The organism is Mesorhizobium sp. WSM4833, assembly GCF_055811095.1.
Genome location: NZ_JBVVQG010000006.1, coordinates 329358 through 441015, shown reverse-complemented (window position 1 = coordinate 441015; position 111658 = coordinate 329358). Strand labels below are relative to the sequence as shown.

Genomic DNA, 111658 nt, shown 5'->3' with positions numbered 1-111658 from the left:
CAAGGGAGAATTTCTGGCCGACACCTACGTTCTGTGTCTCGGCGCCGAAAGCCCGATCCTCGCCCGCAAGATCGGCCTTGGTTTGCCGATCTATCCGGTCAAAGGATATTCCCTGACCATTCCCATCGTCGACCCGGCGCTGGCTCCAAAACTCCCCGTCATCGATGAGCACAATCTCGTTGCCATCACGCCGATGGGCGATCGCATCCGCGTCACCGCCACCGCGGAATTCGCGGGCTATGATCGCAGCCACAAGCCTTCGGATTTCGCCTTCATGAAGCGCGTCACGCAGGACCTGTTCCCGCGCGGTATCGCCTATGATCGCGCCGAAATGCGGGCCTGCCTGAGACCCATGACGCCCGACAATCTGCCGATCCTCGGCCTGCGCAACATCAAGAACCTCTGGCTGAACACCGGCCACGGCCATATTGGATGGACGATGGCGCATGGATCGGCCCGCATCGTCGCCGACCTGATCGCCGGCCGGGCTGCGCCGATCGCCCTCGACGGTATCCTTCCCACACAGGCGCGGTTCGCCGAACCAAGCGCCGCAAAGGCTTGACCGACGCCATGCTCCGACCCACCAGGCACAGCAACCAGGACGACGATGCGGCGTTGGCATCCAAGCCGATCAAGACCGGCCCGCGCGTCTATGAAGAGATCCGTCGCATGGCGATGGACTATCGCTTCAAGCCGAACGAGCGCATCAACGAAGTGGCGCTTGCCGCGAGGCTGAATGTCAGCCGCAGCCCGATCAGGGAGGCCCTCCAGCGGCTGGTCACGGAGGAACTCATCACCTTCCAGACCAATCGCGGCTTCTTTTGCCGCGGCTTCGATGTCGACGAGGTCGTCAATCTTTCCGACGTGCGGGCGGTGCTTGAGGAGCGCTCCGTCAGGCTGGCGATCCAGCGCGCGACCAATGAAGAGCTCGCCGCGCTCGTCGACTGGTGGACGCTCACCATGGCGCGCGCCGACTCGTTTTCCAGCGCCGAGCTGACCGCCAGGGACGAGGAGTTTCACATCCGCATCGCCAGGCTGTCAGGCAATCCCGAACTGGCGCGCATGCTCGAAGGCATCAACACGCGCATCCATTTCGTTCGCAAGATCGAAGTGGAGAAGCACCGGCGACTGTCGACAACCTACACCGAACACAGCGAAATCGCCCGAGCCATGGTAACCCGCGATGCCGACACGGCCGCAAGGCTCATGCATGACCACATCGACATCAGTGTCGCCGATGCCATGTCGACCGTCCGGGAAGGCCTGGCCCGGATATACGTCGACGTCGATCAGATCTGACCAGCATCCCGGATCCGATTAAGCAATCCCTGGCCGGTCAGGCAACCTTGTCGAGCAGCGGCCTGAGCGCCGGGTGAATTTCCGGCGAGGCGTGCTTGATCAGGGTCAGCAGCGCGCGTTCGTTCTCGTAAAGTGGCCTGTCGACGCCGATATGTTCGATCAGCCAGCCGGCTTCGCCGGCATCGATCGTCTCGGCACGGCGGGCCAGGGCCTCGGCCGCCCTGTTCTTGGCTTCCCATTCGGCTTCGATGTCGCCAGGAGATCGGTAGGCCTCCATGATGCCGGCAAGCCCGCCGGAGATCATGCGGCTGAAGAAGCCGCCGATTTCCGGATCGGCATGTTCGAGGAAGGCGTCATGGCGCAGCGCCACGTCGCGCGTCGGTGCTTCGTAGCCGGCCGAGCACATGACGAAATTGGCGATCGCCTTGACGAACAGCTCGTTCCAGGACGGATCGTTTTGTCCTTGAGCAGTCCGCTCGTTGATCTTGAGCAGCACCTCGGCCTCGGCGCGCGTGATGGCGATGTTGCCGTCGCCGCCATGGGCATGGAGTATCCGGCGCAAAAGCTCGACCTCCGCCTGCGCGACGAGGCCCGGAGCCAGCGCGCCGCCGAGCATCAGCGGCCCCTTGCCGTCAATGACGGCATGCGCCACCTGCTCCAGCGCATACACACAAAGCTGGGCCGGCGACGATTTCGCCTGTTCCAGCACATGCACCAGCAATTCGAGTTCGGTCCGGCTGTCGACCATGCCGTCGCGCGAGATCGTGCGGATCAGCCAGTCGGCATTGTCCTGCGAGATATAGCCCGATGGCTTTTCCTGGTGGACGATATAGTCGGTGACCGCCTCAATGAAGAAGGGCGGCCATTCCTGGCATTTGTCCTTCGCCGTGGCATCGAGCGCGAACAGCGCCTCGGCCTCGCCACGCGTCACGACGCCGTCGCCGAACACTTCATGGCGCAACATCGCCACGTCCTCCGCGGCGATGCGGCTTTTCGAGGTCAGCCCGGCCACCGGCGCGCTCATGATCAATTCGCCCATTTGTCGTCCCCGTCCGCCGTCGCCAAGCGCCGGCCCCATAGCGTCACACAAGCCAACATATCAGCAGTGTCTTGAAAAACCGGCAAACGGCGTGGTTAGTGAAGACTTGTCGCCAACGCATGTCGCCTGACAGCGTGCCGCGGTTTGAAGAACGACATGCACGCGCTTTAGATGTTGCTGACAGGTGACAAGCCGTCGCGCGCAAGCTATGGATGGCGCGTCGAGGACTCAGGGTCTTGAGTCCTACCTGTTTGCGGGAGAGAACAGCGAGAGCTGTCGCCGAAGGGGAAATCGCCCGAAATCTCTCAGGCAAAAGAACCGTAGACGGGAAAGACACTCTGGAAAGTCGGGGCTTGCCCCCGCGCCGAAGGTGTAAGCGCCGCTGACAGAGTTCCGGCTGCGCGAGTCTCTCAGGCTTCAGACAGAGGGGCACGGACTGGTCGCCATTCGCGACCGATTGCGTGCGACTCTGGAGACGACATGACGGGCGACGACACAAAACACCTTCCCCTTGAAGATATCCATATGGCCGCCGGTGCGCGCTTCGGCGCCTTTGCCGGCTGGTCGATGCCGCTGACCTATCCGGCCGGCGTCATGAAGGAACACCTTCACACCCGCGAGCAGGCCGGCCTGTTCGACATCTCGCATATGAAGCTGTTCGAGGTCAGCGGACCGGAAGCGGCGGCACTGCTCAACCGTGCCTGCCCACTGGATGCCGGCGCGCTCGAAATCTCGCAATCCAAACTGTCCTTTTTCCTCAACGAAGCAGGCGGCATCCTCGACGACCTGATCGTCACCAGGCTTGGCGATGCCAGGTTCATGGTGGTCGCCAATGCCGGCAACGCCGTAGCCGACGAAAAGCATTTGCGTGCACTTGCCGCGGATTTCGACGCCAGGATCGAGCCGCTCGACCGCGTCTTCCTGGCCATCCAGGGTCCTGAAGCCTGGGCCGCCCTTTCCCGCGCCGGCATCGAGACCGGCTCGCTGCTGTTCATGCATGGGGTCGAACCGCGCAAGAACTGGTTCATGAGCCGGTCGGGCTATACCGGCGAGGACGGGTTCGAGATCGGCTTGCCGGAGGCCGATGCACGCGACCTCGTCGCGAAGCTGCTCGGAGACGAGCGCGTGCTGTGGATCGGCCTGGCTGCGCGCGACAGCCTGCGCCTGGAGGCCGGTCTCTGCCTGCATGGCCAGGACATCACACCGGAAACCGACCCGGCCAGCGCCGCCTTGATGTGGGCAATTCCAAAGGACATCCGCGCTTCCGGCACTTTCATCGGCGCCGATGCGCTCCGCGCCGCGGTGGAACGAGGACCCGCGCAAAAGCGCGTCGGTTTGAAGCCGGAAGGCCGCCAGCCGGTGCGTGGCGGTGCCGCGCTCTTCGACGCCGACGGCAACCCGGCCGGCCATGTCACGTCGGGCGGCTTCGGCCCCTCGGCCGGCCATCCGGTCGCCATGGGCTATGTCTCGACACCTCTGGCAAAGCCCGGAACACGGGTTTTCGCCGATGTGCGCGGCACGAAAATCCCAGTCGATATCAGCTCCCTGCCCTTCACACCGCATCGCTACCGAAAAGGATGATCTCAATGGCAACGACCTATTTCACATCAGATCACGAGTGGCTCCGCGTCGAGGGCGGCATCGCCACGGTCGGCATCACTGATTACGCGCAGGAGCAGCTCGGCGACCTCGTCTTCGTCGAACTGCCGGAGACGGGAAAGAAATTGACCAAGGGCGACACCGCCGTCGTGGTCGAATCCGTCAAGGCGGCGTCCGATGTCTATGCACCAGTCGACGGCGAGATCACCGAGGCCAACGGCACGCTGTCGTCGGATCCGTCACTGGTCAATTCGGCCGCAACAGGGGCCGGCTGGCTGTGGAAGATGAAGCTTGCCGACGAAAGCCAGCTCGCCGGTCTCATGGATGAGGCCGCCTACAAAGCCCATATCGGTTGATATCAGGACTTATTGAGATGACCGCAGCACCCTACCCCTTCTCGGCCCGCCATATCGGTCCCGGCCTCAACGATACCAGAGCCATGCTGGCCGCCATCGGCGTGCCCTCGATCGAGACGCTGATCAGCCAGTCCGTCCCGAAGTCGATCCGGCTCGATCGGCCGCTTGCCCTGCCGGCACCAGCGAGCGAGGCGGAAGCGCTGGCTGAGCTTTCGGCTGTCATGGCCGGGAATACGGTGCTGAAGAGCTTCATCGGCGCCGGTTATCACGGCGTCCATGTGCCGCCGGTTATCCAGCGCAATCTGTTCGAGAACCCGGCCTGGTATACGGCCTACACGCCCTATCAGGCCGAGATCAGCCAGGGCCGGCTGGAAATGCTGTTCAACTTCCAGACCCTGGTCACCGAACTGACCGGCCTGCCGGTGGCATCGGCGTCGCTGCTGGATGAAGCAACCGCCGTGGCCGAGGCGGTCGGCATTGCGCTGCGCCATCACCGCGACAAGCGCACCAAGGTAGCACTTGCCGGCACGCCGCACCCGCAGACGCTGGACGTGGTGCGCACCCGCGCCGAGCCGCTCGGCATCGAGATCGATGGCGAGACGATCGACGACAACACCGCCGCCCTGCTTGTCTCCTGGCCGGATACATTTGGCGTCTATGGCGACCACAAGGCAGCGATCGACAAGGCACACGCGACCGGCGCTCTCGTCGTCTTCATCGCCGACCCGCTCGGCCTGACGCTGACCGACGCGCCGGCCAAGCTTGGCGCCGACATCGCCGTCGGCCCGATGCAGCGCTTTGGCGTGCCGATGGGCTTTGGCGGCCCGCACGCGGCCTATTGCGCCGTCTCCGACAGGCTGACGCGGCTGATGCCTGGCCGCCTGGTCGGCCAGTCCACCGACAGCAAGGGCCGGCCCGGATACCGGCTTGCCTTGCAGACGCGTGAGCAGCATATCCGCCGCGACAAGGCGACCTCCAACATCTGCACCGCGCAGGCGCTGCTCGCCAATATGGCGACCGCCTATGCCATCTGGCACGGCTCCGCCGGGCTGCAGGCGATTGCCGGGCGCATCCACACGCTGGCCAATCGTCTTGCCGCCGGGCTCAAAGCAGCAAACATCTCCGTGCTCGGTTCAAGCCGCTTCGACACGGTGACGGCCGAGGTGAAGGGCAAGGCAGCTTCGATCGCCGCCGCCGCTGAAAAGGGCGGCAGACTGCTGCGTGCCGTCGATGCCGACCACATCGGCATCGCCTTCGACGAAACCTCCACCGAGGCCGATCTCGACGCAATCGCGGCCCTGTTCGGCGCCAAGGCTGGTGCCTCCGCCGACAGCACGGTGCCCGGCAAGCCGCGCGGCAAGGAGTTCCTGACCCAGCCTGTTTTCCACGAAAACAAGTCGGAAACCGAGATGATGCGCTTCCTGCGCCGGCTGGCCGACAAGGACCTGGCGCTCGACCGCGCCATGATCCCGCTGGGATCCTGCACCATGAAGCTCAACGCCGCCGCCGAGATGATGCCGGTGAGCTGGCCGAGCATTGCCAATCTGCACCCTTTCGCCCCGGCCGCGCACTCGGCAGGCTACCGTGCCATGATCGGCGAGCTGGAGGGCTGGCTGTCGGAGATCACCGGCTTCGACGCCGTCACCTTGCAGCCCAATGCCGGCAGCCAGGGCGAATATGCCGGACTGCTCGCCATCCGCGGCTATCACCGCTCGCGCGGCGACAACCACCGCACCGTCTGCCTGATCCCCTCCTCGGCGCATGGCACCAATCCCGCGAGCGCGGCGATGGCCGGCATGAGCGTCGTCGTCGTGCGCTGCACCGAAGACGGCAACATCGACATGAACGACATGAAGGCCAAGGCGACTGAGCATGCGCAAAATCTCGCAGCGCTGATGTTCACCTATCCCTCGACGCATGGCGTGTTCGAGGAAGGCGCACGCGATCTCTGCGCGCTGATCCATGAGCATGGCGGCCAGGTCTATTTCGACGGTGCCAACCTCAACGCGCTGGTCGGGCTTGCCCGTCCCGGCGACATCGGCGCCGATGTCTGCCATATGAACCTGCACAAGACCTTCTGCATTCCGCATGGCGGCGGCGGACCCGGCATCGGGCCGATCGGCGTCAAGGCGCATTTGAAGCCGTATTTGCCCGGCCATGTCACCGAAGGCTCGGCGCACGCCGTCTCCGCCGCCCCCTTCGGCAGCGCCTCGATCCTGCCGATCACCTGGATGTATATCCGCATGATGGGCGCCTCGGGCCTGAAGCAGGCGACCGAAACAGCGATCCTTTCCGCCAACTACATCGCAACGCGGCTCGGTGCGCATTTCCCGGTGCTCTACAAGGGCAGGCAGGGACGCGTCGCGCATGAATGCATCCTCGACACCCGTGTGCTCAAGGAGAGTGCAGGCATCAGTGTCGACGATGTCGCCAAGCGGCTGATCGATTATGGTTTTCACGCGCCGACCATGTCCTTCCCGGTCGCCGGCACGCTGATGGTGGAGCCGACCGAGTCCGAGCCTAAGCGGGAAATCGACCGCTTCTGCGAGGCCATGATCGCGATATCGGCAGAGGCAGCAAAAGTCGCCAGGGGCGAATGGCCTTTGGCCGACAATCCGCTGGTCAACGCGCCGCACACCGCCGCCGAGGCGCTGGCCGGCCAGTGGAACCATCCCTACTCGCGCCTGGAAGCGGCCTATCCGGCCGGCGACGCCGACACGGCAGCCAAGTACTGGCCTCCGGTGTCACGCATCGACAATGTCGCCGGCGACCGCAACCTGGTCTGCTCGTGCCCGCCGCTGTCCGACTATCTGGGGGCCGCGGAGTAATTTACGCTGAGCGCAAGGCCGGCTTGATCGGCTCGGCCTTGCCCATCCTCTTGCGGCTGATGACGCAATTTCGTCCGGCGCGTTTGGCGGCATAGAGCGCTGCGTCTGCCTCGGTGAGCACGTTGTCGAGGCTGCTGCCGCTTGCCTCGCCAAAGCCGATGCCGCCGCTGACCGTGCTGCGCAATTTGCCGAGCTGGGTGGGGACGATTTCGGCGCCGAAAGCCACGCCGATCTTGCTGGCGAGATCGTAGGCCTTTTCGTCCGTCATCCGCGACATGACGACTGCGAACTCCTCGCCGCCAAGGCGAAAAGCGTCGACGCCGGGCCGGGCATATTTCTTGATGACGGCGGCAAAACGGCACAAGACCTGATCCCCAACCGGGTGACCGTAGACATCGTTCGTCCGCTTGAAGTGGTCGAGGTCGAACATGACGATGGACATGAATGGACCGAAACTCCGCTCGCCGTAAAGCGACGTCAATGCCCGGCGGTTCAGCAACCCTGTCAGCGGGTCGGTCATGGTCTCGGCCTTGAGCTCGATCTGCGCCTGCAGATGATGGAGGGAGAGCGTCAATGCTCCGAGCCCGGTCATGCAGGCCACCGCCACGACGGAATTCAATCGTTCGGCCCAATTGTCGGGCGCAACCGCGAGCGTCCATTGCCCCTTGGTCAGCAGAACCACGCCGCAAAACGCAAACGACATCGCGCAGGTGCCGCTCAGAAACGAAACCACCAGAAGGATGCGGCGATCGTGACTGCCGTTGATCCAGAACATGGCGCCGATCGCCGACAGCAGCGCCGTCACCGTGGTGTAGGTGATGATGAAACCAACGCCGTCAAAGCCCATAAAGGTCACGATGGCACAAATGGCCATGGCAGCAAGCGCCGGTGCAACGGCGCGCCTGTAGCCGGGCACGCCGAGATATTGCATGGCCGACAAGCAGAGGATCAGGAACCCCAGGCTGAGCAGCGCAAGCACGATCTGGCAAAGCAGCGGATCGGGATCCTTGGTGTACCGCCAGAACAGGATCACATGCGCGACGAGCACCAGAATTCCGCACGCCACCGTCAGCACGAAACCTGCCTTGGGTGCGGTGAACCAGATCGCAAACATGGTGACGCTGAGGCATATGCCCGACAGCGCGGCTGCGAGCAGGAGCGAACTGAAGTCCAGCATATCGGGCAAGGGCCTCTCGAGCGTCGGCGGTTGCGCTGCATTCTAGGTCAGCGGCTGCCCCCAGATACGGGTTTTCAGGCGATCCATCGATGCAACCTGCAGATAGGGTTTACAAAGCGTCGATGGCACGTGTCCCGAAACCGGACCATTGGACGCGAGATCAACCCTTGTTCAGGAGAGCGAGGTTGGCGTTGACGACGGTGGGATCGGCCATGCCGGCCTTCGCTTCGAGCAGCAGCGCCTTGGCCTTCTTGCGATTGCCGCGCAGCAGTTGCGAATAACCCATATTGTTGACGATCTGCGGCCTGCGACCGGCGACTTTCAGAAGCTGGCCGTAGGCACGGTCGGCGAAGTCGAAGCGGCCGAGTTCATCATAGGAAGCCGCGAGCCCCATCCAGGCCTCCGCATTGTCGGCCTTCAACTCGACGGCCTTGCGGAAGTGCTTTTCGGCGAGGCCGTAATTGGCGTCGCGAAACTGCGCCTTGCCTTGCGCCAGATCGGAGGTTTCGGTGTCTTTAGCCGCCGGTTGGATGGCGGTGGTCTTGGTGGTGTCGACGCCACTCGTCGAACAGCCAGACATCATCAAGACGGCCGCCATCGTGGCCATTGCCGGGAAATTATTGTGACGCATGCCCCTGCCTCATCGCCCGATTTGCCGGGTCGTTCTTCAGGAAACACAATATATCAGCGGCGATTAAACTTCGGTGCCGAAACGCCGCCAAAATTCGGCTTCGGGCACACCAGCCATTAACCACCAGGCCGCGGTGCTTCAGTCGCAGCCAGCGGCGTCCTCACGGCTCCAGGGCTTTGAGCCCCGCAGGAGCCGTATACCGGCTGCCGTCATAGCGCAGCCGGTAGGTTTGGCTCACGGACTTGCCGGGATGGGACTGGCACTCGCCATCCTTGTCGGGCAACGGATTGTCGGTATCCATTCGCTCGACCACCGTTATGTCGTGGTAGCCATGATGTTTGGCCGGGCTCATCGCCAGGCTAACCCGACTGGTATGGAAGGATCCGGCGCAATTGGTATCACCCTCGCCGCCATTGCCGGCCACGACCAGGCCATCGAGCACCATCCTCAGGGAATCGCCATCGACGGCATAGAGCCGCAGGTCGGTTTCACTGAACGGATTGGGCAGCGAATTGTTTGCCATTTCGATGCGCAGGCCAAAGGCAGTAACATCGGGCGCCAGCGCATAGCGGCCGGTATCAAGTTCCACCTGGCGGATGGCGATGGCATCATCATTCATCAGCCCGGGCTGGAGCAGGCGCTGGCGCACCTGCCGGCTCTTCCTGTCGACAATCAAAAGCTCGATATCGCCGGCATGCGCGTAGTCGCTGGGTTGGGACCCGTCCATCAGCGGCACTGCGACCAACAGCAGGTCGTCATGGGCGGGCCAGATCTTGCAAACCAGCCCTGGCGGATCGCCATACGCGAATGTCAGGGCAATGCTGGTGTGGGGTTCGAGCGTGAACGAGGTGCCGTCGGCGCTCTTTCGAGCTTTGGGATAGGCCTGCTGCACCAAGGCGGCGGCATCGCCGCAATCGCCGGCCACGGCCCAGGCGGGCGACAGGCTGGCCGCGGCAAGGCCAAGGAAGAGGGTGCGCAGCAGCATGGACTTTCTCACCTGCAAAGCCGGGTTCGGTCAGGACAATGGTTTGTCAGCCCCTTGCTAGGGCTTTTGTGGAGCGCTCGCTAGTGCGCCGTCATTTTGACGATGACTGGAATGGCCGCGATCATCAGCACCACCGGCAGGATGCACACAACCACGGGCACCGACATCTTGGCAGGCAGAGCGTGCGCCTTTTCCTCGGCCAACGACATACGCTTATGGCGCATGTCGTCGGAGAAGACGCGCAGCGCCCCCGACAGGCTGGTGCCGAGTTCCTTGGACTGCTGCAGCAGCGTGGCGAAGGAACGCACCTCGTCCAGGCTGAGGCGATCGGCGAGCGCCTTCAGCGCATCGTCGAGGCTGCGCCCGGCCCTCAGCTCCAGCGACACCAGCTGCAGGTTCTGGCTGAGCGCGGGATAAGTCTTGGCGAGTTCCTTGGAGACGCGCTCTATGCCTGCCTCCATGCTCATGCCGGCATCCGAGCAGACAATCATCAGGTCCATGAAATCGGGAAACCCGTTGCGGTACTCACGCCTGCGTTCCCGCACTTTCTGGCTCAGCACCAGGCCGGGCAGGAAATAACCGGCCGCGCCCGACAGGATGACGAATGTCCAGCGGCTGGCCATCGTTGCGTCCGGACTGGCCATCCAGCGGTTGAGCACAAACACACCGATTGCCGTGCCGATCATCGCGGTGAACCGGATCAGGAAGAACGTACCGACAGCGCGCGGCTCCATGTAGCCCGCCTGGATAAGCTTCATGCGCAGCCGGGCGACATTTTCCGGATCGCTCCTGGCGTAGAATTCCTGCGCCCGCTTCACCGCCTTCTCGCGCACGATGCCGGTATTCTTCTTTTGCACCGGCTCCGGTTTGGCGGCCACGGGACCGTTGTCGACCCTGAGCCGGCGCATGACCTCGTTGCGATCGCCCTTCGCCATGACAACAGGCCAGGCAACAGCGGCAGCACCCACCGCCAGCAGCAGTATGGCCACCGGCATCAATGAGGTCGGCGCAAGCGAGGCGAGGAATTCGATGAAACCCTGCATGTCAGAACTTGAAATTCGACATCTTGAACATCATCAGATTGCCCAGCATCAGCCAGGTGATCGACGCGCCAAGCAGATACCAGGTCTTCGGCTCGCCCCAGACGTCGCTGTAGAAGCCCGGCATCAGTGCCATGATGGCGGCAAACAGCAACGCCGGCACGGCCGTCAGAATGTAGGCCGACATCCGGCCTTCTGTCGCAATGGCGCGCACCTTGCGGCGCAGCTTGCCACGCTCGCGAATCGTCGTCGCCAGGCCGTCGAGGATCTCGCGCAGATTGCCGCCCGAACTGGTCTGGATCGAGACGGCGGTGACGAACAACGGCAGATCCTCCTGGCCGACCCGGTCGAACAGCGAGTTCAACGCCGAAACCAGATCGGATCCGTAGGTCACTTCGTCGGCGATGACGCCGAACTCGCTGCCGATCGGGTCGGGCATCTCGCGCGCCACCATGGCGATCGCCACCGGCACCGGATGGCCGGCCTTCAGGCCACGCGTGATCAGTTCCAGCGCCTCCGGCAACTGCATGCCGAACCGCTTCAGCCGGCGCTTGCGCTTGAAACGCAGCGTCAGCACCGGCAACAGCGGCATGAGCACCACGAACAGGACGAACCCCATCAGCGGCGGCAAGCCGTACCAGATGGCGACCAAGGCCATCGCCATCGCCACGCCGCAGGTGATCATGAGGAATTTCGACAGCGGCATGATCATGCCCGACTGGGTTCGCAGCGCGCGAAACCGGTCCGCCGAAAACAGCGGCGTGCCCGCGTCAAGGCCGCGCTCCTTGCGCAGTTGGACGAGCACCTGCTCCTGGCTGATCTTGTTTTCCTGCAGCTTCATGCGCCGGTTGATGGCGGTGCGCTTGTCGCTGCGGCCGGCATAAAGCAGGTAACAGGCCTCGGCGATCAGGATGCCGGTCAGCGCGGCCGCGGCATAGACGACATAGATCGCGCTCATTCCATCGAACACTTGGCTACTCCTGCGGCCGGCCGGGTTCGAAATATCGTCCGGGAAACTCGATGCCCATGGCGCGCAGGTCCTCGAGGAAGCGCGGCCGGATGCCGGTCGCCTCGTAGTGGCCCAGAATCTTGCCGTCGGCCTCCATGCCGGTGCGCACGAAGCGGAAGATCTCCTGCATCTGGATGACATCGCCTTCCATGCCGGTCACCTCGGCGACACTGGTCACCTTGCGCTTGCCGTCGGACAGGCGCGTCAGTTGGACGATCAGGTCGAGCGCGCTGGCGATCTGGCTGCGGATCGACTGCACCGTCATCGGCATGCCGGTCATGCCAAGCATCTGCTCGAGCCGCGAAATGGCGTCGCGCGGCGTGTTGGCATGGATGGTCGCCATCGACCCTTCGTGGCCGGTGTTCATTGCCTGCAGCATGTCGAAAGCCTCCTCGCCGCGGCACTCGCCGAGGATGACGCGGTCGGGGCGCATGCGCAGTGCGTTCTTGACCAGGTCGCGCTGCTTCAACTCGCCATGGCCTTCGATGTTGGCCGGACGTGTTTCCATGCGCGCGACATGCGGCTGCTGCAGCTGAAGCTCGGCCGCGTCCTCGATGGTGATCAGCCGCTCGTCTTCCGGAATGAAGGCCGACAGTGCATTGAGCATGGTCGTCTTGCCGGTGCCGGTGCCGCCCGAAATGATCGTCGTCTTGCGGGCATGCACGGCCGCCGCCAGCACTTCGGCCATGTTCTGGGTGATGGCGCCGAATTCGACCAGTTTATGCAGGCCGAGCTTGTTCTTGGAGAATTTGCGGATCGACACCAGCGGGCCGTCGACCGCAACCGGGCGGATGGCCGCGTTGAACCGCGAGCCGTCCAGCATGCGGGCATCGACCATCGGCTGCGATTCGTCGACGCGGCGACCCACCGCGGCGACGATCTTGTTGACGATGCGCAGGAGATGCGCCTCGTCCTTGAACGGAATGTGGACCGGCTGCAGCTTGCCCTTCTTTTCGACAAAGCAGTTCATGTGGCCGTTGATCAGGATATCGTTGATGTCGGGATCCTTGAGCAGCGGCTCGAGCGGACCGAGGCCGACCATCTCGTCGACGATGTCGTCGACCAGCGCGTCAAGCTCGACGGTGTTGATCGCCATCCGCTCCTGCTTGGTCTTTTCCGAAACGAAGTCATGCACTTGCCGGCGCATCTCATCCTTCGGCAAACGCTCCAGCGCGACAAGATTGATCTCTTCGAGCAGCAGCCGGTGGATACGCACGCGCGCATCGAGCACCTTGTTGGCATTCTTTGCCAGCGCTGCTTCCGGCTTTGCCGGCAAAGCCTTTCGGCTGGTTGGTATAACGACGGCATGATGGGCGACCGGCGTCGTCTCAGGCGCGCGCTGCGGACGCGCATCGCGGTTCTGCAGGGTGGAGAAGCGGCTGGTCATCCGGCTTTCCTCTTCAGCAATCCACGGCCCATGCCAAACAGCGAGCGCGATTTCGCCCGGGTCGGGACCGCTTCTTCCGGCAGGATGATCTTCTTCAGATCGTTGACGACATTGGCGTTGGGATCGATCTCGTGCAGCGGTACGCCGCGATCGACTGCTTCGCGCACCAGCCGGTAGTTGTTGGCGATGCCGCCGACGAAATGCTCGCCAAGGATTTCCTGGACGTCCGCCTGCTTGATGCCGTTATCGAACATCTTCTGTTCGAAACGGTTGACGATGACGTTCGGCTTCACTTCCTTGCCGGCCGTCTCGTAGACCGCCTGGATCAGCCGCTGGGTGTGGCGCAGGCACGGCACCGTCATTTCCGCGACGATGTAGAGCTTGTTGGAACCGAGCAGCACGGTCTCCGTCCATGGAAACCAGGTGCGGGGCATGTCGATGACGACATTGTCGAAATAGGCCGAAACGAGATCCAGCATGCGCACCACGACATCGGTCTTGAACGAGCGCATCTCGGCTGGATGCGCCGGTGCCGCCAGCACGCAAAGCCCGCTGGCATGCTTGGACAGCATCACGTCGAGCAGTTGGCGGTCGAGACGCTCGGGCTGGTTCTCGATCTCGGTGATGTCGAAACGCGGTTCGAGGTCGAGATATTCGGCACAGGCGCCCTGCTGGAAGTTGAGATCGACGACGCAGGTCGACGCTCCGCGCGTCACCGAGTGATGCAGCTGAAAGGCGGTCTGCAGCGCCAGCGTCGTGGTGCCGACGCCGCCCGCCGCAGGCATGAAGGTATAGATCTGCGACTCGGTGTTTTCCTCGCGCCCGGGCCCTTGCAGCGCCCGTACGACGGAGCGCACCAGATCGGCCGTGGTGATCGGCTTGACCAGGAAATCCGCGACCTTGAGCTGCACGAGAATGCGCACCGCGGCCGCGTTGAACTCCTGGGTGACGACGACGACCGGAACCTTGTCCTCCAGCCGGCGCATGATGCGCTGCAGCGACTCGACTTCCTCCAGCCTTGCCGCATCCATGTCGACGATGATGGCGCCGAAGTCGGCTTCCTGGATCTCACCGCGCAACTCGGTAACGTTCTTCTCCACCGTCGAGAGCTGTATGATCTCGGAGGCGGAAAATGCGGTGCGCGTGTCCTGCGCAAACGTCCTGTCGGTCGATACGAGCAGGATCTTCCTGGTCTTGATGCCGTTTGCCATTCTGTCAGCCTGTCAGGTCGCCCGTTGACCAGTTGCCCGTTGAATCAGTTGCCTGTGGTCGACTGCGACGCCTTGGCACCGGCCGCCTGATCGGGTGTGACAGCCGCGGCACTGCCTCGTTGGGCCGGCACCAGGAGCCTGGTGTTCTGGACCCCGTATTTCCAGGGATCGACCATCTGCATGACGGTGTTGGCGGCCTGCGCATTGCCGGCGCCGGCCGTTGGCCCTTCGCTGCGCACATAGTCGTCGCTGGTGCAGCCGGCGGCAAAGCCGGCCAGCAGCAAGGCGACGCTCGATCCAAAGACCAGACGCATGGCTTCAATCCTTCGGCAGGTCGAGGAAATGCCCAGCCGAAGCGGCCGCTGCAGGTTGGGTGACGCGGCCGTCTGCCAGCGCCACGGTGCGACCGGCATCGGAATCCTTCACTTCCTCGGTGTTGTTGAGAAAATAGTCGGCATTGCTGGCCGGCTGCGTGCCATCTGTCGGCTCGACGAGCTTCTTCGACGGATCGACCGGCTTGACCAGATAGGGCGTTACGATGATGACGAGGTCGGTCTCGCGCCGCTGATAGGATTTCGACGAGAACAGCGCCCCAAGCACCGGCATCTTGCCGAGGCCGGGAATGCGCGACGTGGTGATGTCGTTTTGCGACTGCAGCAGTCCAGCGATCATGAAGCTCTGGCCGTTCTTCAGGTCGACCGACGTCCTGGCACGGCGCACGATGAAGCCAGGAACCGAGATCGTCCCGATATTGTAGGAGGCCGACGCGTCGATCGAGGAGACTTCCGGCGCGATATCAAGGCTGACCAGCCCGTCTTTCAGAACCGTAGGCGTGAAATCCAGGCTGACGCCGTATTTCTTGTAGCTGACCGAGATCTTGCCGTTGTCCTCCGAGACCGGGATCGGGAACTCGCCGCCGGCGAGGAAGCTAGCCGTCTGGCCGGACCGGGCGATCAGGTTCGGCTCGGCCAGTCGCCGCGCCAAGCCGCGCTCTTCCAGCGCCTTGATGGCGATATCGATCGATACGCCGTTCGATAGGAGACGACCGATGATCTCGCCAGTACCGGCCGCCGGCACTGTGCCCGGATCGATCGAGACGTCGCGGCCGCCAAGGCCATAGGCGAAATTGGCGGCGTATTTGGCACCCAGATCCTGGCCCGCCTGGCGGTTGATCTCGACAAAGCGGACGTTGAGCTGGACCTGCTGCGAAGATGAGATGTTGACCGAGTTGATCACCTCCTCGGCACCGGAAAAGCGCGTCGCGATCTTGTTTGCCTTTTCGGCGGCGACGGCATCGTCGGCCTCGCCCGACAGCACGACACGGCCATTGGCCGATCCGACCTTGATCCTGGCATCCGGCACGCTGGCGCGAATGGTGCTGGCCAGTTGGTCGGTGTCGAGCGTCACCTCGATGTCGACGGTGCCGACAAGCTGCTTTTTCTCATCGAACAGCGCAATCCCGGTGGTGCCGAGATTGTTGCCGAGCACATAGAAGGATTTGTCGGTCAGCGGATTGACGTTGGCGATCTCCGGATCGCCGATGACGATCTGGTAGAAGGCAGCACTGGTGATGATCGTCTTCGGCTTGCCCTTGGCAACCTTGATCGAGGCATTCTTGGTCGACGACACGTAGACGACGTCGTTGTCAGCTCTCGCCGCCGAGGCGCCCAAGGCCAGCATCGCCGCAGCGGCCAGCGAAGACGCGACAGCCACGGCGCGCAAAACGCGCAACCGCGTCATGACCCGATATATGAACAGCCCGAACATTGTCCCGTCCCTCACCCAGTCCCCACTGGTTTATTTCTGGTCCCGCGAAGGAACCTGGTATTCCTCGGCCTTCGTGCCGCGCGTTACGATGACCGTCTTGAACTTCGGTTTCTCCGGCTCCTTGGTGACGGCGTCGAACACCGAGCCGGCCGCGGCCTGCACATTCGAGGCGACCGATCCGCCGAAGGAGGAGATGGTGGTGACGCCGCTCTTGCCGTCAGCGCCTTCGCTGGCGGACCGAAGCGACAGCGAGAGCGTGCCGACGGTGCGGGCCAGCGCTACTTTCTGCGCGCCGTCCGTCGTCACCTCGATGGTCACCGAATTGGAAATCTGCGGCGTCGTCTGGCGCTCGTCGGCGCCCTGCCCGACGCTCAGCACCTTGGCATCGGCGACAACGATCTCGGAGGTGATGGTGGAACCGGCAGCGCCTTGCGCATTCTTGGCCACTTCCTGGATTTCGCCGGCATCGCGCGTCAGCACCACGTCAACGCGGTCACCGGGCGTGACGAAGCCGCCGACTCCGGCGATCTCGTCGGTGCGGATGGTGACCGCCCGCATTCCGGGCGTCATCATGTTGGAGAGCGTCGCGCGGCCATTCGGGCCGGACAGCTTGGTCAGCAGCACCGGTTCGTTGACCTCGATCGGCGACAGCACCACGCGGCTGCCGTCGGCGAGCAACGCATTGATGGTGGTGAAGGCGCCCTGCGGCACGGACTCTTGCGACCACGGGATTTCGCTGAGCTGCGCGCGGTCGAGCTCCATGCCGTAGCGCAACGGGGCATTCGCCACCACGATGGTCTTGAATTCGACTTTCGGCACGACAGGTGCCGGAATCGACGACGTCTTCTCTTCGGAATCGGCCTTGGCCTGGCTTTTGACCCAGAAATCCGCGGCAAAGATCGAGATCGCGCCGAAAACGGCGGCGATGCCGATCATCGATATGGCCTTGCCCCTCACGCCTAAACCCCTGATATCAGCAGTTTCTTATTTAGTTGGGCTCACGTTAGGCGGCATTGTTAAAGAATCAGGAATCCCGGGCGTTGGTATCGGATCTATTTCCGCCGGCTTGGTTATCGAATGGTTTTGGGGTAAGAGGGCCCAGATCCCCGAACGGAACAGGAACCTCGGTCGCTTGGCGCTGAAAAGCGTGGCAGTATCGCGAGGTGATTCGCAGCACCGGAACCTATGGCAGGCATGGACGACAGCAACGATCTCTTCGGCAATATGGACAAGCAGCCGCAGCCGGTGCGTACCGCTGCGCGCCCGGCGGATCCACTGGTGGTGCAAGCCACCAAGCGTCCTGCCTCGACCAAGGACGGCAGCGAGGGCTATAGCGCCGCCGACATCGAGGTGCTGGAAGGGCTGGAGCCGGTGCGCCGCCGGCCAGGCATGTATATCGGCGGCACGGACGACAAGGCGATGCACCATCTGTTCGCCGAGGTCATCGACAATTCGATGGACGAAGCGGTGGCCGGCCACGCCACCTTCATCGATGTCGAGCTTTCGGCCGACGGCAATCTCGCCGTGACCGACAATGGCCGCGGCATCCCGATCGATCCGCACCCGAAGTTCAAGAAGCCGGCGCTTGAAGTGATCATGACGACGCTGCATTCGGGCGGCAAGTTCGACTCCAAGGTTTACGAGACATCAGGCGGCCTGCATGGCGTCGGCGTATCCGTGGTCAACGCGCTGTCGGACCATCTCGAGGTCGAGGTCGCGCGGGGACGGCAACTCTATCGGCAAAAATTCTCGCGCGGCGTTCCCGTGACCGGCCTGGAACAGTTGGGCGAGGTCCACAACCGGCGCGGCACAAAGATCCGCTTCCACCCCGACGAGCAGATTTTCGGCAAGGGCGCGGCGTTCGAACCGGCGCGGCTCTACCGTATGACGCGCTCGAAAGCCTATCTGTTCGGCGGCGTCGAAATCCGCTGGACCTGCGATCCGTCGCTGATCAAGGAAAAAGACCAGACACCGGCCAAGGCGGAATTCCATTTTCCCGGCGGCCTGAAGGACTATCTCAAGGCATCGCTCGGCGACGACTTCCAGGTGACGCGCGAGATTTTCGCCGGCAAGAGCGAGAAACAGGGCGGCCATGGCTCGCTCGAATGGGCGGTGACCTGGTTCGGCGGCGACGGCTTCATCAATTCCTACTGCAACACCATCCCGACCGGCGAAGGCGGCACCCACGAGGCCGGCTTCCGGAACGTTCTGACGCGGGGCCTGCGCGCCTATGCCGACCTCGTCGGCAACAAGCGCGCCTCGATCGTCACCTCGGAAGACGTCATGATCTCGGCGGCGGGCATGCTGTCGGTGTTCATCCGCGAGCCGGAATTCGTCGGACAGACCAAGGACAGGCTGGCGACGATCGAGGCAATTCGAATTGTCGAGACCGCGATCCGCGATCCGTTCGACCATTGGCTGGCCGACAATCCGCAGGAAGCCTCGAAGCTGCTCGAATGGGTGATCGCACGCGCCGACGAGCGGGTGCGCCGGCGCCAGGAAAAAGAGGTGTCGCGCAAGAGCGCGGTGCGCAAATTGCGGCTGCCGGGCAAGCTCGCCGATTGCACGCAGAATGCCGCGGCCGGTGCAGAACTGTTCATCGTCGAAGGCGACTCGGCCGGCGGCTCGGCCAAGCAGGCGCGCGACCGCGCCAGCCAGGCCGTGCTGCCATTGCGCGGCAAAATCCTCAACGTCGCCAGCGCCGGCAACGATAAGCTGGCGGCCAACCAACAGATTTCGGACCTGATCCAGGCGCTCGGCTGCGGTACGCGTTCGAAGTACCGCGATGAGGATCTGCGCTACGACCGCGTGATCATCATGACCGACGCCGATGTCGACGGCGCCCATATCGCCTCGCTGCTGATCACCTTCTTCTATCAGGAGATGCCGGCGCTGGTGCGTGGCGGCCATCTCTATCTCGCCGTGCCGCCGCTTTACTCGATCAGGCAAGGCGGCAAGGTCGCCTATGCCCGAGACGACGCCCACAAGGACGAGCTCCTGCGCACCGAATTCACCGGGCGCGGCAAGGTGGAACTGGGCCGCTTCAAGGGTCTGGGCGAGATGATGGCCGCCCAGCTCAAGGAAACCACCATGGATCCGAGGAAGCGAACGCTGCTCAGGATCGATGTAATCGACGCCGAGACGGCGACCAAGGACGCCGTCGATGCGTTGATGGGCACGAAGCCGGAGGCCCGCTTCCGGTTCATCCAGGAACGCGCCGAATTCGCCGAGACGGAAGTGCTGGATATCTAGCCGCCAGCCGGTCCATAACAAGGCTCCAGTTGCGGAGACGAGCATGTGACCAGGACGCGGCTGAAAGGCTATTTCGAGACGAGTTTAGCCGGGTTGACGCAGCCGACGCGCTCCGACTGGATCTTTGCCTTGCGCACCGTTTCAGCCGGCTTGATCGCGCTGCTGGCAGCCTATGCGCTGAAGCTCGACCATCCGCAATGGGCCATGATGACGGTGTTCATCGTCGCCCAGCCGGTTGCCGGCATGGTGCTGGCGAAGGGCTTCTACCGGCTGCTCGGCACGCTGGTCGGCGGCATCGCCGCGATCGGCATCACCACCGTTTTTGGCACCAACCCCTGGGTGCTGGTGACTGTGCTTGCCGTCTGGATCGGCATCTGCACCTTCGTCTCGTCGCTGCTGCGCAATCCGGAAGCCTATGGCGCCGCCCTGGCCGGCTACACCGCAATGATCATCGGCCTGCCCGCTTTCGGACAGCCGCATCTCGTCTTCGACCTCGCTGTCGCGCGCTGTGCCGAGATCGTGCTCGGCATCGTCTGCGCCGGCCTGACCAGCCGGCTGATCCTGCCAAAACTGGCCAGCGACGCCATCGTCTCGCGCCTGAAACGCTGCATCCTCGATCTTGCCACCTATGCCGGCGGTGCGTTCTCCGGCGGCGACCCGGCAACGCTGTCCGCGCTGCACCGAAAGCTGGTCACGGATACCCAGACGCTCGGCGAGATGCGCGCCTATGCCAGGCTCGAGGCGCCGAGCTTCGCGCCGCGCGCGCATCCGGTCCGGCGCACCATCGGACAACTGCTCTCGGCGTTGTCGGCGGCACGTGCGTTGCATTCGCATGCCGCTCCGAAGAATGCGGCGCTCATTCCGGTGCGTTCGGAGTTGCAGGCCCTTGTCGGTGAAATGGCCGCGAAGCCCGGCGCGCTGGACGACACCACGCCTTGGGTGGCGCGGCTCGACACCATCTCGGCCAAGGCCCGGCAAATGCCCGATGCCTCGACCGACCAGGGCGACGACAGGGTCGGCACGATCACCCGCCTGACCATTGCCGCCGATTTCGCCGATGCGCTCAAGCAGGTGCTGCGCGGCCTCGATGCCCTGCGTGCGCCTGCCACGCGCCCGGCCAGGGGCAGCAGGCAGCCTGCGCTGGTGGTGCATCGCGATTACGCCGGCGCATCGCGCAACGCGGTGCGCGCTGCCCTTGCGACGCTGCTGGTCGCGGCCTTCTGGTTGACGACGAAATGGTCGGAAGCCGCCGGCACGGTCATTCTCGTTGCCGTCGTGTCGAGCCTGTTTGCTGCTCGCCCCGACCCTGTGCAGGTCGCCTGGGGCTTCTTCAAGGGAACCCTGCTGGCGCTGCCCTTTGCTTTTCTCGTCGGCCAGATCGCATTGCCTGCCCTGCCCGGCTTCGGCTGGTTCATGCTGTTTGTCGTGCCGATCCTGGTGCCGACGGCGCTGGCCATGGCCAATCCACGCTACGTCGGCGTGGCGACGGCTTTCGCCATCAACTTTCTCGCCTTCCTCAGTCCACACCAGGCGATGATCTACGATCCCGGGCCCTTCTTTGCCGGTTCGGCGTCGATCCTGGTCGGCATCCTGCTGGCGATCGGTGTCTTCATCGTCGTGCTGCCGGCCGATCCTTGGCTCGCGGCCAACCGCATCGTGCGCGCCATGCGTGAGGATCTGGCGCGGCTTTGCCTGCATGAGCGGGTGCCGAGGCGGTCGGCCTTCGAGAGCCTCGCCTACGACCGCATCAACCAATTGATGCCGCTGGTGCAGAATGCCGGTCAGAAAGGCGATGCGGTTCTGGGCGGCGGCGTCGCCGCCGTCACCGTCGGCCTGGAGGTCCTTCGGCTGCGCGATGCGAGCCAAAGCCATGCCATCCCATCCGAGACCGCGCTTTCGATCGCCAACTTCCTGAGAGGGCTGGCGCGCGAACTGCTCTTCCGCGCCCCCGGCGATCCGCAGACATCCACCGTCACCGTCGCCCGGCAATATGCGGCTGGTATTGCCCAGCGAAACGGTACCGGGGAATTGCTGCAGATCGCGGCATCGCTGCGCATCATCGCCGCCGCGATGGAGGATTTTCCGGATTTTTTCGCCAGGGATAAAGGCTAGGCGGCCGCTATCGCCAGCGCGTGGCCGCGTGCGTTTTCGCGCAGCGCGTCGAGATGGATCGACTTGACCAAGGCGGCGAGATCACCCTCGGCGGATTGACCGCCCACTTCCTTGAGCATCAGCCAGCTGACCTCCTGCACACCGGCGATGCGCTTGCCGTTGGCGACCTCGCGCCAGATCTTCAGCGCACGCAGGATGATGGCGTGCGTGGCGCCGGCGAGCCCGGCGCTGCGGAACAATGCCTGCAAGGCCACGTCGTGCCCGCCGGCCAGCAGCGCCCTAACCCTTTGTTCGGACTGCTGGCTGAGCGCAACCAGTGCCGAGCCGAAGAAATCGACCTTGCCATGCGCGATGGTGCGGATGAGGAAGCTCGCGGTGAGGTCGCCACGCAGCCTGAGATGCTCGGTCAGGGCCGCATGTTCTTCCGTGCGCGTGCCTTCGATCAGCGTCACCGAAGCCTTGACGCAGGCGTCGCGCATGACGCGGTCGGCTCGCGCCGCGCCCATCATCGCCATCACCAGTGGCGACGTTTTCAGCATTTCGCCAAGCTTGACGAGCAGCATATGCCGGCAGTCGGCCGGCAGCCTGACATCCGATATCAGCGCCTCGCGCACCAGCGGCAGGTGCCCATGCCGTTCGGCCATGCGGCGGAAGCTGAGCGAGGCGATGTCGGCGCCGCTGTTGGCGAGCAGCACGGCGCAGGCGTCCGCCTCGCCGATCTCCGCGATGGCCGCAGACAGCGCCATAGAGACGAGCGGCCGGTCTGCGATCAGTTTTTGCGTCGTCTTCGGACTCGAAGCCACGCGGTTGATCAGGTCGGCGTCGGTGAGCAGCGGCGAGCGCGCCAGCACCACGCCGGCGACTTCCGGCTGGTCGGAGGCCAGCACGCTGATGATCTGCATTGGCGCGTGTTGGCTCATCGACAGCGCCTCGGCCATCGCCAGCCGCACCTTTGACGAGGCATCGTCGAGCAACAGTGTCAGCGCCGCCTCTGCGGCGCAGCGGTCCTCGAAGGGCAATTCGGAATTGATGTAGGCTCGGGCCAGAGCGCTCGCCGCCGCGGCGCGCTCCGACACCTTGGCCGTGTAGATCCATTTCAGGAAATGCGAAACAACAACCATGCCCGCCTGCTTACGCCCCTTGCCGGAAGGTTCCGACCCCACTGACGACCGTAGGCAGAATTGGTTTACGAACCGTTCACCATGTTCATTAACTGGCTTGCGAGGCTGATTTGCAGCGCCTATCAACCGTCAAGCACCTGAGGAGAAAGAAATGGCCGGACTTTATCTCGAAGAGTTCGTCGTCGGCCATGTCTTCCAGCACACGCTGCGCAAGACCGTTACCGAAAGCGACAACATGCTGTTTTCGGTGATGACGCTGAACCCGCAGCCGCTGCACATCGACTTCGATTTCGCCGCCAAGAGCGAATGGGGCAAGCCGCTGGTCAATTCGCTGTTCACGCTCGGGCTGATGATCGGCATTTCGGTCAATGACATCACCGTCGGCACCACGGTGGCCAATCTCGGCATGAAGGAAACCGTGTTTCCACATCCGGTCTTCCATGGCGATACCGTTCGCGTCGAGACGACAGTCATCTCGGTGCGCGAGTCCAGGTCGAAGCCCGATCGCGGCATCGTCGAATTCGAGCATCGCGCCTACAACCAGCATGGCGATCTCGTCGCCAAATGCACCAGGCAAGCGATGATGCTGAAGAAGGCGGCCTGATCATGCGCTCGCTGCTGTTCGTCCCCGGTGACTCCGAGAGGAAGCTGGAAAGGGGTTTTGGTGCCGGCGCCGACGTGGTCATCGTCGACCTCGAGGATTCCGTGGCGCCGCACAACAAGGCGCTGGCGCGCGGCGTAGCGGCGCGCTTCATCCTGGAACGCAGGGCACAAACGACTTCCGCCATCTATGTCAGGGTCAATGACCTCGCGACCGGGCTGACGGATAACGATCTGGCGGCGCTGGTTCCGGCGAAACCCGACGGCATCATGCTGCCCAAGTCGAACGGCGGCCAGGATGTGCAGCACCTGTCGGCAAAACTCAGGGTGCGCGAGGCCGAAAACGGCCTGGCCGACGGCGCGATCAAGATCCTGCCGATCATCACCGAAACGCCGGCAGGCGTACTGGCGGCGGCAACCTATGCCGGGACCAGCGCGCGGCTTGCCGGGCTCACCTGGGGCGCGGAAGACCTGTCGGCGGCGCTCGGTGCGCGCTCGGCTCGCGACGAGCGTGGCCGCTACACGGACGTGTTCCGTCACGCTCGCACCATGACCATACTCGCCGCCGGTGCGGCGGAGGTCGCGGCGATCGACACCGTCTTCCCGAATTTTCGCGACATGGCGGGCTTCGCCGCGGAGTGCGCCGAGGCCGAACGCGATGGCTTCACCGGCAAGATGGCGATCCACCCCGATCAGGTGCCGGTCATCAACGCAGCCTTCACGCCGTCGGCCGAGGCGGTGAGACAATCGGCGGCAATCGTTGCTGCGTTCGCGGCAGCGGGAAGCCCCGGCGTCGTCGCTATCGACGGCAAGATGTTCGACCGCCCGCACCTGCGGCTGGCCGAGCGGCTTCTGGCGCGGGCAAAGGCGGCAGGTGTTTCCGCCTGAGCGCCTGCTACCAAACCAATGGAATCAGGCGGTAACGGACCCGGGCCACATAGTCGTCATAGCCGCGCAGACCGGCGCGAAGCGTTTTCTCTTCGATGAAGGTGCGGATGGCCAAGAGAACGACGAGCACGAGCACCGACGCCAGCCCCCACCAGGAACCAAGCAGAAGTGCCGTGCCGGCGAAGAAGAGGATGGCGCCGGCATACATGGGATGGCGAACGTAGCTGTAAGGCCCGGTGGAGATCACACGTTGTCCGCGTTCGTCCTGGATCTTGACCACGGGCGCCGCAAAACTGTTCTCCAGCATCGTCAGATAGCAGATCCAGATTCCGAGCAGCAGGACCAGTGCGCCGACCACCTGCACCCAGACGGGAACCGCCGACCAGCCGAAACGAACGTCGAATCCCATGAATATCTGAGAACCAAAGATGGCGAGCAGAAGTATGGACAGCAGCACCTTGTCGGCCGCGTCCTGATTCTTCTGGATGGGAGAGCTCAGCCGCTCATTCATCAGGCCGGGATCGCGCCTCGCCAGCGCCACGCCCAAGGTGAGACTGAGGCCCACCATCCCCACCAGATAGACCCAGGCCCCCGGCCAATGCAGCGTGCCGGCCGACAGGAAGAGCAAGGCGCCCATGGCGACGAACCAGACGAATGTCTGAAGAACCAATTTCGCGATCATGATCGACCTGCCTTGATGTCCGCTGATGATTGGTATTTTAGACCATTGGTCTACCATACAGACCACTGGTCTATAGTTCAAGCGAACCTTCGACCCGAGGCTCCGAACTCCAGCTTAACAAAAGGCTTGCGGCAGTCGGTTGTGTTGGCCGCTTTTTGCCGGGCAGCCTCCACGATAGGAATTTTTTCTCGATTGGGTGATCTCAGCTATGGTACATTTTTGCCTATGGTGCTGATTTGCGCCAGTGACCCGCCGCACAGGCGGGTTTTTCGTTTGATGCTCCGTCAGCCAACGCGCAGGCGGAGGCTCCGAAGGGACCCGTTAACCCGAAATTCGTTGCCCTGGCTGCCGACGTCGGGACTGGACGGGAGCAGCCATCACGTGCAGAAAGTTCGTCATGCCCCGTGTCATCAAGCATCCAGAACTCAGGCGAGAAGAACTTCTGGACCATGCCCAGACCCTGTTCCTGACCCAGGGCTATGACAAAGCGAGCCTCAATGACGTGATTGCGTCCGCCGGCATCTCGAAGGGTGCTTTCTATCATTACTTCCCCTCCAAGGAGGCTCTCCTGGAGGCATTGGCCGATCGCTTTGCAAGACAGGCACTGGCTGGGGTCCAGGACATACTCCACGATCCCGGCCTCGACCCGCTTGGCCGCCTGAATGGCCTGCTCAGCCAGTCGCGGCGGGCCAAGATCGAAACCGCGCCGGAAGCCTGGGCTCTTTTCGAGACGATGTTCCGGCCTGAGAATCTGGTGCTTTTCCACCGTATCAATCTGGCCGCCAGCGCGTCGTTTTCACCGCTGCTGGTCAAGGTCATCAGGCAAGGAATCGAAGACGGCACTTTCAGGACCTTCGATCCGGAAGGTGTCGCCGACATCGTCATGCAATTCGGCATGGCCACGCGTGATGTCGTGGCCAAGGCCATTGCCGGCGGCAGCGACGCCGACATGGAGGCCGCGATCGAAGTCCTGGAGAAACGCGTCAGGCTCTACGAGATCGCCCTCGACCGCATACTGGGCCTGCCCGATGGAAGCATTCGGATCGGCGAGCCCGGCTATGTGCGCACCGTCATGACCGCCAGGCGGCGAACGAGTGCCGGTCAGGCGCGGTAACTGGCCGAGCCTGATATCTAGTCCTTGTCCCAGCGTGGCCGGCGCATCGAAAACACCTCGTCGACGCTGGCATAGTCCATATAGCCGAGACGAGCGACATTGCCGGCCTTGGTGATGTCGAACAGGCCGTCCGTCAGGAAGGCGTCGTCGATATGCACGCCGACCACTTCACCGGCGACGATGACGGCACTTGTCGGCGACCCGTCCAGGGCCTTTGGCCGAAAAACTTCAGTCACCCGGCATTCGAGCGCGGCCGGCGCTGCCGCCACGCGCGGCGGGGCGATCAGGCGCGACGGCGCCATGGCAAGATCGGCATAGACGAACTCATTGACGCCGCGCGGAGCATTGACCGACGTGCGGTTCATCTTCTCCGCGAGATCGCGGCTGACCAGATTGGCGACGAACTCGCCGGTTTCCTGGACGAAGGAGGCGCTGTCCTTCTCGCCTTCGGAGGAGAACCAGACGATGAAAGGCCGCGTCGAAACGGCATTGAAGAAGGAATATGGCGCGAGGTTGATCTCACCAGCCCTGTTCAGTGTCGAAATCCAGCCGATCGGACGCGGCGCCACGATCGCCTTCGAAGGGTCGTGCGGCAGGCCGTGGCCCTTTGAAGGCTCGTAGAACATTCAGCCAACCCACGGCCCCGAATAGTCACTGTACAGCTTTGCCGGATCGGGCCGGGGCCGCTCCGGCGCCGGGCCGGCATAGGAGCCGATATGGATGAAGCCGATGACCCGCTCCTGCGGCGCCAGCCCCAGCAGTGCCCTGCCCTCCGGCACATCCGAATACCAGTTGCTGATCATGTTGGTGCCAAAGCCCAGCGCGTTGGCTGATATCATCAGGTTCATCGCCGCCATGCCGCCCGACAGGAACATTTCCCATTGCGGGATTTTTGGATTCTCCCTGGGGACAGATACGACGCCGATCACCAGCGGTGCCCGCGAGAACCGCGCCAGTTCCTGATTGCGGCGGCCCTCCGTCAATGGGCCCTCCCGCTGCTCGGCAAGTGCTGCCAGTTGCCTGCCGATCTCGACGCGGGCGTCGCCACGGTAGAGGATGAAGCGCCAGGGCTCCAACCGGCCATGATCGGGCACCCGGGAGGCAGCAGTGATCATTGTCGCGATCTCCGCATCGCTCGGCGCCGGCTCCTTCAGATCTGGAATCGGTGCGGAGTTTCGGGTCAGCAGGAAGTCGATGATCGGCGACGCCATGGGCGCAAGTCTCCTGGACATTCTGTTTTGAGCTGAAGCGCACCATCGGGGATTCGGGCGGCTCGGGCATTGGCGCGGGATACGCCGGACGGAAGAGTCGTATCGGTCGGACTCTTAAGCCTTGAAATTGCCACCGCCATGGGCTTCAACGCAAGGCATGTTTGAGGGGACTGTCCGTCTTTTCCTGGTCTGGCTCGGCGCCCTGCTGTTCATGGCGCCGGTTTCGTTCGCCATGGCGCAGAATGTCGACGGAGTCAGCGACCTGAAGCTTCCGGGAATTTCGAGCTACGCGACGCCGAAAGGCGAGACGTCACTGGCGCTGAGCGGCGGCGGTGCCATCACACTCTCTGCCCAGTTGACCGACAAGGGTTCCGACATCACGCGCGGCATCGTCTGGCGGGTCTTCAAGCCGGAAGCCGTCAACGGCAAATTGCCGATGGTCGCCTCCTCGCATGGCGGCACCGCCGTCTTCCAGCTCGAGCCCGGCAGCTATCTGGTTCACGCCTCCTACGGCCGGGCCGGCGCCACCAAACGCATCACTGTCGGCAAGGACGCCAAGCGCGAAAGCCTCGTGCTCGATGCCGGCGGCCTCAAGCTCGACGCCGTGCTGTCCGGCGGCGTGCGCATTCCACCGAAGAAGCTGCGCTTTTCGATCTACGAGGGCACTGCCGAGGCCAATGGCGACCGCGCGCTGATCATTCCCGATGTCGAGCCCAACAGCGTCGTGCGGCTCAACGCCGGCATCTACCATGTCGTCTCGACCTATGGCGCGGTCAATGCAGTCATTCGCTCCGACATCCGCGTCGAGGCCGGCAAGCTGACCGAAGCCACCGTCGAGCATCACGCCGCCGAGATCACGATGAAGTTGGTGCGCGAAACCGGTGGCGAGGCGATCGCCGACACGTCCTGGTCACTGCTCAACGAGTCCGGCGATCCGATCAAGGAAACCGTCGGCGCTTTCGCCTCGATGGTGCTGGCCGAGGGCGACTACACCATCATCGCCAAGAACCGCGACCGCATCTACCAGAAGGATTTTACGGTCGTGGCCGGGCAGAACCAGGAAATCGAGGTTCTGGCCACCGAGGCCGCGGCGATGGATCCTGAAGAAGGCGCGGATTAACCTTCGTTTTAAGGATCAAGCCGCCAGTTCGGTCCGCGCCGGCAGGAACGGGATCCGGCGGCGTGGCAAAGCTGGCGCCAGGTCGAACACGCCGCGATGGAGGCGGTCGAGCAAGGCCTTGCGGTCGCGCAACGGCTCCAGTTCGCTCCAGCTCAGCACATCGCCGACGCGCATGTCGATCGCCTTGCCCGACAGCCGCGCGAATTCGTGGATGAGCAGCGATGTGCGCAGCGTCAGCGAGGCCTTGCCGACGAACTTGGCCACCCGGCCGTCGCGCTCGGCCATGTTCATCGGCCCGCTGACAAGATGGAACAGCCTGCCGTTCTGCCCGGAAAAATGCATCGGGATGACCGACGCCCTGGCGTCCTGGACGAGGCGGGCCGGAAACATCTTCCACGGCAGATCGCGCGCCCGGCCAAAACCCTTTGGCGCGGTGGCGACACCGCCGGCCGGAAATACCACGATGGTGACGCCCTCTTTCAACAGTCGCACCGCTTCATGGCGCACGGCCATGTTGTTCTTCAGCGCATCCTTGGTCTCCGAAAAGTCGATCGGCAGCGAATAAGGCTCCATCTCGCGGATCTTGAGCAGATCCTTGTGGATCATCACCCGGAACGGACGGCCGAGCTGCTCGGCCAGCGACAGCACGGCGATACCGTCACCGATGCCGAACGGATGATTGGCGACGATCACCAGCGGCGTGTCCGGCAATTGCGCGGGCGGCCACTGATCAGCGGTCCGCACCCGCACGTCGATCAGGTCGAGCATGCGGCTGAACACGCGTTCGCCGGTCGGCACGATCTGGCGGCGCCAGAAATCATAGAGTGCTGTGTAGCGGTCGCGGCCCGACAAGCCTTCGACCGAATGTATGAACCAGCGCGTCAGCGCCGGCTGGCGCGGATTGGCATAGGAAAGCTCGGGAAAGGGTCGTTCGCGCAATTTCAACTTGAGCATAGGGGCTCGTTACAAGGTCGGCGTGACAGGGATATGAAAATGGCGGTGGATCGCTCCACCGCCATTTGGTCGAAACTATGCCAATCAGGCCGCGCGTTTGCGCCGGCGGTCGGGTGTGACGGCTTCCTCGGTCAGTTGCGCGATCGCCTGTTCAAGGCCAAGCGATTCCTGGTCGCGCGAGCCCAGTCGGCGCATGTTGACCGTCTGCTCTTCCGCTTCGCGCTTGCCGCAGACGAGGATGACCGGAACCTTGGCCAGGCTGTGCTCGCGGACCTTGTAGTTGATCTTCTCGTTGCGCAGATCCGCTTCCGCCAACAGCCCAGCGGCCTTCAGCTTTGCCACCACCTCGGTCGCATAGTCGTCGGCATCCGACGTGATCGTCGCCACCACCACCTGCAGCGGCGCGAACCACAGCGGGAAATGGCCGGAATAGTTCTCGATCAGGATGCCGAGGAAGCGCTCCATCGAGCCGCAGATGGCGCGGTGAACCATGACAGGCTGCTTCTTCTCGGAATCCGAGCCGATGTAGAAGGCGCCAAACCGCTCCGGCAGGTTGAAATCGACCTGCGTCGTGCCGCACTGCCATTCGCGGCCGATGGCATCCTTCAGCACATATTCGAATTTCGGCCCGTAGAAGGCGCCCTCACCCGGATTGATCGAGGTCTTGATGCGATTGCCGGACCGTGTCCTGATCGTCTCCAGCACGCCGCCCATGATCGCCTCGGCGTGATCCCACGCCTCGTCGGTACCGACGCGTTTGTCCGGCCGCGTCGAGAGCTTGACGCTGATTTCGTCGAAACCGAAATCAGCATAGGTCGACAGGATCAGATCGTTGATGCGCAGGCATTCCGCCGCCAATTGCTCCTCGGTGCAGAAGATGTGCGCATCGTCTTGCGTAAAACCGCGCACGCGCATCAGCCCGTGCAGCGCGCCGGATGGTTCGTAACGGTGGACGTTGCCGAATTCCGCAAGTTTGACAGGCAGATCGCGATAAGACTTCAACCCATGCTTGAAAATCTGCACATGGCCCGGGCAGTTCATCGGCTTCAGAGCGAAAACCCGGTCGTCATCGGTATCGTCGCCGGCCACCGTCACCTTGAACATGGCGTCGCGATACCATCCCCAATGGCCTGACGTCTCCCACAGGCTCTTGTCGAGAACCTGCGGCGCGTTGACCTCCTGATAGCCCTGCTCGTCGAGGCGGCGGCGCATGTAGTTGACCAGGTTCTGGAACATCTTCCAGCCCTTGGCGTGCCAGAAGACGACGCCAGGCCCCTCTTCCTGGAAATGGAACAGGTCCATCTCGCGGCCGATCTTCCTGTGGTCGCGCTTCTCGGCCTCCTCCAGCATCGTCTGATAGGCTTCGAGCTGCGCCTGATCAGCCCAGGCCGTGCCGTAGATGCGGGTCAGCATCGGATTGTTCGAATCGCCGCGCCAATAGGCGCCGGCCACCTTCATCAGTTTGAAGGCGTTGCCGATCTGCCCCGTCGAGGCCATGTGCGGGCCACGGCAAAGATCGAACCAGTCGCCCTGCGCGTAGATCTTGAGATCCTGATCCTCGGGAATGGCGTCGATCAGCTCCAGCTTGTAGCGTTCGCCCTTGTCGGCAAACACTTTCTTCGCCTTGTCGCGCGACCAGACTTCCTTGGTGAACGGCTTGTTGCGCGAAATGATCTCGCGCATCTTCTTCTCGATCACGGGAAAATCGTCAGGCGTGAACGGCTCGTTGCGGGCGAAGTCGTAGTAAAACCCGTTCTCGATCACCGGCCCGATGGTCACCTGCGTTCCCGGCCACAATTCCTGCACGGCTTCCGCCAACACATGTGCGGCGTCGTGACGGATCAGTTCGAGTGCGCGCGGGTCGTCGCGGGTGACGATCTCGACCTTGCCGGATTTGCCAAGCGGATCGCTGAGATCGCGGACGGTGCCGTCGATCGCATAGGCGACCGCCTTCTTGGCCAGCGATTTCGAGATCGATTCGGCGAGGCCCGCACCGGTCATCGCCGCGTCGTATTCGCGGACGGAGCCATCGGGAAATGTCAGGGAAACGGAATTCAGCATGTATATCTCCTATCCAGTCCCGCAAACGAGCGCGGGTGGTTGAAATGCATGTCGCCCAAAAGTGTGTGGGCGGTTTTGGGGTTACGACATGCAAAGAGTAGGCCGGATGCGTCCGGCAGCGGCTGTCTTTTATGGACAGATTCCGCCGCCGTAAAGCCCGGCTCAAATGTCAGACTTCATTTGATGAGCAGCGGCAGGTCCTTCAGGAACGCGGCTCGGGTCTTGAGGCCTTTGGGCATATCGGTCCGATCGGTGTCGACGACAAGGCGCGCAAAGACGATCTGGCGGCCATCCTTGTTCGCCCAGCCGACGAACCACCCAAGCGAGCGCTTATCCTGAACCTTGTCGGCATCGTTGCGCAGCCTAGTGCTTCCGGTCTTGCCCTGCACCGTCCAGCCTCCGGCCTGGAAGGTCGGGATGATGGCTGATGTCATGTCGTAGGCCCTGGCCGAGACAGGCAGCTTGCGGGCCAGCAGCTTGCGCAGGAAATCGACCTGCTCGACCGGCGTGATCTTGAGCGAGGAGTTTATCCAGGATTGGGTCAAACCATCATTCTTGCCGGGATTGCCGGAAACATCGGCATTGCCGTAGCCGAATTTGGAGACATAGCCAGCCAATTTTTCCGGCCCGAGCCGACTGGTGATTTCACGGGAGAACCAGACGATCGAATCCCGTTCCCAGATCACCGGATCGACGGTCTTCTGGTCCCGCTTCACCGCCTTGAACTCCGGCTTGTAGTCCCACGCCGGCGTATGCTCGTCGCTCAGGATCCCGCTGTCATAGCCGATCAGCGACAGCGGCACCTTGAACGTCGAGGCCGGGCTGAACCGCTGGTCGCACACTCCGTTCTGGTAAAGCGTCTTGCCGCTCGCCGCATCGGCGATCACCGTGCACTGCAAATCCCCCAGCGGCGCCGATTGCGCGCGCAGCGGAAATCCCAGCAGCCAGGCGAGCAGGAACAGGATCCCGGCAAAGATGAAGGGAAGACGGTCGAAATTGCGCATTTTCTGCTCGCTCCAGAAGGGGGTTCGCGAGCGGCTTAGCGGGGTCTCTTGTCTCGATTTTGTCTCAAATGCGCAGTCTTTGTGCAGGCTGTTGTTAACCCTACCGGATCGTAAACCTGCTCTCCCCCCGGCCATCATTCCTGCGCTTTGTCGCGCTTGCTGCCGATCCGCCAGTACCGCCAGGGCATGAACCAGAGATAGCGATCCGCAAGCGCCTCCGGCACGAGGTCTATGCCATGCGTGCCGAATGGCCCGCAGCGCAGCACGCGGAAGAATCCCATCCAGCCGCCGGCCCACAGACCATGGCGGGCGATCGCCTCATGCGCATATTCCGAACAGGTCGGCAGATGCCGGCAGGAATTGCCGACAAAGCCCGACAGCGTCAGCTGGTAGAGGCGCACGAGCGACGTGCCGAGGAGACGGCCTGGCGTCTTGCGCCAGGGGCCGGGCCAGTTGCGGCCGCGTTTTTGCGACCCGTCTATATGCGCATGCCCATGCTGGTCGCGCACCACAGTCTCCGTATCGCGTTTCCCAGGCGATAGATGTGGACTTCCGCCGGAGAACGCAATCCCCGCTCCTTGCGCGCCCCGCCATCACGGACGGGAACGGCGAAACGGCTGCCTGTCAGCCGACGGCGCCCAGCGGCCACGACTGGCCGGCCCCTCGCGGCGCTTTGAATGCTGCTTTTCGTCACGCCATTGAAACGTCGCGATCCGCATGACATCGCCAAAAATCCTCAGCAACTGGATCATGGTCGGTCTCCTTTGACATGGATTAGACCGCCGCTGGCCTTCGCCTTCAAACGAGTATAATTTCCACTTCGGATAATCCTGGGTTATGCGAAATGAAGCGTGGGCGCCTGCCGCTGACGGCATTGAGGAGCTTCGAGGCGGCGGGCCGGCATCTGAGCTTCAGCCGGGCCGCCGAGGAGCTTTTCGTCTCGCAGGCGGCGATCAGCCGGCAGATCCGCGAGCTCGAAATCTTCCTGCATCGACCCTTGTTCGAACGTCACCATCGACGAGTCGAACTGACCGACACCGGCCGGCGTCTGCTGGATCAGCTCATCAGAAGTTTCGACGCCATCGATACCTTGCTTGGCGATCTGGTGGCGACACCGGCACAGTCCGTGGTCCGCGTCAGTGTCGAGCCGTCGCTTGCCTCCGTGTGGCTGGTTCCCCGGCTCAACCGGTTTCGCCAATTGCGGCCCGACATCGACGTCTCTCTCGAGGTCGATCCAAGGCTGATCGAGTTCCGCAGCGATCAGCCGGAGCTTGCCTTGCGCTTCAGCGCGCATGCCGACTCGTGGCCGCGCAGCCAGGCCGAGCGGCTTGCCTCGACGGTCGATTCGCCGGTCCTGTCGCCGGCGCTGCTTGCTTCTGGCCCTGCCCTCAGGAAGCCAATCGATCTTGGCCGCTACACGCTTTTGCACGAGGAGAATCGCCAGGGCTGGGTGCGCTGGTTCGAAGCGGCCGGCGTGCCCGCCGACGCCGTGCCCGCGCGCGGGCCGATGCTGGCGGATGCGTCGCTTTCAAAGCAGGCCGTCTTGCTCGGACATGGCGTGGCATTGGGCGATCTGTTGCAGATCGGCGGGGAAATCGCATCCGGCGCGCTGGTCAAGCCGTTCGACATCGACGTCGCATCCGGCGCCTATTGGCTGGTGGCCAGAAACCTGCACGACCTCTCGGAGCCGGCCGCCGCGTTCGCCGACTGGCTCAGAAGTGAATTTGCCGAAAGCAGGCGGGCGCTGGAAGCGCAGGCTTAAACCCTTCTGGCCCGGTTCCTGTCCAGCCAAATGCCAGCCGTGGCAGCAAAGATTTTGGGCGCCTGCGCGAAGCCTGCGCACCGTGGACGGCCAAATCCCAAGGTCAGGCCGCTTCTTCGGCGCGCTTCTTCTCGATCTGGCCGATCGCGTCGACCACGGCATCGAAAGTCAGCATGGTCGAAGCGTGCCGCGCCTTGTAGTCGCGCACCGGCTCCAAATATCTGAGATCCGCAAAGCGGCCGTCCGGCGGGGCGCCATTTTCCTTGAGCATCTTCAGCATGGTGTCGCGCACCGCGCGCAATTCCTCGGCACTCGCGCCGACGACATGCTGCGCCATGATCGATGACGACGCCTGGCCGAGCGCGCAGGCCTTCACGTCATGGGCAAAATCCGTGACGACGCCGTCCTGCATCTTGAGGTCGACGGTGACGGTCGAACCGCATAGCTTGGAGTGCGCCTTGGCGGTCGCGTCAGGATGATCGAGACGGCCGATGCGGGCGATGTTTCCGGCAAAACCGAGAATTTTCGCGTTGTAGACGTCGTTTATCATACTTTTCCAATCCGTCGCCGCCAAGCGAACAGCGATTGCCGCTGTCGTGTCTTCCTTTCGCTCGCTATGACCTTATATAATGCTGGCAGTCCGGTATCGACAAGAACGACGAAAGCCAATGTCCTTGCCGGGAAGTTCACGCCGCTTACGGGGCTGGAAACGGGGCGAGTTTCCGACACCGAAAGGTCGTGGTCCGTTCAACTCGTTCCTCCGCCGAGAGGGACTACGGGAGACGCCTTTATGGATGCCGTCATCAAGAAGCTCATGCCACAGTCAGCCTATATGGAAAAGCCGGTCACCGACCGGCCAAGCGAAGCCGAAGTCGAAGCCGCCGTGCGCACGCTTTTGCGCTGGACCGGCGACAATCCGGACCGCGAAGGGTTGGTCGACACGCCGAAGCGGGTGGCAAAGGCCTTTCGCGAAATGTTCGGTGGTTACGACATGTGCCCGGCCGACGAGCTCGGCCGCACCTTCGAGGAGGTCGCCGGCTACGATGACCTGGTCATCGTCAAGGACATCACATTCCATTCGCATTGCGAGCACCATATGGTGCCGATCATCGGCAAGGCGCATGTCGGGTATCTTCCGGACGGCAAGGTCGTCGGCCTGTCCAAGATCGCACGCGTCGTCGATATCTTCGCCCACCGCCTGCAAACCCAGGAGGCGCTGACGGCGCAGATCGCCGGCGTCATCCAGGACGTGCTCAATCCGCGCGGCGTCGCCGTCATGATCGAGGCCGAGCACATGTGCATGGCCATGCGCGGCATCCGCAAGCAGGGATCAACCACGCTGACCTCGACCTTCACCGGCGTTTTCAAGGACACGCCCGAAGAGCAGGTCCGTTTCGTCACCATGGTGCGCGGCGGCGGGGTCTGATCGGCCCTCGCCGGCCATCAAAACAAGGACCGGCGATGTCGGCACTGGAATTTCCAAAAGCTCCGTCGGACAAGAAGGCTCTCGAGGAAGGCGCGGTGTTTTCGCCGCGCTTCGATGCAGCCGGGCTGGTCACGGTCGTCGTGACAGACGCCGCGGACGGCATGCTGTTGATGGTTGCGCATATGAACGCGCAAGCACTGGCACTGACGCTGGAGACCGGCATCGCCCACTACTGGTCGCGCTCGCGCAGCGCGCTTTGGAAAAAGGGCGAGACATCAGGCAATTTTCAGCATGTCGTCGAGATGCTCACGGATTGTGACCAGGATGCCATATGGTTGCGCGTCAAAGTGTTGGGCCACGACGCAACCTGTCACACTGGCCGGCGTTCATGCTTTTATCGGACGGTGGGGCTGGTCGACGGCAAAGGGACGCTTGCCATCGACGGCAGCAAGCCGCTGTTCGATGCGGAAAACACGTATCGGAAACCATCAGCTTGAACCTTCTGCCTGACACCAACGACACAGATTCATCATTTCGATACGCCCCGCTCGTATAGTAGCCTCGGGACAAGGGAGATCATGATGCTCGAGTGGGCGTCATTGCGTAACAGACCAGATGTCAGGGAGGCCAACGGCCTGTCCTCGTCAGGCGGCGCGTCCGAAACGAACTCCCAGAAGAAAACAGGCATTTCGCTCGCCTTGGGTGGCGGGTGCGCCCGTGGCTGGGCGCATATCGGCGTGCTGCGCGCGCTGGATGAAGCCGGCATCGAAGTATCGATGATCGCCGGCACCTCGATCGGCGCGCTGGTCGGCGGCTGCTATCTCGCCGGCAAACTGGACGAGCTCGAAGAATTCGCCCGCAGCCTGACCAAGCGCCGCATCTTCGGCCTGCTCGATCTCAATTTGCGCGGCAGCGGCCTGTTCGGCGGCATGAAACTCGATGCAAGGCTGCGCGAGCACATGGCCGGCATTCGTTTCGAGGACCTTGCCAAGCCGTTCGTCGCGGTCACTTCCGAAATCCGCACCGGCCACGAAATCTGGCTGTCGAGCGGCTCATTGATTACCGCCATGCGCGCCTCTTATGCGCTTCCCGGCGTGTTCGAGCCGGTGAATTGCAACGGCCGCGTGCTGGTCGACGGCGCTCTGGTCAACCCCGTACCGGTTTCGGTCTGCCGCGCCTACGAGCAGCCGCTCGTCGTGGCGGTCAACCTTCACTATGACCTGTTCGGCCGTGCCGCCGTCATCAAGCACAGCGCTGGCGAACTGGTCGTCGAAAAGGACGCGCCGAGGGCCGGACATGGCGATCCCGAACACCAGTCGCATCAGACCCGGCTCGGCATCACCGGCGTCATGGTCGAGGCCTTCAACATCATCCAGGACCGCATTTCGCGCGCAAGACTTGCCGGCGATCCGCCAGACATGTCGCTGCAGCCGAAGCTCAGCCATATCGGCCTGACCGAGTTCCACCGCGCCGACGAGGCGATCAATCTCGGCTATCAGGCGACGATGGCGCAGATCGGCGAACTGACCCGGCTGCAGACAGTTCTCGCCTGATCAAAACCTACGCACGAGCCGCATCGGTGATACGAAACTGAACGGTGCGGTTGCCGTTCCAGTAATTCCCTGAGAGCGAACCGGCGACGTGGATTGTCTTGCCCCGGTTCTTGAACAGGAATTCGCCAAGCGCGGTATCGACGGCGCGAAAGGCGATCGCCTGGATCCGGCCGCCGCTTTCCGATTGCAGCTCGACGCGGATGTGATTGGTGCCGACCGGCCGCGCATCGGCCAACCGGTGGCGCGGCAACGCGAAAACAGGGGCCACGTGCCCGGCACCGAAAGGTCCGGCTTGTTCCAGCGCGTCGAGCAGGCTGAGTGTCGCGCCTTCAGCGGCAAGCGCACCGTCTATGGCCAGGCTTTCCTCGCCCTGCAGGCGAAACACATCGGCTGCCGCCCGCTCTTCGAAAAACGCCCTGAGCTCACCAAGCCTCGCCCGCTCGACGGTGATGCCCGCCGCCATGCCATGCCCGCCACCCTTGACGATCAGACCGGCAATGGCCGCCTCGCGCACCAGCCGGCCGAGGTCGAACCCCGAGACCGAGCGGCCCGAGCCGGTGCCGATGCCGTTGGCGTTGAAGGCGATGGCGAAGGCCGGCCGGCGGGCATGATCCTTCAGCCGTGAGGCGAGCAAACCGACGATGCCCGGATGCCAGCTGTTGCTGGCGGTGACGACGATCGCCGGGCCATTGCCGCCGGCGAGCTCCGCATCGGCCTCGGCGCGCGCCGCCGCGAGCATCTCCTGCTCCATCAACTGCCGTTCCTGGTTGAGCCGGTCGAGCGTCTCGGCAATGGTGCGCGCCTCGACCGGGTCGTCGGTCGCAAGCAACCGGCTGCCAAGTGCGGCATCGCCGATGCGTCCGCCGGCATTGATGCGCGGGCCGATCAGATAGGCCACATGGAAAGTGCTGATCGGCTCGCCGATGCGCGACACCCGTGCCAGTGCCGCGAGCCCTTCGTTCTTCTGCTGGCGCGCCATCTGCAGCCCCTTGACCACGAAGGCACGGTTGACGCCGGTCAGCGGCACCACGTCACAAACGGTGGCCAATGCCACGATATCGAGCAGCGAAAGCAGGTCCGGCGGCGTAGCATCGGCCATGCGGCTACGCAGGATCCTGGCCGTCTGCACAAGGGCGAGGAAGACCACGCCGGCGGCACAGAGATGGCCCTGCCCGGAAAGGTCGTCGTCGCGATTGGGATTGACGACAGCGATTGCCGCCGGCAAGGCACCGCCGACCTGGTGGTGGTCGAGCACCACGACATCGGCCCCGGCCTCATTGGCGGCATCGATGGAAGCGGCGCTGTTGGTGCCGCAATCGACGGTGACGATCAGTGTCGCGCCACGCGAAACAAGTTCGCGCATGGCGTCGGGGTTGGGGCCATAGCCCTCGAAAATACGATCCGGGATGTAGATTTCCGACGGCACCGAGAAATGCGTGAGGAACCGCTTCAGCAAGGCCGACGAGGCGGCGCCATCGACATCATAGTCGCCGAAGATCGCCACCTTTTCCCTGGCCATCACCGCGGCGGCGATCCGGGCCGCCGCCCTGTCCATGTCGGTCAGCGATGCCGGATCCGGCAGAAGATCGCGGATCGTCGGATCGAGAAACCGCTCGGTCTGCTCGGCGGTGACGCCGCGGCCGGCAAGCACCCGTGCTACGATATCGGGTACCCCGTAGCCTTGCGCGATGGCGAGCGCGATCATGTCCTGCCGCTCGGTCAGCCGGTGCTCCCAGGAAACCCCTGATACCGACTGCCTGACATCGAGGAAGAGGCGCTTTTCGCCGGTCATACGCTTTGCCAACTCATCGTTGGCCGCACGATAGTGCATGTCGCCCAAAAGTGCGCAGCGGTTTTGGGGCGACGACCTGCATTGGCAACGATTTAAATCGTGTCACGTTCATGCGACGCTCTATAGGCCAAAGGCAGGCAAAGCCAAGCGATTCACGGTGTGCGCCGTCCGGGAAGTATCAAGAAAACTGCGCTTTCCGCTTTTCAGCCTGGCGCCGAAGCCATTCGTCGGCCGCATCGCCCATCGTCGTTTCCACACCGTCCTTGAGCCAGGCCATGAAAGGCCGGTCGAAGCTGAATGCGTAGCTGCATTCCCGGATGAGAAAGCGACGCACATTCTGGGTGTTGCGATAATACTGCGTGATGGCGGTGGCGCGCGAGATCGGATCCGCGTGCCAGTCGAACGGTTTCATCGTCAAATCCTTGCAGCCAATATCGGGTGCGCCCGAATGGCTAACAATTGCAAGGTGGCTTCGCAAGCAAGCGTCAGAACTTATCCAGGTCCTGATGGCGTGCCTTGATCTCGCGCACCGTCCGCGACGACGAGCGCAGCACGATCGTGTGGGTGGTGATGTAATTGTGGCCGAACTTGACGCCAGCCAGCATGTTGCCGTCGGTGACACCGGTGGCCGCAAACAGCACATCGCCGCGCGCCATGTCCTCCGTCCGATAGACCCGTTTCGGATTGGAAATACCCATCTTTGCCGCGCGAGCAACCTTTTCCGGTGTGTCGAGGATCAGCCTGCCCTGCATCTGGCCGCCGGTGCAGCGCAGCGCGGCGGCGGCCAGCACGCCCTCGGGTGCTCCGCCAGTGCCGAGATAGATATCGATGCCGGTTTCTTCCGGATCCGTGGTGTGGATGACGCCGGCGACATCGCCGTCGCCGATCAGCCGGATCGCGGCACCCGTGGCGCGCACGGCATCGATCAGCTTGGCATGACGTGGCCGGTCGAGGATACAGGTGGTGATGTCCGAAATAGCCACGCCCTTGGCGCGGGCGAGGCTGGCGATGTTTTCGGCCGGTGAGGCATCGATATCGATGACGCCGTCCGCATAGCCCGGACCGATGGCGATCTTGTCCATGTAGACATCGGGCGCAAACAGCAGGCTGCCCTTTTCGGCGATGGCGATGACGGCGAGCGCATTGGGCAGGTTCTTGGCGCAGATCGTCGTGCCTTCGAGCGGATCGAGCGCGATATCGACCGCCGGACCTTTGCCGGAGCCGACTTCTTCGCCGATATAGAGCATCGGCGCTTCATCGCGCTCGCCCTCGCCGATCACCACCGTGCCCCTGATGGAAAGCCGGTTGAGTTCCTGGCGCATGGCATCCACAGCGACCTGGTCGGCCGCCTTTTCGTCGCCGCGCCCACGCAGCCTGGCGGCCGCGACGGCGGCCCGTTCGGTGACGCGCACCAGTTCCATGGTGAGTATCCGGTCAAGGCCGGCGACGATGTTCTGGGCCACATTCATCTGGTGATTTCCTCGTTGGCAATGCGGCCTCCCGCCGGAGGCGGGCCTGTTTTGTCAAACGAGCATGACAACGGCAAGACCTGCCACGAATATTATCGAATATCCAACAATATCAATCGATTAAACTACGTCTTGAAACACGACCGGCCCGATCGCCACGCGCCGGGCCAGTCTTAAAACGGTGAGAATGGCGGCCTTCGCGGCCTAAAAAACCGCGAGGTATTTGAGCAGCGAAATGATGCCGATGATGATGACGATGACCTGAACTATCTGTCTCATCCGGCCATCGAGCGGCAGGCGTTGAACCAGATAGAGAACGAGGATGATGACGAGGAATGTGATCAGGATGCCGATCAACGCTGATGAAGCCATGGTGTCCTCCTTAAAAGTGATTTGCTGAAAACAATAGAAAAGGCCGGAAGCCCGGCCCTATTGCGCTGCGGTCAATACCAGCGGCGGGAGGTATCGTTCGTCGATTGAGCAATGGCGAAGCCGGCCAGAAAGCCGAGCAGGCCGATCACGCCGACCAAAGCTGTCGTCGTACCAGGATTCTCGCGCGCGACTTCCGAAACAGCCTGGGCCTGGCTGCGCAGTTGTTGCGCCGTACGCGAAGTGCGGTTCGCCGCGGTGTCGTACAACTCGGACGCCTGTTCGCTGGCGTCGTCGAGCATCTCCGCGCCCCGCGCCGAAATGCTCTTGTTGATCTTGGTGATCTCCCTGCGCAGTTCGGCAATCTGCTTTTCCAGCGTCTTCTGGATGTCGTCGATGTCGGGGGTGTCGGATTTGTTGGTGTCAGCCATGAAGCGGTTCCTCTGGTTGGTGACCAAGAGAACGGCGTCGACGCGAATTCGTTCCGGTCTGTGGCGGCTGCCTGCCTCCAGACCGGACCTCAATGCCTGCGGAATTCTTGTCCCGCGCGACTGTCGGACAAAGCTACCCTGCCCGTTCGATGCGGATGACCTGCGGTTTGTCGGTCAGATGTCCGTCCTTGGTGATGCCGTCTACCGCCTTGCGCACGGCGGCCTCCGTCGTCTCGTGGGTGACAAGGATCACCGTCTTCTGTGCCGCCGCCTCGCCGTTGACTGCGTGCTGGACGATCGATTCCAGCGAGATGTCATTGTCGGCCATGCGCTTGGCGATTGCCGCGAACACGCCGATGCGGTCGTGCACGGTCAGCCGGATGAAATAACCGCCGGCATGGCTGCGCATCTGCGCCTTCTTGTAGGGTTTCAGCTCCTTGGCCGGCCGGCCGAAGACCGGACCATGCTGGAAGCCTGGCCGGCTCTTGGCGATGTCGGCGATGTCGCCGATGACGGCCGATGCGGTGGCGTTGCCGCCCGCACCGGGGCCGGACAGCAGCAGCTCGCCCAGAATGTCGGTCTCGATCGCCACCGCATTGGTGACGCCATGCACCTGCGCGATGACCGATGCGGTCGGCACCATGGTAGGATGCACGCGCTGCTCGATGCCGCTCTCGGTGCGCTGGGCGACACCCAGCAGCTTGATCCGGTAGCCAAGATCGGCGGCCGCGCGGATGTCGGCCTGGGTGATGTTGGAAATGCCTTCCATGTAGATGTCGTTGGCGGCGATCCTGGTGCCAAAGGCAAGGCTGGTCAGGATCGACAGCTTGTGCGCCGTGTCGTGGCCCTCGATGTCGAAGGTCGGATCAGCCTCGGCATAGCCCAGCCGCTGCGCGTCCTTCAGGCAAGCATCGAACGAGATGCCCTCGGCCTCCATGCGGGTCAGGATGTAGTTACAGGTGCCGTTGAGGATGCCGAACACGCGGGTGACCGAATTGCCGGCCATCGCCTCACGCATCGTCTTGATGACGGGAATGCCGCCCGCCACCGCCGCCTCGTAGTTCAGAAGCACGCCCTTCTTCTCGGCGATCTCGGCCAGCGCCACGCCATGCTTGGCCAGCAGAGCCTTGTTGGCGGTGACGACGTGACGGCCGGCTTCGAGTGCCGTCTTCACCGATGAGCGCGCCGGGCCCTCGTCGCCGCCGATCAGTTCGACGAACACGTCGATTTCTGCGGTCTGGGCCATCTTGACCGGATCGTCGAACCACTTTGCAGAGCTCAGATCGACGCCCCGATCGCGCTTCTGGTCGCGCGCCGAGACGGCGGTGACGATCACGTCACGGCCGCACTGGCGGGTCAGTTCCACCGCTTTGTCGCGCAGCACGCGCGCCACCGATGCACCGACCGTGCCGAGGCCGGCAATTCCAACACGCAATGCTTCAGCCATGTCCGGCGACGTCCCTCAAAGTCAGATCGAATTTGCGTGCGGCAAGCTTACCGGTGAGCGGAGAGCGGCACGACATTGTTGGGCTGCTTGGCTCTGGTTGACAGGAAGCGCTTGATGTTGCGCGCCGCCTGCCGGATCCTGTGCTCGTTCTCGACCAGAGCAACGCGCACGAATTCGTCGCCATGCTCGCCGAAGCCGACACCGGGCGCCACGGCTACGTCGGCATGTTCGATGAGCAGCTTGGAGAATTCGAGCGAGCCGAGATGCTTGAACGGCTCCGGGATCGGCGCCCAGGCGAACATCGATGCCGCCGGTGCCGGAATGGTCCAGCCGGCGCGGCCGAAGGCGTCGACCATCACGTCGCGGCGCTTGTGGTAGATGTCGCGCACCTCGGCGATGTCGGCGCCGTCGCCGTTGAGCGCGTGTGCCGCCGCCACCTGGATCGGCGTGAAGGCGCCGTAATCGAGGTAGGACTTCACCCGCGTCAGCGCCGAGATCAGCCGCTCGTTGCCGACGGCAAAGCCCATGCGCCAACCGGGCATGGAGAAGGTCTTCGACATGGAGGTGAATTCGACGCAAACGTCGATCGCGCCAGGCACCTGCAGCACCGAAGGCGGCGGATTGCCGTCGAAATAGATCTCCGAATAGGCAAGGTCGGACAGGATGATGATGTCGTTCTTCTTGGCGAAGGCGACCACATCCTTGTAGAAATCGAGCGAGGCGACCAGCGCTGTCGGGTTCGACGGATAGTTGAGGATCAGCGCCAGCGGCTTCGGGATCGAATGCTTGACGCCGCGCTCGAGCGCCGGGATGAAACCGTCGTCCGGCTCCACCTGCAGCGAGCGGATGACGCCGCCCGACATGATAAAGCCGAAGGCATGGATCGGATAGGTCGGGTTCGGGCACAGGATGACGTCGCCGGGCGCGGTGATCGCCTGCGCCATGTTGGCGAAGCCTTCCTTCGAGCCAAGCGTGGCCACCACTTGCGTGTCGGGATTGAGTTTCACGCCGAAGCGCCTGCCATAGTAGGCGGCCTGGGCGCGGCGCAGGCCCGGAATGCCGCGCGACGAGGAATAGCGATGCGTGCGCGGGTCGCGCACGACCTCGCACAATTTGTCGACGATAGCCTTGGGCGTCGGCAGGTCCGGATTGCCCATGCCGAGGTCGATGATGTCGGCGCCACGCGATCGGGCGCTGGCCTTGAGCCGGTTGACCTGCTCGAACACGTAAGGCGGAAGCCGGCGAACCTTGTGAAATTCTTCCATGGCAGTTCCAGACAGCGAAGGGGTGTTGGGCGCGCGCTATATACTTATTTGCAGGTAGGGTCGAGGGCGGGGTCGCATTTGGCTTCGATCTGCTTCAGCGTTTCGTCGCCATGCTTCTTGGCCAGATCCGTCAGCGCCGCCTGGTTGGCGACCTTGGGGCCGCCGCCCTTTGCCGCCTGCGCATTCTCATCCGCCTTCAATTGCGCGAGCTTGGCGTTCTTCTCGGCTTCGGTGAACTGCGGCGCCGCCACTTGCGGCTTGATGTTCAGGTTCGGGAAGGTGCCGGTATCCTTCGGTCCCGCACCCACAGCGACAGGCGTCGGGCCATTCGTGTTGGTGCTCGAGCACCCGGCAATGCCGATGAGGACGATCGCCGCGCCGATGCGGCAAAAACGTCCGGCACCGAAAAAAACAGTCTCGCCAATATTAATCGTCATATTGTTTCCTTGGCAGCCGAGGTAGAGCGAGATTGGCCCGGTCGGATGTCCCATGTTAATATGTCAAGAAAAGGCCTCGGGAGGAACCCCGCCAACCATGTCCAAAACACCCGATTCGGGCAAAGCGGAAGATGACCAGCCTTCGACCGTCGAGCAATATCTGGTGAAGGACCCGGAACGCTTCGCCCTGAACATGGCGCGCATGATCGAGCAGGCCGGCAAGGCCGCTTCCGCCTGGGCCGAGCCGCGCGAAAAAGGCGACGTGCGCGACCATGTGGCCGAGCCCGTCGTCGATATGGTGAAGACCTTTTCCAAGCTCAGCGAATACTGGCTTGCCGATCCGCAGCGCGCGCTGGAAGCGCAGACGCGGCTGTTCTCCGGCTATATGACAGTCTGGGCCAACGCCATTCAGCGCACCAGCAACGCCGCGCAAGATACCGAAGACGCGGTCAAGCCGGAGCGCGGCGACAAGCGCTTCCTCGACCCGGAATGGGGCCGCAACGCCTTCTTCGATTTCCTCAAGCAGGCCTATCTCGTCACCTCGCGCTGGGCGGCCGATCTGGTCGAGCACGCCGAAGGTCTTGACGAGCACACCCGCCACAAGGCCGGCTTTTACGTCAAGCAGGTGTCCAACGCCATCTCGCCGTCGAATTTCATCCTGACCAATCCGGAACTGTTCCGCGAAACCGTCGCCTCGAACGGCGAAAACCTGGTGCGCGGCATGAAGATGCTGGCCGAGGACATCGCCGCCGGCAAGGGCGACCTGAAGCTGCGGCAGGCCGACTACTCGCCCTTCGAGATCGGCAGGAACATCGCCACCACTCCCGGCAAGGTGGTCGGCCGCAGCGACGTCGCCGAAATCATCCAGTACGAACCGGCGACCGAGACGGTGCTCAAGCGGCCCCTGCTGATCTGCCCGCCATGGATCAATAAATTCTACATCCTCGATCTGAACCCGCAGAAATCCTTCATTCGCTGGGCGGTTGAACAGGGCCACACCGTGTTCGTCATCTCCTGGGTCAATCCGGACGAGCGCCACGGCACCAAGAGCTGGGAAGCCTATATCCGCGAGGGTCTGCAATACGGCCTCGACACGGTCGAGAAGGCCACCGGCGAACGCGACGTCAACGCGATCGGCTATTGCGTCGGCGGCACGCTTTTGGCGGCGGCACTGGCGCTGATGGCGCAAGAGGGCGACGACCGCATCAAGTCGGCGACCTTCTTCACCACGCAGGTCGACTTCACCTATGCCGGCGACCTGAAGGTATTCGTCGACGAAGAACAGGTCGCGGCAGTGGAAAAGTCGATGAGCGAAAAGGGCTATCTCGACGGCACCAAGATGGCGACCGCCTTCAACATGCTGCGCTCAGGCGACCTGATCTGGCCCTATGTCGTCAACAACTACATGCGCGGCAAGGATCCCCTGCCCTTCGACCTGCTCTACTGGAATGCCGATTCCACCCGCATGGCCGCAGCCAACCACTCTTTCTACCTGCGCAACTGCTATCTTGAGAACAACCTTTCGCAAGGCACGATGGAACTGGCGGGCCGCACGGTCTCGCTCGGCGACATCACGATCCCGGTCTACAACCTTGCCTCCAAGGAAGATCACATCGCGCCGGCGCTTTCGGTGTTCCTCGGCTCCAAATATTTCGGCGGCACGGTCGAGTATGTGATGGCGGGGTCGGGCCATATCGCCGGAGTCGTCAATCCGCCGGCATCCAACAAATACCAGTATTGGACCGGGGGTACGCCGACGGGCGACTTCAGCCAGTGGATAGCCAATGCCACCGACCATCCAGGATCCTGGTGGCCGCACTGGCAAGGCTGGATAGAGGCCAAGGACAACACCCGCGTGCCTGCCCGCAAACCGGGCAAGCATATGAAAACCTTGGGTGATGCTCCGGGCACCTATGTGAAGGTCCGTGTGTAACGGACTGTAATGTGTGGTGAGTTGACGGGCCGCCAAAAGCGGGCGAAATGGTGTCGTCAACCATCAAGCGGCCGTAATTCGGCAATCACTGCAAAAATACTTCCAGGCTTGCGGATTTGACACAGGTCTCGTTTCCGGATCGGAGACAAAGGTCACCTTGGCAGCGACGCATGCATGCCGCGCCAAGATATGCCGACCGGACATCGAGGGGGAATTTGACTTTGAAATCGGTAGGATGGAGCCTCGCAAAGGGAGAACGCCGCGCCATTGTGGCAGCGCTCTGCTCCTTGCTTCTGGCCTCCTGCACTTCGGCTGGCGACCCGGCAATGTCGGTCGGAATGCCCGGCTACAATGCCACCGCATCGGATGTAAACGCGGCCTCCAGCGGCAAGGCGATCGCCGCCTCCGATTCGTCTGATGTCACGACGGAGCAGACGACCGTGATGACGGCAAGCGACACGGCGCTGCCTGAAAAGGTCGCCTATGTGCCTGTGTCCAAACCGGGAGCTGCCTTTCCGCTGACCATGCCGGCGGGCGCCGAAACCATCGTTGGAAACACGCCGCAGTCGCTGACGCAGCAGGCACAGACAGCGCAGCAGACCGATGCGGTCGCCCAGCAGATCGCCGCGGCCGACGGCGACGTGGCGGCGCCGAAGCCCGCTGCCGCTCCGGCCATGAACAACCCGGTCTATGTGACGGCTGGCGAGATGCCGCAGGCCGAAGCACCAAAGAAGAAAGGCTTCCTCGCCTCGATGTTTGGCGCAACGCCAGCCTCGGCGACACCAGCCCCCCTCATCAGCAACGCCCGGACGGGCGAGCAGCCCCCGGCGCAGGCAAAAGCGACGCCAGCAGCGGCAAAGCCGATCATCACGCTTGCCTCGGCCAATTCCACGGCCAAGCCGGTACAGCTGGCTTCGCTCGGTGGCGATAGCGGTCACATCACCGGTAGCGATGCCCTGCCCGGCGTGCGCCAGACGGCCCTGTTCGAGATCAAGCGCAAGTCCGGCCTCGATGACGAAAGCGACGTCGACCTCAACGAGGATGAGGGGCCAGTGGGCGGCTCCTATCAGGTTGCGTCCGCCGCCGGCATGGCCCGGCTGGCGCCCAACGGGCTGCTCAAGCAGAACGAGAGCGTCGATGTGGCCTGCCTGAAACCGTCGCTGGTGCGCGTGCTGAAGACGATCGAAGGCCACTACGGCCGCAAGATGACGGTGACGTCAGGTTATCGCGACCCGGCCCGCAACCGGCGCGCCAACGGCGCCAAGAATTCGCTGCACATGTATTGCGCCGCCGCAGACATCCAGGTTCCCGGCGTTTCTAAATGGGAACTGGCGAGCTACATCAGAAGCATGCCCGGTCGCGGCGGTGTCGGCACATACTGCCACACAGAATCGGTTCACGTCGACGTCGGTCCCGAGCGCGACTGGAACTGGCGCTGCCGCCGGCGCAGCGGCGGTGACGGCTAGCAGCGCTATTTGACGGCCTACGCCTGTCAGCCGCCAAGGCCGTTCCGGCAATATCGTTCCAGCCTCCTGAACATTCGAGATAGGCCGAAGCGTCCCCAACTTCGTCATCCTCGGGCGGAGCAGGTGCACAGCTCCGTCGCGAAGATCCGTGGATGACGAAACGATGGGTGTCGCCGCTAGTCATCAAAGCCTGCCAACCCTCGGCAAACCGTTGATTTGGCAGGCCTGGAAAAAAGTTGTCCAAGGTGGCACCTGACGGGTTGCCGGTTGCGCACAACGCCAGTATAAGCCGCTTCGTCTGAGCGCGCCCATCGTCTAGCGGTTAGGACACCGCCCTTTCACGGCGGTAACAGGGGTTCGATTCCCCTTGGGCGTACCAGAAAAATTTGCGTTTGGCGCAAACCTCCCTCCCAATGTCGGCAATTTCGCTTGGCTCTCTGCTGCTCTCTTCAACTGACGCGCAGTCTTCCGCGATCACACCATAGGCCAACGCGGCCACACGGGTCATAATCCTGCTACAAAGTGGTCGATTCCTCAGGGATGTAGCCGCTCCAAGAGCCCGCCGCAGGTCGCCCCCGTGGCGGGCTTTTTATTGCACGGTCGAGTTGGGCTTTCACGGCATTGCGACAACGGGAGAAGCCCCGAGTGGCAAGTCCGTATTTATTTGCCTGGTTTGCGTGCGGGAGCCTACCTGAGAACGGGTCGCGCGCCGCTCAAGACGACCCTCTTCAGCGCTTCAACCGGCATCCGACAGTGCAAAGTCAAAAGCCTGTTATGATCCACGGATTGGAGTCGTATCCGAGACGCGGCTCTGCCTTTGCGCCGCTGTCTTCCGATTTGGCGGTTCCGGTGAAACCGCAGTCCAGATTTGCAACGGGCTTCTTGGCCGACGGTTTCGTGGAACACAAGGCGGCAGCGTCACTGACCGCCGCCTTCTTTTCCTTGGCAACAGCGACACCGGTCGCAGCGAAAACAACAGCCGCGCACAATACAGCCACTCTCATTGGAACCCCCACATTGCACCCGACAGATGGTCGAACATGACGTAACGTAATCTTAATATTAGCACTAACGAATATATTAGCTAGCCCCGTGCCATAAAAAGCAGGCCGAGTGCCAAGCTTGCGCCACGACCGCCAAACCGGTGCCATCTGGACACCAGCCGGCATGAGTCGCATTCTGCTCGTGGGGAGAAGGGCATGGATAAACTAAACATAGGAGCTGATCAGGCCAAACGCTGGCGCGACCGCGCCCTGCGCGGCCGACGGAGGCGTCTGTCGCACAACATCGTGTCGTGGGCGCTGATCCTGATAGCTATAGCCATTCTCGGTGGTCTGATCACGCTCAAGGCGTACAAGTAAGCAGAGCCCCAGCGCGCGAGGTTATCAGGCCACAGCCTAGCCGCTGCCAAGCAGCGGCACGGTAACGGTTGTCGCGTAGTTGATCGGGAAGGAACTGAAGTAGGGGAAGTCGATGACGAAGGCATAGGCGGCGGTCAGATGCGCCATGCGGAAGCCGCCGCTCACCGGGTCGATGGCGATCGTGACGTTCACGTCCTTGAACCCCAAGGCCTGCAATTTCTGCGTGGCGATCGATTGAATGTCGGCTTGGGTCAGCGTGTTCTTAAGCTGCAGCGAGCGCGCTGACGTCTCCAGCGTATAGCGAACACTGGAGACCGAGTGCATCGACCAGCCAAAGGCGAATATTCCGAACAGCAGCATGACAAGGAAGGGGGCGATCAGCGCGAACTCCAGCCCGGCCCCGCCCGATCGATCCCGCCGCAACGCGCTTACCCTAGCGGACACGGATCACCTCCTGGTGACCGATGACGGTGGGAGCGGCAAAGGCGCCGAAGGCAATTGGCGGCACCCAGGTGCCCGATGCCTGTATCTGGACATAGATCGACGGCACCTTGGGCCCACTGCACATGGTGGAAGCGTCGACCACGGTCGTCCCGCACATACGGATGTGGCTTAGCGTGACCTGGCCGTCTTCCGGCCGATTTTCCCAGCTCGCAATGGCAAGGGCCTGGGTCGCCGCATCATCGGTCGATCCGCTCATGACCAGGTTCGCGGCCGTCTTCACACCGGCGCGCATCGACAGTGAACTCGTTATGTAGGACCAGCCGTCCAGAATACCAAGCAGCACCAGGCACAGAATGGGCAGCACCATCGCGAACTCGACCGCCGCAACGCCCGAATCATCGCCAAGGATCGGCATCGACCGGCGCCCCACGGAGCTACTCGGACAGTGCCACGGACCGCGCGGCTGGAATGTTGGGCACTCCGAGGCTCGAGCAATCCTGATTGATGGTTGAGTTACCGGACCATTGAATCGTATCTGCGACGACCCTGGTGCAGCCGCCATTGCCCGAGAAGTTGCCAAGATAGCTCACTTGCTGCTTGGGGAAATAGATGGCCCCGGTCAAAAGCGAGTCCGCTGTGCCGTTGAATGTGCTGGATGCACTCATGCCGGTCCTGTCGCCGTAGAACAGAACGCCTGAGTAGGTGCCCGAAGTCGCCGCGCTGAGCTTCACGGACGCATTGCCATTCATGCTGACGGTCGAGCTGCCCGACATGAAGATGGTCACCCCGGCGCCGGTGATGGCCGCGTTGGCGTTTATCTTGAGATTGCCCTGGACGACATAAACGCCGGGCGAAAGCGTGACATTGCCCTTCAGGTTCATGCCGCTGCAATAGGTGCCTGGACCGAGCGTCGCCTTGTTGTCGTTCAGGCAAGGGGTCGCGGCCACCGGGGCCGGCAGGTCGACAAAGGGATCGCCGGCAGGCAGTGCCTGGGTGATCGGGGCCGCGCAGACGGTCGTGACGGGATTGCTGAGAGAGACACCGCCCGCCGATATCAGGCAATCGGCCTGCAGACCGGCCGCGCCCTGAAGCTTGATGGCGTCGGAGGCGATGGAATTGGACATGACCGAGCAGCCGGTGAGCTTAACGCTGGTGCTGCCGGAAAACAGCACCGCCTGCGACGCGGACGGATCGAGCGCGAGCATGCAAGCACTCGAGGCATCGGTAATGACGGCCACCGCCCTCGCCTGTTCGGGAACCTTGTCCTGTGTGAAGATCAGGGTGAACATCCGGTCGAGCTTCTGGCCGACGATCACCTCGACCGCTTTTTTCGCCGTATTCGGTCCGGACGCGGGCGGCGTATTGACGACGATCGTGCCCGAGCCCAGCCCATTCGACACCGCGGACTGGGTCGCGGCCGCGACGATCGTCGGCTTGTCGGAACCCGAAATCTGTTCGAGCGCTCCGGCATAGGCGGCTGCATCGGCCGTCGCCTGCAATCTCAGGCTGTTGTAGTACCAATAGGAGGTCTCGACGCCGAAGCCCGCAGCGCCGACAACGACCGGCAAGGTGAGGGCAAAAATGGTGGCGACGTTTGCGCCCGTGCTCCGGCGCATGGCGTCCATTACAAGCCGAACACGGGTGAAGCTATTCAAGGCCATGGTTTAAATTAGAAAGCACGCATAAATGAACGAATGGCTAAAAAGTTCGGTGCATTTTTGAGCAGTGGTCCATTGGCTTCAAAAAAGAAGTGCTTCGCTGGCTGATCAACGCGCGAGCGCACTTCCTGGCAAGCGAGAAGGGCTAGGGCCAGCGGGAGGCGGCGAGAGAGAGAGCATCGATGTCCTAGAGCATCCGCCTGCGATAGGCAGCCATGGGTTCGCACCCGATCAGCGAACTTGCCGTCGAAGGCAGCAAACACCGATATATTGCTGCTCGCACTATTGGAGAATGCAGTGGGAAGCCAAAGCTGTGCAGGATTTCTTCAAGCGGAAAGAATCGGCATCGGCTCCGCAACCACCCCGGCCGACATCTCTCTTTGTACGGCCAGGAAGAACCTGCGCACTTCGTCGCCGGCTGCCGTTCTGTCCCTGCCCGATCCGACGACGAGATCGAGCAACTCCGACGCCTTGGCCCTCCAGAACGAGGTGGCGGGCTCGCCATGCAGGTTGCCGAGCTTGGCAGCAACCTCTCTGACCAAGAATACCTGACGGTCGATCGGGAATGCACGGATTTTTTCTGGGGACATCTTCCGAACCATGAGACTGACGCAACGAATCAACCATTGCCAACAAGCAATGGCGTAGCCGGGAAGGTGGAAACGGAAGCTTAACGGCGCTGACGTGGTTGCGGGGACGCAACGATACGCTCGCGACATCGCCTGTGCGTCAAACGCGCTTCATTGGTTGCAGTGGGGGGCAGGCGAAACGGCGGCGGCCCTTAGGCCTGGAGCGCCCTCGCCTCACCGCCGCGCTTGCGCGGCGTCATCATGTCCCTGGCCATCAGTCCGCTGGCCCGGCAAAACGCCATGAACGCCCGGCAAGCATCCTCGGTCTTGACCACGTCTACCGTGGCCCCAAAGCAGGCGTTGAAGGCTTTCTGGTAGATCGGGCCCTGACGGCGCGCAGGCCAGTCCTGGAGAAAATCGAGCGCCTGTTCGACCCCGTAGATCTCCTCGACCGGCAGGCCGGGCGCGGGCGCTATGCGCACCGGCACCTCGAATTGCAGTCTGTCCATTTCCTGTCTCCCGAACTGGCGCCACCGCAGCAACGCCGTTCGTCGTCAAAAGTTGCTTTGACCGGCTTTTGGCCCAGAAATGTGTCGTCACTTGGGTCGCTGAACCGCCCATGCAAGGCGAATATCTCGAACTGTGCGGGTGCATCGGGCAGTTCTTCCTTGAACCTTTTGCCCTCAAGTGCCAAATCTGGGGAGATCTTCACGTCGGCTCTCTTGCAGGGCCCTACCCGCTACACGGACAAAATGGTCACCTATCTCGACGCTGCCACGGCCCCGCTCAGAAATACCGGCCAGATCCGCCTCTATGGCGAGGACGGCTTTGCCGGCATGCGCAAGGCATGCGATCTCACCGCGCGCTGCCTCGACGAGCTGGTGCCGATGGTCCAGCCCGGCGTCACCACCGAAGCAATAGACCGCTTCGTCTTCGAATTCGGCATGGACCACGGCGCGCTGCCGGCGACGCTCAACTATCGCGGCTACACGAAATCATCCTGCACCTCGATCAACCATGTCGTCTGCCATGGCATTCCCGACAACAAGCCGCTCAAGGATGGCGACATCGTCAACATCGACGTCACCTACATCCTCGACGGCTGGCACGGCGATTCTTCGCGCATGTATCCGGTCGGCACGATCAAGCGCGCCGCCGAGCGGCTGCTCGAAGTCACGCATGAATGCCTGATGCGCGGCATTGCGGCGGTCAGGCCGGGCGCCCGCACCGGCGCCATCGGCGCCGCCATCCAGACCTTTGCCGAAGGCGAGCGCTGCTCGGTGGTGCGCGACTTCTGCGGCCACGGCGTCGGCCAGTTGTTCCATGACGCGCCGAACATCCTGCATTACGGCAGCGCCAATGAAGGCGTCGAGATGCGGCCAGGCATGATCTTCACCATCGAGCCGATGATCAATCTGGGCAGGCCGCACGTGAAGGTTCTGTCGGATGGCTGGACCGCGGTAACGCGCGACCGTTCACTGTCGGCGCAGTACGAGCACACGATCGGCGTGACCGACACAGGGTGCGAGATTTTCACGCTGTCGCCCAAAAAGCTCGATCGCCCCGGCCTGCCGGCTTAGAGCGCATCTTACCCGGCGGGAGGCCGTCTATGCCGACTGCACATCCGCGGCATTCGGCAGGTCGATGGTAACGACCAGTCCGCTGGGCTGGTTGTCCTCCAATTCGATCCTGCCGCCGTGCCCCTGGACGATGTCGGCAACGATCGAGAGGCCCAGACCGAAGCCATGCTTCGACGCAATGCCGCGCGACGCATCTTCCTTGAAGAATGGTTCGAAAACACGGGCACGTGCCGTCATCGGAATACCCGGCCCGTCGTCCCCTACCGTGATGCGCGCCGCCGTGCCGGTCGCTGTCAAGGCGACAGTGACATTGCCGGCGAATTTGACCCCGTTGTCGCAAAGATTGGCGATCGCACGCGCCAATGCATTGGGCTTGCACCAGCCCAGAAGCCGGTCCGGCCCGGAATATGAGACAGGAAATCCGACATCGGAGAATTCGGCGCAGACGGTTTGCAGAACGCTGGCAATATCGGCGCGCTGCAGCTTCTCCGTCGAAACATCGTTGCGCAGGTAGGTAAGGGTCTCGTCGATCAAGATTTCGATGTGCTGGACATCGGACAGGATTGCGGTTCGGATTGGGCCATCATCCATGCGCTCGGCGCGAAGCCGCAGCCGCGTCAAAGGCGTGCGCAGATCATGACTGACGCTGCGCAACATGCGCGTGCGGTTTTCGATCATCGTGCGGATACGCGTCCTCATTCTGTTCAGGGCGCGCACCAAGCCCACCATTTCAATGGAGCCGTGTTCGACGAAGAGCTGGTCGCCATTCTCGATCTCGGCCGAACCGACTGCCGCCGAGATGCGCTTCAACGGATCCGTCACGGCCCAAACCGCAAACAGCCAGATCAGCACGGGCAAGGCAACGAAAGCCATGAACCTGTAGAACGAGGCACGGACGAGGCCCGATGTCAGCCAGGAATCGGGCATGCCGAAATGGGCCAGGACGTCCTGCTGGTCGAGGTCGATGACAAACGCGTATCGGCCGCCGACCCTTATCCAGCGTCCCTCAACCGTCCCCCTGTCGATACGCAAAAGCCATTCGACACTTCGCCATTGCAGATAGGATTGGGCAATGCCGGTTATCCGGTCCTTGGGCAATATCTCGAAATCAAAGCCGGCCCGCTTTGCTGTCGCCAGAATTGCGCCACGCGCCTGCGCCGGCGTTTCTTGCAACAAGGCAGCAACAACGGCCGCACGCCTGGCGTTATCTTCCGCGGCGGGAAGATCGGCATTCTCTATGAAACTCTCGACGACCGAACCGACGAACATGATCACGATCACCGCGATGAAAATGATTGCCACAAACTGCCCACGCACGGACTGTGGCAAGAAACGGCGGATGAAATCCCTCATGCTTCCTCCACCGTCGCGGTGAAGATGTAGCCACCCAACCGAACGGTCCTCAAAAGCACCGGATCGCGCGCGTCCTTTTCGATCTTCCTGCGGATTCGACTGATATGGACATCGACGCTACGCTCGATCGGCCCCGCGAGCCCGGCATGGGTTACGCCCAGAAGTTCCTCACGAGAGAGAACCCGGCCTGCATTGCGACAAAACGCAAGCAACAGGTCGAATTCATGCGTCGTGGTCGTCACCCGCGCATTGTTGGGGTCATGCAATTGCCGGCGTATGGGATCAAGGCGCCAGCCGTTGAAACGAAGTACCTTCGACCAGTCCCGCTCGTCGGGATCATAGGCTGTACGGCGCAGCAGCGCCCGTATCCTGGCCGTCAGTTCACGCGCGCTGAACGGTTTCGTCACATAGTCGTCCGCGCCGATTTCCAGCCCGAAGATGCGGTCGATTTCCTCGCCGAGCGCGGTCAGCATCAGGATCGGAATGTTGGTTGCGGCACGAAGGCGGCGGCAGATGTTGAGACCGTTTTCGCCCGGCAACATGACATCGAGCACGATGAGATCGAATTTCTGGGTGCGAAGCGCGGCATTCATCTGGACGCCGCTCTCGGCAATTTCCACGGTCATGCCGTTGTCGGTGAGCGTGTCGCCCAGCATGCGTGCGATCTCCAGATCGTCTTCGACAATGAGGATGCGCGAACCTTGCCTTGCCGACCTGGATTCGGCGCTCAAATCGCTTTGGTGCCGTTGCTGTGCCATTCCGGAGCTTGTCCAGCTTGCATTTGGTGCCCTGGGTAGGCGTCAGAACCGATATCCGACGAGAAGCATCCCTGAAGGCTGGATCTTTTCGACGACGACGGGGCTGTCGGCAGCGTCACCCAAGAGAACGCCGACCCCCGCTTCGCCGCGCACCATCCAGTTCTCGTCGAGCATATATGTGGCGGAAACCGAAAAATCGGCGCGCTTCAAACCGGCGCCGGCATCATAGCGCGCCAGCCCCGAGCGAGCCGATTGCTCGGGCGTGACACCAAAATAGGCCTGCATGTAATTTTCGTCGGCGAACACGGCGGACGCGCTGGCGCCGATCATCAACGATTGAGACAGAGGCCGGGTCACCTCGATCCCCACCCTGCCCTCCAGGCCATCGCTGCCGCCGATGGACTTGTCCAGCTGCGCGAATATTTCGGCCGGACCGAACTTCGCCGCTGCCTTCACGCCGACCGTCGCGCCCATGTCGACATCCCCCAAGCCGCGCAGATGGTCGGAGTCGTCTTCCTTGCGGCCCATCTCATAGCCAAGCCGCGCGCTGAAGGCGAACGGTCCTTGTTCATAAACGGCGATGTTGGCACCAGTCGGATCGATCGTCACCGTGTCGAGGAATGTCGCCGTGACGAAAGGCACCGGCATGATCTTGAACTCATTGCTGCCCTCGTATTTGGGGACGATGATGGCGCCGCCGCCGAGCACGACGTGCCAGTCGGACAGTTTCTGTTCGAAGCGCCCGAAACGGGAAGGCTCGGGCGGCAGGGTAAAATCATCGGAATTCACCGCAATGGCGTCTGCCGCCAGCGCGCCGTCCGAATGGGCTGAAAGCAGGATTGCCATGACCGCAAGAGATGCCCGGCCGGCAAATAGTCCAGAGTCAATTTTGGCGAACATGCGTGCTCCAGTATAGCGAGGCAAAGAGCCTCCGGTGGCGTCACCATGTCAGGTGAAAGTGGCCGCATGCGTTAAGTGATGTTAAGTTTTGTTGCGCAATCGTGGTTTCATCTTGCCGTATAGGGAGGCCATAGGCTGACAGCGGGCTGCCACGATCTGCCGTGGATCGTCTCGCGATCGGAGAACGGAACTGTTTCAATCCAGGCCAGAACAGCTCTAATGTCTGTGCCGGAGCAATGTGGGCGGGGTATGGGGAACACAAGCGACGATGACGAGCGGAGTTTCTTCTCCGAAGCGCCGATGCGGCCTGCTGCGAAAGCCAAGGCGACGCTCGACGAAAAGCCGCATTACCTCGGCCATCGCGACCGCTTGCGCGAGCGCTTTGCCCTGGCGGGTCCGGATGCCCTGCCCGATTACGAACTTCTGGAACTTCTGCTCTTTCGCCTGATCCCTCGTGCCGACACCAAACCGGCGGCCAAGGCGCTGCTGGCACGCTTCGGCACGCTGGCCGAAGTGCTTGGCGCCCCGGTGGGCCTGCTGCAGGAGGTCAAGGGCATCGGCCCTGCGGTGGCACTCGACCTGAAAATCGTCGCCGCAACGGCGCAGCGCATGGCACGCAGCGAGGTCCACGGCCGCGAGATCCTCTCGTCCTGGCAGCAGCTCCTCGACTATTGCCGCTCAGCAATGGCCTTCGAGGCGCGCGAGCAGTTCCGCATCCTGTTCCTCGACAAAAAGAACGCGCTGATCGCCGACGAGGTGCAGCAGACGGGTACTGTCGACCACACGCCTGTCTACCCGCGAGAAGTGATCAAGCGGGCGCTCGAACTCTCGGCGACTGCCATTATCCTGGTCCACAATCACCCGTCAGGCGACCCGACGCCATCGCGCGCCGACATCGAGATGACGAAGGAGATCATCGACGCGGGCAAGCGGCTGGGCATCGCGGTGCACGACCACATCATCATCGGGCGGAAGGGATATGCCAGCATGAAGGGCCTGCTGCTGATCTGAGATGGCAGGGCCGGCGCCAACGCCGGCCGACGCCGACCACGCGATCCCAGAGATCGGGGGCGGGCGAAACCGGCTAGAACAAGACTGGCGGAATCAGGAGAGTATGATCATGGCGAAGACAAAAGTACTTCTTGTCGGCGAAAGCTGGGTGAGTTCGGCGACCCACTACAAGGGGTTCGACCAGTTCGGCAGCGTCACCTTCCATCTCGGGGCAACGCCCCTGGTCGACGCCTTGAAGGACAGCGAATTCGATCTCGACTACATGCCCGCTCATGAGGCCGTCGAGAAGCTGCCTTTCACCATGGAAGGGCTGTCGCAATACAGGACGATCATCCTGTCCGACATTGGCGCAAACTCGCTGCTGCTTCATCCCGATGTCTGGCTGCACGGCAAGACAGTGCCGAACCGGCTCAAGCTCCTGCGCGACTGGACGCTGGCCGGCGGCGGCCTGATCATGATCGGCGGTTACTTCAGCTTCCAAGGCATTGACGGCAAGGCGCGCTGGCATCGCACGGCGGTCGAGGAGGCGCTGCCGGTGACCTGCCTTCCCAATGATGACCGGCTCGAAATTCCGGAGGGCTTTCGTCCCGAGATCACTGGTTCAAGAGACCATCCGCTTTTTGCCGGCATTGAGGGCGAATGGCCGCTGCTGCTCGGCGCCAACGAGGTCGTCGCCCGCGATCGCGACGATGTCGAGGTTCTGGCGCGGCTGCCGCAGGACCAGGGCGGCCATCCCCTGCTGGTCACCGGGCGTCACGGCGAAGGACGCACGCTGGTCTGGACGTCGGACATCGGACCGCACTGGCTGCCGAACAGTTTTGTCGAATGGCCCGGCTATGCGCGGCTTTGGACCAACGTGCTCCGCTGGGTCAGCAACGCCGTTTGAAGATGTCGCCGCAAAGTGCGTTTTAAGGGCAACGACATGTATGAGAACAAAGGTTTGAAGCCGATCAGCATCACCGGGAACGGCGAGTTCGGCCGTTGCCGCCTTCGCCTCACGGTCGTTCACGGCGGATCGGTGTTGCAGTTTCCAGCAACCTGGCTGACCGCTTCGCCGAACCCGGCGAGGTCGAAATCGGCCTCGCCGCGCCCCGCCAGCAGCCCGAACCGCCACGAAAGCTGGAGCCGGTTCGCGGCGACAAGGCGCCTGATGCCATCGGCGCCATCGCGCACCAGCATCCGGCTGCGCGGCCCGACCGACCAGCTTTCGTCGAACTTGCTCTCCTGATCGACCGTAATCGACATGGTGATCTTGCGGCTGGCCGAAACAGCGTCGTTCAGTTGCAGCCATTCAGTCCAATGCGGCTCGCCGCTTGCCCGGCAGGCAATCGTCAGGATCGGGCTGTAGCTCAAGGCACCGCCGCCGGTGATCAGCTTGTTGGTGGCGTAGAGCGAGGCCGTCACGAGGCCGTCTTCACTCGTGCCGAAGCGCCAGTTGTCAGGCACCGTGCCGGCCTGGGCAATGCCGCAGACCGAGATAAGGATCAGCGCGATTGCCGAAGCGTGTCCCAATTCGACGAACAGTCTCAACACGCCCTCCAACAACCAAGCGGCTTGCAATAGAAGCGCAGATAATGATCAAAGCTTGGTCGCCACAGGCCGTCGCTCGCGAAGCATGGCGGCTGTTGCAGTTTGGCAACGAAAAAGGCCGCCTCGAGGGCGGCCTTCCTGTTTCAGCGGAGCGCTGGTGTTATTCGGCGGCCTTCTTCTTCGGCGCGGCCTTCTTCTTGGGCTCTTCCGCGTCGTCGGCCGTCTTGGCGTCGGCCTTCTTGGCGGCGGCTTTCTTCGCCGGCTTCGCCTTGACGGCGGTCTCGTCCTCTTCGTCATCGGCCATCAGCTCTTCCTTGCTGACCTTGACGTCGGTGACCGAAATCTGACCGAGCAGATGGTCGACCACCTTTTCCTCGAACATCGGCGCCCGCAGCGTGTTCAACGCTTCCGGGTTGTTGCGGTAGAACTCGAAGACTTCCTGCTGCTGGTTTCCTGGATAGCGCCGCACCTGCTCGAACAGGCCGCGCTGCAGCTCTTCGTCCGATACGGTCACGCCGGCCTTCTCGCCGATTTCAGCCAGCACCAGCCCGAGGCGCACGCGGCGCTCGGCAAGCCGCAGATACTCGGCGCGCGCCTCTTCTTCCGTCGTCTCTTCGTCGGCGAAGGTGCGTCCGGCTGCTTCCAGATCACGATTGACCTGCGCCCAGATGTTGTTGAACTCGGCGTCGACGAGCTTCGACGGCGCCTCGAACGAATAAGCCGCGTCGAGCTGGTCGAGCAGCTGGCGCTTGACCTTCTGGCGCGTCATGGCGCCGAACTGGTTCTCGATCTGGCCGCGCACGACGTCGCGCAGGCGCTCCAGCGACTCCAGGCCGAGGTTCTTAGCGGTCTCGTCGTTGATTTCCAGCGCGCCGGGCTGGGACACTTCCTTGACGGTGACGTCGAAGGTCGCTTCCTTGCCGGCCAGATGCGCCGCCTGGTAGTTTTCCGGGAAAGTCACGGTGACCTGCTTTTCGTCACCGGCCTTGGCGCCGACAAGCTGATCCTCGAAGCCGGGGATGAATTCCTTCGAGCCTAGCACCAGCGGCTGATCGGTGCCGGCGCCGCCATTGAAGGCCTCGCCGTCGATCTTGCCGACATAGTCGATGGTGACACGGTCGCCATTGGCGGCCTTGCCGGTCTTCGGCTCGTAGCTGCGCGCCGATTCGGCAACGCGCTGGACCTGCTCGTCGATCTCGGCATCAGGCACGTCGAACACCTGGCGCGTCACCTTGATGTCGGAAAAGTCCTTGATCTCGATCGCCGGGATGATCTCGTAGTTGAGGCGGAATTCGAAGTCGGCGCCGCCGGCCAGGATCTTCTCGGCTTCCTTCTCGTCCTCGGTCATGATGACTTCGGGCTGCATGGCAGCCTTTTCACCACGCCCGGTAATGATCGAACGGGTCGAATCGTTGAGGATTTCGTTGACCACTTCGGCCATGAACGACTTGCCGTAGACCTTGCGCAGGTGCTGCACCGGCACCTTGCCTGGACGGAAGCCGTTGATGCGGACCTTGTTGCGGGCATCCGAAAGCCGCGCCATCAGCTTGGCTTCCATGTCACCGGCCGGCACGGTGATCTTGATCTCTCGCTTGAGACCGGAGTTGAGCGTTTCGGTGACCTGCATCGTAAAACCTTTGTTTTCACCAATGAGACTGCCACGGCCTCTGCCGTTCACAGCCTGCCGGTATATTCTTGCCGGGAATGGCTTTTGGTACGGAACCTGGCGATTTGACCGAAAACCCGGCTCAAACTCTCCCAAACTGCGTTCCAAAATGTGAATAAGTTCTTGTTTTTCCTACTTCTTATCACATTCTGCAGAAGCGGATCGTCGCGTCCCGTCACATTTGACACGCCTTTTGTCACAGGCGAGGCCAATTTTCAACAGTCTTCGCATCCCAGCCAATAACCAGCATTCGGGCCTGCCCCACATCTTGTCGCTGGGCCACATCTTGTCTCTGACATTGACAGAATGATGGCCACATGGGATTGCCGGTCCATGCGGATGTGGCGGAACTGGTAGACGCCCTGGATTTAGGTTCCAGTGCCGAAAGGCGTGGGGGTTCGAGTCCCTTCATCCGCACCACCCTTCGCCCTTCGAGCTTCGGGTGGCGGGCCACCCGAAAGCCCTGGCGAAGGAGGACCGGCGCCGTTCAGGCAGGCATCGGATTGAGCTTCAGATGCTGGATCAGGATGATGGTCTTGGCGTCGACGATACGGCCATCGGCGATGCCGGCCAGCGCCTCGTCGAGCGGCATTTCCAGAACCTCGATGTCCTCGCCCTCTTCTTGCGCGCCGCCGCCGGCCGAGATGCGGTCGGCGGGTGAATAGCGGGCGATGAAAAACCAGAGCCGTTCGGTGACGCTGCCGGGGCTCATATAGGGCGAAAACAGCCGCTCGATATCCTTCAAGCGATAACCCAGCTCTTCCTCGGCTTCCTTGCGGATGGCGGTCTCCGGATCGTTTTCGTCCAACAGGCCGGCACAGGCCTCGATCAGCGGCTCGCGGTGGCCGGTGACGTAAGCGGGATAGCGGAACTGGCGCACCAGAAGCACGGTCGAACGCAAGGGGTCGTAAGGCAGGATCACCGCACCATCGCCGCGATCATAGGTCTGGCGGATTTGCGTCTCCCACTGACCGTCGCGCCGGCGGTAGTCGAGGACGGTCTTCTTCAGGATGGCCCAGTCGTCGGAGAGGATTTCCTCCGAACGGACGCGAATACGATCTTCCATCCCGGTCTCCATGCTAAAGCGCGTCGCACTTCATGCTCCTGTTTATGCCTGTCGGTCTCCCAAAACCGGAGCCACTTTTGGGAGACATGCCTGGCCGAGGCGTAGCCGCGAACCGGCATTTCGGCAATCCCGCCCGTGATTGGTCCAGAAGCCCTTTCACCGCCTCGTGTCTGGCGCAGGCGCCATCGGTCGCCTAAATAGCTGCGAACCCTCCCGGAGTTTCTCATGACAGCGTCGCTTTTCCAGTCGATCACTCTCGACGGCCTCACCTTCCCCAACCGCATCGCCGTCGCGCCGATGTGCCAGTATTCCGCCGAGGACGGCTCGGCCAGCGACTGGCATCTCCATCACTGGATGAACCTCGCAATGTCCGGCGCCGGCATGGTCACGGTCGAGATGACCGATGTCGAGCGGCGCGGGCGTATCACCCATGGCTGCCTCGGCCTTTACTCCGAAGACAATGAAGCGGCCGCCCGCCGCGCGCTGGACGCTGCACGACGCGTCGCCGCACCCGGCACGAAATTCGGCTCCCAACTCGCCCATGCCGGCCGCAAGGCTTCGAACCGCAAGCCGTGGGAGGGCGGCGGGCCACTGAAGCCAAACGAGGATCCCTGGCAGACCGTCTCCGCCTCGGCCATCCCCTACGACACCGGCTGGAACGTGCCGCACGCTCTGGAGGACGAGGAGATCCTACAGCTGATCGAGCGCTTCGCCGAGGCGGCAAGGCGAGCCGAACGCGCCGGCTTCGATTTCCTCGAACTGCACGCCGCGCATGGCTATTTGATCTTCCAGTTCCTGTCGCCCTTGTCCAACCAGCGCACGGACCGCTGGGGTGGCGCGCTGGAAAACCGCATGCGTTTTGCCGTCGAAATCACCAAGGCGGTGCGCAAGGCGGTGCCAAAGCTGATGCTCGGCGCAAGGCTGTCCGTGAAGGATTGGGTCGACGGCGGCTTCGACGTGGCGGACGCGATCGAAGTGGCCAAAGCGCTGAAGGACGAGGGCGTTGCCTATCTCTGCTGTTCGAGCGGCGGCAATTCGCCGTTGCAGAAATTGCCCACCGGCCCCGGCTATCAGGTGCATCTGGCGGAGGCGGTGCGCAAGGGCGCTGATATTCCGACCCGCGCCGTCGGCCTGATCGACGACCCCAAACAGGCCGAAGCGATCGTCACCGAGGGCCGCGCCGACATGGTGGCGCTGGCGCGGGCCTTCCTGGCTGATCCGCGCTGGGGGTGGCGTGCGGCGGCGACATTCAGCGAGACAATCCACCCGGCGCCACAACTTGCCCGTTCGGTGACCACGATGCAGCATTGGATGAAGGCGGCGGGCTGAACGGTTCGCGCTCCCGACACGGCGCTGTAGAGCCTTCAAACAGCCTCTGAGACGTTTGGGCGCAGGCTGACGGCCATGGTTGCAACCAAATTGGCTGCTTTGCGTTGCGGCCATGATGGACAACAAACCTTTTGAAGTGCCGGTCGTCGTCGAACTTGGCCACGTCGGCAAATATCGCCACATCCGCAGCGCCCAGGAGGCCGCGGAGTGCCTGATGACGGTGTGGCCGCTCAATCGCGGCCCGCGCCATCGTGATGCCCTCGACACTTGCCTCAAAGTGCTGGAAGGTTATCGTTCGACAGCAGATGCGCGCCGGGCGCTGATTGAAGCCGCCAAGGAATCGGAAGTGCTGGTGCCCGACGACAGACTGCCCGACGACCGACTGCATTGAGCAGACGGACCTTTCAACCGGAGGTTTTTCATGGCGAAGCTGACTTACAAGATCGTCGAACATGACGGCGGCTGGGCCTACAAGGTCGGAGCGACCTTTTCCGAGACGTTTCCCACGCATCAGGACGCGTTGCGCGCCGCCGAAATCGCCTCGGCCGAGCAGCAGGTCGCCGGAGCGACGGACGGCATCCAGTATGAGGACGCCGAGGGAAAATGGCATGAGGAACTGGCCGACGGCCGCGACCGGCCGCAGACAGAAGTCTCGGATTGATTCGGTATCGCGGTTGATGTGGAGCGGTTCGACGGAGCGCCGACCGCAGCGCCGTCCGGAGAGAGGACGCGCCAGCGGCCAGCGGCTGTCCTTGCGGACTAGCCCTCGAACATGGATTTCCAGAAAATCGGCGTGCGCTTTTCGGAAATCGCGTTCTGGCTATTTGCCGCAATACTGATCGTTGACGTTTTGCCCTGCGTTAGCGTCCGGGCCTGGTGTGTTGTGGGCACATGGGCCAATAGCGCCGGTGTTGCCTTGGGTGTTCAACCCGGAGCCGTCACTGATGCTTCCCGTGGTGTAGGGGTCGACAGTTGTCTGGTCGTTGTTACCGAACAGCCACCAGTCATGATTGTTTGAGTACCTGCCGTCCAGTGACTGCGCCATCGCCGATGTGGCGAGACCAATCGTCAGGACGGATGCTGCGAGAAGTTTTGTAACCATTGAATCACTCCGTATCTTAGCCGCCTTGGTGCGACACTCATAAAACCCGGTAGTCAGCCGAATGGTTCCTTGAAATTGTCGTGAAGCTGAGGTGAGGCCCCGATCAGCCCGGCCGGCGATGCGCTCGATGGATGCGGCGGTTCGCTCCGCGGCCACGAATTGCGGCACGTGCCCCTTGCCGTTGGGCCCCTCGATGCGGCCGAGATCTTGCTCGACCGCCACGTTATCGCAGAACATGGTGTGGAAATGCGTTGGACTCAACCGAGCCATCCACCTCCGGCGGTCATGCAGTCGGGCAGGGAAGCCGGCGGCGCGGAGATGACATTGCGGCCACCGCCGCGCCGCGCTATCTCAGACCACTCGCCTTCCCTGGCCACTCGCTTGCCGGAGCTTCCCATGCCTGAAATCGTGACCGCCGCCATGCTCGTCATCGGCGATGAGATTCTGTCCGGCCGCACCAAGGACAAGAACATCGGCCATCTCGCCGACATCATGACGGCGATCGGCATCGACCTGAAGGAAGTGCGCATCGTCCCGGACGAGGAAGACGAGATCATCGCGGCGGTGAACGCCGTGCGCGCGCGCTACACTTATGTTTTCACCACCGGCGGCATCGGGCCGACGCATGACGACATCACGGCCGATTCCATCTCCAAGGCCTTTGGCGTGCCTTGCGAATACGATGCCCGGGCCTATGCGATGCTGGAAGCAAGCTATGCCGCGCGCGGCATCGAATATACCGAGGCCCGCAAGCGCATGGCACGGATGCCGCGCGGCGCCGATCTCATCGACAATCCGGTGTCGGTCGCGCCTGGCTTCCGCATCGGCAACGTCCACGTCATGGCTGGCGTGCCGTCGATTTTCCAGGCCATGCTCGACAATGTCGTGCCGACGCTGAAGGCCGGCACAAAGATGCTGTCGGCGACCGTGCCCTGCCCGTTCGGCGAAGGCCTCATCGGGGGGCCGCTGGGTGATATCCAGAAAGCGCATCCCGATACGATCATCGGCTCCTATCCGAAATATGGCGATGGCAAGTTCTGGACCGAACTGGTCGTGCGTGCCCGCAGCCAGGAGGCGCTGGACGCTGCCCGCGCCGATGTCGAGGCGATGGTCGCCGGCTTCGCCAGCAATCCCGGCTGATCTGGTCCAGACCGGAACAAAGCACGACGCTGCAACGTTTCCCCGGCACGAGTTCGCCAGCTCGTGAACTGAGGGATTGTCATGCGATTCAAAACCATCGTCGCCATTCTGCAGAACGAGCAGGACGCCGAGCGCGTGCTCGACTGCGCCATTCCGCTCGCCAACCGGTTCCAGAGCCATCTGGTCGGCATCCACGCCGAAACGCTTCCCGTGCCCTACACCTCTGCCACAGGCTTTCCCGACACCGAATTCCTGCAGGTTTCGGCAGATATGAACCGGGAACGGGCCGAGAAGTTGAGGACGCTGTTTCTCAGGCGTATCGAGGATTCCGGTCTTTCCTTCGAGTGGCGAAGCCTGGAGAGCTTTTCGGGTGACAGTGCGCTGACCGGGATTTCGAGCGTGCGGGCCGCCGACCTGATCATAGCAGCGCAGCGCGAAACGGGCGGCGATTCCAGCGCGGACGTTGACACGCTGGTCTACGATGCCGGCCGGCCGGTGCTGGTGGTGCCGCACGAGGGTCCGCTGATCACCACCTTCAAACGCGTCTTGCTCGCCTGGAACGGCAGCAAGGAAGCGGCGCGCGCCGCCTTCGACGCGCTGCCCTTCATCATCGAAGCCGAGAAGACCGACATATTGGTTATCGACCCTCCTGAAACGCTCGACGACAGCCCGGAGGCCGCCGGCGCCGAAATCGCGGCAGCGCTGTCGCGCCACGGCGCCACCGTCAGCGTCTCGGTGCAGCAGTCGGGCGGCAGTTCGGTCGATGACATCATCCAGACCAGGATCGCGGAGACCGGCGCCGATCTGCTGGTGCTCGGCGCCTACAGCCATTCATGGCTGCGCCAGCTTCTGTTCGGCGGCGTGACGCGCAGCGTTCTGCGCACCGCGCCGGTGGCAGCCTTCCTGTCGCGGTAAGCCCACAGCGATCGCTGGCCCTTGCCTTGCCAAGGCCCCTGCTCTTGCCAAGATGGGGGCTTTCCAGCTAATTCCGCGCGCATTCCCCTGTTTTCTTGCGCGCGATCCCCGCGTGCTGTGGAGTGCGCGCATGTCCCTTCCCGAAAAAGCCTTTCCGGTCTCCTGGGACCAGTTCCATCGCGACGCTCGCGCACTCGCCTGGCGGCTTGCCGGCGCCAACAAAGGGCAATGGAAAGCGATCGTCTGCATCACGCGAGGCGGGTTGGTGCCGGCGGCGATCATCTCGCGTGAACTTGGCATCCGCGTCATCGAAACCGTCTGTGTCGCCTCCTATCACGATTATACCAGCCAGGGGCAGCTGCAGGTCCTCAAGGAGATCACCCCTGCCCTGCTCGCCGAAGACGGCGCCGGCGTGCTGATCATCGACGACCTGACCGACACCGGCAAGACGGCGGGCATCGTGCGCGCGATGATGCCCAGGGCGCATTTCGCCACCGTCTATGCCAAGCCGAAAGGCAGGCCGCTGGTCGATACTTTCGTCACCGAAGTCAGCCAGGACACCTGGATCTATTTCCCGTGGGATATGGGCTTCACCTACCAGAAGCCGATCGCCGACGACCACGCCGGCTGATTCGCAACTACCTGCCTGTTACAGACCAGCAGCTTGCACCGGGGATGGATTTGCTTTCGCAAACACGTCCGGCAGAGCCGGATATTTCGCGAAATCGACGTCTATTGGCGGAAATTGGCCAGGCGAATGAAATTTTTTACTTTTATTGCCGACAATTAGCCGTAAGATTCGTGAGACGGCAAACGATTCCGGAGGCTGGGGCTAGCTTCTTAGATGTTGACGAGGCCAACGACACACAATCATCTGGCCGAAAGGGTCCGACGGCTCTTCGGCACCGCGCCGTGCCGCCTGCAGGTTGCCGCCCTGCCCTGGCGCGACACGGGAGACGGCGTCGAAATCATGCTGATCACCAGCCGCGATACCGGCCGTTGGGTTTTGCCCAAGGGTTGGCCGGAGGCCAGGGAGCCGCTCTGCGAGGCCGCGGCGCGCGAAGCCGGCGAGGAGGCCGGGCTACGCGGCCGTGTCTCTCATCTTGAAGCCGGCCGTTACTTCTACGCCAAGGCGCTGGCTTCCGGCGAAGAAGTCCCGTGCGAGGTCCTGGTGTTTCCGCTGCATGTCGACAAAGTCGCGGACCGCTGGAAGGAAAAACGCTCACGCACCCGCAAATGGGTCCGTGCAAGCGAAGCGGTGCGCATGGTCAACGAACCCGACCTTTGCCAGATCATCGCCTATTTCTGCGCCGACCCGCACAGCTTCTCCTGACGGGCGGCCACACCGCGCTCTTTGCAAAATGGGACTGGCTTGCAAAGGCTGGACACGCGTTGCCGCGCATCGACATGAATGCTTTGCTAAGGAATCAAAGGTAGGATTCGGCAGCTCTGGTATTTTTTGATCGATGGCGAATCCCGCAAATCCAATTCCAAACGAGTCCGACGAGCCTGAGCGCGAGCATCGTCCGCGCGTGCTCAAGGGCGGGTCGATCATCACCGGAATTTCGAATTCGGAAGTCGGCTGCACGCTGCGCAATCAACACGAAGGCGGAGCCGAACTGAAGATACCGCTGGAAGCCCGGGTTCCCGATCGCTTCCTTCTCTATGTGCCGCTCGACGGCATTGCCTATCGGTGTGAGGTCCGCTGGCGTCGCAATGACCGTATCGGGGTGCAGTTCACCGGCACCGAGCCAAAACCCAGGCTGCACTACGGCTGATCCATTCAGGCACGACGCTTTGGATCGTTGCCGCGTCCGGATTGCCTGGTGACGGCAAAATTGCGATCGCCGCACCGCATTCTATCCCCGTTATCCACATATGTGACACACAAGATGTTGGGGTCACAAAAGCTACGCAAACGAATCCTTGACGGCGCAAAACGAGTCGCCTTTTATAGGCCATGCGCTCCTGTTGAGAGTGCGACCGGAAAGTTCTGAGCCCGGTCTTTTTCCCGGATTATGTGCGTTTTGCTCGCATTTTCGCCTGGTTACGAGGCCGGCGGAAGCGTTGGAATTGTGGGGCGGTTGGGGTCGATAGGGACAATTGTCGGGCTTGAATAAATTGTCTGTTAATACTATATTTAGTGTTTGCAGGTAGGTTCGACGCTAGATAGTGTGAATTTCCCTCGACCGAGGGAATCGGAAAAAAATCAGTTTTGAGGGACCCGTGGGTTCGTCGGCACGTTGGACAGGCACTTCGCAAGGAGTTTGACCAGCAGGGCCGGCGGAGGCTGCGAAATGGAGAGCCGGCCGTTTTCGAACGCCGGCAGACGGCGGACATGCGCGTTTCGCATCGGGGGCAGAAATCCCTGGGGAAAAGCGCTACATATAGACAAAAGGGACCGGACCAATGCGCATCGAGCGTCGTTTCACCAAGCCAGGACAGTCCGCCTATGCGGAGATCGAATTCCGCAAGGCGCTTTCGGAGATCAAGAATCCGGATGGCTCGGTGGTGTTCCGCTTGGACAATATCGACGTGCCGGCGCAGTTCTCCCAGGTCGCAGCCGATATCCTGGCACAGAAATATTTCCGCAAGGCCGGTGTTCCGGCACGCCTGAAGAAGATCGAAGAGAACGACGTCCCCTCCTTCCTGTGGCGCTCCGTCGCCGATGAGGCGGAACTCGCCAAGCTGCCGGAAGCCGAGCGCTACGGTTCCGAGATCGACGCCCGCCAGGTCTTCGACCGCCTTGCCGGCACCTGGACCTATTGGGGCTGGAAGGGCGGCTACTTCAAGGCGTCGGAAGAAGACGCACGCGCCTTCCGTGACGAGCTTGCCTACATGCTGGCCACCCAGCGCGTCGCGCCGAACTCGCCGCAATGGTTCAACACCGGCCTGCACTGGGCCTATGGCATCGACGGCCCGAGCCAGGGCCACTTCTATGTCGACCCCTTCACCGGCAAGCTGACCAAGTCGAAATCCTCCTACGAGCATCCGCAGCCGCATGCCTGCTTCATCCAGGGCGTACAGGACGACCTCGTCAACGAGGGTGGCATCATGGATTTGTGGGTGCGTGAAGCGCGCCTGTTCAAATACGGCTCCGGCACCGGCTCCAACTTCTCGCTGCTGCGCGGCGAAGGCGAAAAACTGTCCGGTGGCGGCCGCTCGTCGGGCCTGATGAGCTTCCTCAAGATCGGCGACCGCGCGGCGGGCGCCATCAAGTCGGGCGGCACGACGCGCCGCGCCGCCAAAATGGTCATCGTCGACGCCGACCATCCCGATATCGAGGAATTCATCGACTGGAAGGTCAATGAAGAGCAGAAGGTCGCCTCGCTGGTGACCGGCTCGAAGATCGTCAAGAAGCATCTCGAAGCGATCATGAAGGCCTGCGTCAACTGCGAAGGCAATGGCGACGACTGCTTCGATCCGTCGATCAACTCCGCGCTGAAGCGCGAGATTAAGGCGGCCAAGAAGTCGGCCGTGCCGGAGAACTACATCTACCGCGTCATCCAGTTCGCCAAGCAGGGCTATAGCTCGATGTCGTTCAAGACCTACGACACAGACTGGGATTCGGACGCCTACCTCACGGTTTCGGGCCAGAATTCCAACAATTCGGTGTCGCTGAAGGATAATTTCCTGCGCGCCGTCGAGGACGATGCCGACTGGCACCTGACCGCCCGCAAGGACGGCAAGGTACTGAAGACGCTGAAGGCCAGGGATCTCTGGGAAAAGATCGGTTACGCCGCCTGGGCGTCGGCCGATCCGGGCCTGCATTTCAACACGACGATGAACGACTGGCACACCTGCGCTTCCGCCGGTGCGATCCGGGCGTCCAATCCGTGCTCCGAATACATGTTCCTCGACGACACGGCCTGCAATCTCGCCTCGATCAATCTGCTGCCCTACCGCAACGCCGACGGCACGATCGACATCGCAGCCTACGAGCACACGGTGCGGCTGTGGACCATCGTGCTCGAAATCTCGGTCATGATGGCGCAGTTCCCGTCGAAGGAGATCGCCAAGCAGTCCTACGAATACCGCACGCTCGGCCTCGGCTATGCCAATATCGGCGGCCTGCTGATGACGTCGGGCATTCCCTACGACTCCGACGAAGGCCGCGCGATCTGCGCCGCACTCACCGCGATCATGACCGGCATGGCCTATGCCACCTCGGCCGAGATGGCCGGCGAACTCGGCGCCTTCGCCGACTACGACCGCAATGCCCAGAACATGCTGCGCGTCATGCGCAACCATCGCCGTGCCGCCTATGGCGAGAAGCAGGGCTACGAGAAGCTCGCCGTCAACCCGGTGCCGCTCGTCGCTTCCGACCTGAAGCAGCAGGACCTTGCAACCCACGCCAAGGCCGCCTGGGACCGCGCCATCGAACTCGGCGAGGAGCATGGCTACCGCAACGCGCAGGCGACCGTCATCGCGCCGACCGGCACGATCGGCCTGGTCATGGATTGCGACACCACCGGCATCGAGCCCGACTTCGCGCTGGTGAAGTTCAAGAAGCTGGCCGGCGGCGGCTATTTCAAGATCATCAACCGCGCCGTGCCGGAAGCGCTGCGCACGCTCGGCTATTCCGAAGCCCAGATCGCCGAAATGGAAGCCTATGCGGTCGGCCACGGCAACCTCAACCAGGCGCCCGCGATCAACCCCGGCGCGCTCAAGGCCAAGGGCTTCACCGACGAGAAGATCGCGGCGCTCAACACAGCCTTGAAGTCGGCCTTCGACATCAAGTTCGTCTTCAACCAGTGGACGCTCGGCGCCGACTGGGTGAAGGAGACGTTCGGCTTCACCGACGAGCAGCTCAACGACTTCTCGTTCGAGATGCTGCCGGCGCTCGGCTTCTCCCGGAAGGACATCGAGGCCGCCAACATCCATGTCTGCGGTGCCATGACACTGGAAGGCGCGCCGTTCCTCAAGGCCGAACACCTCGCCGTGTTCGATTGCGCCAGCCCGTGCGGCAAGATCGGCAAGCGCTCGCTGTCTATCAACAGCCACATCCAGATGATGGCGGCGGCACAGCCCTTCATTTCCGGCGCGATCTCCAAGACCATCAACATGCCCAACGATGCGACGGTGGAAGACGCCAAGGGCGCCTACATGCTGTCGTGGAAGCTGGCGCTGAAGGCCAACGCGCTCTACCGCGACGGCTCGAAACTGTCGCAGCCGCTCAATTCCTCGCTGCTCGCCGATGGCGAGGACGACGAGGATGAAGCCGTCGAGCAGCTGCTCGCCGCACCTGCGGCAGCACGTGCCGCACAGATCACCGAGCGGATCGTCGAGCGCATCATCGAGCGCGTGTCGCGCGAGCAGGAAAAGCTGCCCGGCCGCCGCAAGGGTTACACGCAGAAAGCCAAGATCGGTGGCAACACCATCTTCCTGCGCACCGGCGAATATGACGATGGCCGTCTCGGCGAGATCTTCATCGACATGAACAAGGAAGGCGCGACTTTGCGTGGCCTTCTCAACAACTTCGCCATCGCCATTTCGTTGGGCCTGCAATATGGCGTGCCGCTCGACGAATATGTGCACGCCTTCACCTTCACCAAGTTCGAGCCGGCCGGCATGGTGCAGGGCAATGACGCCATCAAGAGCGCGACGTCGATCCTCGACTACGTGTTCCGCGAGCTGGCGATCTCCTACCTCGGCCGCAACGATCTCGCCCATGTCGACCAGTCGGACTTTTCCAACACCGCACTTGGCCGTGGCATCAGCGAAGGCAAGACCGATGCGGTCTCCAAGGGCCTGACCCGTGGCGCCTCGCCGGTGAAGCTGGTGTCGCGCGTCAGCGGCAACGATCCGAAAGGCTTTGCGGCCCCATCGGGCGCCCCTGCCCGCTCGGCACCGACCGCCTTCTCCGGCTCCAACGTGCTGGCGCTGAAACCCGCCAGCGACGAAGCGGTCGCCTACAAGCGCGACTATGAGGAGCGGGCAAAGGAATTGGCCGAGGACATCGCCTTCGAGGAAGCGGCGGGTGCTGCCTCCGACGCCACGGCGGGATTGTTCACCGACGCGGCGGCCGTCGAGGCGGCCGAAGCAAAAAAACTCGCCAACGACCGCCGCGCCAAATCGCTGCTCCAGGGCTACACCGGCAATTCCTGCTCCGAGTGCCAGAATTTCACGATGGTGCGGAATGGGACCTGCGAGAAGTGCGACACGTGCGGCTCGACGAGCGGGTGCAGCTGAGATCTAGTGCCACCTCGGCTTACAGTTCGCGAGATCATTCGCCTGCTGGAGGCCGATGGCTGGTATCTGGTTGCAACCAAGGGCAGCCATCGCCAATATAAGCATGAAGTCAAAGCCGGCCGCGTCACCGTGGCTGGCAAGCCGTCTGAAGAGGTTGCGCCAGGAACACTGAACAGCATCCTCAAGCAGTCAGGTTTGAAGGAGTGATGACATGCGTTACGCGGTGGTGATTGAAAAAGCAGGAAATAATTTTTCTGCCTATGTGCCGGACCTACCCGGCTGCATCGCGACAGGTGCCACTGTGCCAGAGGTGGAAACCGAGATTCGCGATGCAATACGCTTTCACATCGAAGGTTTGCGAGCCGACGGGCTGGATGTGCCCAAGGGTGTCAGCCTCGCGGAATACGTAGAGGCATAGAGGCAGGCCTCCACTCGATCCGGATCAGGCTCTGGTCCGGGCGTCTAACTCGCCGGCAACACCCTTAGCGTCTGCTTGTCAAACAACAGCTCGTCCTGGCCGATGCGGACGAACAGCAGCTTCCGACCCTCGCCCAAGGGTACTTCGAAATACTGGATGCCATCAGGCATTTCGCCCCAGCAGCCGCAGGGTGGGTCGGGAACCTCATCGGGGCTGGCCAGTGCTTTCAGTATTTTCGCAATCCAGGGATGTGTAGCGTTTGACGGCGGCAAGCGCGGCGCTCTCGGTGTAAGGCGTCGCAATAACTTGTTTGCATCTGGCCATGCCTTCGGCCTGCCCAGATCAAAGCCTCTCAGCATGCCATCTCAGATGGTCGTCCATGAAGCTGGAGATGAAAAGATACGAGTGATCGTATCCATCCTGCATCCGCAGCTTTAGCGGAATACCTGCTTTGGCGCAGGCCGCCTCAAGCAGCCAAGGCCTCAGCCCGTCGTCAAGAAATCCATCCGACGTTCCCTGATCCACCAAAAATTCGGGGAAACGGTATCCGTCGTCGATGAGCGACGTCGCGTCGCAGCTTCGCCACGAGGCCTCATCCTTGCCGAGATACTTCTCAAAGGCCGGTTTCGACCAGCCGGCGGTGCTTGGCTGGGCGATCGGGGCGAACGCCGAGCAGCTCTTGAAACGTTGCGGATTCTTCAAGGCAATCGTCAGCGCGCCATGCCCGCCCATCGAATGGCCAAAGATTGCCTGGCGCGCCATATCGGCTGGAAATTCAGCCGCGATGAGGGCCGGCAACTCCTCGGCGACATAGGAATACATACGATAGTTCTTCGCATAAGGCTCTTGCGTCGCATCGAGATAGAAGCCGGCGCCGGAGCCGAACTGCCAGTTGTCTTTTTCATCCGGAATGTCGGCCCCGCGCGGGCTGGTGTCGGGACAAACGACGATCAGGCCGAGCTCGGCGGCCATGCGCCTGTACTCGCCCTTGTCCATTACATTGGCGTGGGTACACGTCAGGCCTGAGAGATACCACACAACGGGACAAGGCGCCTCCCGCGCCTGCGGAGGTATGAAAACGGCAAAAGTCATGTCGCAACGGCAACTCGTCGACAAATGGGAATAGACGCCCTGCACGCCGCCATGGGCTTTCGCTTGAGAGATGATTTTCATGTGTTCTCCACGTTGCAGGTCGAATGACGGTCGGCCCCACCACTACCCCAGCGGCAAGCACTTGCGTCCTGCCATCCTATGGTTCCTGTGTCGACGGATCTCAGCGCGGAAAAAGAACCTCGCCCATTCCGAGCACTGCGTTATCCCCGCCATATTTGCGCGGTGCGCTCCCCAGAAGCGGCCGTTTCAAAATGCCCTCGGCGATCAGATAACGATCGATGATGGCGGCGAAAACGCTCTCGGGCGCGCCGCATTCGACGAAGCTCGGCGACATGCGTGCCGGCGTGCGATCGAGAAGGATTGAACCGCGACGCATCAGATAACCGGGCATCTCACCGGTGCCACCGGCCACCACCAGGGTGCCGGCGATCATGCGGCTGCCGGCATGGTCGCCGGAGCCTTTCAGCACCGCGACCAGGCCGCGCCGCATGCGGTCCGCGGCGAAGGCGCCCGCCTTGCCCCTGACGATCAACACCCCGCCGTTCATGCCGGCCAGTTCCCCGACGAGCGGCGCACCGAGGTGGTCGCCGGCATTGCCCGTTATCTCAAGCCTGCCGCCGCGCATGCCGGAGCCGGCGTGTGGACCCGCATTGCCTTCGATCGTGAGCTTGCCACCGCGCATGGCGCGCCCGGCCTGGGCGCCGGCATTGCCAACGAGGCGAACCGACCCACCCCGCATGCCTTGCGCCACAAGGTCGAGGCGCGTGCTTCCGCCTTCGAACACGATGTTTGTCGGATCGCTGCCGGCGACGCGAAAAATGTCGCCCACCTTCGAGCCGTGCTTCGTCATGCCGATCTGGATTCTTTCGACGTCGCGCCTTTCGATCCCGGCCAGCCGCTCCGGCGTCAGCGGCGACAGGTCAAGGCGCTCCGGCGGCTCGGCAACCAGGGTGAAGGTCAGCGCCTTCATGGCAGCATATCCTTCAGCGAGTAGATGAATTTCCCGAGCTTGCCGCCGTAATTGCCGGCGCTGATCCGAACCGCGCCTTTTTTCGGTCCGAGCTCTATCACAGCCTTGATGCCGGCCTTCATCGCGGCGGCAACGGCATCATTGGTCTCACCATCGATGACGATTTCCAGGACGGCGTTGATGTCGGGACCGAGTTCACTCGCGACGACGCCGCGCAACGTCGGCGCGTAGGCTTCGTTGGCCGAGGCGATCATGCCTTTGTATTTGCCACCAATCTTGGAACCCGAACGGGCAATGCCGCCCGGAAACGGCACGATGGCGCCAGGCACCATGCCGATCGCATTGACCGCGGCCTCGGCAGCGGCCAAAGCGTTGGCGCTGCTTTGCGCCATGACAAAGAAATTGCCGCCACCGACAGCTTCCTTCGTCAGTCCAGTCGTTGCTTCGCACAGGAACTCGCCATCCATGACGGGAATACGCCAGAAATGCCTGTCGCCGATCTTCTTGGAGATTTGCCAGCCGTCGCCGAAATAACGCAGTGCCGAACCGAGCTTGAGCTCGGCGCTGCCCTGCAGCCCGGCAAAGCAGGCGGAACCCGGCGAGGTCAAAACGCACTGGCCGACACGATTGAGCAGTTGTTTCTGCAATTCGTCCGTTCCCATCGCGAAAATCATGACGCGGCAGCCCGGCCGGCCATCCGGTGTAGCCGATGGCGGCAGGTCGAGATCGATTGCCGCTTCGCAGCCGCAACCGATCACCGAGGTGGCGAAGCCGGTCATCGTGATCGCCGCCTGGCGAGCCCATTTCCGGCTCGGCGCGGTGATGACGATGGCGGTTGCGCGCATGCCGAAGGCTTCCGCGAAGGTATCGTCGATCGTTACGCCATTGATGCTCATGTTCGGCATGGCACCTCGCCGAATGGCTGTTCGCGCGCAATCGCGGAATCCGGGAAATTGAACCAGTCCAGCGACAGGCCGTAGCGCTGCTGGTGATAGTCCTCGAGCCGTCGCACCATTGCCTTGTCGACAGGCGGCTTGAGCCTCAATGCCTTGCCCCAGCGGTAATGGATGATTTCCCCGTCTTGCACGACGAGATCGCCATCCTTGAAAACATACGCCGCCTCTCCGAGCATTTTGGCGATACTGCGGTCCCTGCGATAGACAGCGACGTCGGCTGTTGCGCCGGCGCCGAGATGGCCTCGATCCGTCAAGCCGAGCAGCTTGGCTGGCGCCGCGCGCGTCATGATGGCGATTTCCTCGAACGTGTATTCGCGGTCGATTGCGGCCAGGGTAGAGAGCGCCAGGGCGGATAGGGAAAGTCCGGCGGCCATTTCGGTGCGCGCTTCCCGGCTCATCAGCAGTTCGAACAGCGCCGGATAGGCGGTAAAAGGTGCACCGTTGGGATGATCGGTGGTGAAGAACACACGCCAAGGATCGTCGATCAGGAGAAAAAGCTCGAGCCCGATCGCCCACTGCATCGTGCCGTAGAAGTCCTTGCCATAGCTGTAAGGCACGATGCCGCCGCCATTGCCGTCACCGTCATGAATGACGGTCTTTTTCGGGTGTGCGCTGCCACGCGCCGAAAACTGCCGCATGACGTCGGAGGAGACCGTGACCGTCTGGCCGAACATCACCTGGCCGATATCGATGGTGACTTCCGGCGTCGCGTTGACCAGTTCGGCAAGCCGTGCGGCGGCAGAGGAAAACCCGCGTTTTCCTTCCGTGCCATAGCCATAGAACTGGAGGTGGGCGAGATGCAGCGGCAGTCCATCCGCCGCTGCAATCGTCGCAGCCGCCGTATCCGCCGATCCGGGGCTGCCCAGATTGTTGCAATGGACATGCAAGGGATGCGGCAAGCCAAGACTGTCGACGGCGGCCTGCAGCGTCTTGACGATCTTGCGCGAACTGACGCCATAGGAAGGCACGACATCATCCAGCGAGAAGGTGCGGACGTTCTCCTTGAAGGCGGCCGCCGCACCGGCGTTGATCACCTTGACCCCAAGCGCTCGCGTCGAAGCGACCGTCCAGGCGACATAGTCCTCGATCATCGTCCGGGGGGCGTCGTCGCGGATCATCGACAACAGGAAATCGTCGTTGCCGAGAATGGCAAGGGTCGCTTTGTCGATAATCGGGATGTCAGCCAGTTCGAGATGCGTGTGCAGCGCCGCTCCCGGCGACATCGCCGGCTCGACGACCGTTGTAAAGCCCATTTTTGCGTAGAGGCAGCCGGTCTGGAACGTCGACCAGCCGGCATTGGAGAGCGGCGTCATTGCTGGCCGCAGCTGATGGGCGGCATGCTGTTCGGGCAAGAGCAGCCGCGCGGTGTTCACATTGCCGCCACCGATGTGGGAGTGGATGTCGATGGCGCCAGCCATCACGATGCAGCCGCTGGCTTCGATGGTCCGGTCGGCCGCCCCTCCCGCCGGCGCCGGAACGATCTTGTCGTCCTTGATCCAGAGGTCGCCTTTGCCGAGACGGCCGTTGACGGGATCGATGATGTCGCCGCCGGCGATTTTCGTCAGCATGGCAGTGGCTCGGCGAAGGCGTGGGTAGCGATCAGGCGGATGATCGTCGCGGCGGAGGGCAATTGCGAGGCCGCTTGCGCATCGATCGACCTGAGCGAGCCCGTGCGGCTGGAGTAGACAACCGCATCGTGATCGACCCCAGCCTCGCCGATGGCCATGGTGACTGCGGCGCCGGCAACCGGCTTTTCCGTTTTCGTCAGCACAATCAGCGCCATGCGTGCCCTTTTTTTCTGTAGTTGGGCCGTTGCGGCGGAGATCCGCAGGTGCAGGTCAGCTTCGCCGGCAGCGATCATGCGCTCCACATCGCAGCGCCAGGGATCGAATTCAGGGAGGCCGCGCGCAAAGCCGGTGCGCAGCGGAAAACCTGTCATCCAGGCCGAGGCGAGCGCGCTTCCCCACCCGTTTTCGCTCGCCGGCAGATAAAGGCCGGATGCGCGCGATTTGCGATTGAGATCGGCGATCAGTCCTTGCAGCATCTCCAATGCCAAGCCTTCGGCGGCGTGGCCTGAAAACAGGAACACGGGAAAATGCGCGGCCGCCAGAGCTTTGGCAAAATCATTGAAATTCGACACCGGTTGCGATGTACGCCGCCCTTTGTACTGTGCCCTCAGTGCCGCCAGCGTGGCGGTGAGGCTAGCTTGGCCACAGGAAAGTTGCGTTGCCTTGCGTCCGCCGTTCAGCGGCGGCACAGACATCCCGTTTGGGCCTACCACGAAGAACGCGCGCTGGTTGCCGGTCGAGAGGTCGGGAACCGTCCCGGCAAGTTCGCCGACAAGACCATGATGGATCCGCGGGAGCTCGCCCACGATCACCACGACATCGGCACGCCGGCGCGTCTCTCCGGGGGCGACGGTCATTGCCCCCTTGTCGGTAAAAAGCGCGGTCTCTCGGGCAAGTGCCGCACCATCGGCATGGTCGTATGCCGCGCCAGCCCGCTCAGCCAGCGCGATCGCCGCCCTCGTGCCATCTATATCCGTATCAAAGCTGAAAACCGGGCACCGACTTGACGACAATAGCGACGCGGCATGCGCAGCCGCGTGCTCAATCAGCGCTTCCCGGTTGCCGATCCAAGCAACCGCCATTCGCTAAACTACTTTCTGGTGCCGGCTCGATCCTAGACGAAACTGGATTGGCCGTGAACCCCACCCTGCAGCGGATCAGCGAATGTTTTCATACGCGTCAACAAATTCCGACCCTGCTTAGTCATATTTGACGTAAGCGAAGCGTTGATCGGTCAGTGGAGTGCCCTCCAATGCCCCGCCTTCCTTGGCCGGCTGCCACTGGACAACGTCCTCGATCTTTTTCGCCAACTCGAAATCCTTGTCGGTAATGCCTTTCGCCGCGTGATTCGTCAGGCGCACCTCGACCCAGGCATAGGAGGCGGTGATATCAGGATGGTGCCACGCCGCCTCGGCGAGATGACCAACCGTGTTGATGACCATGAGCGTCGATTTCCAGCTGTGGGTCTTGTATTTGCGCCGGATCCAGCCGTTTTCATAACGCCATTTCGGCAGCTCCTTCTCAAGCCGGTCGGCGATCTCGGCTTCCGAATAGACCTTTTCCTTGACTGTCTCGTTCATCTCGACCTCCGCGAATTGCTCGGTCTGTCACACGCCGGAGCCGGCAAACACGTATGCGTTCTCTTTGGCTTGCCCCATCGACGAAAACAGTTATCATGGTACCGGGCACCTAAACTTCCATGATGCATCCATGATGCACCCATCGGGGGGCAGATGTCGAATTCTGTTACCATACGAGTGCCCGCTCGCCTGCACCTTGGCTTCCTTGATCTCAATGGCGATGCTGGACGGCGGTTCGGCAGCGTCGGGCTTCCATTGAGCGAACCCGAAACCGTCGTCACCCTGTCGCGGTCCAGCGAGACCATCGTCGAAGGCTCCGAGAGCACCCGCGCCAGCGAGCATCTATCGACGCTCTGCAAGCATCTCGGCATTCGCGGCCAGCACCATCTGGTGGTAGAGCAGTCGATCCCCAGTCATGCGGGTCTGGGCTCCGGCACACAGATCGCCCTTGCCGTCGCCTCGGCGTTGCGCACGCTCCACAATCTGCCTCTGGACATCGCCGGCGACGCTAACCTGCTCGAGCGGGGCGGCCGATCCGGCATCGGCATCGCAAGTTTCGAAGACGGCGGCGTCATAGTCGACGCCGGCAAGAACGACCGCGGCGGAACGCCTCCGGTCGTCGCGCGGCTGCCGTTTCCGGAAGAGTGGCGCGTCCTCCTCATCCTCGACCATTCCGGGCATGGACTGCATGGAGCAGCCGAGGTTGCGGCGTTTCGCTCGCTGCCGCCATTCCCAACGGCAGGCAGTGGGGAGATCTGCCGGAGGGTGCTGATGGGCATAATGCCGGCTTTGGTCGAGCGGGACCTTCCGGCATTCGGCGCCGCCGTCACCGCGATACAGATGCTGATCGGCAGCCATTTCGCCCCGGCCCAGGGCGGCGTGTTCACCTCGAAGCGGGTCGAGATGGTGGCCCACTGTCTCAATGAAGCAGGCGCCGTCGGCATCGGCCAGAGTTCCTGGGGGCCGACAGGCTTTGCCTTCGCGCCATCGCAGGACGCCGCACTCAAGTTCGTCGACGCGGTTCGGAAGACGACAGTTGAGGGCGGCCTTGAGGTCAAGATCGTCAAGGGCAGGAACTCCGGCGCGAAGATCAGTTCAACCAGGCTGGATCTCGTCGGCAGCTGACGCTTCAGTTTCAGGCAGAAAGGCAAGAAATGGCCCGCAAACACATCCTGCACATGCTGACACCGTTGAAGCAGATGAGCCCCTTCGACGTGAACATGGCGCTCGACGCAGGTTTCGACGCCGTCGTCCCCTATGTCGATGTGGGCCTGGCCGAAGTGACAGGACTGGTCCAGGACGCGATCTTTTCACGCCCGCCGGATGCGGGTGTCGACACCGGCATCTTCATCGCCGGGAAGGATGCCTCGTTGGCGCTCGACATGTTCGACGCCGCGAAGAAGGCGATGGTGCCGCCTTTCCAGGTTTCGGTATTTGCCGATCCAGCCGGCTCGTTCACCACAGCCGCGGCGATGGTGGCCAAGGTCGAAAAGGCGCTGGAGAAGAAATTCCAGCGTGCGCTCAGGGATACGAGGGTGGCTGTTTTCGGCGCCACCGGAGTCGTCGGCTTCTGCACCGCCGTCATCGCGGCAGGGGAAGGTGCCCGGGTCACACTTGTCGGCCATGACGGCATCGAACGGGTCAAGCAGATCGCGGCCGAGATCGAAAGCAGGTTCCACCTCACCGTCGATGCGGCTGACGGATCGAGCGACGCCCGCAAGACAAAGCTGGTCGAAGCCAACGAAATTATCCTGGCTTGCGCCAAAGCTGGCGTCCAGGTGGTCTCCAAAGCCCAATTGAAAGGCAATGACCTGCTTATTGCGGCCGACGTCAATGCCGTTCCCCCGGCCGGCATCGAAGGATTGGCCGTCAATGCCAATGGTGATCCACTCGATGCGGCAAAAGCTGTCGGCATTGGTCCGCTTGCCATCGGCAATGTCAAATATAAGGTCGAATTCGGTCTCTTCAAAAGAATGATCGAATCCGAAAAGACGATCACGCTCGGTTTTCAGGAAGCGTTTTCCCTTGCACGCGAGATTGCCAAGTAACGCCGGATCTCTTTTGATCGCGGCAATTTCAGGCCGGGCGCTGGCCGCCGCCGCGCGTCGCGCCGGCTATCGTCCGCTGGTCGCCGATTTCTTTTGCGATACGGACACCGTCGCGCTCGCAGAACGCGCGACAATGCTGCCAGGCGACCTGCAAGGAGGCATCGACGGCGAGCGCATCATCGACACGCTTCGGCGATTGGCTGGCGACGACCTGCCGGCCGCCATAGTCCTGGGCTCAGGGTTTGAGCGGATGCCTGAGACCGTGGACAAAATCGCGCGACACTTTCGGCTCGCCGGCAATGGCGGCGCCGCGATCCGCAGGATCAAGGATCCGCAGTTGCTGGCCGATGATTGCGCCGAACTCGGCATCCCGCATCCGCAACTGCGATGGGACCAGCCGCCTGACCCGGAGAACTGGGTGGTCAAGACCGCGGGCGGCGCCGGCGGCGGACACGTCAGACGAGCAGCCGGAGAAAGCCCGACCGCCGGCCGCTACTTCCAGCGCTTCGCTGCCGGTCGCAGCATCTCGGCCCTGTTCGTCGGCAATGGTCAAACCGCGCACCTCGTGGGTTTCAGCCACCAATGGACGTCTCCCGCCCCCACAGCGCCCTATCGCTACGGCGGCGCCGTACGGTTGAGACGCTTCGATCGCAGACAGGCGGCGGTCATCGGCGGCTGGCTCTCAAGTCTGACGCGGCGCGCCGGCCTGCTTGGATTGTGCAGCGCCGATCTGATCCGCGGACCAGATGGCTACACGTTCATCGAGATCAATCCGAGGCCGGGCGCCACCCTCGACATTTTCGACGATGTTGACGCGCCATTGATCGAAGCGCATCTGCGCGCCGCGACGGGTCAGGTCTTCCGCTTGCCGCGCTTCGTCGATTCGATGGCGTCGATGGTGACCTACGCCGCGACGCCAATCACTCACTTTCCGTCGATTGCCTGGCCTGAATGGACAGCGGACCAACAGTCGGCTGGCACCCGTCTGATTGCCGGCGACCCTGTCTGCACGGTCTTCGCGCGCGGTCCGAGCGCCCAATCGACCAAGCGGCTCATCAAGGGACAAGCCAGCCAATTGCAACTCCAATGGGAAGGAGACCGGACATGAAAGACGGTTCGGCATTCCTGAACGACAATGCACAGCGCATCGTTGACGGCATGATCGGCGACGCCGAACGCCTGCGTATCGTCGTTTCCAGGGGACCATTGGGCGAGCGCCTGATCGATGCCGGCGCCAAGACCGTCGGCAGCGTCGAGGCCGGGATGCGCATGGCTGAGGCTGCGATGGGCGGTCTCGGCAGCGTTTCGGTGTTCATGGATCGCGCGTCACAGCAATGGCCGTTCACCGTCGAAGCGCGATCTTCGCAGCCGGTGCTGGCCTGCCTGGGCAGCCAGTATGCGGGCTGGAACCTGTCTGGCCAGGACTATTTCGCGATGGGATCTGGGCCGGCGCGGGCCCTCGCCCGGGTCGAACCGCTGTTCGAGACACTTTCCTATCGCGACATCGCATCGTCCGCGGTGCTTATCCTTGAGACGGCCGAACCGCCTCCCCGCGCGACCGTTGAGAAAGTGAGCAAGGCAACTGGACTGGCGACGGAAAAGCTCACCTTCCTCTATGCGCCGACACAAAGCCTCGCCGGCGGCGTGCAGATCGTGGCGCGCGCGCTCGAGGTTGCCCTGCACAAAATCAACGATCTCAAATTCCCGCTGGAGAACGTTGTCGACGGCATCGGAACGGCGCCGATCCCCGCCCCCCATCCGGATTTCCTGACCGCTATGGGCCGAACCAACGATGCCATCATCTATGGCGGCAGCGTCCAGCTCTTCGTCAAAGGATCGGCGAAGGAGGCTGGCAAACTCGCGGAAAAACTTCCCAGCAGCGCCTCACGGGACTACGGCCAACCCTTCGCCGAGATCTTCACGCGGTTCAAGGGCGATTTCTATGCCATCGACCCGCTGCTGTTCAGCCCGGCTGAAGTGATCGTGACAGCGATCGAAACCGGCGATACGTTTCGCGCCGGTCGGCGTGATCTGAAGATGCTCGAACGGAGTCTCGGCTAGGGCATGGCGGTGCAAAGGGATTCGTCTGTCATTCGCCCGCCCGGCGACTGCCTTCCGTGCAGCCCTGCCGCGGACGCGGCCATGAGGGCGTGGAATCGCTCGCGCCGCCGACATTCCCGCACCCGAGAGGCCACATGCTCCCTCGCATCCTGATCGTCAGCGACAAAGTGGACACCGGCTCCAACGGCCTGGCGGCAGGACTTGGTCGGGGGGGCGCCGCCGTTACAGCCGTGCCGCTGGCGGCGATCGCATTCGATACCAGCAGCCCGAGCGGACTTGCGATCCCCGGCTTCGGCGGCACGCGGCCCGACGCCGTGCTCGTCCGTTCGATCGCCGCCGGATCGTTCGAAGCGGTTACCCGGCGCCTCGGGGTGCTGCACGCGTTAAGCAGACTGTCGGTTCCCGTATGGAATTCCGCGCAGGCGATCGAGCGCTGCGTCGACAAGTCGATGACGACATTCCTCCTGAAAAATGCCGGCCTGCCTACGCCACGCACCTTTGCCGTAGAAGGACTTGCCGTCGCCGAGGAGGTCGCGGCGCAAGAGCTTCCGCGGGGCCCGCTGGTGCTGAAACCATTGTTCGGGGCGCAAGGCCGCGGCATAAAGCTGATCCGCACGCTCTCGGACCTGCCGGCCGCAGAAGAGGTGAACAGCGTCTACTACCTTCAGCAATATGTGTCGCGTGCCGGTCCGCCTTTCCGGGATTTCCGCGTGTTTGTCTGCGCCGGAGAGACCGTGGCGATGATGAGCCGCATCAGCGACGACTGGATCACGAACGTCAACCGGGGTGGCGTGCCGGAACAGGTTTCCGAACATGGCAAGGCGGAACTGGCATCGCTGGCCGTCGCTGCGTCAGCCGCGGTCGGCGCGGATTTTGCCGGCGTGGACATCGTGCGGGCTGACGACGGCAATCTGTTCATACTCGAAGTGAACAGCATGCCCGCATGGTCGGGATTGCAGTCGGTGGTCGCCGTGAACATCGCCGAAGCAATCGCCGATGCCTTGCTGAAACTTCTGGCCGACCGCGCCGAGGCGGCCGCCGCACCGCGGCCCTACCGTTTTGCCGCGCCTGCGAATTCGTGAGGGCGGGCAAGTTGGCGCTTTCGCGTGAACGCCTCCGGGCCAGCTATAAGAATGCCTGCAGGATGGAGATCGAAGCCCTAAAGCCGGGCAACGTCCATCTGTTCGCCGACGGACACGGCATGTCCGCCGCCCAGTTCATGACAAGTGCGGAGGTTTCCTCCGGGCCGCTGACCGATCCTCGTCTGCCGGTCGGGCAGCGGATGCTGGAGGCGGTGCGCGCGACACGACTGGCGGTCGCAACCAATACCAATCTCGGAATCATCCTTCTGGCAGGGCCTCTGATATGCGCTGCCGAAATGGGCGGTGACAGACTGCGCGACAATCTCGATTCGCTGCTTCGGGCTTTGAGCGTGCAGGATACCAAGGCGGTATTCGAGGCGATCGTCACGGCCGCGCCAGGCGGCCTCGGAGAAGCCGCCAACGATGTGCGGCAGGAGCCGAAGGTCCATTTGCTGGACGCGATGAGGGAGGCTGCCGACCGCGACATGATCGCTCGCCAGTACAGCAACTGTTTCGGCGACGTGTTCGGGGTCGGGCTCGCCGCGCTGGATGGAGCGTTGGCACGTGAAGAAGACGGCATGTGGCCGACGGTGTTCGTCTACATGGCGTTTCTCGCCGACTTCCCCGACAGCCATGTGATGCGCAAGCACGGCGTTCACGTCGCAAATCAGGCGCGGCAGGAAGCCGTTGCCGTTCAGGCGGCGCTCCATGCCGAGGGCGACGAACCGTCGCGCATTCGTCTGCTCATGGAGTTCGACCGCCGGCTGAAGGCCGACAACATCAACCCCGGCACCTCGGCCGACCTCACCGTGGCTACTCTTTTAGTCCACACCCTCGCCCTCACCTTGCATAATCGCGGCGTTGGTGCTTGACTTCCAAAAGCGGAAGCTGTGCTTCCGCGGCTATCTAGCCAACCGGTCCGGGCAAATCCGGACGCTGCCAACAAGGATAGCTGTCCATCGAGCGCCTGCTCGGTTGCAGCGTCCGTGGACATCATAATTGTGTCTTGGAGGAAATTGGCATGGCAAAAATATCAAAGGTTATGGTCGGTGAATCGCTGGTGGGAGACGGCAACGAAGTCGCGCATGTCGACCTGCTCATCGGCCCGCGGGGGAGCGCGGTCGAAACGGCATTTTGCAACGCGCTTACCAACAACAAGGACGGCTTTACTTCGCTTTTGGCGGTGATCGCGCCCAATCTTCAATGCAAACCCAACACCGTGATGTTCAACAAGGTCACGATCAAGGGTGCCAAACAGGCGGTTCAGATGTTCGGCCCGGCGCAGCACGCCGTGGCAAAGGCCGTGCAGGACAGCGTTGCGGACGGGACCATTCCGGCCAACGAAGCAGACGACGTGTTCATCTGCGTCGGGGTATTCATCCATTGGGACGCGGCGGACGACGCCAAGATCCAGAAATACAATTACGAGGCGACAAAGGAAGCCATCCAGCGCGCCGTTGCAGGAACCCCGACCGCCGCCGAAGCAACGGCCCAGCGCGACAAGGTCAAGCATCCGTTCGCAGCCTAGACAAGAGACAGCCCCGCACAGGAAAAACCCTCTTCTGAGACGGATGGTCTGTTGCGCCGGCTGAAAAAAGTTCTGGGCTTTTGAAACGACGCTCCCGAAGGGCGCACGTCCTTCGGGAGTCGACGAGCAACGATGATCAGGCGCCGAGTGATGCGAGGCGGCCCGGCGTGAGCGTAGCGTTGTGCAATGAGGTTGCGACCAGCGCCGCGGCGACGCCCATTGCGGACAAGGCGCTGATGTCGGTCTCATCTCGGACGCCGCCGGCCGCGATGACGGCGCGATTTCCGGCCTTGGCCTTGACCTCCTGCAACCGCCCGAAGTCGGGACCGGCGGCCGCACCGACCTTGGCCAGCGTCATGACAATCACCTTTTGCGGCCAAAGCTCGGGCTCATCGAGAAGAGAACGCGGTCCGCAAAAACTATCGCCGACGAAATCAAGGGACAGGATGAGATCGGGATGATCATGAAAACGCCGCAGCAATATGTCGTCCCGCTGCGATTCAGTGCCCAGAACAGGAGACAGCGAGCGTTCGGCAAGCGCCGCCAAAAGTGTCTTCTCGTCGGCCACGCCGGCATCGACCCAAAGTTCCGGCGGCTCCGCCATCGTCCTCAGCCGGGCGAGTGCGTCGCTGTTTGGCGCTCCGCCTTCGATAGCGTCCAGATCTGCGATGTAGAAAGTGGAAAAAGGATAAAGCCCACGCAGTCCTTCAGCGACCGCAACCACATCAGGGCTTCGGCTGAGCGGCGTAACGATCGGCCTGTAGCGATCGCGTTTTCCCTGCTGGGCGCGAACCACCACGCCGTCTTTCAGGTCGAGAACCGGAATGATACGCAACGCTTTTTTCACCGACCAATTGCCCCCGTCATGAAAGCTTGAAGCGTGGAAAAAAGAAAGGGCATCATTGCCGGTTTCGACATTGGCGGCGCGCATCTGAAGGTGACCCGCGCACAAGACGGTCGCATCGTCGAGGCGGTAACGATCGCAACGCCGCTCTGGCAAGGCCTGCACAAGCTGGCTTCAGCCCTCGACGAAACGGCTCCGATCTACGCGGGTGCGGATCTCAACGCATTCACCATGACGGGCGAACTGTCGGACATCTTTCCGTCCCGCGATGCCGGCGTGGCGGCTCTGCTGGCTCTGATTTCCACCCATTTCCCCACAGACAAAAAGCTGGTCTATGCCGGACCATCCGGTTTCGTCGGAGTCGAGCGGGCAGCGCAGCTGACCGCCGATGTGGCTTCCGCCAATTGGCACGCGACAGCCTTGTTGGTGGCAAAACTCGCCGGCGATGCCCTGTTCGTCGACATGGGCTCCACCACCACCGATATTATTGCCATCAAGAACGGCGCCGTGGCCAATGACGGCTACACCGATGCCGGACGGCTTCTAACCGGCGAATTGGTCTATACCGGCTTTACCAGGACATTCCTGTTCGGCGTAGCCTCGTCGGCTCCCGTCCATGGCAGGCTAACGCCGCTGATGAACGAGTATTTCGCCTCTATCGCCGACGCGCACCGCATCCTGGGCGTACTCGACGAGGACGACGACAGGCACCCTCCCGCCGACGGCAAGGAAAAGACCGTGGACGGCTCGATCGAGCGGCTGGCGCGCATGGTGGGGCGCGACGCCACCGACCTGACCCCGCCGGAATGGGGCGAGGTCGCGCGCTGGTTCAGCGAGCAGCAACTGCGTAAGGTGCACGATGCAGCGTCTCTGGTTGCCGGAACCCTGCCTCGGGATGTCCCGATCGTCGGCGCCGGAAGCGGTCGCTGGCAGATTAGGCGACTGGCCGAACGCATGGAACGCAGTTACGTCGATTTCGCCGACATCATCCCCGCCGATGACACCGTTCGCGGGCAAGCGAGCAGCGCGGCACCCGCGTCCGCGGTAGCGCTTTTGGCGGGATATCCTTCGTAAGCAGGTTGCGGCGCTCGCGCCTATGCTCGCGGGTCCTCGCTACCCGAACCTTTGGCGGTCAAGTGATCGCTGACACGCTGCATCAGCCAGCCCCAGGCTTCCCTTTCACCGTCGCCTGCTGTCTTTTCGATGGCAATCGAAAGGTAGGCGACTTCCCCCTCGATCTTGTCGCGCGGCAGCATGCCGAGCCGGCTGACCAGGATGGCCAGCTCAAGCACCGCCGCCTTGGCTCGATTGAGGCCGGTGAACGGCGCAAGCGTTTCCTCCCGCACCACGCGGCAGAAATGGCGGGGGCGCACGCCATTGTCATCGACCGCCTGGACCTCGAGGCCCGAATACGCCAGCGCCGCCTCGAGCCGCGGCACCGGAAACCCGTCAACCGGAACGGTTGGCCAATGCTTGCGGCCTGTCAGGCAGCCGGCAAAGACACGCACGTCGTCGGTATAATTGGCGATGGCGAACGGCACTTCGGCGAGATTGTCGAGCGTGACCGACGGCCGGAAAGGTGCAATCACCCAGCCGTCATTCTCGGCAATGATGCCGATCGGCGCGATGTGGACGTTGCCTGCCTTGTTGACCGTCGTGATGATCGATTCGCGAATGTAGGGCATGGTCCTAGCGCTCTTTCCTTGCGCGGAGCGTCTTGCCCGGCTCGGCAAGACGGGTACGGTCGGTTTCGGGAGCCGGCACGGCAACGCCCCATGCGAGCGGCTCGTCCTGCACATAACGCTTGCCGAGGCGCCACGCGATCTCCGCTTTCATCAGTTCCGCGCCGAGGTAAAAAGCGTGTGCGCCGTCGGCGTTGACGTCCAGCCGGGCAAAAAGTTCGAACGCATCCGTGGCAACCGCATGCCCTTTGCTATTGAAAACATGGATGCCGTCCTCCGCTACCGCGATGCGGAAGTTGGCGTCGCGCACCTGGGCCGCCAATGCCTCGATATCGTCGGTGGAGGCTGTGAAAGGCTTGCGATCGTGGATCTGCAACAGCCCTGGGTGATAGCCGCGCGGCAACGCGCCGTCCGTGCAAGCAGCCAACATGACGCGGCGGGCGATATCGTGCTCCTCGATCGTGCGCACCGTGTGTGGGCTGACATGCACCGCCAGCACGTTTCGGATCCGGAGTTCCGAGCAGAGTCCCGTTAGAACGGCCGTAACGCCGGAACTGTCCGCATCGGTCAACTCGGTGAGATTGCCGGTGCCCATCAGCAATTCGACGTCAGGCCAGCGGCGCCGCGCCTCGATGAAGCGCCCGAGTGAAACGGCGAAGCCGAAATGGATAGGGTCGAGCACGGGATCGGCAATGAAGGCGACGCCGGCCTTTTGCGCGGCTTCGATGGCCCGGCCGAGCGAATCCAGATCGCCGGGGATGGACGGTATCAACACCGCCGTAGTCCTGTGATCGAAGATCAACGGCAGCGTGTTCTCATCGAGGCTGAGAAGATAGTCCGCGCCGGCGCGTGCCCCGATCGCCAGTTCGTCCACGCTGGCCGAATCGACGCTGACCATGAATCCCCGTGCCTTGAGCGCTCGCACAGCCTCCGCCAGCAACGGAAACGGCGTCTCCGGCAGGCAGCCCAGATCGATGACATCGGCGCCGGCCGCAGCCAGCATCGAGGCCCTCGCCATCAGCGCCTCGACCGACAGCATCGGCGCATCGACGATCTCGGCGAAGATGCGCATATCGTGACGCGTGAGATCCGGCGGTTTGCCCGCCCGGCCAAGGAAGGCTGGAAGGTCAGCGATCTCGTCGGGGCCGCGCACAAAGGGCACGCCGAAATGCTCCGACAGGTGCTCGACGTTTCCCCGATAGCGTCCGGGCAGGATAACGCGGTCGACGTCTCCTGTCAGAGTGAGCCGACGCTTCACAATGTCCTCGCTCATCAACGCGGCGACCTTGACGCCAACGTCGACGATTTCCCACGCGAATTCGGTTCTGCCCAGCCCGGCCAGCAGCCGTTCCAGCCGCGCCTTGGCCAGATGGCCGGTAAGAAAAACCAGCCGCTCAGCCATCGCTTGCGAGTTCGGCCTGGCGCCGTGTGAGCGAGGCTTCGAGATCAGCGAGCGACTCGACCACCTGGGTCCGCTCGAAACTCTTCAACTGCTCGGTATTTTCCAAGTCGATCCTGCGTGGATAGACCTTGACCAGCCCGTGCGGTGCCTGGGTTTCGAGTTCCGGCGCGGTGTCGCAAGCAAAGACGATGGCTGGCACACGGCACTTTCCCGCTTGGGCAAAGACATTGGTGGCGAGCGTGTCGGAAATGCCATGCACGCATTTGGCGACCGTGTTGGACGTGGCCGGCGCCACCACGACCGTGTGATAGACACCGTGGTAGAATTCGCCGACCGGGATCGCGCTTGCGGTCTTGTCGTGCAGCACGCGCGTCGTCTCCGGGAAATCAAGTTTAAGCTTGTACATGCGCAGCACTTCGTTGGCGGCCTTCGACACAAAGACATCGCAATGTTCGAGTTGGCGAACAAGTGCGAAGCTCTCCGTAAAAAAATGCCCGGAACCCGTCAAAACCCACGCCCAGCGCGGCACATGCAGCTTCACCATCGGCTATCCCGCCTTCTTTGCCGACGACCCTGTTGAAGCCACGATCCGGATGCCGGGCAGCTTGCCCAACGCGAGCATCGCGCCGGCCCCGGCAGCATCCTTCGGACCGGCGAGATGGAAATCAATGCCGTCGGGCAGCATGGCGGCAAAGCCCGGGTCGACAATGCCTCGGGCCCTCAGGCTATCAGCAGTATCATTGTCGAAGAATGCACCGGTCTGCTTGATAAGCAACAGCGCGTTTGCGCCAAGCTTGCCGGCAAGCCAGGCGGCCAGAGAATCGGAGGTAATGTCCCAGGAGGCCGGAACATCCAGCGCCGCCAGTGCCAGCGACGACGGCAGCCACACCGGAACCTTCCCCGCCTCCAATGCCCGCCCGATCTCGTCCAGCGACCGCGCAGGCGTTAGCCTTTCGTCCCGGTCGAGGATGACATGGCCGAACTGCTCCATGGCAAGGATCGCCATGGCATGAGCGGCGGTGTCGGAAAAATCCATGCGGGTCTGCGTCTCGCGCACATGATCGGCAAAGAGGCCGCCGCCGGGCACGATGACGATCGGCAGCCTGGAACCCGCCAGCGCTGCGATCCAGCTCTTCATCTCCGCCGCATGGGCCGTGCTGCCGCCAAGCTTGACGATGGCCCGTCGGAGCATTTCGGGGCGTTCCTGGCGCGGCCGGAAAACAACGCTTCGGTCTTTTCGGCCAGCAGTGCCGGAGGCAGCACCGCGTCCCGCCGATTGGCGCTTGCGTTCGATCTCGACGCCGACGCCGCCAGGCCCGAGCTCGAGCTTTTCCACCCTTACCGTGACGCGCACGACACGCTGGTTCTCCAGAACGTGCGCTGCCACCTGCTCGGCCAAAGCCTCGCTGAGCTGGACATGGCCCCGCGCGACGATGGTGCGAATGCCGTCCATGATGATGTCGTAGGAGAACACATGGCGCATGTCCTCGGGATGGTCGGTGATTTGCAGCACGTCGGCGGTCACATCAAAGCGCACTTTTTGAGTATGGCCATGCTCGAAGCTGTAGGCACCGATCTGGACCGGCAGAACAAAATCCCGCACAAAAATCCTGTCCGTGCCCAGTGCCGGATCGGTGTCCGGCGAATAGCCTCTCGCCGCCAACAGGCGATAGTCGATACTCGATTGACCACCGGTCCCGGATTGCGCCGGGATCAACTCGCGAATCTGCGAGACCGCCTCGGCGCTGATCGAACTGGTGCGACCGGAATGGCCACACAGCGCCCCCCGAAAGCCGAGAAAATCGGGAGCGAAAGGCAATAGGCGCGGAATATCCGGAGCTTCCAGCGATCCGCTCAGGCCGACCATCAGACCGAGCGATTTCGCTCGATCGACGAATCCCGGAATACGCTCCGGCGGCAGATGATCGAGTAGCCGGCCCTTCCCCTTTTGCGCGGTATCGACCATCACGCCGTGGAAGCGATGCCTGGCGAACATCGGCAGAAGCTCGAAGTCCGGCGCCAGATCGGCAAACAGCACGGCAATCAGCTTCGTTCGTGCGGCGAGCGGTTCGAGCGCCTGTGCGCAGGCAGATATATTTGCCGATGGAAAAAATCCGATCTTCACATAGTCGACGCCGGTCGCCGCGATCTCTTCGGCCTTGATGCGGATCGTTTCGGGTTCCATCGGCAGGTCGCCGCAGACAGCGCTGACCGGAGCCCGACCCGCGATGAACGAGATCGTTCGGAGCATGGTTTCCATGGACACCGCGCCCAGGGCTCCCGCCTTCGGGTCCTTCAGGTCGACGATATCGACACCTCCAGAAAGAGCGATCTCCGCCTCTTCAATGCCGGTGACGCTTGCCAGCATTCTGGTCATTTGAACAGTTTCTCCAGTTTGGAGGACAAGACGTTTTTATAGAGGAAGCCGATCCCCCTGCGCCACGCCTCGCCGGTGTTGCCATGCGAATCGACGCTGGCGACCTTCCGCACCGTTCTGGCAGGCGCGAAAAGTCGTCCTATAGGGTTTGATAAATTTTGCGGGTCGGCTAAGTTGATCATGGGCACCTTGACTTGGCGCGGGTCCGGCAACCGTCGAACCTTTGCGCAAGAATGGGTAATTACTATCGATGACGAGCGCGGTGCCAGGCACTCTCGCTGCCTTTTTGTGCTTTTTTTCCCTGACCGTCAACGTTTCCGACGCGACAGGCCAGGAAACGGTGGCGAAGCCGGAAAAAAAGACAGCTGAAATCAAGATAGGCTATTTGCGGGCCTACGCACCGCAATTGACGCTTTCCATGCTCGACCTGCCGCCACGTGACGAAGGTGTCGCCGGCGCCGAGGTGGCGATCGGCGACAACAATACGACTGGAAAGTTCACCAACCAGAAGTTCAGCCTCGACGTGACCGAGATCAAGCCCGACGGCGACGCGTTTCAGGCATTCGAAGGCATGATCGCCAAGGGCGACCGCTATGTGGTCGCCGATCTTTCAGCCAAACAATTGCTGTCGATCGCCGACATCGCCCGCGACAAAGGCGTGCTGATCTTCAACGTCGGCGCCACCGACGACAGCCTTCGCGAGGAGGACTGCCGCATCAACGTTTTCCATATCGCGCCGACGCGTAGCATGCTGGCCGATGGGCTGGCGCAGTATCTCATGGTGAAGAAGTGGCCGAATTGGGTGCTGCTCTATGGATCGCATGAGCAGGATCATCTCTACGCCGATGCGTTGCGCCGCGCGGCAACCCGCTTCGGCGGCCAGATCGTCGCCGAGAAGGAATTCAAGGATACCGGCACAGCCAGGCGCACCGACACCGGCGCCACGCAGATACAGCAGCAGATTTCCGTGTTCACGCAAGACCTGCCGGAGCATGACGTGGTGCTTGTCGCCGACGAAAGCGAGGTTTTCGGCACCTACGTGCCCTACCGCACCTGGACGCCGCGGCTGGTCGCCGGCACGGCCGGTCTGGTTGCATCGTCGTGGCATCCCGCCAGCGAACAATGGGGCGGCATCCAGATGCAGAGCCGCTTCCTGAAGACGACGAGCCGGCGGATGCTCTCCAAGGACATGTCGGCCTGGACGGCGGTGCGTGCCGTCGGCGAGGCCACCACGCGCACCAAGGGCGACGATGCGAAAAAGATCAGCGACTACATGCGCTCTGACGATTTTTCGGTTGCTGCTTTCAAGGGGCAGAAGCTGACCTTCCGCAAATGGAATCTCCAGCTTCGCCAGCCGATCTTGCTTGGCGACACCAAGTCGGTCGTCTCGACATCGCCACAAGAGGGCTATCTTCACCAGGTCTCCGAACTCGACACGCTCGGTGTCGATCAGCCGGAAACGAAATGCGCTCTCAAGTAGAGTCAATCGGGAGGAATTTGCGTGCAGAAACGAGCTTGCGCATTCGCCATTCTCGCGGCCGGCCTGACGGCCAGTCCGGCATCGGCCTATACGGCCTACGTTTCCAATGAGAAGGACAACACGATGACCGTCGTCGACACGGCGACGATGCAGGTGGTGAAGACCGTCGAAGTGGGCCAGAGGCCACGCGGCATCACCATCTCGCATGACGGCAAATTCGTCTATCTATGCGCCAGCGATGACGATACGGTCCAGATCATCGATACCGCGACGCTTGAAATCGTCGGCACGCTGCCATCCGGCCCCGATCCCGAATTGTTCGTGCTCTCGCCGGACGGCAAGACGCTTTATGTCGCCAATGAGGACGATAATCTCGTCACCGCCATAGACGTCGAAAGCAAGCAGGTCCTGGCCGAGATTCCAGTCGGCGTGGAACCGGAAGGCATGGGTGTCAGCCCCGATGGCAAGACCATGGTCAATACCTCGGAAACCACCAGCATGGCGCATTTCATCGACACCGGCACGCATGAGGTGACCGACAATGTGCTGGTCGACACGCGCCCGCGCTTCGCCGAATTCAAGCCCGACGGCTCGCAGGTCTGGGTCAGCGCCGAGGTCGGCGGCACCGTCAGCGTCATCGACAACGCCAAACGCGAAGTGGTGAAGAAGATCCAGTTCGCGATTCAGGGACTGCGGGCCGAAACCATCCAGCCGGTAGGCATCGCCATCAGCGCCGATGGCAAGAAAACCTATGTCGCGCTCGGCCCGGCGAACCATGTCGCGGTGATCAATACCGACACCTACGAGGTGGAGAAATACATCCTCGTCGGCCAGCGCGTCTGGCATCTGGCCTTCACGCCCGACCAGAAAACGCTGATCACCACGAATGGCAATTCCAACGATATTACCTTCATCGACACGGCCACCGACGAGCCGGTCCAATCGCTCACCGTGGGCCAGCAGCCCTGGGGTGTGGTCATTTCGCCCAAATAGAAGACATTGATCATCGGGAGGCTCAAGACATGAAACTTTTCCGCAGGTTTTTCTTCGCCGCGCTCGCCGGATTTGTCCTTGCTCCGATCGGAGCAAGCGCCGACGATGCAACGCCAAAACCGTCGCGTGCCAGCAAGAACCTGCCGGAATTGATTATCGGTTCGGCCGATTCCACTTACGCCGTCAATCAGAAGGACTTCGAGCTGATCGCCGGCCAGGGGTATCGCTGGAAGATCACCTCCAAAGGCGGTTTCGAATACAAGTTCGTGACCGACCTCTTCCGCAATGTCTGGATGGACCAGATCGTCATCAACGATTTGGAAGTGCATATGGACGGCGGACCAGCCTGGCTGGAATTCGACGATGCGGGAACGATCCAGGTGCAGTTCCATACTGTTCGCCCGGGCGAATATAGCTGGTCGGTTCCCGACCTCGCCGACAAGGGACTGAAGGGCAAGATTACGATCAAGTGAGACAAAGGCGATCAGGGCGCCATATAGCCAACGCGTCCTGAAGGAGCGACCCGGCATGCAGCATATGAGGACAAGCGGACCGGGAGACGAGGTGGCGGCGCTCGATGTCGGTGCCGTCAGCCATTCCTATGGCCAGAAGCGGGCGCTCAACGACGTCTCCTTCTCGATCGCGCCGGCGACTTTCACCGTTCTGCTCGGCCTCAACGGGGCCGGCAAGACAACGCTGTTCTCACTGATAAGCCACCTCTACGACACGCGTCACGGATCGATCCGCATCTTCGGCCATGACATTCGCCGCGCGTCCGGCGAAGCGCTCAGACGGGTCGGCATCGTGTTCCAGGCACGCACGCTCGACCTCGACCTCAGCGTCTACCAGAATCTCTCCTACCACGCCTCGCTGCATGGCATTGGCGGACGCGAAGCTCGCCAGCGCATTGCCGCGCTGCTTGAAACGGTCGACATGCAGGGCCGCCAGCATGACAAGGCACGCAGCCTCTCCGGCGGCCAGATGCGGCGTATCGAAATCGCCAGGGCGCTGCTTCACCGACCTTCCCTGCTCCTGCTTGACGAGGCGACCGTCGGCCTCGACATCGAGTCTCGCGCGGGCATCCTCGCCACCATCCGCAAGCTCGTCCAGGCCGAGGGCATCGGCGTGCTCTGGGCCACGCATCTGATCGACGAAGTCGAAGACGCCGACCATGTCGTCATACTGCGGCGGGGTGACCTGGTCGCGAGCGGCAAGGTATCGGATGTGATCCGTGCGAACGGCGGAAATTCGATTCGCGAAACCTTCTCGAAGCTCAGCCGCGTCGATGCGGCGGGCATGGCGGAGACGTCACCATGAGCGCTCCCGCGATGCCCGGAAAGGTCGCAGGCATCATACCGGTGCGGTCTGAGCCATTCGGCCTGCGCCACTATCTCATTTGCCTGAAAGGCGTCGTCCTGCGCGAGTGCCTGCGCTTCCTGCACCAGCGCGAACGCTTCATTTCCTCGCTGGTCCGGCCGCTCGTCTGGCTGTTCATCTTCGCCGCCGGCTTTCGCCAGGTGCTCGGCGTGTCGATCATCCCGCCCTACAAGACCTATGTGCTCTACGAGGTCTATATCACGCCGGGCCTTTGCGGCATGATCCTGCTGTTTTCCGGCATGCAGTCTTCACTGTCGATGGTCTACGACCGCGAGATGGGCAACATGCGCATTCTGCTGGTCAGCCCGTTTCCGCGCTGGTTCCTGCTGGTGTCGAAGATGCTGGCCGGTGTGGCCGTATCGATCGTGCAGGTCTACGCGTTCCTGATCGTTGCCTGGTTGTGGGGCGTCAAAGCGCCGCCACTCGGCTATCTCTATGTTCTGCCGGCACTGTTCCTGTCGGGCATGATGCTTTGCGCGCTCGGCATGCTCTTGTCTTCGCTGATCAAGCAGCTTGAAAACTTCGCCGGCATCATGAACTTCGTCATCTTTCCCGGCTATTTCGCGTCTCCGGCGCTGTATCCCTTGTGGCGCATCCAGGAGGCGAGCCCCCTGCTCTACAAGATCTGCCTCTGCAACCCGTTCACCTATGCCGTCGAACTGATCCGTTTTGCCTTCTACGGGCAGATCGAATGGCTGTCGCTGGGCGTCGTCGCCGGCTGCACGCTGCTGTTTCTGGGCGGCGCCATCATCGCATACGACCCTTCGCGCGGTTTGGTGATCCGCAAACAGGACACGGGAGGAAACGCCTGATGGCGCGAATGAGGCTTGCTCACACTCTGGTTCTAGTCGCCACGCTTGCCTCGATGGGGGGCGCCGGCGCGGCAAACACCGATCCCGACTGGCCCTGCATACAGCGTAAGGTGCCACAGCTCTCGCTTGGCCAGATCTGGAATGGGCCGGAGCTTCCTGCGACCGCGAAGGATTGGGCGAAGGATCCCGGCGTGTCGGCGCTTGTCGATGCGGTGGCGGCCCGGCGGACGCCGATTGCGCAAGCCCAGAAGGAGATCAAGGATTTTGCGACTTCCTTGCCGCCCGAGCAGGTCGCACCAAAAATGACGATGCTGGTGCAGGGAATGTTCGATCACATGGACGCCGAGCGTTCGCACGTGATCTCCGGCATCTCCCGCTATGCCCACAAACAGCTGGAAATGGCGGCGCAGTTGCGCAAGGAAGCATCCGAAGTCGACGCGCTGCGCGCCAAGGCCGATGCAGATCCGGACAATGTCGAACGGCGAACCGACCAGCTGAATTTCGCGACGCGAATTTTCCACGAACGCGTCCAGTCGCTGACTTATGTCTGCGATGTGCCGACGATAATCGAGCAGCGGCTTTATCAGTTGTCGAAGACTGTCTCGGAAACGCTCGTCGTGAAGAAATAGACCTTGGCCGCCTGTCTCATGACTCCCTGCCAGGCAGCACACGCCAGCGCTGCACGAAATAACCGGGATGCGTCTCGATCCACCTCGCCACCAGCGGCTGCGCCTGCATGAAGGCAGTTCCGGGATTCATCGCCAGACCGTCTACCATTTCTTCGCGTTGTTCGCAGGTCCGCGGTACATCCGTCAGGCAGACCATCATAACGAGTGTGTAAAGCATTACCCCTTTTCCCCATCGAATTCCCGAACCCTACCCGGGAGGTTTCCGAACAGTCTGCAGGGGTTGCACATACAGATCGCCTACGGGTGTGAAAGGACGCGGCCCCCGCTCTTTCGCACTGCAACATAACATATCGCTTATATAACACCAACGATCGCGGGCGTTCTCCACCGGACTTTCATCCGTTGCGTTCGTGCGATGTCATCCCGCCTTGTCTGGATACAGCTTTCCGAAAAGGGGCAGGTACATCGCGCCCTTGCGCATCAGGAAATCGTTGAACGTAGCCATCGCCGGCGAGATTGCGTGATCGGTTCGCATCACCGAGAACCATTGCCGGCGGATCGGCATGCCGACAACATCGAGGATGACAAGCCGGCCTGCTTCGGTTTCCGCAGCGATGGTGTGGGCAGAGATGAAGGCGATGCCCAGTCCAGCCATCACCGCCTGCTTGATCGTTTCGTTCGAGGCCATCTCGACACCGAGGTCGTCGATGCGCCCAGGCACGTCGCTCAGGAATATTTCCAACGAGATGCGGGTTCCGGAGCCGGGCTCGCGAATAAGGAAATGCTCCTCCGCGATCCGCTCCTTGGAGATATCGCGTGCCCCCACCAAGGGATGGTCGGGCGGCGCGATGATGACCAGCGGGTGATCGCCGAAGACCGAAGCACGCACGGGAACCTCTTTCGCCGGACGCCCCATCAGCGCGATATCGATGTCGTGGTTCCTGAGGTTGTCGATCGTCTGGGCACGGTTGCCGATGGCAAGCCGCATGTCGATGTCGGGATGGTCCTTCATGAACGCAGCCATCAGCCGCGGCGCGAAATATTTGGCGGTGGAAACGACACCGAGCCTCAAGCTGCCGGTGCGTACGCCTTTGATGGCATCCATCTTGTCTCCGAGCAAACCGAGATGCTCCTCGATAGCCTGCCCCGTCTCGAAGAAAGCCAGACCTGCGGCAGTGGGACGCATGCCGTCCGATGTTCGGTCGAACAGAGCCAACTGGAATTCTTCCTCCACTTGCCGCAGTTGGATTGTCAGAGCTGGAGGAGACAGACCTAACATCTTGGCCGCGCTGACAATTTTGCCGCACTTGATGATTGCCTGGACGGTCTTGAAATGCTTGAGCGTGAGGTTCCTCATGGGGCATACTAAATTATTTTTACTGGCTAAGTAAAGTTATTGAATTTTACTTATCTCGCGACGTTTGTTTCCATTCCTCCAGTCCAGCCGCTCCGAGGAGATGCGGCCGGACCGGGAGGTTACGATGCCAGCGGCAACGCTCGACGCTTTTCTGAACTCCTATCTCGGCCAGCCAGACGAATTCCGCTCGGCCGTTGTGACGACCGTCCGTCAGTTGACACAGGCCGCCATCAAGGTCCGCAACACCATCAACCAAGGGGTGCTCGGCGCCGCCTTTGCCGAGACCCGTGGCGCCAATGCCGACGGCGACGTCCAGAAGGATCTCGACGTCTTCTCCGACGACATCTTCCTCGACGCCATGCGCCGTGCGCCGGTGGCGCTTTACGCCTCCGAGGAGCTGGAGCAGCCAGTCCTGCTCGACAGGCAAGCGCCACTCGCCATTGCGATCGACCCGCTCGACGGCTCTTCCAACATCGACACCAACGTGTCGATCGGAACGATCTTCTCGCTCCTGACCGCAACTGGCGCGCCGGACGCTGATCCGGCCGCCTCTTTCTTGCAGGCGGGCGTGAACCAGCTAGGCGCCGGTTTCTTCATCTATGGGCCGCAGCTGGCACTCGTCCTGTCGCTCGGCAGCGGCACGCATGTCTTCGTCTTCTCGACAAGGCTCGGCACCTTCGTCCAGGCCTATGAAAGCCGGATCATTCCGCAACGCACTCAGGAGTTCGCCATCAACGCCGCCAACTACCGGCACTGGGACGAGGCTGTGCGGCTCTATGTCGACGACTGCCTGGAGGGCACCGAAGGACCGCGCGAGAAGGATTTCAACATGCGCTGGATCGCCTCTCTGGTCGCCGACTGTTACCGCATATTGATGCGCGGCGGCGTTTTTCTCTACCCCGGCGATCGGCGCAAGGGCTATGGTCAGGGACGGCTGCGCCTCGTCTACGAGGCCAACCCGATCGCCTATCTCATAGAGCAGGCTGGTGGTGCCGCCACCGACGCGATCACCCGCATCCTGGAAATCGAGCCCGAGAGCCTGCATCAGCGCGTGCCGATGATCTTCGGGTCGGCGCGGGAAGTCGCGCGCATCACGCGCTACCACACAGAGCCGAGCAACATCGGTGAGCGTGCGCCGCTGTTCAGCCGCCGCGGCCTGTTCAGAGCCTGAGCTGCACCATGTCAGCCAAGCACCCCATCATCACCATCACCGGGTCGTCGGGCGCCGGCACGACCTCGGTCAAGCGCATCTTCGAGCTGATTTTCCGGCGCGAGAACATCGAGGCCGCTTTCATCGAAGGCGACGCATTTCACCGCTACGACCGCGCTGCGATGAAGGCAAAGGTGGCCGAGGAGGAAAAGGCCGGCAACCCGAACTTCACCCATTTCAATGCCGCGGCCAACGAACTCGGAATTCTCGAAGAGGTGTTCGCGGAATATGGCCGCCGCGGAACCGGCAAGACCCGCACCTACATTCATGATGAGGAAGAGGAAAAGCAGCACGGCACGCCACCGGGAACCTTTACCGAATGGCGCGAATTCGCTCCCAGCGACCTGCTCTTCTACGAGGGGCTGCACGGCTGTGTCGTCACCGACACGATCAATCTGGCCAAGCATGCGGATCTCAAGATCGGCGTCGTGCCGGTCATCAATCTCGAATGGATCCAGAAGATCCATCGCGACCGTTCGACACGCGGCTATTCCACCGAGGCGGTGATGGACGTGATCCTGCGCCGGATGCCCGACTATGTCCGCTACATTGTCCCGCAATTCTCGCAGACCGCCATCAACTTCCAGCGCGTGCCGATCGTCGATACGTCCAACCCGTTCATCGCGCGCTGGATTCCGACACCCGACGAATCGATGCTGGTTATCCGCTTCGCCAATCCGCGCGGCATCGATTTTCCGTATCTGCTGTCGATGATCCACGACTCGTTCATGTCGCGGCCAAATTCCATCGTGGTGCCAGGCAACAAGCTCGATCTTGCCATGCAGCTGATCCTGACGCCGCTCATCCTGCAATTGGTTGAACGCAAGAGCCGTGTGTCGTGAGGAGGATGCAATGACCAGCCAAACAGCACTGAAGCCCGTCACCACAACCGCTCCCGTCTCGGAGCGCGAGATGGCGAACGCCATTCGCGCGCTGGCGATGGACAGCGTCCAAAAGGCGAATTCGGGTCATCCCGGCATGCCGATGGGCATGGCCGATGTCGCAACGGTGCTGTTCAACCGCTTCATCAATATCGATCCGTCGAGACCGGACTGGCCCGACCGTGACCGTTTCGTGCTTTCAGCCGGCCACGGCTCGATGCTGCAATACGCGCTGCATCATCTGCTCGGCTACGAAGACATGCAGGTCGAGGAATTGCAGCGATTTCGGCAGCTGGGCAGCCGCACCGCCGGACATCCGGAATACGGCCATGCGCTTGGCGTGGAGACCACCACCGGACCGCTTGGACAGGGCATTTCCACGGCGGTCGGCATGGCGCTGGCGGAACGCATGCTTGCCGCCCGCTACGGTGCCGATCTGGTCGATCATCATACCTATGTGATTGCGGGCGACGGCTGCCTTCAGGAGGGAATCAGTCACGAGGCGATAGACCTCGCTGGTCACCTGAAGCTTTCCCGCCTGATTGTCTTCTGGGACGACAATGCGATTTCCATTGACGGGCCGACCTCCCTCTCCACGTCGATGGACCAGCCGGCGCGCTTCAAGGCCGCCGGCTGGGATGTCCAAAGTGTCGCCGGGCACGACATGGCAGCAGTCGCCGCGGCAATCGAGGCGGCGCGGCGGTCGGATCGGCCATCGCTGATTGCCTGCCGCACAGTGATCGGCATGGGTGCCCCCAATCTCGGCGGTTCGGAAAAGACGCACGGCGCACCGCTGGGTGAAGCAGAGATCGCCGCGACACGCGAAAACATCGGCTGGGCCCACGCGCCGTTCGAGGTGCCGGATGATATCCTTTTCGCCTGGCGCGAGATTGCCGGTCGCGGCGAAGCGATGCGGCGCGCCTGGGAGCAGCGGCTTGCCGCCTCGCCGCGACGCGAGGCTTTTGAAAACGCCGTCGCCGCCGAACTGGCCGACACGGTCTTCGACGCGCTCGAAGCCTTTCGTCGCGAACATGTCGAGAAGGCAACCAAGGTGGCGACGCGAAAAGCCTCCGAAATGGTGCTGGAGGCCATCAACGGCGCAACGGAATTGACCGTCGGCGGCTCGGCCGATCTGACGCACTCGAATCTGACGATCACCAAGGGCATGAACCGCATTGCGCCGAGTGACTATGCCGGCCGCTACATTCACTACGGCATTCGTGAACACGGCATGGCGGCCGCCATGAACGGCATCGCGCTGCATGGAGGGTTCGTGCCTTATGGCGGTACGTTCCTGTGCTTCGCCGATTATGCGCGCGGCGCGATGCGGCTCTCGGCGCTCATGGGCCAGCGCGTCATCTATGTGATGACACACGATTCCATCGGCCTCGGCGAGGACGGTCCGACGCACCAGCCGGTCGAGCACCTGGCGATGCTGCGTGCCACGCCCAATCTCAACGTCTTCCGTCCGGCGGATGTCATCGAAACGGCGGAGTGCTGGGAACTCGCGCTGAAGAGCAAGGATCGGCCGAGCGTCCTGGTGCTGTCGCGCCAGAACCTGCCGATGCTGCGTCGGTCGCACAGTGACGAGAACCGCTCCCGCCAAGGTGCCTACGTCCTGCGCGAACCAGCCGAGCACCGTGCCGTCACCCTGATCGCCACCGGCTCGGAGGTCGAGATCGCGGTTGCTGCCGCCGAAAGGCTGGAGACCGAGCATGGTGTCGCCGCCGCCGTCGTGTCGATGCCGTGCTGGGAGCTTTTCGAGGAGCAGGAAAGCGCCACCCGCAAGGCCGTCCTCGGCTCGGCGCCGCGCGTCGCGGTCGAAGCGGCAGCCCGGCTGGGCTGGGACCGCTGGATCGGCGAGACCGGCGCTTTCGTCGGCATGACCGGCTTCGGCGCCAGCGCCCCTGCCCCCGACCTCTACCGGCATTTCAACATAACGTCCGAAGCGGTTGCTGCAGCGGCGCTGAAGCTCATCATCTAGGAGGATTCACAATGGCTCGCATCACCCTTCGCCAGCTTCTCGACCATGCCGCCGAGCACGGCTACGGCGTACCGGCATTCAACATCAACAACATGGAACAGGGCCTCGCCATCATGGAAGCGGCCAAGGCCTGCGACGCGCCTGTCATCATCCAGGCTTCGCGTGGCGCCCGGTCCTATGCCAACGACATCATGCTGGCCAAGATGATGGAGGCGCTGACCGAAATCCACCCAACCATCCCGCTATGCATCCATCAAGACCACGGCAACAGCGAGGCCACCTGCCTTTCCGCGATCCGCCACGGCTTCACCTCGGTGATGATGGACGGATCCTTGATGGCGGACGCCAAGACGCCGGCAAGCTACGACTACAACGTCGCCATAACCGAACGCGTCGCACGTATGGCGCATTGGGTCGGCGCTTCCGTCGAAGGCGAACTGGGCGTGCTCGGCTCGCTGGAAACCGGCCAAGGCGAGGCCGAGGATGGCCACGGCGCCGAGGGCGCGCTCTCCCACGACCAGCTCCTGACCGATCCCGATCAGGCGGTCGACTTCGTGACCGCAACCCAAGTCGACGCGCTGGCGATTGCCTGCGGCACCTCGCACGGTGCCTACAAATTCACCCGCAAGCCGGACGGCGACATCCTGGCCATGCAGGTGATCGAGGCGATCCACGAGAAGCTGCCCAACACGCATCTGGTCATGCACGGCTCTTCCTCTGTGCCGCAGGAGTTGCAGGACATCATCAACAGATACGGCGGCGAGATGCCCCAGACTTTTGGCGTCCCGGTCGAGGAGATCGAGCGCGGCATCCGCTACGGCGTGCGCAAGGTCAATATCGACACCGATTGCCGCATGGCCATGGCCGGGCAGTTCCGCCGCGTCGCGACGGAAGACCCGCGCGAGTTCGACCCCCGCAAATTCCTGAAGCCCGCCATGGATGCCTTGCGCGACCTTTGCCGGGACCGCTTCGAGCGTTTCGGCACGGCGTCCAACGCCTCGAAGATCAAGGTCATCGCCATGGACGAGATGGCGAAACGTTACGCCGCGGGAAAACTCGACCCCCAAATCGCAACCGCGAAAGCCGCCTGAGCAACAAACAGGAGACCTGTCATGAACAAGATCGACATACTGCCAGCGGGGACGCTCAAGGAAGGCAAGGAGCGCTACAAGTCAGGGGTCATCCCCTACAAGAAGATGGGCTACTGGGAGCCTGACTACAGGCCCAAGGAAACCGATCTGATCGCCATGTTCCGGATCACGCCGCAACCCGGTGTCGACCACGAGGAGGCGGCAGCCGCCATCGCCGGTGAATCCTCCACCGCGACGTGGACCGTGGTGTGGACCGACCGGCTGACAGCTTGCGAGCTCTATCGCGCCAAGGCGTTCAGATCCGAGCCGGTGCCGAACACCGGTCCCGGAACCAAGACCGAGCAACAGTACTTCGCCTACATCGCCTACGACCTCGACCTGTTCGAGCCGGGCTCGATCGCCAACCTGACCGCATCGATCATCGGCAATGTGTTCGGCTTCAAGGCAGTCAAGGCTTTGCGGCTGGAAGACATGCGTATCCCGGTGGCGTATCTCAAAACTTTCCAGGGGCCGGCGACCGGCATCGTGGTGGAGCGTGAGCGGCTCGACAAGTTCGGCCGGCCGCTGCTCGGCGCGACGACGAAGCCGAAGCTTGGCCTGTCGGGACGCAATTACGGGCGCGTCGTTTATGAAGCGCTGAAGGGCGGCCTCGACTTCGTCAAGGACGACGAGAACATCAACTCGCAGCCCTTCATGCATTGGCGCGACCGCTTCCTCTACTGCATGGAGGCCGTGAACAAGGCGTCGGCCGCCACCGGCGAGGTCAAAGGCCATTATCTCAACGTCACCGCCGGCACGATGGAGGAGATGTACGAGCGCGCCGAATTCGCCAAGCAACTTGGCTCCTGCATTGTGATGATCGATCTGGTCATCGGCTACACGGCGATCCAGTCGATGGCCAAGTGGGCACGCCGCAACGACATGATCCTGCACCTGCACCGTGCCGGCAACTCGACCTATTCGCGCCAGAAGAACCACGGCATGAATTTCCGCGTCATCTGCAAATGGATGCGCATGGCCGGCGTCGACCACATCCATGCCGGCACGGTGGTCGGCAAGCTGGAAGGCGACCCGCTCATGATCAAGGGATTTTATGACACGCTGCGCGAGGAGCGCACGCCGCAGAACCTCGAAACCGGGCTGTTCTTCGATCAGGAATGGGCCTCGCTCAACAAGGTGATGCCCGTTGCCTCGGGCGGCATCCATGCCGGCCAGATGCACCAGTTGATCCACTATCTCGGCGAGGATGTCATCCTGCAGTTCGGCGGCGGCACGATCGGCCATCCGGACGGTATCCAGGCAGGCGCGACGGCCAATCGCGTCGCCTTGGAAGCGATGATCCTGGCCCGCAACGAGGGGCGCGATTATTTGCGCGAAGGGACCAAGATCCTCGAACAGGCGGCCAGATGGTGCACGCCGCTGAAGGCTGCCCTGGAGACCTGGAAGGACGTCACCTTCAACTACGAATCGACCGACACGGCCGACTTCGTGCCAACCGCAACGCCCAGCTTCTAGACGAAAGGAACCGTCGTCATGATGACCAATCCGGGAAACAAGGTCACACAGGGGCAGTTCTCGTTCCTGCCCGACCTGACCGACGAGCAGATTTCGGCGCAGATCAAATACGCGCTGAAGAACCATTGGGCGGTCAGCGTCGAGTACACGGACGATCCGCATCCGCGAAACACCTATTGGGAAATGTACGGCAACCCCATGTTCGACTTGAAAGATCCGGCGGGCATACTGCTCGAGGTCAATGCTTGCCGGAAAGCCTGTCCGAACATGTATGTGCGGGTAACCGCCTTCGATTCGACCAAGGGCTGGGAAGCGCCGCGCATGTCGTTCATTGTCAACCGGCCGCCTAGCGAACCCGGGTTCCGGCTGCTGCGCCAGGAGCGTGACGGCCGCAGCCAGGGTTATTCGATCGTGCCTTATGCGACCGACAGGCCCGAGGGCGAGCGGAGCTAGCCGAACCATGCTGAACGCGATGACAAAGGACGCTGCCGCACAGGACGCGACGGTTGATCTGCAGGCCGAGTTCGAGGCGTCCAACATCGACGAGGTGATGGACAAGCTCGACCGAGAACTCGTTGGCCTGAAGCCGGTCAAGACCCGCATCCGCGAGATCGCCGCCCTCCTCCTGGTCGACCGGCTTCGCCGCAGGTTCGGACTGACATCGGGCGCGCCGACGCTGCACATGAATTTCACGGGAAATCCTGGCACCGGAAAGACCACGGTGGCGCTGAGGATGGCCGAAATCCTGCATCGTCTGGGTTATGTCCGCGAAGGCCACATGGTCGCCGTGACTCGCGACGATCTCGTCGGCCAGTATGTGGGCCACACCGCGCCCAAGACCCGCGAGGTGATCAAGCGTGCCATGGGCGGCGTGCTTTTCATCGACGAGGCCTACTATCTCTACAAGCCAGAGAACGAACGCGACTACGGCCAGGAATCGATCGAAATCCTGCTGCAGTGCATGGAGAACAACCGTGACGATCTGGTTGTGATCCTTGCCGGCTACAAGAACAAGATGGACCGCTTCTTCGACAGCAATCCCGGCATGCGTTCGCGCATCGCCCACCACCTCGACTTCCCCGACTATGGCGTCAGCGAACTGAAATCGATCGCCGAGATTATGCTCGCGGAGCAGAATTATCGCCTCAGCGAGGCGGCGTCCCAGGCGCTCGAAGAGTATCTTCCGATCCGCATGAGGCTGCCGCATTTCTCCAACGCGCGTTCGGTTCGCAATGGGCTCGACCGGGCGCGGCTGCGGCAGGCCAACCGGCTTTTCGCATCGCGCAGCCGGGTGTTGACCAAGGCCGATCTTATCACCATCGAGGAATCCGACATTCGCGGCAGCCGCGTGTTCGCGGAAGGGAAACTCGAAGGCGAACCGGAGACGAAGATGCGCTGACAGGACGAAGCGGCCGGCGCAGCGACCAACACCGCAGACAGAATTGGAGACGACGACCATGGTCACCGGGACAATCATCGCACCCTCCGTGCTTTCCGCGGATTTCTCGCGGCTCGGCGACGAGGTCGAAGCTGTCGTGCGGGCGGGTGCCGACTGGATCCATCTCGACGTGATGGACGGCCACTTCGTGCCCAACATCACCTTCGGTCCGCCGGTGATCAAGGCGATCCGCGACCGAACGGACAAAATCTTCGACTGCCATCTGATGATCGCGCCGGCCGACCCCTATCTGGCCGCGTTCGCCGACGCCGGTTGCGACATCATCACGGTGCATGCAGAGGCCGGGCCGCATCTCGATCGTTCCCTGCAGGCGATCAAAAATCTCGGCAAGAAGGCCGGCGTATCGCTGAATCCTTCGACGCCGGAGAGCGTCATCGAGTATGTGCTCGACAGGCTCGATCTGGTGCTTCTGATGACGGTCAATCCAGGCTTCGGCGGCCAGGCCTTCATTTCCGCGGTCATCGAGAAGATCAGGCGAATCAAGGCATTGGTTGGCCACCGCCCGATTGACATCGAAATCGATGGCGGCGTCACGGCCGAAACCGCCCCGCTGGTCGCCGCGGCCGGCGCCAATGTGCTGGTCGCCGGGTCGGCCGTGTTCAAGGGAGGCGCCGAGGCGGCCTACCGCGCCAACATTGGAACCATCCGACAGGCGGCCGACGGTGCGATCCGGAAAGCCGCGTAAACCATTTCATCGGAGGCAAGCATGGCGGCCGTCCCCCCTGTCTGCGATTTCGGCTGGCGCGCGATCGATGCCGTTTTGCCCGGCGTCGACGGCAGGTCGCATTCGATCTTCAGCCAGGCCGGCCCGAACGGCCTGGTCGTGGCCTTCATCTGCAATCACTGCCCTTATGTGAAGGCGGTGATTTCACGTATCGTGCGCGATGCCAACGACCTCAAGGCCGAAGGTATCGGCTTTGTCGCAATCAACTCGAACGATGCCGACACCTACCCGGAGGATTCCTTCGACCAAATGAAGCTCTTCGCCACGACGAACGGCTTCAGCTTCCCTTACCTGCACGACCAGCGCCAAACTGTAGCGCGCGATTACGTGGCCGTGTGCACTCCCGACTTCTTCGGGTTCAACAGCGAGTTGGGATTGCAATATCGCGGTCGGCTGGACGCCTCGCGACGAGAAGCCGGAGCGCCCGGGCTGAGACGCGATCTGTTCGAGGCGATGAAGCAGGTTGCCCGAACCGGCGACGGGCCGCTGAACCAGGTCGCCTCGATCGGCTGCTCGATCAAGTGGAAGGATGACGCATGAACGTCGGCGCAGGTAGGCCGCTTCGATCGCCGAAGGCGATCCTGTTCGACCTCGACGGCACGCTGGTCGACTCGGCACCGGACATAGCGGCCGCCGTCAACGAATTGCTGGCCAGCCGCGATCTGCCGCCGCTGCGCCTGGACCGGGTCAAGGCCATGATCGGCGGCGGTGTCAGGAAACTGATCGAGCGAGCCTTCGCGGCATCGGGAGCGCCACTGCTCGGCAACGCTCTCGATGAGGCAAACCGCGTCATGGCGCCTATCTACCGCCGGCACCTGACCGGCCTGACAAGGCTGATGCCTGGCGTCAGGGAGGCCCTCACCCACTTTCATTTGGGCGGACTAAGCATGGGGGTGGCAACCAACAAACCGCAGTTGGCGACCCGCGAAATCCTGCTTCATTTCGGATTGACGGAATATTTCGGTGCGATCGTCGGCGGAGACGCGGTGACATACCTGAAACCGGCGCCCGATGCCCTGCTGCTGGCGTTGGCACAGCTAGGCGTCGACCCGGGTGACGCGCTGCTGGTCGGAGACAGTGGCGCTGACCTGGGCGCCGCACGCGCCGCCGGCATGCCCGTCATTCTGCTGCGTGGCGGCTACAGCCACATTCCGGTGGAAGAGCTTGGCGCCGATCTTGTTTGCGACAGCCTTTTCGATCTGCCTTCGGCAATGCAGGGGCTGCAAGCCGATGCGTGATCGAGGCGAACGCCGGCCGAACGCAAGTTCGAACGGCCGGCGGCGCGCTATTTCGAGAATTGCTTCAGATAGGCGATGACATTGGCGATGTCTTCGTCCTGTTTGAGGCCGACGAACGCCATCTTTGTTCCTTTGACCATGGCCTTGGGATCGTGAAGGTAAGTCTTCAGCGTGGGTTCATCCCATTTGACGCCGGACTTGCCTGCCGCGACCATCGCCTGAGAATAGCTGAACCCCGGATGCGTGCCGGCTGTTCGGCCGATGACGCCGTTCAACGACGGACCGACCTTGTTCTTGTCCTGGTCGGCGACATGGCAGACCTTGCATTTGGCGAAGACCTTCTCACCCGCCGCCGCATCCTGTGCCTGGGATTGGCTCGCGATGAAGGGCACAACGGACATGACTGCGAAAAATGCGATTGCGCGCATGGTATTTCCTCATTGATCGTCTGGGTGCCCTGGACGATTTGCGCATGCCGATCCTTTGATCCGTCGGCATGCGCCTTACGCGGTGGCGTGGAAATTCCGCTTCTCCCGTGGAGCCGCGCCGCGTCACCCGCAAGCTAATCGGCATGTTGTGAAAGTCAATCGTACAAAGGTTTAGAGGCCTGGGTGCTCAAGGATCCTGTCCATTCGTCTTTGTTGACGACTATTGGGCGAGCGCGTAGCTTGACCTCATTCCGGTTTCTCCATTGGCACCTTGAGAAATCCGGCAAGTGGCGGTTTTGTCCTGGCTCCTGGTTGGGCTGGACTCGCCGAGACGGGCGTTTGGGAACGCGCAAGAGGTGCTGAATGGACATGGTCGATCTCATATTGACGGTTTGCCTCAGCGCCAATCCGAGCAATTGCCGAGACGAACATCTCTATTTCGAGAGCCGCGGCACCCTGTTCCAATGCATGTTCCTTGCCCCCAGCGAAATCGCGAAATGGTCTCAAGAACACCCGACCCTCAAGGTCATGCGCTGGAAATGCGCATTTCCGAGCAAGGAACGAGCCATCTGATTTGGCAGCGCGGAACCCTGGGGAGGAGGTGTCATGATGGTTTCACGGCGCATGACGTTGCGTCTGGCGGTTCTCGGGACAGCCGCTGTTCTTGCTACCAGGCCAGCCGTTGCGGCAGCCAGGATTCGCCTCGGTGTGCTGAAGTTTGGAACCGTGAGTTGGGAACTCGATACGCTACGGCAGCACAAGTTCGATGCCGCGAACGGGATCGATCTGGAGATCATCGACTTCGCCGGCGAGGATGCAACCAGCGTCGCGATGCAGGCTGGCGCGATCGACATGATCGTCTCCGACTGGCTGTGGGTCTCGCGCCAGCGCTCCGAAGGCGGCGACCTCACATTGTTCCCCTATTCCACCGCCGTGGGCGCGATCATGGTGAAGGAGGGTTCACCGATCCGGACGGTCGCCGATCTCAAGGACAAGAAGATCGGCGTCGCCGGCGGCCCGCTCGACAAGAGTTGGCTGCTGATACAAGCGCTGACCAGACGCGATCTCGGCGTCGACCTGTCGGCAACCAGCGACATCGTCTTTGGCGCGCCGCCGCTGATTTCGGAAAAGGCGATACAGGGCGAACTCGATGCAGTGCTGAATTTCTGGCATTTTTGCGCCCGTCTCGAGGCCAATGGCTTCCGTCGATTGATCGGCGTGAATGACGCGGCAAAGACGCTTGGGGCTCTGGGACCCGTGTCGGCGCTCGGTTACGTCTTCCATGACCAATGGGCGAACGAGAACCCCGATGCCGTCAGGGGGTTCGTAAGGGCGTCCGCGCAAGCCAAGGACTTGCTGGCCAGATCCGATGACGAATGGCTGCGCCTGGCGCCGATCATTCGCGCGGAAGGCAAGGAACTGGAAAAACTGCGCGATCGCTATCGTCAGGGCATTCCCAGACGGTCGGTCGCCGAGGAAGCGGCTGACGCCGGCAGGCTATACCATGTGCTGGCGGCGATCGGCGGCGCGAAGCTGGTCGGCAGCGCGCCGGAGATGGCGCCCGGCACATTCTGGCAGGAACCCTGGAAATGACCGCATCGGAAACCGACGGCACGCGTGATGCCCCGCCGAGCATGTCCGGCCGACGCAGCCTGGCGACGGCACTGGCGCCCGCGCTGACCGTAGCGGTTTCCCTGCTCGGGCTTTACCTGCTGTGGAACCTTGCGGCAGGCGTCTGGCCAAGCCGTGCCTTTCCAGGACCTGGGCAGGTCTGGCAGGTGCTTCTCAGGGAGGCTGCGAGCGGCGACCTCTTTTACCATCTCGGCGTGACCCTCGGCCGGGTCGCCGCATCATATATCGTCGCAATGATCATCGGATCCGTCATCGGCGTTTTGCTCGGCAGCTATCGTCGCGTCGACCGTTTTTTCAACCCGTGGGTGATCCTGTTCCTCAACATCCCGGCGCTGGTGGTCATCGTCCTCGGCTACATCTGGTTCGGCCTCAACGAGGGGGCGGCGATCGGCGCGGTGGCGGTGAACAAGATCCCGAATGTCGTGGTGACGATGCGTGAAGGCGCCAGGACGCTTGATCCAAGTTATGCCGAGATGGCCACCGTCTATCGCTTCGGCCGCCTTGATCGCATCCGCCATATCCTGCTGCCGCAATTGCAGCCCTATCTTGCCGCCGCGTCGCGATCCGGCATCGCCCTCATCTGGAAGATCGTCCTGGTCGTCGAACTGCTCGGCCGCTCGAACGGTGTCGGCTTCCAGATCCATCTCTATTTCCAGCTTTTCGATGTCGCCGCCATTCTTGCCTACACGCTGGCTTTCGTGGCGGTGATGCTTGTCATTGAACTTCTCCTGGTGCAGCCCGTTGAACGACATGCAACCCGTTGGCGCCGTCGTCCCGCTTAAGGTCGACATCGCCGAAAAGACCTTCAGGTCCGCGCGAGGCGTCTCGATCACGGCGCTTCAGGACCT

114 protein-coding genes, 2 tRNA genes and 1 riboswitch (2 of these 117 only partly in view) are annotated in these 111658 nt (G+C 62.4%); of the genes, 62 read left to right on the top strand and 54 right to left on the bottom strand.

The window, feature by feature from the left end; genetic code table 11:
• Both AC0L2D_RS15260 and AC0L2D_RS15255 read left to right on the top strand, forming a co-directional pair.
• Positions 1-562 carry the final stretch of a D-amino acid dehydrogenase gene (locus tag AC0L2D_RS15260; RefSeq protein WP_027162560.1) on the top strand. The gene continues 719 nt to the left of window position 1, outside the view, so 562 of the gene's 1281 nt are visible here — the last part of the coding sequence; the start codon falls outside the window, past its left edge; the stop codon is at positions 560-562.
• Positions 563-570: 8 nt separating this feature from the next.
• A complete protein-coding gene (locus AC0L2D_RS15255) occupies positions 571-1299 on the top strand; it encodes a GntR family transcriptional regulator (RefSeq protein WP_024505339.1) in 729 nt (242 codons plus the stop codon).
• Positions 1300-1336: 37 nt separating this feature from the next.
• Here AC0L2D_RS15255 and AC0L2D_RS15250 read toward each other — a convergent pair whose 3' ends face one another.
• The gene (locus AC0L2D_RS15250) at positions 1337-2338 is read right to left on the bottom strand and encodes a hypothetical protein (RefSeq protein ID WP_063167889.1); all 1002 of its coding nucleotides are present in this window, start codon (positions 2336-2338) and stop codon (positions 1337-1339) included.
• 244 nt (positions 2339-2582) lie between these two features.
• A riboswitch (glycine riboswitch) is annotated at positions 2583-2669 on the top strand.
• 149 nt (positions 2670-2818) lie between these two features.
• Between AC0L2D_RS15250 and gcvT the strand changes: the two genes are divergently transcribed.
• The 3 genes from gcvT to gcvP are packed head-to-tail and all read left to right on the top strand — an operon-like array spanning position 2819 to position 7121.
• Complete coding sequence (gcvT, locus tag AC0L2D_RS15245; RefSeq protein ID WP_063172036.1) at positions 2819-3919, top strand: glycine cleavage system aminomethyltransferase GcvT; 1101 nt, start codon at positions 2819-2821, stop codon at positions 3917-3919.
• Positions 3920-3924: 5 nt separating this feature from the next.
• Positions 3925-4293, top strand: a complete 369-nt coding sequence (gcvH, locus tag AC0L2D_RS15240) for a glycine cleavage system protein GcvH (protein WP_013531953.1) — start codon at positions 3925-3927, stop codon at positions 4291-4293.
• A 17-nt stretch (positions 4294-4310) separates the two neighbouring features.
• The gene (gene gcvP / locus AC0L2D_RS15235) at positions 4311-7121 is read left to right on the top strand and encodes an aminomethyl-transferring glycine dehydrogenase (protein WP_473541442.1); all 2811 of its coding nucleotides are present in this window, start codon (positions 4311-4313) and stop codon (positions 7119-7121) included.
• Between the two features lies 1 nt (position 7122).
• Here gcvP and AC0L2D_RS15230 read toward each other — a convergent pair whose 3' ends face one another.
• The 10 genes from AC0L2D_RS15230 to cpaB form a co-directional block, all read right to left on the bottom strand.
• The gene (locus AC0L2D_RS15230; RefSeq protein WP_473541450.1) at positions 7123-8298 is read right to left on the bottom strand and encodes a GGDEF domain-containing protein; all 1176 of its coding nucleotides are present in this window, start codon (positions 8296-8298) and stop codon (positions 7123-7125) included.
• Positions 8299-8458: 160 nt separating this feature from the next.
• Positions 8459-8929: a hypothetical protein gene (locus tag AC0L2D_RS15225; protein ID WP_013531956.1), complete on the bottom strand. Its 471-nt coding sequence runs from the start codon at positions 8927-8929 to the stop codon at positions 8459-8461.
• A 160-nt stretch (positions 8930-9089) separates the two neighbouring features.
• Positions 9090-9914: a PA3715 family protein gene (locus AC0L2D_RS15220; RefSeq protein WP_275954596.1), complete on the bottom strand. Its 825-nt coding sequence runs from the start codon at positions 9912-9914 to the stop codon at positions 9090-9092.
• 80 nt (positions 9915-9994) lie between these two features.
• Positions 9995-10957: a type II secretion system F family protein gene (locus tag AC0L2D_RS15215; protein WP_013531958.1), complete on the bottom strand. Its 963-nt coding sequence runs from the start codon at positions 10955-10957 to the stop codon at positions 9995-9997.
• Between the two features lies 1 nt (position 10958).
• A complete protein-coding gene (locus AC0L2D_RS15210; protein WP_013531959.1) occupies positions 10959-11924 on the bottom strand; it encodes a type II secretion system F family protein in 966 nt (321 codons plus the stop codon).
• Between the two features lie 4 nt (positions 11925-11928).
• Positions 11929-13350: a CpaF family protein gene (locus AC0L2D_RS15205; RefSeq protein WP_013531960.1), complete on the bottom strand. Its 1422-nt coding sequence runs from the start codon at positions 13348-13350 to the stop codon at positions 11929-11931.
• Positions 13347-14561, bottom strand: coding sequence for a CpaE/TadZ family protein (locus tag AC0L2D_RS15200; RefSeq protein WP_013531961.1), 1215 nt, complete (start codon positions 14559-14561; stop codon positions 13347-13349). The genes AC0L2D_RS15205 and AC0L2D_RS15200 overlap by 4 nt, the downstream gene beginning before the upstream one ends.
• 44 nt (positions 14562-14605) lie before the next feature.
• Entirely contained in the window at positions 14606-14875 is a 270-nt protein-coding gene (locus tag AC0L2D_RS15195; protein WP_013531962.1) for a hypothetical protein, read from the bottom strand.
• Positions 14876-14879: 4 nt separating this feature from the next.
• Positions 14880-16328 carry a type II and III secretion system protein family protein gene (locus AC0L2D_RS15190; protein ID WP_064995330.1) on the bottom strand — a complete coding sequence of 483 codons (1449 nt, stop codon included), beginning with the start codon at positions 16326-16328 and terminating at the stop codon, positions 14880-14882.
• A gap of 30 nt (positions 16329-16358) precedes the next feature.
• On the bottom strand, positions 16359-17285 hold the full coding sequence (cpaB, locus tag AC0L2D_RS15185; protein WP_245268555.1) for a Flp pilus assembly protein CpaB: 927 nt from the start codon (positions 17283-17285) through the stop codon (positions 16359-16361).
• A 237-nt stretch (positions 17286-17522) separates the two neighbouring features.
• Here cpaB and parE point away from each other — a divergent pair, with 237 nt between their 5' ends.
• Together parE and AC0L2D_RS15175 are read left to right on the top strand one after the other, a co-directional pair.
• On the top strand, positions 17523-19580 hold the full coding sequence (gene parE / locus AC0L2D_RS15180) for a DNA topoisomerase IV subunit B (RefSeq protein WP_473541441.1): 2058 nt from the start codon (positions 17523-17525) through the stop codon (positions 19578-19580).
• Between the two features lie 45 nt (positions 19581-19625).
• Positions 19626-21692 carry an FUSC family protein gene (locus AC0L2D_RS15175; protein WP_473541440.1) on the top strand — a complete coding sequence of 689 codons (2067 nt, stop codon included), beginning with the start codon at positions 19626-19628 and terminating at the stop codon, positions 21690-21692.
• On the opposite strand, the gene AC0L2D_RS15170 is transcribed toward AC0L2D_RS15175, so the two are convergent.
• Entirely contained in the window at positions 21689-22813 is a 1125-nt protein-coding gene (locus AC0L2D_RS15170) for a DUF2336 domain-containing protein (protein WP_473541439.1), read from the bottom strand. The two genes, AC0L2D_RS15175 and AC0L2D_RS15170, sit on opposite strands and share 4 nt — an antisense overlap.
• 151 nt (positions 22814-22964) lie before the next feature.
• Here AC0L2D_RS15170 and AC0L2D_RS15165 point away from each other — a divergent pair, with 151 nt between their 5' ends.
• A complete protein-coding gene (locus tag AC0L2D_RS15165) occupies positions 22965-23417 on the top strand; it encodes a MaoC family dehydratase (RefSeq protein ID WP_027162575.1) in 453 nt (150 codons plus the stop codon).
• A gap of 2 nt (positions 23418-23419) precedes the next feature.
• Positions 23420-24301, top strand: a complete 882-nt coding sequence (locus AC0L2D_RS15160; protein ID WP_064995334.1) for an HpcH/HpaI aldolase/citrate lyase family protein — start codon at positions 23420-23422, stop codon at positions 24299-24301.
• Between the two features lie 7 nt (positions 24302-24308).
• On the opposite strand, the gene AC0L2D_RS15155 is transcribed toward AC0L2D_RS15160, so the two are convergent.
• Positions 24309-24983: a methyltransferase family protein gene (locus AC0L2D_RS15155; protein WP_013531970.1), complete on the bottom strand. Its 675-nt coding sequence runs from the start codon at positions 24981-24983 to the stop codon at positions 24309-24311.
• Between the two features lie 397 nt (positions 24984-25380).
• Here AC0L2D_RS15155 and AC0L2D_RS15150 point away from each other — a divergent pair, with 397 nt between their 5' ends.
• Positions 25381-26097: a TetR/AcrR family transcriptional regulator gene (locus AC0L2D_RS15150; protein ID WP_473541438.1), complete on the top strand. Its 717-nt coding sequence runs from the start codon at positions 25381-25383 to the stop codon at positions 26095-26097.
• A gap of 17 nt (positions 26098-26114) precedes the next feature.
• Here AC0L2D_RS15150 and AC0L2D_RS15145 read toward each other — a convergent pair whose 3' ends face one another.
• Positions 26115-26723, bottom strand: a complete 609-nt coding sequence (locus AC0L2D_RS15145; protein ID WP_473541437.1) for a flavin reductase family protein — start codon at positions 26721-26723, stop codon at positions 26115-26117.
• Entirely contained in the window at positions 26724-27308 is a 585-nt protein-coding gene (locus AC0L2D_RS15140; protein ID WP_024505355.1) for a nitroreductase family protein, read from the bottom strand. It lies immediately after the preceding gene.
• Between the two features lie 157 nt (positions 27309-27465).
• On the opposite strand from AC0L2D_RS15140, the gene AC0L2D_RS15135 reads away from it, so the two are divergent.
• Positions 27466-28428: a hypothetical protein gene (locus AC0L2D_RS15135; RefSeq protein WP_013531974.1), complete on the top strand. Its 963-nt coding sequence runs from the start codon at positions 27466-27468 to the stop codon at positions 28426-28428.
• A gap of 15 nt (positions 28429-28443) precedes the next feature.
• Here the strand turns inward: AC0L2D_RS15135 and AC0L2D_RS15130 are convergent, their stop codons facing one another.
• The 4 genes from AC0L2D_RS15130 to yidD all read right to left on the bottom strand — a co-directional run bounded on the left by AC0L2D_RS15130 (position 28444) and on the right by yidD (position 32956).
• The gene (locus AC0L2D_RS15130) at positions 28444-29382 is read right to left on the bottom strand and encodes a lysophospholipid acyltransferase family protein (protein ID WP_473541436.1); all 939 of its coding nucleotides are present in this window, start codon (positions 29380-29382) and stop codon (positions 28444-28446) included.
• An 84-nt stretch (positions 29383-29466) separates the two neighbouring features.
• A complete protein-coding gene (gene thrS / locus AC0L2D_RS15125; protein WP_473541435.1) occupies positions 29467-31443 on the bottom strand; it encodes a threonine--tRNA ligase in 1977 nt (658 codons plus the stop codon).
• A gap of 176 nt (positions 31444-31619) precedes the next feature.
• Positions 31620-32447, bottom strand: coding sequence for a class D beta-lactamase (blaOXA, locus tag AC0L2D_RS15120; RefSeq protein WP_337122317.1), 828 nt, complete (start codon positions 32445-32447; stop codon positions 31620-31622).
• A gap of 134 nt (positions 32448-32581) precedes the next feature.
• Complete coding sequence (yidD, locus tag AC0L2D_RS15115; protein WP_013531978.1) at positions 32582-32956, bottom strand: membrane protein insertion efficiency factor YidD; 375 nt, start codon at positions 32954-32956, stop codon at positions 32582-32584.
• A gap of 335 nt (positions 32957-33291) precedes the next feature.
• Between yidD and AC0L2D_RS15110 the strand changes: the two genes are divergently transcribed.
• Positions 33292-34209 (top strand): LysR substrate-binding domain-containing protein, encoded by a 918-nt coding sequence (locus tag AC0L2D_RS15110; protein ID WP_473541434.1) that lies wholly within the window; start codon positions 33292-33294, stop codon positions 34207-34209.
• A 103-nt stretch (positions 34210-34312) separates the two neighbouring features.
• On the opposite strand, the gene AC0L2D_RS15105 is transcribed toward AC0L2D_RS15110, so the two are convergent.
• Positions 34313-34759 carry an iron-sulfur cluster assembly scaffold protein gene (locus AC0L2D_RS15105; RefSeq protein WP_013531981.1) on the bottom strand — a complete coding sequence of 149 codons (447 nt, stop codon included), beginning with the start codon at positions 34757-34759 and terminating at the stop codon, positions 34313-34315.
• A 240-nt stretch (positions 34760-34999) separates the two neighbouring features.
• Between AC0L2D_RS15105 and folE the strand changes: the two genes are divergently transcribed.
• From folE to AC0L2D_RS15090, 3 genes are all read left to right on the top strand, one after another.
• A complete protein-coding gene (gene folE / locus AC0L2D_RS15100; RefSeq protein ID WP_013531982.1) occupies positions 35000-35635 on the top strand; it encodes a GTP cyclohydrolase I FolE in 636 nt (211 codons plus the stop codon).
• A 35-nt stretch (positions 35636-35670) separates the two neighbouring features.
• Complete coding sequence (gene hisI, locus AC0L2D_RS15095) at positions 35671-36132, top strand: phosphoribosyl-AMP cyclohydrolase (RefSeq protein WP_473541433.1); 462 nt, start codon at positions 35671-35673, stop codon at positions 36130-36132.
• An 81-nt stretch (positions 36133-36213) separates the two neighbouring features.
• Positions 36214-37188, top strand: a complete 975-nt coding sequence (locus AC0L2D_RS15090; RefSeq protein ID WP_174299064.1) for a patatin family protein — start codon at positions 36214-36216, stop codon at positions 37186-37188.
• A 7-nt stretch (positions 37189-37195) separates the two neighbouring features.
• Here the strand turns inward: AC0L2D_RS15090 and recJ are convergent, their stop codons facing one another.
• The 8 genes from recJ to AC0L2D_RS15050 all read right to left on the bottom strand — a co-directional run bounded on the left by recJ (position 37196) and on the right by AC0L2D_RS15050 (position 44398).
• Positions 37196-38980: a single-stranded-DNA-specific exonuclease RecJ gene (recJ, locus tag AC0L2D_RS15085; protein WP_473541432.1), complete on the bottom strand. Its 1785-nt coding sequence runs from the start codon at positions 38978-38980 to the stop codon at positions 37196-37198.
• 178 nt (positions 38981-39158) lie between these two features.
• Positions 39159-39392, bottom strand: a complete 234-nt coding sequence (locus AC0L2D_RS15080; protein WP_473541431.1) for a DUF6434 domain-containing protein — start codon at positions 39390-39392, stop codon at positions 39159-39161.
• A 73-nt stretch (positions 39393-39465) separates the two neighbouring features.
• Positions 39466-40449, bottom strand: a complete 984-nt coding sequence (gene glpX / locus AC0L2D_RS15075; RefSeq protein WP_013531987.1) for a class II fructose-bisphosphatase — start codon at positions 40447-40449, stop codon at positions 39466-39468.
• Between the two features lie 204 nt (positions 40450-40653).
• Positions 40654-40821, bottom strand: a complete 168-nt coding sequence (locus tag AC0L2D_RS15070) for a Thivi_2564 family membrane protein (RefSeq protein WP_013531988.1) — start codon at positions 40819-40821, stop codon at positions 40654-40656.
• 71 nt (positions 40822-40892) lie between these two features.
• Complete coding sequence (locus AC0L2D_RS15065) at positions 40893-41249, bottom strand: hypothetical protein (RefSeq protein WP_473541430.1); 357 nt, start codon at positions 41247-41249, stop codon at positions 40893-40895.
• Between the two features lie 133 nt (positions 41250-41382).
• Complete coding sequence (locus tag AC0L2D_RS15060; protein ID WP_224619397.1) at positions 41383-42696, bottom strand: homoserine dehydrogenase; 1314 nt, start codon at positions 42694-42696, stop codon at positions 41383-41385.
• A 47-nt stretch (positions 42697-42743) separates the two neighbouring features.
• Positions 42744-43961, bottom strand: a complete 1218-nt coding sequence (locus tag AC0L2D_RS15055; RefSeq protein WP_473541429.1) for an LL-diaminopimelate aminotransferase — start codon at positions 43959-43961, stop codon at positions 42744-42746.
• Positions 43962-44005: 44 nt separating this feature from the next.
• Positions 44006-44398 carry a hypothetical protein gene (locus AC0L2D_RS15050; RefSeq protein WP_027162587.1) on the bottom strand — a complete coding sequence of 131 codons (393 nt, stop codon included), beginning with the start codon at positions 44396-44398 and terminating at the stop codon, positions 44006-44008.
• Positions 44399-44495: 97 nt separating this feature from the next.
• Between AC0L2D_RS15050 and phaC the strand changes: the two genes are divergently transcribed.
• From phaC to AC0L2D_RS15030, 4 genes are all read left to right on the top strand, one after another.
• Positions 44496-46331 (top strand): class I poly(R)-hydroxyalkanoic acid synthase, encoded by a 1836-nt coding sequence (gene phaC / locus AC0L2D_RS15045; RefSeq protein ID WP_013531993.1) that lies wholly within the window; start codon positions 44496-44498, stop codon positions 46329-46331.
• A gap of 215 nt (positions 46332-46546) precedes the next feature.
• Entirely contained in the window at positions 46547-47797 is a 1251-nt protein-coding gene (locus AC0L2D_RS15040; protein ID WP_473541428.1) for a YcbK family protein, read from the top strand.
• Between the two features lie 304 nt (positions 47798-48101).
• A tRNA-Glu gene (locus AC0L2D_RS15035) sits at positions 48102-48176 on the top strand.
• An 820-nt stretch (positions 48177-48996) separates the two neighbouring features.
• On the top strand, positions 48997-49158 hold the full coding sequence (locus AC0L2D_RS15030) for a hypothetical protein (RefSeq protein WP_013531996.1): 162 nt from the start codon (positions 48997-48999) through the stop codon (positions 49156-49158).
• Between the two features lie 36 nt (positions 49159-49194).
• Here AC0L2D_RS15030 and AC0L2D_RS15025 read toward each other — a convergent pair whose 3' ends face one another.
• The 5 genes from AC0L2D_RS15025 to AC0L2D_RS15005 all read right to left on the bottom strand — a co-directional run bounded on the left by AC0L2D_RS15025 (position 49195) and on the right by AC0L2D_RS15005 (position 52338).
• Positions 49195-49602 (bottom strand): TadE/TadG family type IV pilus assembly protein, encoded by a 408-nt coding sequence (locus AC0L2D_RS15025; RefSeq protein ID WP_013531997.1) that lies wholly within the window; start codon positions 49600-49602, stop codon positions 49195-49197.
• Positions 49592-50017, bottom strand: a complete 426-nt coding sequence (locus tag AC0L2D_RS15020; RefSeq protein WP_032808908.1) for a TadE/TadG family type IV pilus assembly protein — start codon at positions 50015-50017, stop codon at positions 49592-49594. Before AC0L2D_RS15020 ends, AC0L2D_RS15025 begins: the two co-directional genes overlap by 11 nt.
• 19 nt (positions 50018-50036) lie before the next feature.
• Complete coding sequence (locus tag AC0L2D_RS15015; RefSeq protein WP_473541427.1) at positions 50037-51263, bottom strand: pilus assembly protein TadG-related protein; 1227 nt, start codon at positions 51261-51263, stop codon at positions 50037-50039.
• 323 nt (positions 51264-51586) lie between these two features.
• On the bottom strand, positions 51587-51850 hold the full coding sequence (locus AC0L2D_RS15010; protein WP_024505702.1) for a DUF6074 family protein: 264 nt from the start codon (positions 51848-51850) through the stop codon (positions 51587-51589).
• Positions 51851-52041: 191 nt separating this feature from the next.
• Complete coding sequence (locus AC0L2D_RS15005) at positions 52042-52338, bottom strand: DUF982 domain-containing protein (protein ID WP_013532001.1); 297 nt, start codon at positions 52336-52338, stop codon at positions 52042-52044.
• A gap of 243 nt (positions 52339-52581) precedes the next feature.
• Here AC0L2D_RS15005 and map point away from each other — a divergent pair, with 243 nt between their 5' ends.
• Positions 52582-53409, top strand: coding sequence for a type I methionyl aminopeptidase (gene map, locus AC0L2D_RS15000; protein ID WP_013532002.1), 828 nt, complete (start codon positions 52582-52584; stop codon positions 53407-53409).
• A 27-nt stretch (positions 53410-53436) separates the two neighbouring features.
• Here map and AC0L2D_RS14995 read toward each other — a convergent pair whose 3' ends face one another.
• The 3 genes from AC0L2D_RS14995 to AC0L2D_RS14985 are packed head-to-tail and all read right to left on the bottom strand — an operon-like array spanning position 53437 to position 56420.
• Positions 53437-54762, bottom strand: a complete 1326-nt coding sequence (locus AC0L2D_RS14995; RefSeq protein ID WP_473541426.1) for a HAMP domain-containing sensor histidine kinase — start codon at positions 54760-54762, stop codon at positions 53437-53439.
• Complete coding sequence (locus AC0L2D_RS14990) at positions 54759-55520, bottom strand: response regulator (RefSeq protein ID WP_063167867.1); 762 nt, start codon at positions 55518-55520, stop codon at positions 54759-54761. Before AC0L2D_RS14990 ends, AC0L2D_RS14995 begins: the two co-directional genes overlap by 4 nt.
• A 42-nt stretch (positions 55521-55562) precedes the next feature.
• Positions 55563-56420, bottom strand: a complete 858-nt coding sequence (locus AC0L2D_RS14985) for a MipA/OmpV family protein (RefSeq protein WP_473541425.1) — start codon at positions 56418-56420, stop codon at positions 55563-55565.
• Positions 56421-56669: 249 nt separating this feature from the next.
• Between AC0L2D_RS14985 and radC the strand changes: the two genes are divergently transcribed.
• On the top strand, positions 56670-57431 hold the full coding sequence (gene radC, locus AC0L2D_RS14980; protein ID WP_473541424.1) for a RadC family protein: 762 nt from the start codon (positions 56670-56672) through the stop codon (positions 57429-57431).
• Between the two features lie 109 nt (positions 57432-57540).
• Complete coding sequence (locus AC0L2D_RS14975) at positions 57541-58317, top strand: glutamine amidotransferase (protein ID WP_013532007.1); 777 nt, start codon at positions 57541-57543, stop codon at positions 58315-58317.
• A 119-nt stretch (positions 58318-58436) separates the two neighbouring features.
• On the opposite strand, the gene AC0L2D_RS14970 is transcribed toward AC0L2D_RS14975, so the two are convergent.
• Positions 58437-58961, bottom strand: coding sequence for a hypothetical protein (locus tag AC0L2D_RS14970; RefSeq protein ID WP_473541423.1), 525 nt, complete (start codon positions 58959-58961; stop codon positions 58437-58439).
• Positions 58962-59121: 160 nt separating this feature from the next.
• Positions 59122-60588, bottom strand: coding sequence for a trigger factor (tig, locus tag AC0L2D_RS14965; protein WP_013532009.1), 1467 nt, complete (start codon positions 60586-60588; stop codon positions 59122-59124).
• Positions 60589-60962: 374 nt separating this feature from the next.
• Between tig and AC0L2D_RS14960 the strand changes: the two genes are divergently transcribed.
• Positions 60963-61047 (top strand) — tRNA-Leu (locus AC0L2D_RS14960).
• A 67-nt stretch (positions 61048-61114) separates the two neighbouring features.
• On the opposite strand, the gene AC0L2D_RS14955 is transcribed toward AC0L2D_RS14960, so the two are convergent.
• Positions 61115-61693 carry an NUDIX domain-containing protein gene (locus AC0L2D_RS14955; RefSeq protein WP_013532010.1) on the bottom strand — a complete coding sequence of 193 codons (579 nt, stop codon included), beginning with the start codon at positions 61691-61693 and terminating at the stop codon, positions 61115-61117.
• A gap of 225 nt (positions 61694-61918) precedes the next feature.
• Here AC0L2D_RS14955 and AC0L2D_RS14950 point away from each other — a divergent pair, with 225 nt between their 5' ends.
• The 3 genes from AC0L2D_RS14950 (at position 61919) to AC0L2D_RS14940 (ending at position 63683) form a co-directional block, all read left to right on the top strand.
• Positions 61919-63022 carry an NADH:flavin oxidoreductase/NADH oxidase gene (locus AC0L2D_RS14950; RefSeq protein ID WP_024504404.1) on the top strand — a complete coding sequence of 368 codons (1104 nt, stop codon included), beginning with the start codon at positions 61919-61921 and terminating at the stop codon, positions 63020-63022.
• Positions 63023-63134: 112 nt separating this feature from the next.
• Positions 63135-63413, top strand: coding sequence for a DUF982 domain-containing protein (locus AC0L2D_RS14945; protein ID WP_013532012.1), 279 nt, complete (start codon positions 63135-63137; stop codon positions 63411-63413).
• A gap of 30 nt (positions 63414-63443) precedes the next feature.
• Positions 63444-63683 carry a DUF2188 domain-containing protein gene (locus tag AC0L2D_RS14940; protein ID WP_013532013.1) on the top strand — a complete coding sequence of 80 codons (240 nt, stop codon included), beginning with the start codon at positions 63444-63446 and terminating at the stop codon, positions 63681-63683.
• A 159-nt stretch (positions 63684-63842) separates the two neighbouring features.
• On the opposite strand, the gene AC0L2D_RS14935 is transcribed toward AC0L2D_RS14940, so the two are convergent.
• A complete protein-coding gene (locus tag AC0L2D_RS14935) occupies positions 63843-64394 on the bottom strand; it encodes a hypothetical protein (RefSeq protein ID WP_473541422.1) in 552 nt (183 codons plus the stop codon).
• A gap of 126 nt (positions 64395-64520) precedes the next feature.
• Between AC0L2D_RS14935 and AC0L2D_RS14930 the strand changes: the two genes are divergently transcribed.
• The 8 genes from AC0L2D_RS14930 to AC0L2D_RS14895 all read left to right on the top strand — a co-directional run bounded on the left by AC0L2D_RS14930 (position 64521) and on the right by AC0L2D_RS14895 (position 72789).
• Positions 64521-65264 (top strand): competence/damage-inducible protein A, encoded by a 744-nt coding sequence (locus AC0L2D_RS14930; protein WP_063167866.1) that lies wholly within the window; start codon positions 64521-64523, stop codon positions 65262-65264.
• Positions 65265-65345: 81 nt separating this feature from the next.
• Positions 65346-66179, top strand: coding sequence for a universal stress protein (locus tag AC0L2D_RS14925; protein WP_224672901.1), 834 nt, complete (start codon positions 65346-65348; stop codon positions 66177-66179).
• Positions 66180-66309: 130 nt separating this feature from the next.
• The gene (gpt, locus tag AC0L2D_RS14920) at positions 66310-66810 is read left to right on the top strand and encodes a xanthine phosphoribosyltransferase (protein WP_013532017.1); all 501 of its coding nucleotides are present in this window, start codon (positions 66310-66312) and stop codon (positions 66808-66810) included.
• Positions 66811-67023: 213 nt separating this feature from the next.
• Entirely contained in the window at positions 67024-67512 is a 489-nt protein-coding gene (locus AC0L2D_RS14915) for an NUDIX hydrolase (RefSeq protein WP_013532018.1), read from the top strand.
• Between the two features lie 133 nt (positions 67513-67645).
• Entirely contained in the window at positions 67646-67957 is a 312-nt protein-coding gene (locus AC0L2D_RS14910; protein ID WP_013532019.1) for a PilZ domain-containing protein, read from the top strand.
• A 631-nt stretch (positions 67958-68588) separates the two neighbouring features.
• The gene (locus AC0L2D_RS14905; protein WP_473541421.1) at positions 68589-72371 is read left to right on the top strand and encodes a vitamin B12-dependent ribonucleotide reductase; all 3783 of its coding nucleotides are present in this window, start codon (positions 68589-68591) and stop codon (positions 72369-72371) included.
• Between the two features lie 6 nt (positions 72372-72377).
• A complete protein-coding gene (locus tag AC0L2D_RS14900; RefSeq protein WP_013532021.1) occupies positions 72378-72578 on the top strand; it encodes a type II toxin-antitoxin system HicA family toxin in 201 nt (66 codons plus the stop codon).
• Between the two features lie 4 nt (positions 72579-72582).
• A complete protein-coding gene (locus AC0L2D_RS14895; protein ID WP_024504399.1) occupies positions 72583-72789 on the top strand; it encodes a type II toxin-antitoxin system HicB family antitoxin in 207 nt (68 codons plus the stop codon).
• A 342-nt stretch (positions 72790-73131) separates the two neighbouring features.
• Here the strand turns inward: AC0L2D_RS14895 and fghA are convergent, their stop codons facing one another.
• The 6 genes from fghA to AC0L2D_RS14865 all read right to left on the bottom strand — a co-directional run bounded on the left by fghA (position 73132) and on the right by AC0L2D_RS14865 (position 78976).
• On the bottom strand, positions 73132-73962 hold the full coding sequence (gene fghA, locus AC0L2D_RS14890; protein WP_473541420.1) for an S-formylglutathione hydrolase: 831 nt from the start codon (positions 73960-73962) through the stop codon (positions 73132-73134).
• Positions 73963-74062: 100 nt separating this feature from the next.
• Positions 74063-74872, bottom strand: a complete 810-nt coding sequence (locus AC0L2D_RS14885; protein ID WP_473541419.1) for a formylmethanofuran dehydrogenase subunit C — start codon at positions 74870-74872, stop codon at positions 74063-74065.
• Positions 74869-75777 carry a formylmethanofuran--tetrahydromethanopterin N-formyltransferase gene (gene fhcD, locus AC0L2D_RS14880; RefSeq protein WP_224619534.1) on the bottom strand — a complete coding sequence of 303 codons (909 nt, stop codon included), beginning with the start codon at positions 75775-75777 and terminating at the stop codon, positions 74869-74871. The genes AC0L2D_RS14885 and fhcD overlap by 4 nt, the downstream gene beginning before the upstream one ends.
• Complete coding sequence (locus AC0L2D_RS14875; RefSeq protein ID WP_063172013.1) at positions 75765-77396, bottom strand: formylmethanofuran dehydrogenase subunit A; 1632 nt, start codon at positions 77394-77396, stop codon at positions 75765-75767. Before AC0L2D_RS14875 ends, fhcD begins: the two co-directional genes overlap by 13 nt.
• Complete coding sequence (locus AC0L2D_RS14870) at positions 77390-78478, bottom strand: molybdopterin-binding domain-containing protein (RefSeq protein WP_063172012.1); 1089 nt, start codon at positions 78476-78478, stop codon at positions 77390-77392. The genes AC0L2D_RS14875 and AC0L2D_RS14870 overlap by 7 nt, the downstream gene beginning before the upstream one ends.
• Before the next feature lie 117 nt (positions 78479-78595).
• Entirely contained in the window at positions 78596-78976 is a 381-nt protein-coding gene (locus tag AC0L2D_RS14865) for a 4a-hydroxytetrahydrobiopterin dehydratase (protein WP_013532029.1), read from the bottom strand.
• A gap of 153 nt (positions 78977-79129) precedes the next feature.
• Between AC0L2D_RS14865 and AC0L2D_RS14860 the strand changes: the two genes are divergently transcribed.
• From AC0L2D_RS14860 to fae, 7 genes are all read left to right on the top strand, one after another.
• Entirely contained in the window at positions 79130-80101 is a 972-nt protein-coding gene (locus tag AC0L2D_RS14860) for a beta-ribofuranosylaminobenzene 5'-phosphate synthase family protein (RefSeq protein ID WP_024504393.1), read from the top strand.
• A gap of 29 nt (positions 80102-80130) precedes the next feature.
• A complete protein-coding gene (locus tag AC0L2D_RS14855) occupies positions 80131-81024 on the top strand; it encodes an NAD(P)-dependent methylenetetrahydromethanopterin dehydrogenase (protein WP_013532031.1) in 894 nt (297 codons plus the stop codon).
• A 196-nt stretch (positions 81025-81220) separates the two neighbouring features.
• Positions 81221-82132 carry an ATP-grasp domain-containing protein gene (locus tag AC0L2D_RS14850; RefSeq protein ID WP_473541418.1) on the top strand — a complete coding sequence of 304 codons (912 nt, stop codon included), beginning with the start codon at positions 81221-81223 and terminating at the stop codon, positions 82130-82132.
• Positions 82129-83085: a methenyltetrahydromethanopterin cyclohydrolase gene (gene mch / locus AC0L2D_RS14845; RefSeq protein WP_473541417.1), complete on the top strand. Its 957-nt coding sequence runs from the start codon at positions 82129-82131 to the stop codon at positions 83083-83085. Before AC0L2D_RS14850 ends, mch begins: the two co-directional genes overlap by 4 nt.
• A 134-nt stretch (positions 83086-83219) precedes the next feature.
• A complete protein-coding gene (locus AC0L2D_RS14840; RefSeq protein WP_473541449.1) occupies positions 83220-84167 on the top strand; it encodes an ATP-grasp domain-containing protein in 948 nt (315 codons plus the stop codon).
• Entirely contained in the window at positions 84164-85039 is an 876-nt protein-coding gene (locus AC0L2D_RS14835; protein ID WP_338101298.1) for a triphosphoribosyl-dephospho-CoA synthase, read from the top strand. The genes AC0L2D_RS14840 and AC0L2D_RS14835 overlap by 4 nt, the downstream gene beginning before the upstream one ends.
• Positions 85040-85188: 149 nt before the next feature.
• Positions 85189-85695 (top strand): formaldehyde-activating enzyme, encoded by a 507-nt coding sequence (gene fae, locus AC0L2D_RS14830; RefSeq protein ID WP_013532036.1) that lies wholly within the window; start codon positions 85189-85191, stop codon positions 85693-85695.
• A gap of 136 nt (positions 85696-85831) precedes the next feature.
• On the opposite strand, the gene AC0L2D_RS14825 is transcribed toward fae, so the two are convergent.
• Positions 85832-86626: a HisA/HisF-related TIM barrel protein gene (locus tag AC0L2D_RS14825; RefSeq protein WP_473541416.1), complete on the bottom strand. Its 795-nt coding sequence runs from the start codon at positions 86624-86626 to the stop codon at positions 85832-85834.
• Between AC0L2D_RS14825 and AC0L2D_RS14820 the strand changes: the two genes are divergently transcribed.
• Positions 86576-87613, top strand: coding sequence for a hydantoinase/oxoprolinase family protein (locus tag AC0L2D_RS14820; protein WP_473541415.1), 1038 nt, complete (start codon positions 86576-86578; stop codon positions 87611-87613). The genes AC0L2D_RS14825 and AC0L2D_RS14820 overlap by 51 nt on opposite strands.
• A 20-nt stretch (positions 87614-87633) precedes the next feature.
• Here AC0L2D_RS14820 and AC0L2D_RS14815 read toward each other — a convergent pair whose 3' ends face one another.
• Genes AC0L2D_RS14815 through AC0L2D_RS14800 form a run of 4 tightly spaced genes read right to left on the bottom strand, consistent with a single transcriptional unit; the run spans position 87634 to position 92000 of the window.
• The gene (locus AC0L2D_RS14815; RefSeq protein WP_473541414.1) at positions 87634-88224 is read right to left on the bottom strand and encodes a DUF447 domain-containing protein; all 591 of its coding nucleotides are present in this window, start codon (positions 88222-88224) and stop codon (positions 87634-87636) included.
• A 4-nt stretch (positions 88225-88228) separates the two neighbouring features.
• Complete coding sequence (locus tag AC0L2D_RS14810; RefSeq protein WP_473541413.1) at positions 88229-89623, bottom strand: DUF6513 domain-containing protein; 1395 nt, start codon at positions 89621-89623, stop codon at positions 88229-88231.
• The gene (locus tag AC0L2D_RS14805) at positions 89616-90167 is read right to left on the bottom strand and encodes a flavoprotein (RefSeq protein WP_023810415.1); all 552 of its coding nucleotides are present in this window, start codon (positions 90165-90167) and stop codon (positions 89616-89618) included. Before AC0L2D_RS14805 ends, AC0L2D_RS14810 begins: the two co-directional genes overlap by 8 nt.
• Before the next feature lie 3 nt (positions 90168-90170).
• Positions 90171-92000: a (5-formylfuran-3-yl)methyl phosphate synthase gene (locus AC0L2D_RS14800; RefSeq protein WP_473541412.1), complete on the bottom strand. Its 1830-nt coding sequence runs from the start codon at positions 91998-92000 to the stop codon at positions 90171-90173.
• A 250-nt stretch (positions 92001-92250) separates the two neighbouring features.
• Here AC0L2D_RS14800 and AC0L2D_RS14795 point away from each other — a divergent pair, with 250 nt between their 5' ends.
• The 6 genes from AC0L2D_RS14795 to AC0L2D_RS14770 are packed head-to-tail and all read left to right on the top strand — an operon-like array spanning position 92251 to position 97291.
• Positions 92251-93480, top strand: coding sequence for an ABC transporter substrate-binding protein (locus AC0L2D_RS14795; RefSeq protein WP_473541411.1), 1230 nt, complete (start codon positions 92251-92253; stop codon positions 93478-93480).
• Between the two features lie 21 nt (positions 93481-93501).
• Positions 93502-94473 carry a YVTN family beta-propeller repeat protein gene (locus tag AC0L2D_RS14790; RefSeq protein ID WP_473541410.1) on the top strand — a complete coding sequence of 324 codons (972 nt, stop codon included), beginning with the start codon at positions 93502-93504 and terminating at the stop codon, positions 94471-94473.
• 29 nt (positions 94474-94502) lie between these two features.
• Positions 94503-94946 (top strand): hypothetical protein, encoded by a 444-nt coding sequence (locus AC0L2D_RS14785; protein ID WP_473541409.1) that lies wholly within the window; start codon positions 94503-94505, stop codon positions 94944-94946.
• A gap of 55 nt (positions 94947-95001) precedes the next feature.
• Positions 95002-95790 (top strand): ATP-binding cassette domain-containing protein, encoded by a 789-nt coding sequence (locus tag AC0L2D_RS14780; RefSeq protein ID WP_473541408.1) that lies wholly within the window; start codon positions 95002-95004, stop codon positions 95788-95790.
• Positions 95791-95801: 11 nt separating this feature from the next.
• Positions 95802-96662 carry an ABC transporter permease gene (locus AC0L2D_RS14775; protein ID WP_473541448.1) on the top strand — a complete coding sequence of 287 codons (861 nt, stop codon included), beginning with the start codon at positions 95802-95804 and terminating at the stop codon, positions 96660-96662.
• Entirely contained in the window at positions 96662-97291 is a 630-nt protein-coding gene (locus AC0L2D_RS14770) for a hypothetical protein (RefSeq protein WP_473541407.1), read from the top strand. Before AC0L2D_RS14775 ends, AC0L2D_RS14770 begins: the two co-directional genes overlap by 1 nt.
• 16 nt (positions 97292-97307) lie before the next feature.
• On the opposite strand, the gene AC0L2D_RS14765 is transcribed toward AC0L2D_RS14770, so the two are convergent.
• Together AC0L2D_RS14765 and AC0L2D_RS14760 are read right to left on the bottom strand one after the other, a co-directional pair.
• Positions 97308-97508: a hypothetical protein gene (locus AC0L2D_RS14765; RefSeq protein ID WP_032900686.1), complete on the bottom strand. Its 201-nt coding sequence runs from the start codon at positions 97506-97508 to the stop codon at positions 97308-97310.
• Between the two features lie 201 nt (positions 97509-97709).
• Positions 97710-98648 carry a LysR family transcriptional regulator gene (locus tag AC0L2D_RS14760; RefSeq protein WP_473541406.1) on the bottom strand — a complete coding sequence of 313 codons (939 nt, stop codon included), beginning with the start codon at positions 98646-98648 and terminating at the stop codon, positions 97710-97712.
• A 124-nt stretch (positions 98649-98772) separates the two neighbouring features.
• On the opposite strand from AC0L2D_RS14760, the gene AC0L2D_RS14755 reads away from it, so the two are divergent.
• From AC0L2D_RS14755 to gph, 10 genes are read left to right on the top strand one after another with little or no spacing between them, the layout of a single operon-like run.
• Positions 98773-99819 (top strand): class 1 fructose-bisphosphatase, encoded by a 1047-nt coding sequence (locus tag AC0L2D_RS14755; RefSeq protein WP_013532052.1) that lies wholly within the window; start codon positions 98773-98775, stop codon positions 99817-99819.
• An 8-nt stretch (positions 99820-99827) separates the two neighbouring features.
• Positions 99828-100700 carry a phosphoribulokinase gene (locus tag AC0L2D_RS14750; RefSeq protein ID WP_013532053.1) on the top strand — a complete coding sequence of 291 codons (873 nt, stop codon included), beginning with the start codon at positions 99828-99830 and terminating at the stop codon, positions 100698-100700.
• A 10-nt stretch (positions 100701-100710) separates the two neighbouring features.
• Positions 100711-102723 (top strand): transketolase, encoded by a 2013-nt coding sequence (gene tkt, locus AC0L2D_RS14745; protein ID WP_024504379.1) that lies wholly within the window; start codon positions 100711-100713, stop codon positions 102721-102723.
• 11 nt (positions 102724-102734) lie between these two features.
• On the top strand, positions 102735-103814 hold the full coding sequence (fba, locus tag AC0L2D_RS14740) for a class II fructose-bisphosphate aldolase (RefSeq protein WP_013532055.1): 1080 nt from the start codon (positions 102735-102737) through the stop codon (positions 103812-103814).
• Positions 103815-103835: 21 nt separating this feature from the next.
• Positions 103836-105329 carry a ribulose-bisphosphate carboxylase large subunit gene (locus tag AC0L2D_RS14735; RefSeq protein WP_013532056.1) on the top strand — a complete coding sequence of 498 codons (1494 nt, stop codon included), beginning with the start codon at positions 103836-103838 and terminating at the stop codon, positions 105327-105329.
• 18 nt (positions 105330-105347) lie between these two features.
• Positions 105348-105782 (top strand): ribulose bisphosphate carboxylase small subunit, encoded by a 435-nt coding sequence (locus tag AC0L2D_RS14730; protein WP_013532057.1) that lies wholly within the window; start codon positions 105348-105350, stop codon positions 105780-105782.
• Positions 105783-105789: 7 nt separating this feature from the next.
• Positions 105790-106728 (top strand): CbbX protein, encoded by a 939-nt coding sequence (cbbX, locus tag AC0L2D_RS14725; protein WP_013532058.1) that lies wholly within the window; start codon positions 105790-105792, stop codon positions 106726-106728.
• A gap of 58 nt (positions 106729-106786) precedes the next feature.
• On the top strand, positions 106787-107473 hold the full coding sequence (gene rpe / locus AC0L2D_RS14720) for a ribulose-phosphate 3-epimerase (protein WP_013532059.1): 687 nt from the start codon (positions 106787-106789) through the stop codon (positions 107471-107473).
• Positions 107474-107494: 21 nt separating this feature from the next.
• Positions 107495-108052, top strand: coding sequence for a thioredoxin family protein (locus AC0L2D_RS14715; RefSeq protein WP_064995359.1), 558 nt, complete (start codon positions 107495-107497; stop codon positions 108050-108052).
• Positions 108049-108750, top strand: a complete 702-nt coding sequence (gene gph, locus AC0L2D_RS14710; protein WP_473541405.1) for a phosphoglycolate phosphatase — start codon at positions 108049-108051, stop codon at positions 108748-108750. Before AC0L2D_RS14715 ends, gph begins: the two co-directional genes overlap by 4 nt.
• Positions 108751-108797: 47 nt before the next feature.
• Here the strand turns inward: gph and AC0L2D_RS14705 are convergent, their stop codons facing one another.
• Positions 108798-109178: a c-type cytochrome gene (locus AC0L2D_RS14705; RefSeq protein ID WP_024504374.1), complete on the bottom strand. Its 381-nt coding sequence runs from the start codon at positions 109176-109178 to the stop codon at positions 108798-108800.
• A gap of 363 nt (positions 109179-109541) precedes the next feature.
• Between AC0L2D_RS14705 and AC0L2D_RS14700 the strand changes: the two genes are divergently transcribed.
• The 4 genes in view from AC0L2D_RS14700 to AC0L2D_RS14685 are tightly spaced (at most 33 nt apart) and all read left to right on the top strand, a layout consistent with a single transcriptional unit that may run on beyond the window.
• Entirely contained in the window at positions 109542-109751 is a 210-nt protein-coding gene (locus tag AC0L2D_RS14700; RefSeq protein ID WP_013532063.1) for a hypothetical protein, read from the top strand.
• A gap of 33 nt (positions 109752-109784) precedes the next feature.
• The gene (locus AC0L2D_RS14695; protein ID WP_127384921.1) at positions 109785-110771 is read left to right on the top strand and encodes an ABC transporter substrate-binding protein; all 987 of its coding nucleotides are present in this window, start codon (positions 109785-109787) and stop codon (positions 110769-110771) included.
• On the top strand, positions 110768-111592 hold the full coding sequence (locus AC0L2D_RS14690; RefSeq protein WP_473541404.1) for an ABC transporter permease: 825 nt from the start codon (positions 110768-110770) through the stop codon (positions 111590-111592). Before AC0L2D_RS14695 ends, AC0L2D_RS14690 begins: the two co-directional genes overlap by 4 nt.
• Positions 111561-111658: the beginning of an ABC transporter ATP-binding protein gene (locus AC0L2D_RS14685; protein WP_013532066.1), read on the top strand. 643 nt of this gene lie beyond the right edge of the window; 98 of the gene's 741 nt are visible here — the first part of the coding sequence; the start codon lies at positions 111561-111563; the stop codon falls past the right edge of the window. Before AC0L2D_RS14690 ends, AC0L2D_RS14685 begins: the two co-directional genes overlap by 32 nt.

Coding starts and splice junctions, on each gene's coding strand:
- AC0L2D_RS14865 (WP_013532029.1), bottom strand. CDS start 78,976: ATGAACGAGACAGTCAAGGAAAAGGTCTATTCGGAAGCCGAGATCGCC.
- gph (WP_473541405.1), top strand. CDS start 108,049: ATGAACGTCGGCGCAGGTAGGCCGCTTCGATCGCCGAAGGCGATCCTG.
- AC0L2D_RS14840 (WP_473541449.1), top strand. CDS start 83,220: ATGCTCCCTCGCATCCTGATCGTCAGCGACAAAGTGGACACCGGCTCC.
- AC0L2D_RS14775 (WP_473541448.1), top strand. CDS start 95,802: ATGCCCGGAAAGGTCGCAGGCATCATACCGGTGCGGTCTGAGCCATTC.
- AC0L2D_RS15205 (WP_013531960.1), bottom strand. CDS start 13,350: ATGACCAGCCGCTTCTCCACCCTGCAGAACCGCGATGCGCGTCCGCAG.
- thrS (WP_473541435.1), bottom strand. CDS start 31,443: ATGCTGAATTCCGTTTCCCTGACATTTCCCGATGGCTCCGTCCGCGAA.
- AC0L2D_RS15060 (WP_224619397.1), bottom strand. CDS start 42,696: ATGGCTGAAGCATTGCGTGTTGGAATTGCCGGCCTCGGCACGGTCGGT.
- rpe (WP_013532059.1), top strand. CDS start 106,787: ATGGTCACCGGGACAATCATCGCACCCTCCGTGCTTTCCGCGGATTTC.
- AC0L2D_RS15230 (WP_473541450.1), bottom strand. CDS start 8,298: ATGCTGGACTTCAGTTCGCTCCTGCTCGCAGCCGCGCTGTCGGGCATA.
- AC0L2D_RS15195 (WP_013531962.1), bottom strand. CDS start 14,875: ATGCGTCTGGTCTTTGGATCGAGCGTCGCCTTGCTGCTGGCCGGCTTT.
- AC0L2D_RS15255 (WP_024505339.1), top strand. CDS start 571: ATGCTCCGACCCACCAGGCACAGCAACCAGGACGACGATGCGGCGTTG.
- AC0L2D_RS15215 (WP_013531958.1), bottom strand. CDS start 10,957: ATGCAGGGTTTCATCGAATTCCTCGCCTCGCTTGCGCCGACCTCATTG.
- folE (WP_013531982.1), top strand. CDS start 35,000: ATGGATGCCGTCATCAAGAAGCTCATGCCACAGTCAGCCTATATGGAA.
- AC0L2D_RS14755 (WP_013532052.1), top strand. CDS start 98,773: ATGCCAGCGGCAACGCTCGACGCTTTTCTGAACTCCTATCTCGGCCAG.
- AC0L2D_RS14860 (WP_024504393.1), top strand. CDS start 79,130: ATGTCGAATTCTGTTACCATACGAGTGCCCGCTCGCCTGCACCTTGGC.
- AC0L2D_RS14895 (WP_024504399.1), top strand. CDS start 72,583: ATGCGTTACGCGGTGGTGATTGAAAAAGCAGGAAATAATTTTTCTGCC.
- AC0L2D_RS14905 (WP_473541421.1), top strand. CDS start 68,589: ATGCGCATCGAGCGTCGTTTCACCAAGCCAGGACAGTCCGCCTATGCG.
- AC0L2D_RS15145 (WP_473541437.1), bottom strand. CDS start 26,723: ATGTTCTACGAGCCTTCAAAGGGCCACGGCCTGCCGCACGACCCTTCG.
- AC0L2D_RS14870 (WP_063172012.1), bottom strand. CDS start 78,478: ATGGCGGTTGCTTGGATCGGCAACCGGGAAGCGCTGATTGAGCACGCG.
- map (WP_013532002.1), top strand. CDS start 52,582: ATGGTCACCTATCTCGACGCTGCCACGGCCCCGCTCAGAAATACCGGC.
- AC0L2D_RS15200 (WP_013531961.1), bottom strand. CDS start 14,561: ATGGCAAACGGCATCAAGACCAGGAAGATCCTGCTCGTATCGACCGAC.
- parE (WP_473541441.1), top strand. CDS start 17,523: ATGGACGACAGCAACGATCTCTTCGGCAATATGGACAAGCAGCCGCAG.
- tkt (WP_024504379.1), top strand. CDS start 100,711: ATGACCAGCCAAACAGCACTGAAGCCCGTCACCACAACCGCTCCCGTC.
- AC0L2D_RS14945 (WP_013532012.1), top strand. CDS start 63,135: ATGATGGACAACAAACCTTTTGAAGTGCCGGTCGTCGTCGAACTTGGC.
- AC0L2D_RS15220 (WP_275954596.1), bottom strand. CDS start 9,914: ATGCTGCTGCGCACCCTCTTCCTTGGCCTTGCCGCGGCCAGCCTGTCG.
- AC0L2D_RS15030 (WP_013531996.1), top strand. CDS start 48,997: ATGGATAAACTAAACATAGGAGCTGATCAGGCCAAACGCTGGCGCGAC.
- AC0L2D_RS14950 (WP_024504404.1), top strand. CDS start 61,919: ATGACAGCGTCGCTTTTCCAGTCGATCACTCTCGACGGCCTCACCTTC.
- AC0L2D_RS14810 (WP_473541413.1), bottom strand. CDS start 89,623: ATGGCTGAGCGGCTGGTTTTTCTTACCGGCCATCTGGCCAAGGCGCGG.
- cbbX (WP_013532058.1), top strand. CDS start 105,790: ATGCTGAACGCGATGACAAAGGACGCTGCCGCACAGGACGCGACGGTT.
- fae (WP_013532036.1), top strand. CDS start 85,189: ATGGCAAAAATATCAAAGGTTATGGTCGGTGAATCGCTGGTGGGAGAC.
- AC0L2D_RS14770 (WP_473541407.1), top strand. CDS start 96,662: ATGGCGCGAATGAGGCTTGCTCACACTCTGGTTCTAGTCGCCACGCTT.
- AC0L2D_RS14730 (WP_013532057.1), top strand. CDS start 105,348: ATGATGACCAATCCGGGAAACAAGGTCACACAGGGGCAGTTCTCGTTC.
- AC0L2D_RS14925 (WP_224672901.1), top strand. CDS start 65,346: ATGCGATTCAAAACCATCGTCGCCATTCTGCAGAACGAGCAGGACGCC.
- AC0L2D_RS14715 (WP_064995359.1), top strand. CDS start 107,495: ATGGCGGCCGTCCCCCCTGTCTGCGATTTCGGCTGGCGCGCGATCGAT.
- AC0L2D_RS15170 (WP_473541439.1), bottom strand. CDS start 22,813: ATGGTTGTTGTTTCGCATTTCCTGAAATGGATCTACACGGCCAAGGTG.
- AC0L2D_RS15070 (WP_013531988.1), bottom strand. CDS start 40,821: ATGGCTTCATCAGCGTTGATCGGCATCCTGATCACATTCCTCGTCATC.
- AC0L2D_RS14990 (WP_063167867.1), bottom strand. CDS start 55,520: ATGGCACAGCAACGGCACCAAAGCGATTTGAGCGCCGAATCCAGGTCG.
- AC0L2D_RS15065 (WP_473541430.1), bottom strand. CDS start 41,249: ATGGCTGACACCAACAAATCCGACACCCCCGACATCGACGACATCCAG.
- AC0L2D_RS15015 (WP_473541427.1), bottom strand. CDS start 51,263: ATGGCCTTGAATAGCTTCACCCGTGTTCGGCTTGTAATGGACGCCATG.
- fghA (WP_473541420.1), bottom strand. CDS start 73,962: ATGAAAATCATCTCTCAAGCGAAAGCCCATGGCGGCGTGCAGGGCGTC.
- AC0L2D_RS14705 (WP_024504374.1), bottom strand. CDS start 109,178: ATGCGCGCAATCGCATTTTTCGCAGTCATGTCCGTTGTGCCCTTCATC.
- AC0L2D_RS15005 (WP_013532001.1), bottom strand. CDS start 52,338: ATGGACAGACTGCAATTCGAGGTGCCGGTGCGCATAGCGCCCGCGCCC.
- radC (WP_473541424.1), top strand. CDS start 56,670: ATGGGGAACACAAGCGACGATGACGAGCGGAGTTTCTTCTCCGAAGCG.
- tig (WP_013532009.1), bottom strand. CDS start 60,588: ATGCAGGTCACCGAAACGCTCAACTCCGGTCTCAAGCGAGAGATCAAG.
- AC0L2D_RS15250 (WP_063167889.1), bottom strand. CDS start 2,338: ATGGGCGAATTGATCATGAGCGCGCCGGTGGCCGGGCTGACCTCGAAA.
- hisI (WP_473541433.1), top strand. CDS start 35,671: ATGTCGGCACTGGAATTTCCAAAAGCTCCGTCGGACAAGAAGGCTCTC.
- AC0L2D_RS14910 (WP_013532019.1), top strand. CDS start 67,646: ATGGCGAATCCCGCAAATCCAATTCCAAACGAGTCCGACGAGCCTGAG.
- fba (WP_013532055.1), top strand. CDS start 102,735: ATGGCTCGCATCACCCTTCGCCAGCTTCTCGACCATGCCGCCGAGCAC.
- AC0L2D_RS14750 (WP_013532053.1), top strand. CDS start 99,828: ATGTCAGCCAAGCACCCCATCATCACCATCACCGGGTCGTCGGGCGCC.
- AC0L2D_RS15110 (WP_473541434.1), top strand. CDS start 33,292: ATGAAGCGTGGGCGCCTGCCGCTGACGGCATTGAGGAGCTTCGAGGCG.
- AC0L2D_RS15105 (WP_013531981.1), bottom strand. CDS start 34,759: ATGATAAACGACGTCTACAACGCGAAAATTCTCGGTTTTGCCGGAAAC.
- AC0L2D_RS14825 (WP_473541416.1), bottom strand. CDS start 86,626: ATGCGCGCCGCCAATGTCGAAACCGGCAATGATGCCCTTTCTTTTTTC.
- AC0L2D_RS15020 (WP_032808908.1), bottom strand. CDS start 50,017: ATGCCGATCCTTGGCGATGATTCGGGCGTTGCGGCGGTCGAGTTCGCG.
- AC0L2D_RS15135 (WP_013531974.1), top strand. CDS start 27,466: ATGTTTGAGGGGACTGTCCGTCTTTTCCTGGTCTGGCTCGGCGCCCTG.
- phaC (WP_013531993.1), top strand. CDS start 44,496: ATGTCCAAAACACCCGATTCGGGCAAAGCGGAAGATGACCAGCCTTCG.
- gcvP (WP_473541442.1), top strand. CDS start 4,311: ATGACCGCAGCACCCTACCCCTTCTCGGCCCGCCATATCGGTCCCGGC.
- AC0L2D_RS14805 (WP_023810415.1), bottom strand. CDS start 90,167: ATGGTGAAGCTGCATGTGCCGCGCTGGGCGTGGGTTTTGACGGGTTCC.
- blaOXA (WP_337122317.1), bottom strand. CDS start 32,447: ATGCGCAATTTCGACCGTCTTCCCTTCATCTTTGCCGGGATCCTGTTC.
- AC0L2D_RS14700 (WP_013532063.1), top strand. CDS start 109,542: ATGGACATGGTCGATCTCATATTGACGGTTTGCCTCAGCGCCAATCCG.
- AC0L2D_RS15010 (WP_024505702.1), bottom strand. CDS start 51,850: ATGTCCCCAGAAAAAATCCGTGCATTCCCGATCGACCGTCAGGTATTC.
- mch (WP_473541417.1), top strand. CDS start 82,129: ATGAAAGACGGTTCGGCATTCCTGAACGACAATGCACAGCGCATCGTT.
- AC0L2D_RS14800 (WP_473541412.1), bottom strand. CDS start 92,000: ATGACCAGAATGCTGGCAAGCGTCACCGGCATTGAAGAGGCGGAGATC.
- gcvT (WP_063172036.1), top strand. CDS start 2,819: ATGACGGGCGACGACACAAAACACCTTCCCCTTGAAGATATCCATATG.
- AC0L2D_RS14975 (WP_013532007.1), top strand. CDS start 57,541: ATGGCGAAGACAAAAGTACTTCTTGTCGGCGAAAGCTGGGTGAGTTCG.
- fhcD (WP_224619534.1), bottom strand. CDS start 75,777: ATGCCGAACATGAGCATCAATGGCGTAACGATCGACGATACCTTCGCG.
- AC0L2D_RS14955 (WP_013532010.1), bottom strand. CDS start 61,693: ATGGAAGATCGTATTCGCGTCCGTTCGGAGGAAATCCTCTCCGACGAC.
- AC0L2D_RS15050 (WP_027162587.1), bottom strand. CDS start 44,398: ATGACGATTAATATTGGCGAGACTGTTTTTTTCGGTGCCGGACGTTTT.
- AC0L2D_RS14765 (WP_032900686.1), bottom strand. CDS start 97,508: ATGCTTTACACACTCGTTATGATGGTCTGCCTGACGGATGTACCGCGG.
- AC0L2D_RS14885 (WP_473541419.1), bottom strand. CDS start 74,872: ATGAAGGCGCTGACCTTCACCCTGGTTGCCGAGCCGCCGGAGCGCCTT.
- gcvH (WP_013531953.1), top strand. CDS start 3,925: ATGGCAACGACCTATTTCACATCAGATCACGAGTGGCTCCGCGTCGAG.
- AC0L2D_RS14985 (WP_473541425.1), bottom strand. CDS start 56,420: ATGTTCGCCAAAATTGACTCTGGACTATTTGCCGGCCGGGCATCTCTT.
- AC0L2D_RS14815 (WP_473541414.1), bottom strand. CDS start 88,224: ATGCCCTACATTCGCGAATCGATCATCACGACGGTCAACAAGGCAGGC.
- glpX (WP_013531987.1), bottom strand. CDS start 40,449: ATGAATGTGGCCCAGAACATCGTCGCCGGCCTTGACCGGATACTCACC.
- AC0L2D_RS15080 (WP_473541431.1), bottom strand. CDS start 39,392: ATGAAACCGTTCGACTGGCACGCGGATCCGATCTCGCGCGCCACCGCC.
- AC0L2D_RS14795 (WP_473541411.1), top strand. CDS start 92,251: ATGACGAGCGCGGTGCCAGGCACTCTCGCTGCCTTTTTGTGCTTTTTT.
- AC0L2D_RS14930 (WP_063167866.1), top strand. CDS start 64,521: ATGCCTGAAATCGTGACCGCCGCCATGCTCGTCATCGGCGATGAGATT.
- AC0L2D_RS14995 (WP_473541426.1), bottom strand. CDS start 54,762: ATGAGGGATTTCATCCGCCGTTTCTTGCCACAGTCCGTGCGTGGGCAG.
- AC0L2D_RS14875 (WP_063172013.1), bottom strand. CDS start 77,396: ATGCTGACGAAAATCGCCGGCGGCGACATCATCGATCCCGTCAACGGC.
- AC0L2D_RS14760 (WP_473541406.1), bottom strand. CDS start 98,648: ATGAGGAACCTCACGCTCAAGCATTTCAAGACCGTCCAGGCAATCATC.
- AC0L2D_RS15155 (WP_013531970.1), bottom strand. CDS start 24,983: ATGATCGCGAAATTGGTTCTTCAGACATTCGTCTGGTTCGTCGCCATG.
- AC0L2D_RS14940 (WP_013532013.1), top strand. CDS start 63,444: ATGGCGAAGCTGACTTACAAGATCGTCGAACATGACGGCGGCTGGGCC.
- AC0L2D_RS14915 (WP_013532018.1), top strand. CDS start 67,024: ATGTTGACGAGGCCAACGACACACAATCATCTGGCCGAAAGGGTCCGA.
- AC0L2D_RS15225 (WP_013531956.1), bottom strand. CDS start 8,929: ATGCGTCACAATAATTTCCCGGCAATGGCCACGATGGCGGCCGTCTTG.
- AC0L2D_RS15090 (WP_174299064.1), top strand. CDS start 36,214: ATGATGCTCGAGTGGGCGTCATTGCGTAACAGACCAGATGTCAGGGAG.
- AC0L2D_RS15150 (WP_473541438.1), top strand. CDS start 25,381: ATGCCCCGTGTCATCAAGCATCCAGAACTCAGGCGAGAAGAACTTCTG.
- AC0L2D_RS14690 (WP_473541404.1), top strand. CDS start 110,768: ATGACCGCATCGGAAACCGACGGCACGCGTGATGCCCCGCCGAGCATG.
- AC0L2D_RS15165 (WP_027162575.1), top strand. CDS start 22,965: ATGGCCGGACTTTATCTCGAAGAGTTCGTCGTCGGCCATGTCTTCCAG.
- gpt (WP_013532017.1), top strand. CDS start 66,310: ATGTCCCTTCCCGAAAAAGCCTTTCCGGTCTCCTGGGACCAGTTCCAT.
- AC0L2D_RS15055 (WP_473541429.1), bottom strand. CDS start 43,961: ATGGAAGAATTTCACAAGGTTCGCCGGCTTCCGCCTTACGTGTTCGAG.
- recJ (WP_473541432.1), bottom strand. CDS start 38,980: ATGACCGGCGAAAAGCGCCTCTTCCTCGATGTCAGGCAGTCGGTATCA.
- AC0L2D_RS14855 (WP_013532031.1), top strand. CDS start 80,131: ATGGCCCGCAAACACATCCTGCACATGCTGACACCGTTGAAGCAGATG.
- AC0L2D_RS14695 (WP_127384921.1), top strand. CDS start 109,785: ATGATGGTTTCACGGCGCATGACGTTGCGTCTGGCGGTTCTCGGGACA.
- AC0L2D_RS15140 (WP_024505355.1), bottom strand. CDS start 27,308: ATGGCGTCGCCGATCATCGACTTCCTGCTGACCCGAAACTCCGCACCG.
- AC0L2D_RS15160 (WP_064995334.1), top strand. CDS start 23,420: ATGCGCTCGCTGCTGTTCGTCCCCGGTGACTCCGAGAGGAAGCTGGAA.
- AC0L2D_RS15130 (WP_473541436.1), bottom strand. CDS start 29,382: ATGCTCAAGTTGAAATTGCGCGAACGACCCTTTCCCGAGCTTTCCTAT.
- AC0L2D_RS14780 (WP_473541408.1), top strand. CDS start 95,002: ATGCAGCATATGAGGACAAGCGGACCGGGAGACGAGGTGGCGGCGCTC.
- AC0L2D_RS14735 (WP_013532056.1), top strand. CDS start 103,836: ATGAACAAGATCGACATACTGCCAGCGGGGACGCTCAAGGAAGGCAAG.
- AC0L2D_RS15190 (WP_064995330.1), bottom strand. CDS start 16,328: ATGTTCGGGCTGTTCATATATCGGGTCATGACGCGGTTGCGCGTTTTG.
- AC0L2D_RS14785 (WP_473541409.1), top strand. CDS start 94,503: ATGAAACTTTTCCGCAGGTTTTTCTTCGCCGCGCTCGCCGGATTTGTC.
- AC0L2D_RS14935 (WP_473541422.1), bottom strand. CDS start 64,394: ATGGCTCGGTTGAGTCCAACGCATTTCCACACCATGTTCTGCGATAAC.